This is a genomic window from Pyrococcus woesei (assembly GCF_050496105.1).
GTDB classification, from domain to species: domain Archaea; phylum Methanobacteriota_B; class Thermococci; order Thermococcales; family Thermococcaceae; genus Pyrococcus; species Pyrococcus furiosus.
Genome location: NZ_CP179867.1, coordinates 551,551 through 665,118, shown reverse-complemented (window position 1 = coordinate 665,118; position 113,568 = coordinate 551,551). Strand labels below are relative to the sequence as shown.

The 113,568-nt window shown below is 41.5% G+C and carries 108 protein-coding genes, 3 tRNA genes, 2 rRNA genes, 2 other RNA genes and 4 pseudogenes (2 of these 119 cut by a window edge); 61 read left to right on the top strand and 58 right to left on the bottom strand.

What is annotated here, in order from left to right:
- The 3 genes and pseudogenes from ACMFNG_RS03765 to ACMFNG_RS03755 form a co-directional block, all read left to right on the top strand.
- Nucleotides 1-484, top strand: partial view of a hypothetical protein gene (locus ACMFNG_RS03765; protein ID WP_011011271.1) — the 3' end only. The gene continues 566 nt to the left of window position 1, outside the view; only the last 484 of its 1,050 coding nucleotides appear in the window; its start codon lies off the left edge, out of view; its stop codon occupies nt 482-484.
- A 77-nt stretch (nt 485-561) separates the two neighbouring features.
- On the top strand, nt 562-2,358 hold the full coding sequence (gene glmS, locus ACMFNG_RS03760; protein WP_011011270.1) for a glutamine--fructose-6-phosphate transaminase (isomerizing): 1,797 nt from the start codon (nt 562-564) through the stop codon (nt 2,356-2,358).
- A gap of 15 nt (nt 2,359-2,373) precedes the next feature.
- A pseudogene (locus ACMFNG_RS03755) lies at nt 2,374-4,353 on the top strand (STT3 domain-containing protein); the annotation flags it as partial.
- 56 nt (nt 4,354-4,409) lie between these two features.
- Here ACMFNG_RS03755 and ACMFNG_RS03750 read toward each other — a convergent pair.
- Nucleotides 4,410-4,580, bottom strand: a complete 171-nt coding sequence (locus tag ACMFNG_RS03750; protein ID WP_430515215.1) for a hypothetical protein — start codon at nt 4,578-4,580, stop codon at nt 4,410-4,412.
- On the opposite strand from ACMFNG_RS03750, the pseudogene ACMFNG_RS03745 reads away from it, so the two are divergent.
- Nucleotides 4,510-5,211: pseudogene (locus ACMFNG_RS03745) on the top strand (peptide transporter); the annotation flags it as partial. The gene ACMFNG_RS03750 and the pseudogene ACMFNG_RS03745 sit on opposite strands and share 71 nt — an antisense overlap.
- 37 nt (nt 5,212-5,248) lie before the next feature.
- Here ACMFNG_RS03745 and ACMFNG_RS03740 read toward each other — a convergent pair.
- An RNA gene (locus ACMFNG_RS03740) (C/D box small nucleolar RNA) lies at nt 5,249-5,306 on the bottom strand.
- 277 nt (nt 5,307-5,583) lie between these two features.
- On the opposite strand from ACMFNG_RS03740, the gene asnS reads away from it, so the two are divergent.
- On the top strand, nt 5,584-6,888 hold the full coding sequence (gene asnS, locus ACMFNG_RS03735; RefSeq protein WP_014835459.1) for an asparagine--tRNA ligase: 1,305 nt from the start codon (nt 5,584-5,586) through the stop codon (nt 6,886-6,888).
- Between the two features lie 169 nt (nt 6,889-7,057).
- On the opposite strand, the gene purF is transcribed toward asnS, so the two are convergent.
- Complete coding sequence (purF, locus tag ACMFNG_RS03730; RefSeq protein ID WP_430515214.1) at nt 7,058-8,389, bottom strand: amidophosphoribosyltransferase; 1,332 nt, start codon at nt 8,387-8,389, stop codon at nt 7,058-7,060.
- Between the two features lie 85 nt (nt 8,390-8,474).
- On the opposite strand from purF, the gene purC reads away from it, so the two are divergent.
- Both purC and ACMFNG_RS03720 read left to right on the top strand, forming a co-directional pair.
- Nucleotides 8,475-9,179, top strand: a complete 705-nt coding sequence (gene purC, locus ACMFNG_RS03725) for a phosphoribosylaminoimidazolesuccinocarboxamide synthase (RefSeq protein ID WP_430515213.1) — start codon at nt 8,475-8,477, stop codon at nt 9,177-9,179.
- A 34-nt stretch (nt 9,180-9,213) separates the two neighbouring features.
- Nucleotides 9,214-9,873: a TIGR00266 family protein gene (locus tag ACMFNG_RS03720; RefSeq protein WP_430515212.1), complete on the top strand. Its 660-nt coding sequence runs from the start codon at nt 9,214-9,216 to the stop codon at nt 9,871-9,873.
- On the opposite strand, the gene ACMFNG_RS03715 is transcribed toward ACMFNG_RS03720, so the two are convergent.
- The gene (locus ACMFNG_RS03715) at nt 9,870-10,661 is read right to left on the bottom strand and encodes a hypothetical protein (protein WP_430515211.1); all 792 of its coding nucleotides are present in this window, start codon (nt 10,659-10,661) and stop codon (nt 9,870-9,872) included. The two genes, ACMFNG_RS03720 and ACMFNG_RS03715, sit on opposite strands and share 4 nt — an antisense overlap.
- Nucleotides 10,658-11,272: a hypothetical protein gene (locus tag ACMFNG_RS03710; protein WP_430515210.1), complete on the bottom strand. Its 615-nt coding sequence runs from the start codon at nt 11,270-11,272 to the stop codon at nt 10,658-10,660. Before ACMFNG_RS03710 ends, ACMFNG_RS03715 begins: the two co-directional genes overlap by 4 nt.
- 61 nt (nt 11,273-11,333) lie before the next feature.
- On the opposite strand from ACMFNG_RS03710, the gene ACMFNG_RS03705 reads away from it, so the two are divergent.
- The 5 genes from ACMFNG_RS03705 to ACMFNG_RS03685 all read left to right on the top strand — a co-directional run bounded on the left by ACMFNG_RS03705 (nt 11,334) and on the right by ACMFNG_RS03685 (nt 15,213).
- Complete coding sequence (locus ACMFNG_RS03705; protein ID WP_430515209.1) at nt 11,334-12,125, top strand: SDR family oxidoreductase; 792 nt, start codon at nt 11,334-11,336, stop codon at nt 12,123-12,125.
- A gap of 12 nt (nt 12,126-12,137) precedes the next feature.
- A complete protein-coding gene (locus tag ACMFNG_RS03700; protein WP_430515208.1) occupies nt 12,138-12,704 on the top strand; it encodes a DUF998 domain-containing protein in 567 nt (188 codons plus the stop codon).
- Nucleotides 12,705-12,786: 82 nt separating this feature from the next.
- Nucleotides 12,787-13,968: an aromatic amino acid transport family protein gene (locus ACMFNG_RS03695; protein WP_430515258.1), complete on the top strand. Its 1,182-nt coding sequence runs from the start codon at nt 12,787-12,789 to the stop codon at nt 13,966-13,968.
- 50 nt (nt 13,969-14,018) lie between these two features.
- Complete coding sequence (locus ACMFNG_RS03690; protein ID WP_430515207.1) at nt 14,019-14,636, top strand: potassium channel family protein; 618 nt, start codon at nt 14,019-14,021, stop codon at nt 14,634-14,636.
- Nucleotides 14,623-15,213 carry a potassium channel family protein gene (locus tag ACMFNG_RS03685; protein ID WP_011011259.1) on the top strand — a complete coding sequence of 197 codons (591 nt, stop codon included), beginning with the start codon at nt 14,623-14,625 and terminating at the stop codon, nt 15,211-15,213. Before ACMFNG_RS03690 ends, ACMFNG_RS03685 begins: the two co-directional genes overlap by 14 nt.
- Here the strand turns inward: ACMFNG_RS03685 and tsaA are convergent.
- The 5 genes from tsaA to ACMFNG_RS03660 are packed head-to-tail and all read right to left on the bottom strand — an operon-like array spanning nt 15,210 to nt 19,798.
- A complete protein-coding gene (tsaA, locus tag ACMFNG_RS03680; RefSeq protein ID WP_011011258.1) occupies nt 15,210-15,824 on the bottom strand; it encodes a tRNA (N6-threonylcarbamoyladenosine(37)-N6)-methyltransferase TrmO in 615 nt (204 codons plus the stop codon). The two genes, ACMFNG_RS03685 and tsaA, sit on opposite strands and share 4 nt — an antisense overlap.
- 1 nt (nt 15,825) lies before the next feature.
- On the bottom strand, nt 15,826-16,755 hold the full coding sequence (locus ACMFNG_RS03675; protein ID WP_011011257.1) for a radical SAM protein: 930 nt from the start codon (nt 16,753-16,755) through the stop codon (nt 15,826-15,828).
- On the bottom strand, nt 16,745-17,908 hold the full coding sequence (locus tag ACMFNG_RS03670) for an MFS transporter (RefSeq protein WP_011011256.1): 1,164 nt from the start codon (nt 17,906-17,908) through the stop codon (nt 16,745-16,747). Before ACMFNG_RS03670 ends, ACMFNG_RS03675 begins: the two co-directional genes overlap by 11 nt.
- Nucleotides 17,908-18,828 (bottom strand): isoaspartyl peptidase/L-asparaginase family protein, encoded by a 921-nt coding sequence (locus ACMFNG_RS03665; protein WP_011011255.1) that lies wholly within the window; start codon nt 18,826-18,828, stop codon nt 17,908-17,910. Before ACMFNG_RS03665 ends, ACMFNG_RS03670 begins: the two co-directional genes overlap by 1 nt.
- 52 nt (nt 18,829-18,880) lie before the next feature.
- Nucleotides 18,881-19,798 carry a phosphate signaling complex PhoU family protein gene (locus ACMFNG_RS03660; protein ID WP_011011254.1) on the bottom strand — a complete coding sequence of 306 codons (918 nt, stop codon included), beginning with the start codon at nt 19,796-19,798 and terminating at the stop codon, nt 18,881-18,883.
- An 88-nt stretch (nt 19,799-19,886) separates the two neighbouring features.
- On the opposite strand from ACMFNG_RS03660, the gene ACMFNG_RS03655 reads away from it, so the two are divergent.
- Complete coding sequence (locus tag ACMFNG_RS03655; RefSeq protein WP_011011253.1) at nt 19,887-21,050, top strand: MFS transporter; 1,164 nt, start codon at nt 19,887-19,889, stop codon at nt 21,048-21,050.
- Here ACMFNG_RS03655 and ACMFNG_RS03650 read toward each other — a convergent pair.
- Both ACMFNG_RS03650 and ACMFNG_RS03645 read right to left on the bottom strand, forming a co-directional pair.
- Entirely contained in the window at nt 21,025-21,624 is a 600-nt protein-coding gene (locus ACMFNG_RS03650; protein ID WP_011011252.1) for an indolepyruvate oxidoreductase subunit beta, read from the bottom strand. The two genes, ACMFNG_RS03655 and ACMFNG_RS03650, sit on opposite strands and share 26 nt — an antisense overlap.
- Before the next feature lie 70 nt (nt 21,625-21,694).
- Entirely contained in the window at nt 21,695-22,666 is a 972-nt protein-coding gene (locus ACMFNG_RS03645; protein WP_011011251.1) for a DUF835 domain-containing protein, read from the bottom strand.
- 66 nt (nt 22,667-22,732) lie between these two features.
- Here ACMFNG_RS03645 and ACMFNG_RS03640 point away from each other — a divergent pair, with 66 nt between their 5' ends.
- Nucleotides 22,733-23,419: a class I SAM-dependent methyltransferase gene (locus ACMFNG_RS03640; RefSeq protein ID WP_011011250.1), complete on the top strand. Its 687-nt coding sequence runs from the start codon at nt 22,733-22,735 to the stop codon at nt 23,417-23,419.
- Here ACMFNG_RS03640 and ACMFNG_RS03635 read toward each other — a convergent pair.
- The gene (locus ACMFNG_RS03635) at nt 23,390-24,292 is read right to left on the bottom strand and encodes a hypothetical protein (RefSeq protein WP_011011249.1); all 903 of its coding nucleotides are present in this window, start codon (nt 24,290-24,292) and stop codon (nt 23,390-23,392) included. The two genes, ACMFNG_RS03640 and ACMFNG_RS03635, sit on opposite strands and share 30 nt — an antisense overlap.
- 5 nt (nt 24,293-24,297) lie before the next feature.
- Nucleotides 24,298-25,869, bottom strand: coding sequence for a lysine--tRNA ligase (gene lysS, locus ACMFNG_RS03630; protein WP_011011248.1), 1,572 nt, complete (start codon nt 25,867-25,869; stop codon nt 24,298-24,300).
- Between the two features lie 114 nt (nt 25,870-25,983).
- Between lysS and ACMFNG_RS03625 the strand changes: the two genes are divergently transcribed.
- On the top strand, nt 25,984-26,592 hold the full coding sequence (locus ACMFNG_RS03625; protein WP_011011247.1) for a membrane protein: 609 nt from the start codon (nt 25,984-25,986) through the stop codon (nt 26,590-26,592).
- On the opposite strand, the gene ACMFNG_RS03620 is transcribed toward ACMFNG_RS03625, so the two are convergent.
- The 6 genes from ACMFNG_RS03620 to ACMFNG_RS03595 all read right to left on the bottom strand — a co-directional run bounded on the left by ACMFNG_RS03620 (nt 26,586) and on the right by ACMFNG_RS03595 (nt 34,803).
- Complete coding sequence (locus ACMFNG_RS03620) at nt 26,586-27,152, bottom strand: DUF366 family protein (RefSeq protein ID WP_014835462.1); 567 nt, start codon at nt 27,150-27,152, stop codon at nt 26,586-26,588. The two genes, ACMFNG_RS03625 and ACMFNG_RS03620, sit on opposite strands and share 7 nt — an antisense overlap.
- 5 nt (nt 27,153-27,157) lie before the next feature.
- Nucleotides 27,158-28,618 carry a DUF2139 domain-containing protein gene (locus ACMFNG_RS03615; RefSeq protein ID WP_048192932.1) on the bottom strand — a complete coding sequence of 487 codons (1,461 nt, stop codon included), beginning with the start codon at nt 28,616-28,618 and terminating at the stop codon, nt 27,158-27,160.
- Between the two features lie 118 nt (nt 28,619-28,736).
- Nucleotides 28,737-31,786, bottom strand: a 23S ribosomal RNA gene (locus ACMFNG_RS03610).
- A gap of 122 nt (nt 31,787-31,908) precedes the next feature.
- Nucleotides 31,909-31,986 (bottom strand) — tRNA-Ala (locus ACMFNG_RS03605).
- A gap of 59 nt (nt 31,987-32,045) precedes the next feature.
- A 16S ribosomal RNA gene (locus tag ACMFNG_RS03600) occupies nt 32,046-33,542 on the bottom strand.
- The 16S and 23S rRNA genes sit together here with 1 tRNA gene alongside, the layout of an rRNA operon.
- Before the next feature lie 349 nt (nt 33,543-33,891).
- Nucleotides 33,892-34,803 carry an LEA type 2 family protein gene (locus ACMFNG_RS03595; protein WP_014835464.1) on the bottom strand — a complete coding sequence of 304 codons (912 nt, stop codon included), beginning with the start codon at nt 34,801-34,803 and terminating at the stop codon, nt 33,892-33,894.
- Between the two features lie 52 nt (nt 34,804-34,855).
- Between ACMFNG_RS03595 and ACMFNG_RS03590 the strand changes: the two genes are divergently transcribed.
- Entirely contained in the window at nt 34,856-35,464 is a 609-nt protein-coding gene (locus tag ACMFNG_RS03590; RefSeq protein ID WP_014835465.1) for a MarC family protein, read from the top strand.
- On the opposite strand, the gene ACMFNG_RS03585 is transcribed toward ACMFNG_RS03590, so the two are convergent.
- Nucleotides 35,451-35,963: a metal-dependent hydrolase gene (locus ACMFNG_RS03585; protein ID WP_011011241.1), complete on the bottom strand. Its 513-nt coding sequence runs from the start codon at nt 35,961-35,963 to the stop codon at nt 35,451-35,453. The two genes, ACMFNG_RS03590 and ACMFNG_RS03585, sit on opposite strands and share 14 nt — an antisense overlap.
- Entirely contained in the window at nt 35,960-37,159 is a 1,200-nt protein-coding gene (locus tag ACMFNG_RS03580) for an AAA family ATPase (RefSeq protein ID WP_011011240.1), read from the bottom strand. Before ACMFNG_RS03580 ends, ACMFNG_RS03585 begins: the two co-directional genes overlap by 4 nt.
- Before the next feature lie 86 nt (nt 37,160-37,245).
- Between ACMFNG_RS03580 and speE the strand changes: the two genes are divergently transcribed.
- Complete coding sequence (gene speE / locus ACMFNG_RS03575; protein WP_011011239.1) at nt 37,246-38,091, top strand: polyamine aminopropyltransferase; 846 nt, start codon at nt 37,246-37,248, stop codon at nt 38,089-38,091.
- Here speE and ACMFNG_RS03570 read toward each other — a convergent pair.
- The gene (locus tag ACMFNG_RS03570) at nt 38,079-39,413 is read right to left on the bottom strand and encodes a DEAD/DEAH box helicase (RefSeq protein WP_011011238.1); all 1,335 of its coding nucleotides are present in this window, start codon (nt 39,411-39,413) and stop codon (nt 38,079-38,081) included. The genes speE and ACMFNG_RS03570 overlap by 13 nt on opposite strands.
- A 111-nt stretch (nt 39,414-39,524) precedes the next feature.
- On the opposite strand from ACMFNG_RS03570, the gene ACMFNG_RS03565 reads away from it, so the two are divergent.
- Nucleotides 39,525-39,758: a PRC-barrel domain-containing protein gene (locus tag ACMFNG_RS03565; protein ID WP_011011237.1), complete on the top strand. Its 234-nt coding sequence runs from the start codon at nt 39,525-39,527 to the stop codon at nt 39,756-39,758.
- On the opposite strand, the gene trmBL1 is transcribed toward ACMFNG_RS03565, so the two are convergent.
- Nucleotides 39,742-40,767: an HTH-type sugar sensing transcriptional regulator TrmBL1 gene (trmBL1, locus tag ACMFNG_RS03560; protein WP_430515206.1), complete on the bottom strand. Its 1,026-nt coding sequence runs from the start codon at nt 40,765-40,767 to the stop codon at nt 39,742-39,744. The two genes, ACMFNG_RS03565 and trmBL1, sit on opposite strands and share 17 nt — an antisense overlap.
- 117 nt (nt 40,768-40,884) lie before the next feature.
- Here trmBL1 and ACMFNG_RS03555 point away from each other — a divergent pair, with 117 nt between their 5' ends.
- From ACMFNG_RS03555 to ACMFNG_RS03545, 3 genes are all read left to right on the top strand, one after another.
- Complete coding sequence (locus tag ACMFNG_RS03555) at nt 40,885-41,283, top strand: UPF0146 family protein (RefSeq protein WP_011011235.1); 399 nt, start codon at nt 40,885-40,887, stop codon at nt 41,281-41,283.
- Nucleotides 41,280-42,245, top strand: a complete 966-nt coding sequence (locus tag ACMFNG_RS03550; protein WP_014835466.1) for a ribose 1,5-bisphosphate isomerase — start codon at nt 41,280-41,282, stop codon at nt 42,243-42,245. The genes ACMFNG_RS03555 and ACMFNG_RS03550 overlap by 4 nt, the downstream gene beginning before the upstream one ends.
- 310 nt (nt 42,246-42,555) lie before the next feature.
- Nucleotides 42,556-43,797 (top strand): PLP-dependent aminotransferase family protein, encoded by a 1,242-nt coding sequence (locus ACMFNG_RS03545; protein ID WP_011011233.1) that lies wholly within the window; start codon nt 42,556-42,558, stop codon nt 43,795-43,797.
- A gap of 10 nt (nt 43,798-43,807) precedes the next feature.
- Here the strand turns inward: ACMFNG_RS03545 and ACMFNG_RS03540 are convergent, their stop codons facing one another.
- Together ACMFNG_RS03540 and ACMFNG_RS03535 are read right to left on the bottom strand one after the other, a co-directional pair.
- Complete coding sequence (locus tag ACMFNG_RS03540; RefSeq protein WP_011011232.1) at nt 43,808-44,842, bottom strand: transposase; 1,035 nt, start codon at nt 44,840-44,842, stop codon at nt 43,808-43,810.
- Nucleotides 44,803-44,964, bottom strand: a complete 162-nt coding sequence (locus ACMFNG_RS03535; protein ID WP_014835468.1) for a hypothetical protein — start codon at nt 44,962-44,964, stop codon at nt 44,803-44,805. The genes ACMFNG_RS03540 and ACMFNG_RS03535 overlap by 40 nt, the downstream gene beginning before the upstream one ends.
- Before the next feature lie 373 nt (nt 44,965-45,337).
- Here ACMFNG_RS03535 and ACMFNG_RS03530 point away from each other — a divergent pair, with 373 nt between their 5' ends.
- The 6 genes from ACMFNG_RS03530 (at nt 45,338) to engB (ending at nt 51,792) form a co-directional block, all read left to right on the top strand.
- Nucleotides 45,338-46,963: an ABC transporter substrate-binding protein gene (locus ACMFNG_RS03530; RefSeq protein ID WP_011011231.1), complete on the top strand. Its 1,626-nt coding sequence runs from the start codon at nt 45,338-45,340 to the stop codon at nt 46,961-46,963.
- Nucleotides 46,964-47,911, top strand: a complete 948-nt coding sequence (locus ACMFNG_RS03525; protein WP_011011230.1) for a carbohydrate ABC transporter permease — start codon at nt 46,964-46,966, stop codon at nt 47,909-47,911.
- Entirely contained in the window at nt 47,908-48,777 is an 870-nt protein-coding gene (locus ACMFNG_RS03520; RefSeq protein ID WP_011011229.1) for a carbohydrate ABC transporter permease, read from the top strand. The genes ACMFNG_RS03525 and ACMFNG_RS03520 overlap by 4 nt, the downstream gene beginning before the upstream one ends.
- Nucleotides 48,778-48,788: 11 nt before the next feature.
- Nucleotides 48,789-49,883, top strand: a complete 1,095-nt coding sequence (locus ACMFNG_RS03515; RefSeq protein WP_011011228.1) for an ABC transporter ATP-binding protein — start codon at nt 48,789-48,791, stop codon at nt 49,881-49,883.
- Between the two features lie 83 nt (nt 49,884-49,966).
- Entirely contained in the window at nt 49,967-51,157 is a 1,191-nt protein-coding gene (locus ACMFNG_RS03510; RefSeq protein ID WP_011011227.1) for a proteasome-activating nucleotidase, read from the top strand.
- A 62-nt stretch (nt 51,158-51,219) separates the two neighbouring features.
- Nucleotides 51,220-51,792 (top strand): GTP-binding protein EngB, encoded by a 573-nt coding sequence (gene engB / locus ACMFNG_RS03505; protein ID WP_011011226.1) that lies wholly within the window; start codon nt 51,220-51,222, stop codon nt 51,790-51,792.
- On the opposite strand, the gene ACMFNG_RS03500 is transcribed toward engB, so the two are convergent.
- Together ACMFNG_RS03500 and ACMFNG_RS03495 are read right to left on the bottom strand one after the other, a co-directional pair.
- Nucleotides 51,764-52,231 carry an Lrp/AsnC family transcriptional regulator gene (locus ACMFNG_RS03500; protein WP_011011225.1) on the bottom strand — a complete coding sequence of 156 codons (468 nt, stop codon included), beginning with the start codon at nt 52,229-52,231 and terminating at the stop codon, nt 51,764-51,766. The genes engB and ACMFNG_RS03500 overlap by 29 nt on opposite strands.
- A gap of 62 nt (nt 52,232-52,293) precedes the next feature.
- Nucleotides 52,294-53,358, bottom strand: a complete 1,065-nt coding sequence (locus ACMFNG_RS03495; protein ID WP_011011224.1) for a Clp1/GlmU family protein — start codon at nt 53,356-53,358, stop codon at nt 52,294-52,296.
- Between the two features lie 49 nt (nt 53,359-53,407).
- Here ACMFNG_RS03495 and priL point away from each other — a divergent pair, with 49 nt between their 5' ends.
- Genes priL through ACMFNG_RS03480 form a run of 3 tightly spaced genes read left to right on the top strand, consistent with a single transcriptional unit; the run spans nt 53,408 to nt 56,430 of the window.
- The gene (gene priL / locus ACMFNG_RS03490) at nt 53,408-54,598 is read left to right on the top strand and encodes a DNA primase large subunit PriL (RefSeq protein ID WP_014835470.1); all 1,191 of its coding nucleotides are present in this window, start codon (nt 53,408-53,410) and stop codon (nt 54,596-54,598) included.
- A complete protein-coding gene (gene priS, locus ACMFNG_RS03485; protein WP_011011222.1) occupies nt 54,549-55,592 on the top strand; it encodes a DNA primase catalytic subunit PriS in 1,044 nt (347 codons plus the stop codon). The genes priL and priS overlap by 50 nt, the downstream gene beginning before the upstream one ends.
- On the top strand, nt 55,585-56,430 hold the full coding sequence (locus tag ACMFNG_RS03480) for a DMT family transporter (RefSeq protein WP_011011221.1): 846 nt from the start codon (nt 55,585-55,587) through the stop codon (nt 56,428-56,430). Before priS ends, ACMFNG_RS03480 begins: the two co-directional genes overlap by 8 nt.
- Here the strand turns inward: ACMFNG_RS03480 and rnpB are convergent.
- The 11 genes and pseudogenes from rnpB to ACMFNG_RS03425 form a co-directional block, all read right to left on the bottom strand.
- Nucleotides 56,431-56,754, bottom strand: an RNA gene (rnpB, locus tag ACMFNG_RS03475) — RNase P RNA component. It lies immediately after the preceding gene.
- 5 nt (nt 56,755-56,759) lie between these two features.
- The gene (locus ACMFNG_RS03470; RefSeq protein WP_011011220.1) at nt 56,760-57,329 is read right to left on the bottom strand and encodes an aldolase; all 570 of its coding nucleotides are present in this window, start codon (nt 57,327-57,329) and stop codon (nt 56,760-56,762) included.
- Complete coding sequence (locus tag ACMFNG_RS03465) at nt 57,316-57,903, bottom strand: hypothetical protein (RefSeq protein WP_011011219.1); 588 nt, start codon at nt 57,901-57,903, stop codon at nt 57,316-57,318. The genes ACMFNG_RS03470 and ACMFNG_RS03465 overlap by 14 nt, the downstream gene beginning before the upstream one ends.
- A 32-nt stretch (nt 57,904-57,935) precedes the next feature.
- Nucleotides 57,936-59,057 carry a tripartite tricarboxylate transporter permease gene (locus ACMFNG_RS03460; RefSeq protein WP_011011218.1) on the bottom strand — a complete coding sequence of 374 codons (1,122 nt, stop codon included), beginning with the start codon at nt 59,055-59,057 and terminating at the stop codon, nt 57,936-57,938.
- Nucleotides 59,036-60,190, bottom strand: a complete 1,155-nt coding sequence (locus ACMFNG_RS03455; protein ID WP_011011217.1) for a hypothetical protein — start codon at nt 60,188-60,190, stop codon at nt 59,036-59,038. The genes ACMFNG_RS03460 and ACMFNG_RS03455 overlap by 22 nt, the downstream gene beginning before the upstream one ends.
- A gap of 39 nt (nt 60,191-60,229) precedes the next feature.
- A pseudogene (locus ACMFNG_RS03450) lies at nt 60,230-60,550 on the bottom strand (RAD55 family ATPase); the annotation flags it as partial.
- Between the two features lie 17 nt (nt 60,551-60,567).
- Nucleotides 60,568-61,269, bottom strand: coding sequence for an IS6-like element ISPfu2 family transposase (locus tag ACMFNG_RS03445; RefSeq protein ID WP_011011181.1), 702 nt, complete (start codon nt 61,267-61,269; stop codon nt 60,568-60,570).
- A gap of 66 nt (nt 61,270-61,335) precedes the next feature.
- Nucleotides 61,336-61,785 (bottom strand): annotated as a pseudogene (locus tag ACMFNG_RS03440) (RAD55 family ATPase); the annotation flags it as partial.
- 9 nt (nt 61,786-61,794) lie between these two features.
- A complete protein-coding gene (locus ACMFNG_RS03435) occupies nt 61,795-62,541 on the bottom strand; it encodes an ATPase domain-containing protein (RefSeq protein ID WP_011011214.1) in 747 nt (248 codons plus the stop codon).
- Nucleotides 62,542-62,672: 131 nt separating this feature from the next.
- The gene (locus tag ACMFNG_RS03430; RefSeq protein WP_014835472.1) at nt 62,673-63,587 is read right to left on the bottom strand and encodes an SPASM domain-containing protein; all 915 of its coding nucleotides are present in this window, start codon (nt 63,585-63,587) and stop codon (nt 62,673-62,675) included.
- 93 nt (nt 63,588-63,680) lie between these two features.
- A complete protein-coding gene (locus ACMFNG_RS03425; RefSeq protein WP_011011212.1) occupies nt 63,681-64,118 on the bottom strand; it encodes a molybdenum cofactor biosynthesis protein MoaE in 438 nt (145 codons plus the stop codon).
- 54 nt (nt 64,119-64,172) lie between these two features.
- Between ACMFNG_RS03425 and ACMFNG_RS03420 the strand changes: the two genes are divergently transcribed.
- Entirely contained in the window at nt 64,173-65,123 is a 951-nt protein-coding gene (locus ACMFNG_RS03420) for a tetratricopeptide repeat protein (protein ID WP_011011211.1), read from the top strand.
- On the top strand, nt 65,120-65,893 hold the full coding sequence (locus ACMFNG_RS03415; protein WP_011011210.1) for an NAD+ synthase: 774 nt from the start codon (nt 65,120-65,122) through the stop codon (nt 65,891-65,893). The genes ACMFNG_RS03420 and ACMFNG_RS03415 overlap by 4 nt, the downstream gene beginning before the upstream one ends.
- On the opposite strand, the gene ACMFNG_RS03410 is transcribed toward ACMFNG_RS03415, so the two are convergent.
- From ACMFNG_RS03410 to surR, 3 genes are read right to left on the bottom strand one after another with little or no spacing between them, the layout of a single operon-like run.
- A complete protein-coding gene (locus ACMFNG_RS03410; RefSeq protein ID WP_011011209.1) occupies nt 65,877-67,058 on the bottom strand; it encodes an NAD(P)/FAD-dependent oxidoreductase in 1,182 nt (393 codons plus the stop codon). The genes ACMFNG_RS03415 and ACMFNG_RS03410 overlap by 17 nt on opposite strands.
- The gene (locus ACMFNG_RS03405) at nt 67,055-67,246 is read right to left on the bottom strand and encodes a DUF362 domain-containing protein (protein WP_014835473.1); all 192 of its coding nucleotides are present in this window, start codon (nt 67,244-67,246) and stop codon (nt 67,055-67,057) included. Before ACMFNG_RS03405 ends, ACMFNG_RS03410 begins: the two co-directional genes overlap by 4 nt.
- A complete protein-coding gene (gene surR / locus ACMFNG_RS03400) occupies nt 67,233-67,931 on the bottom strand; it encodes a sulfur metabolism transcriptional regulator SurR (RefSeq protein ID WP_014835474.1) in 699 nt (232 codons plus the stop codon). Before surR ends, ACMFNG_RS03405 begins: the two co-directional genes overlap by 14 nt.
- A gap of 132 nt (nt 67,932-68,063) precedes the next feature.
- Here surR and pdo point away from each other — a divergent pair, with 132 nt between their 5' ends.
- The 3 genes from pdo to ACMFNG_RS03385 all read left to right on the top strand — a co-directional run bounded on the left by pdo (nt 68,064) and on the right by ACMFNG_RS03385 (nt 72,843).
- Nucleotides 68,064-68,744, top strand: coding sequence for a protein disulfide oxidoreductase (gene pdo, locus ACMFNG_RS03395; protein WP_011011206.1), 681 nt, complete (start codon nt 68,064-68,066; stop codon nt 68,742-68,744).
- Nucleotides 68,745-68,838: 94 nt separating this feature from the next.
- Nucleotides 68,839-71,397, top strand: coding sequence for a replication factor C small subunit (locus ACMFNG_RS03390; RefSeq protein WP_011011205.1), 2,559 nt, complete (start codon nt 68,839-68,841; stop codon nt 71,395-71,397).
- A 6-nt stretch (nt 71,398-71,403) separates the two neighbouring features.
- Nucleotides 71,404-72,843 carry a replication factor C large subunit gene (locus tag ACMFNG_RS03385; RefSeq protein ID WP_011011204.1) on the top strand — a complete coding sequence of 480 codons (1,440 nt, stop codon included), beginning with the start codon at nt 71,404-71,406 and terminating at the stop codon, nt 72,841-72,843.
- Here ACMFNG_RS03385 and ACMFNG_RS03380 read toward each other — a convergent pair whose 3' ends face one another.
- The 5 genes from ACMFNG_RS03380 to ACMFNG_RS03360 are packed head-to-tail and all read right to left on the bottom strand — an operon-like array spanning nt 72,844 to nt 77,623.
- A complete protein-coding gene (locus tag ACMFNG_RS03380; RefSeq protein WP_011011203.1) occupies nt 72,844-73,665 on the bottom strand; it encodes a DUF835 domain-containing protein in 822 nt (273 codons plus the stop codon).
- Between the two features lie 47 nt (nt 73,666-73,712).
- Complete coding sequence (moaA, locus tag ACMFNG_RS03375; protein ID WP_011011202.1) at nt 73,713-74,636, bottom strand: GTP 3',8-cyclase MoaA; 924 nt, start codon at nt 74,634-74,636, stop codon at nt 73,713-73,715.
- A gap of 58 nt (nt 74,637-74,694) precedes the next feature.
- Nucleotides 74,695-75,696 (bottom strand): tRNA (guanine(37)-N1)/4-demethylwyosine(37)-methyltransferase Taw22, encoded by a 1,002-nt coding sequence (taw22, locus tag ACMFNG_RS03370; RefSeq protein WP_011011201.1) that lies wholly within the window; start codon nt 75,694-75,696, stop codon nt 74,695-74,697.
- Nucleotides 75,697-75,700: 4 nt separating this feature from the next.
- Nucleotides 75,701-77,206, bottom strand: a complete 1,506-nt coding sequence (locus ACMFNG_RS03365) for a metallophosphoesterase family protein (protein ID WP_011011200.1) — start codon at nt 77,204-77,206, stop codon at nt 75,701-75,703.
- 6 nt (nt 77,207-77,212) lie between these two features.
- Nucleotides 77,213-77,623: a CBS domain-containing protein gene (locus ACMFNG_RS03360; RefSeq protein WP_014835475.1), complete on the bottom strand. Its 411-nt coding sequence runs from the start codon at nt 77,621-77,623 to the stop codon at nt 77,213-77,215.
- Nucleotides 77,624-77,678: 55 nt separating this feature from the next.
- On the opposite strand from ACMFNG_RS03360, the gene ACMFNG_RS03355 reads away from it, so the two are divergent.
- The 3 genes from ACMFNG_RS03355 to ACMFNG_RS03345 are packed head-to-tail and all read left to right on the top strand — an operon-like array spanning nt 77,679 to nt 82,930.
- Nucleotides 77,679-78,323, top strand: a complete 645-nt coding sequence (locus tag ACMFNG_RS03355) for an alanyl-tRNA editing protein (protein ID WP_011011198.1) — start codon at nt 77,679-77,681, stop codon at nt 78,321-78,323.
- Between the two features lie 4 nt (nt 78,324-78,327).
- Nucleotides 78,328-82,395, top strand: a complete 4,068-nt coding sequence (locus tag ACMFNG_RS03350; protein ID WP_081481785.1) for a bifunctional RecB family nuclease/DEAD/DEAH box helicase — start codon at nt 78,328-78,330, stop codon at nt 82,393-82,395.
- Complete coding sequence (locus ACMFNG_RS03345; RefSeq protein WP_011011195.1) at nt 82,379-82,930, top strand: RNA 2'-phosphotransferase; 552 nt, start codon at nt 82,379-82,381, stop codon at nt 82,928-82,930. The genes ACMFNG_RS03350 and ACMFNG_RS03345 overlap by 17 nt, the downstream gene beginning before the upstream one ends.
- On the opposite strand, the gene wtpC is transcribed toward ACMFNG_RS03345, so the two are convergent.
- From wtpC to wtpA, 3 genes are all read right to left on the bottom strand, one after another.
- Entirely contained in the window at nt 82,927-83,961 is a 1,035-nt protein-coding gene (gene wtpC / locus ACMFNG_RS03340; protein WP_011011194.1) for a tungstate ABC transporter ATP-binding protein WtpC, read from the bottom strand. The genes ACMFNG_RS03345 and wtpC overlap by 4 nt on opposite strands.
- A complete protein-coding gene (gene wtpB / locus ACMFNG_RS03335; protein WP_014835477.1) occupies nt 83,954-84,703 on the bottom strand; it encodes a tungstate ABC transporter permease WtpB in 750 nt (249 codons plus the stop codon). Before wtpB ends, wtpC begins: the two co-directional genes overlap by 8 nt.
- A 72-nt stretch (nt 84,704-84,775) precedes the next feature.
- Nucleotides 84,776-85,795: a tungstate ABC transporter substrate-binding protein WtpA gene (wtpA, locus tag ACMFNG_RS03330; protein WP_014835478.1), complete on the bottom strand. Its 1,020-nt coding sequence runs from the start codon at nt 85,793-85,795 to the stop codon at nt 84,776-84,778.
- Between the two features lie 141 nt (nt 85,796-85,936).
- Here wtpA and ACMFNG_RS03325 point away from each other — a divergent pair, with 141 nt between their 5' ends.
- Nucleotides 85,937-87,229, top strand: coding sequence for a 2,3-phosphoglycerate synthetase (locus tag ACMFNG_RS03325; protein ID WP_014835479.1), 1,293 nt, complete (start codon nt 85,937-85,939; stop codon nt 87,227-87,229).
- The gene (locus ACMFNG_RS03320) at nt 87,213-88,121 is read left to right on the top strand and encodes a 2-phosphoglycerate kinase (protein WP_011011190.1); all 909 of its coding nucleotides are present in this window, start codon (nt 87,213-87,215) and stop codon (nt 88,119-88,121) included. Before ACMFNG_RS03325 ends, ACMFNG_RS03320 begins: the two co-directional genes overlap by 17 nt.
- Here ACMFNG_RS03320 and ACMFNG_RS03315 read toward each other — a convergent pair.
- From ACMFNG_RS03315 to ACMFNG_RS03300, 4 genes are read right to left on the bottom strand one after another with little or no spacing between them, the layout of a single operon-like run.
- Nucleotides 88,104-88,811: a biotin--[acetyl-CoA-carboxylase] ligase gene (locus ACMFNG_RS03315; RefSeq protein ID WP_011011189.1), complete on the bottom strand. Its 708-nt coding sequence runs from the start codon at nt 88,809-88,811 to the stop codon at nt 88,104-88,106. The two genes, ACMFNG_RS03320 and ACMFNG_RS03315, sit on opposite strands and share 18 nt — an antisense overlap.
- A gap of 41 nt (nt 88,812-88,852) precedes the next feature.
- Nucleotides 88,853-89,746, bottom strand: a complete 894-nt coding sequence (locus tag ACMFNG_RS03310; protein WP_011011188.1) for a glycoside hydrolase family 16 protein — start codon at nt 89,744-89,746, stop codon at nt 88,853-88,855.
- A gap of 12 nt (nt 89,747-89,758) precedes the next feature.
- On the bottom strand, nt 89,759-90,931 hold the full coding sequence (locus ACMFNG_RS03305) for an iron-containing alcohol dehydrogenase (RefSeq protein ID WP_011011187.1): 1,173 nt from the start codon (nt 90,929-90,931) through the stop codon (nt 89,759-89,761).
- A 10-nt stretch (nt 90,932-90,941) separates the two neighbouring features.
- A complete protein-coding gene (locus tag ACMFNG_RS03300) occupies nt 90,942-91,646 on the bottom strand; it encodes an SDR family oxidoreductase (RefSeq protein ID WP_014835480.1) in 705 nt (234 codons plus the stop codon).
- Between the two features lie 175 nt (nt 91,647-91,821).
- Here ACMFNG_RS03300 and bgaS point away from each other — a divergent pair, with 175 nt between their 5' ends.
- The 4 genes from bgaS (at nt 91,822) to ACMFNG_RS03280 (ending at nt 94,770) form a co-directional block, all read left to right on the top strand.
- Nucleotides 91,822-93,240: a beta-galactosidase BgaS gene (gene bgaS, locus ACMFNG_RS03295; RefSeq protein ID WP_011011185.1), complete on the top strand. Its 1,419-nt coding sequence runs from the start codon at nt 91,822-91,824 to the stop codon at nt 93,238-93,240.
- A 197-nt stretch (nt 93,241-93,437) separates the two neighbouring features.
- A tRNA-Phe gene (locus ACMFNG_RS03290) sits at nt 93,438-93,514 on the top strand.
- A 7-nt stretch (nt 93,515-93,521) separates the two neighbouring features.
- Nucleotides 93,522-93,599: transfer RNA gene (locus ACMFNG_RS03285), tRNA-Gly, on the top strand.
- 100 nt (nt 93,600-93,699) lie between these two features.
- The gene (locus ACMFNG_RS03280) at nt 93,700-94,770 is read left to right on the top strand and encodes a hypothetical protein (RefSeq protein WP_430515257.1); all 1,071 of its coding nucleotides are present in this window, start codon (nt 93,700-93,702) and stop codon (nt 94,768-94,770) included.
- Here ACMFNG_RS03280 and arcS read toward each other — a convergent pair.
- Together arcS and ACMFNG_RS03270 are read right to left on the bottom strand one after the other, a co-directional pair.
- Complete coding sequence (gene arcS / locus ACMFNG_RS03275) at nt 94,767-96,479, bottom strand: archaeosine synthase subunit alpha (RefSeq protein WP_011011183.1); 1,713 nt, start codon at nt 96,477-96,479, stop codon at nt 94,767-94,769. The two genes, ACMFNG_RS03280 and arcS, sit on opposite strands and share 4 nt — an antisense overlap.
- Nucleotides 96,480-96,484: 5 nt before the next feature.
- The gene (locus tag ACMFNG_RS03270) at nt 96,485-97,387 is read right to left on the bottom strand and encodes a coiled-coil protein (protein WP_011011182.1); all 903 of its coding nucleotides are present in this window, start codon (nt 97,385-97,387) and stop codon (nt 96,485-96,487) included.
- A 177-nt stretch (nt 97,388-97,564) separates the two neighbouring features.
- Here ACMFNG_RS03270 and ACMFNG_RS03265 point away from each other — a divergent pair, with 177 nt between their 5' ends.
- The 3 genes from ACMFNG_RS03265 to ACMFNG_RS03255 are packed head-to-tail and all read left to right on the top strand — an operon-like array spanning nt 97,565 to nt 99,834.
- Nucleotides 97,565-98,266, top strand: coding sequence for an IS6-like element ISPfu2 family transposase (locus tag ACMFNG_RS03265; protein ID WP_011011181.1), 702 nt, complete (start codon nt 97,565-97,567; stop codon nt 98,264-98,266).
- A gap of 57 nt (nt 98,267-98,323) precedes the next feature.
- Nucleotides 98,324-99,106, top strand: a complete 783-nt coding sequence (locus tag ACMFNG_RS03260; protein ID WP_011011180.1) for an energy-coupling factor ABC transporter ATP-binding protein — start codon at nt 98,324-98,326, stop codon at nt 99,104-99,106.
- A complete protein-coding gene (locus ACMFNG_RS03255; protein ID WP_014835482.1) occupies nt 99,103-99,834 on the top strand; it encodes an energy-coupling factor transporter transmembrane component T family protein in 732 nt (243 codons plus the stop codon). The genes ACMFNG_RS03260 and ACMFNG_RS03255 overlap by 4 nt, the downstream gene beginning before the upstream one ends.
- On the opposite strand, the gene ACMFNG_RS03250 is transcribed toward ACMFNG_RS03255, so the two are convergent.
- Nucleotides 99,788-100,420 carry a hypothetical protein gene (locus tag ACMFNG_RS03250; protein ID WP_011011177.1) on the bottom strand — a complete coding sequence of 211 codons (633 nt, stop codon included), beginning with the start codon at nt 100,418-100,420 and terminating at the stop codon, nt 99,788-99,790. The two genes, ACMFNG_RS03255 and ACMFNG_RS03250, sit on opposite strands and share 47 nt — an antisense overlap.
- A gap of 116 nt (nt 100,421-100,536) precedes the next feature.
- Here ACMFNG_RS03250 and ACMFNG_RS03245 point away from each other — a divergent pair, with 116 nt between their 5' ends.
- From ACMFNG_RS03245 to ACMFNG_RS03215, 7 genes are all read left to right on the top strand, one after another.
- Entirely contained in the window at nt 100,537-101,700 is a 1,164-nt protein-coding gene (locus tag ACMFNG_RS03245; RefSeq protein WP_288073466.1) for a bifunctional 3,4-dihydroxy-2-butanone-4-phosphate synthase/GTP cyclohydrolase II, read from the top strand.
- A complete protein-coding gene (gene ribH, locus ACMFNG_RS03240) occupies nt 101,697-102,170 on the top strand; it encodes a 6,7-dimethyl-8-ribityllumazine synthase (RefSeq protein ID WP_011011175.1) in 474 nt (157 codons plus the stop codon). Before ACMFNG_RS03245 ends, ribH begins: the two co-directional genes overlap by 4 nt.
- Nucleotides 102,160-103,224 (top strand): bifunctional diaminohydroxyphosphoribosylaminopyrimidine deaminase/5-amino-6-(5-phosphoribosylamino)uracil reductase RibD, encoded by a 1,065-nt coding sequence (gene ribD, locus ACMFNG_RS03235; RefSeq protein WP_011011174.1) that lies wholly within the window; start codon nt 102,160-102,162, stop codon nt 103,222-103,224. The genes ribH and ribD overlap by 11 nt, the downstream gene beginning before the upstream one ends.
- Nucleotides 103,217-103,768 (top strand): riboflavin synthase, encoded by a 552-nt coding sequence (locus tag ACMFNG_RS03230; RefSeq protein WP_288073467.1) that lies wholly within the window; start codon nt 103,217-103,219, stop codon nt 103,766-103,768. Before ribD ends, ACMFNG_RS03230 begins: the two co-directional genes overlap by 8 nt.
- A 65-nt stretch (nt 103,769-103,833) precedes the next feature.
- Nucleotides 103,834-105,042, top strand: coding sequence for a hypothetical protein (locus ACMFNG_RS03225; RefSeq protein ID WP_011011172.1), 1,209 nt, complete (start codon nt 103,834-103,836; stop codon nt 105,040-105,042).
- 5 nt (nt 105,043-105,047) lie between these two features.
- Complete coding sequence (locus ACMFNG_RS03220; RefSeq protein WP_011011171.1) at nt 105,048-105,731, top strand: fibrillarin-like rRNA/tRNA 2'-O-methyltransferase; 684 nt, start codon at nt 105,048-105,050, stop codon at nt 105,729-105,731.
- Nucleotides 105,732-105,765: 34 nt separating this feature from the next.
- Complete coding sequence (locus ACMFNG_RS03215; RefSeq protein WP_014835486.1) at nt 105,766-106,824, top strand: glycosyltransferase; 1,059 nt, start codon at nt 105,766-105,768, stop codon at nt 106,822-106,824.
- Here ACMFNG_RS03215 and ACMFNG_RS03210 read toward each other — a convergent pair.
- Complete coding sequence (locus ACMFNG_RS03210) at nt 106,817-108,469, bottom strand: DUF4910 domain-containing protein (protein ID WP_014835487.1); 1,653 nt, start codon at nt 108,467-108,469, stop codon at nt 106,817-106,819. The genes ACMFNG_RS03215 and ACMFNG_RS03210 overlap by 8 nt on opposite strands.
- Nucleotides 108,470-108,540: 71 nt before the next feature.
- Between ACMFNG_RS03210 and ACMFNG_RS03205 the strand changes: the two genes are divergently transcribed.
- From ACMFNG_RS03205 to ACMFNG_RS03175, 7 genes are all read left to right on the top strand, one after another.
- Nucleotides 108,541-108,909, top strand: a complete 369-nt coding sequence (locus ACMFNG_RS03205; RefSeq protein ID WP_011011168.1) for a cupin domain-containing protein — start codon at nt 108,541-108,543, stop codon at nt 108,907-108,909.
- A 62-nt stretch (nt 108,910-108,971) separates the two neighbouring features.
- Complete coding sequence (locus ACMFNG_RS03200) at nt 108,972-109,307, top strand: transcriptional regulator (RefSeq protein WP_011011167.1); 336 nt, start codon at nt 108,972-108,974, stop codon at nt 109,305-109,307.
- A gap of 8 nt (nt 109,308-109,315) precedes the next feature.
- A complete protein-coding gene (locus tag ACMFNG_RS03195) occupies nt 109,316-109,783 on the top strand; it encodes an Lrp/AsnC family transcriptional regulator (RefSeq protein WP_011011166.1) in 468 nt (155 codons plus the stop codon).
- An 8-nt stretch (nt 109,784-109,791) separates the two neighbouring features.
- Nucleotides 109,792-112,302, top strand: a complete 2,511-nt coding sequence (locus ACMFNG_RS03190; protein ID WP_011011165.1) for a DEAD/DEAH box helicase — start codon at nt 109,792-109,794, stop codon at nt 112,300-112,302.
- Nucleotides 112,299-112,892, top strand: a complete 594-nt coding sequence (locus ACMFNG_RS03185; RefSeq protein ID WP_011011164.1) for an exosome complex RNA-binding protein Csl4 — start codon at nt 112,299-112,301, stop codon at nt 112,890-112,892. The genes ACMFNG_RS03190 and ACMFNG_RS03185 overlap by 4 nt, the downstream gene beginning before the upstream one ends.
- Entirely contained in the window at nt 112,889-113,548 is a 660-nt protein-coding gene (locus ACMFNG_RS03180; protein WP_011011163.1) for a DUF2067 family protein, read from the top strand. Before ACMFNG_RS03185 ends, ACMFNG_RS03180 begins: the two co-directional genes overlap by 4 nt.
- On the top strand, nt 113,508-113,568 hold the 5' portion of the coding sequence (locus ACMFNG_RS03175) for a DNA-directed RNA polymerase subunit L (protein WP_011011162.1). 227 nt of this gene lie beyond the right edge of the window; only the first 61 of its 288 coding nucleotides appear in the window; the start codon lies at nt 113,508-113,510; its stop codon lies off the right edge, out of view. The genes ACMFNG_RS03180 and ACMFNG_RS03175 overlap by 41 nt, the downstream gene beginning before the upstream one ends.

The window sequence follows — 113,568 nt, the reverse complement described above, 5'->3', positions numbered from 1 at the left end:
CTATTGGAGTCTAAACGTTTTCCCCTACGTTTTTGGAGATTCTTTTGTCTCCTATCTTTATCAAAAGGGAGGGTGGAAGCTAGTGAATGAAGCGTACAAAAATCCTCCAAAAAGTACAAAGGTAGTAATGTTTCCCGAGCTATACCTCTCAAACTGGTCTCCAGTAGAAGTGAAAATTTCCTCTATCCCTGAAGAACCTCTCTTGGATGATACCTTGGGAGCATATTATGTTTTTCTTGTTTCTTGGAAGGTTTATAAGTGGAATGAAAGCATGGAAATAGCTAAAGGATGGGAGGGGGATAAAATTATACTCACAAAAGATTTCTTAGTTTGGGAGGTCAAATTCTCCGAAAAAGACACTGCTTGGATGTTTTACCTTGCTTTGAAAAAACTGGCAAATTCAACAAGGATTGCGAAGTACGAGATAAAGGTATTCAACTCCACTGTTCTCCTAGAGGCTCAGCTTGTACCTCCCTCATCATAAACATCAGATCGGATCCAGCTCCTCATCGCCCTAAATGTTTTTAACTCGTAATATATTTTTCCCTTAGGTGGATTAAGGTGTGTGGAATCATAGGCTACATAGGTCCCAGGAGGGCCAGTCCTATTCTAGTAGAGGGACTTAAAAGGCTTGAGTACAGGGGATATGATTCAGCGGGCATTGCTGTACTAAACGAGGGAAGAATTGAAATCAGAAAGGGTGCTGGAAAAATTGACGAGCTTGTAGGAAAGCTGAAGTTTCAAGAAATTCCCGGAAACATAGGAATTGGCCACACAAGATGGGCAACACATGGCGTTCCAAACGACATAAATGCCCATCCTCACACAGATTGTACTGGAAAAATAGTGGTAGTGCACAATGGAATAGTAGAGAATTTCCACGAGCTTAAAGAAGAGTTGCTAAAAAAAGGCCACGTATTTAGAAGCGACACAGATACTGAGCTAATTGCCCACTTAATAGAAGAGAACCTTAGAATAATAAAGAATTTTGAAGATGCATTTAGAATGGCCCTGCTTAGATTAAAAGGTTCTTATGCTCTAGTTGTTTTGTTTGCAGACGATCCGGAAAGGTTATACATAGCAAGGAAAGATAGCCCTTTAATAATTGGAATTGGAAATGGAGAGATGTTTGTAGCTAGCGACATTCCTGCATTTTTGGCGTATACAAACAAAGCTGTTTTCTTGGATGATGGAGAGTATGGTATTGTTTCGAGGTATGAGTTTATAGTCAAGGACATAGTAACAGGTTTCCCAAAGATAAAAGATGTAGTTACAATCTCATGGACATTAGAAATGGCTGAGAAAGGAGGATTTGATCATTTCATGCTTAAAGAAATTTATGAACAACCGAGGGCAATAAAAGACGCTATTTATGGAAACATAGAGGCAATTAAAGAGGTAGCTGAAGTTGTTTCTAACTATGACAAAATCATCATGATCGGAATGGGAACCTCTTATCATGCAGCCCTTGTAGGTAAATACCTTTTCCAAAGATTTACAAAAACCCCCGTGATAGTTGAAGAAGCCAGCGAGTTTAGGTATGAGTATGAGGACATAATAGACAAAGACACGCTAGTAGTGGCAATCACACAAAGTGGAGAGACTGCAGATACTGTAGCTGGGATTAAATTAGCCAAAAACAAGGGGGCAAAAGTCCTGGGAATTGTTAACGTTGTAGGAAGCCTAGCTACCAGGATAGCTGATATAACCCTCTATACCCACGCAGGACCAGAAATTGGCGTTGCGGCGACTAAAACATACACTACTCAGTTAATGGTTTTAACTTTGTTGGCGATGGAGTTGGGGAAGAAAATTGGAACTGATGTTAGCGAGATTGAGAATATTCTTCCCAGGCTGCCAGAGATTATTGATTCTGCATTAGGACTCAATGAAAAAATAAAGGGGATTGCAAAGAATATTTTACCCAAACACGATTTGTTCTACATTGGAAGAGGGATCAACGTTCCAACAGCATTAGAGGGAGCATTAAAGATTAAGGAGATAGCCTACGTTCATGCAGAGGGGTTATCGGCAGGAGAACTAAAGCATGGTCCCTTAGCCTTAATAGAAGAGGGAGTGCCAGTTATCTCCATAGCACCCAGCGGAAAAACGTTTGAAAAGATGCTTTCAAACATTGAAGAGGCTAAAGCCAGAGGAGGTTACATAATCTCCCTGGGGGATGACATTAGATTGTCTGAAATAAGCGACGAGTGGATTAGACTTCCAAAACTTCCAGAGGAGATCACTCCAATCGTTTATATTGTGCCATTGCAATTACTTGCCTATCATTTGGCAGTATTAAGGGGGAATAACCCCGACAGGCCTAGAAATTTAGCTAAGTCCGTAACCGTTGAATAGTGGGGGTGAAAAAGAATGGTGAAAACCCAAATAAAGGAGAAAAAGAAAGATGAAAAAGTTACTATTCCACTTCCTGGGAAGATAAAAACTGTTTTGGCCTTCCTAGTCGTTTTGGCATTTGCCGCATATGGATTTTACATTAGACATTTAACAGCCGGAAAGTATTTCTCAGATCCAGATACCTTCTACCATTTCGAAATTTATAAGCTAGTCCTCAAAGAGGGCCTTCCTAGGTATTACCCAATGGCAGATGCTCCATTTGGAAGTCTCATAGGAGAACCTCTTGGACTATACATCCTTCCAGCAATATTCTACAAAATAATCTCAATATTTGGGTACAATGAGCTAGAGGCATTTCTTCTTTGGCCCCCATTCGTAGGATTTCTCAGTGTTATAGGTGTTTACTTACTCGGAAGAAAAGTTCTGAACGAATGGGCAGGGATGTGGGGTGCTATAATTCTCTCAGTCCTCACGGCAAACTTTTCAAGAACATTCTCAGGCAACGCAAGAGGCGACGGCCCATTCATGATGTTGTTTACGTTTTCAGCAGTCCTAATGCTCTATTATCTAACCGAGGAAAATAAAAACAAGAAAATAATCTGGGGAACACTGTTTGTACTCTTGGCAGGAATATCAACTGCAGCATGGAACGGTTCACCATTTGGACTAATGGTTCTCCTTGGATTCGCATCGTTCCAGACAATAATCCTCTTTATTTTTGGAAAGATCAATGAGCTTAGAGAATTCATAAAGGAATACTACCCAGCATACCTGGGAATTTTAGCTATAAGCTACCTTCTAACGATCCCAGGAATTGGAAAAATAGGAGGATTTGTAAGATTTGCATTTGAGGTTTTCTTAGGGTTAGTTTTCTTAGCCATCGTCATGCTCTATGGAGGAAAATACTTGAACTATTCTGACAAGAAGCACAGGTTCGCAGTGGTTGCAGTTATAGTTATTGCGGGGTTCGCAGGAGCTTATATTTACGTTGGTCCAAAACTCTTCACTCTAATGGGTGGAGCTTATCAGTCAACGCAAGTTTATGAAACAGTACAGGAGCTCGCAAAAACTGATTGGGGAGATGTAAAAGTCTATTATGGAGTAGAAAAGCCAAACGGAATAGTCTTCTTCCTTGGATTAGTTGGAGCAATGATTGTTACAGCTAGGTACCTCTACAAATTATTTAAAGATGGAAGGCGCCCACACGAAGAGTTATTTGCAATAACTTTCTATGTAATGTCAATTTACCTCCTCTGGACAGCTGCTAGATTCCTATTCCTAGCGAGTTATGCGATAGCATTGATGTCAGGTGTCTTTGCAGGATACGTCCTAGAGACTGTAGAAAAGATGAAAGAGAGTATACCAATAAAAGCAGCACTAGGAGGAGTAATTGCTATTATGCTTCTTCTAATACCCTTAACTCATGGCCCACTCTTAGCTCAAAGCGCTAAAAGTATGAGAACAACCGAGATCGAGACTAGTGGATGGGAAGATGCGCTCAAATGGCTCAGAGAAAACACTCCAGAATATTCGACCGCAACCTCTTGGTGGGACTATGGATATTGGATAGAGTCAAGCCTCCTAGGACAGAGAAGGGCCAGTGCTGATGGTGGACATGCAAGAGATAGAGATCATATCTTAGCCCTATTTCTAGCCAGAGACGGTAACATTAGTGAAGTAGACTTTGAGAGTTGGGAGCTTAACTACTTCCTAGTTTACCTTAATGATTGGGCAAAGTTCAATGCAATCAGCTATCTAGGCGGGGCTATAACGAGGAGAGAATACAATGGAGATGAAAGTGGAAGAGGAGCCGTAACTACGCTACTTCCTCTCCCAAGGTATGGAGAGAAATACGTCAACCTCTATGCCAAAGTTATAGTTGATGTTTCAAACTCGAGCGTAAAGGTTACTGTAGGAGACAGAGAGTGTGATCCACTAATGGTTACGTTTACTCCAAGTGGAAAGACGATAAAAGGAACTGGAACCTGTAGTGATGGCAACGCCTTCCCATATGTTTTACACTTAACTCCAACAATTGGAGTACTTGCATACTACAAAGTAGCAACTGCAAACTTCATTAAGTTAGCCTTCGGTGTTCCAGCTTCAACAATTCCAGGATTCTCTGATAAGCTATTCTCAAACTTTGAGCCAGTGTATGAGTCAGGAAACGTAATAGTATATCGCTTCACACCATTTGGAATATACAAAATTGAGGAAAACATTAACGGAACTTGGAAGCAAGTTTATAACCTAACTCCTGGAAAACACGAGCTCAAACTGTACATTTCAGCATTCGGAAGAGACATCGAAAATGCAACGCTGTACATTTACGCCATAAACAACGAGAAGATCATAGAGAAAATTAAGATTGCCGAGATATCCCACATGGACTATCTAAATGAATACCCGATAGCAGTGAACGTAACCCTACCAAATGCTACAAGCTACAGGTTTGTACTAGTTCAAAAAGGCCCAATAGGTGTTCTTCTAGATGCACCAAAAGTCAATGGTGAGATAAGAAGTCCAACCAACATACTAAGGGAAGGAGAAAGTGGAGAAATAGAGCTTAAAGTTGGGGTTGATAAAGACTACACTGCCGATCTATACTTAAGGGCTACGTTCATATATTTAGTCAGAAAAAGTGGAAAGGATAACGAAGATTATGACGCAGCGTTTGAGCCCCAAATGGATGTTTTCTTTATCACAAAGATCGGAGAAAACATTCAACTTAAAGAAGGAGAGAATACAGTAAAGGTTAGGGCGGAGCTTCCAGAAGGAGTTATATCTAGCTACAAAGATGAACTACAGAGAAAATACGGAGACAAGTTGATAATCAGAGGAATAAGAGTAGAGCCAGTGTTCATAGCAGAAAAAGAGTACCTAATGCTCGAGGTCAGTGCATCGGCTCCTCATCACTAATCAGAGTGAGGGAAAAACTCATCATCCCCCATTTCTCTTTTCTATCACCCTTTAAATTATTTCGCAAATGTTATAACCAAAAAGGTATTTATGATGCCCGGGCCCGGTTCCCGCCCTCTCCGGGGAATCGTGAACCGGGGGTTCCGACCGGGCCCACAATGGGATGATGACCTTTTGCTTTACTGAACACATGATGACCACGCCCTTCGCTGACCTAAATATTTGACGAAATTTTGATTGAATATCTGACAACCGAATGATTTATATAAAGCTCCAAGAAGAGTGAGAAAAAGTCGGGTGATTCAAATGATCGAGAAAGTGTACTGTAGCGAGGTAAAACCAGAACTCGAAGGTAAGAAAGTCAAGCTCGCAGGTTGGGTTTACAGCAACATGAAAGTTGGGAAGAAAATATTCCTTTGGATTAGAGACTCTACTGGGATTGTTCAAACAGTGATTGCGAAAAATGTTGTAGGAGAAGAAGTTTTTGAAAAGGCAAAGAAATTGGGAAGAGAATCCAGTGTAATTGTGGAAGGAATAGTTAAGGCCGATGAAAGAGCCCCAGGAGGGGCAGAAGTTCGTGTAGAAAAACTTGAAGTAATTCAAGCTGTAAGTGAATTTCCAATCCCCGAAAATCCGGAGCAAGCGAGTCCAGAACTACTTCTCGATTACAGGCATCTTCACATAAGAACCCCAAAAGCTTCGGCCATAATGAAGGTAAAAGAAACCCTAATCATGGCCGCTAGGGAATGGTTACTAAAAGATGGATGGCACGAAGTATTCCCCCCAATATTAGTCACTGGGGCCGTTGAAGGAGGAGCAACACTGTTTAAGCTAAAGTACTTCGACAAGTATGCCTACCTAAGTCAATCCGCCCAACTTTACTTGGAAGCGGCCATATTTGGACTTGAAAAAGTTTGGTCACTAACTCCAAGCTTTAGAGCAGAAAAAAGCAGGACAAGAAGACATCTCACAGAGTTCTGGCACCTCGAGCTTGAGGCAGCATGGATGGATCTTTGGGATATAATGAAAGTAGAGGAAGAACTAGTAAGTTACATGGTTCAAAGAACGCTAGAACTAAGGAAGAAGGAAATAGAAATGTTTAGAGATGATTTGACAACTCTAAAGAACACAGAACCTCCTTTCCCAAGAATTAGTTATGATGAGGCCATAGACATTCTCCAATCTAAGGGGATTAACGTCCAATGGGGAGATGACCTCGGGGCAGACGAAGAAAGAGTTTTAACAGAAGAATTTGACAGGCCATTCTTCGTCTACGGTTACCCCAAGCAAATAAAGGCATTCTATATGAAAGAGGATCCCAATGATCCGAGAAAAGTTTTAGCCGCCGACATGCTGGCTCCAGAAGGATACGGAGAGATTATCGGAGGAAGTCAGAGAGAGGACGACTATGAGAAGTTACTCAACAGAATATTAGAGGAGGGGATGGATCCAAAAGATTACGAGTGGTATCTTGACCTTAGAAAATATGGCTCCGTACCTCACAGTGGATTTGGATTGGGAGTTGAGAGGCTAGTAGCCTGGGTTCTAAAGCTTGACCACATTAGATGGGCATCCCTCTTCCCAAGGACTCCAGCCAGGCTATACCCCTGAGGCGGGGTAAAGTTGAAAAAGCTCTTTACTTTATTTCTTCTTTGCTTATGATGACTACCGTACTCCTTCTTAAGGGCAGTTCTCCTTCCCATCCCTATGATCCCTCATCAGCTCGTATCCAAACGTAGGGTAAGTTAATAATAACCCAGGAGCCAATAGTTGGATAAGGTCATAACTCAAAGTCAAAGGCCCACTCGGGATAATGACCAGTTAAGCAGGCCATGCAAAGATCCTCTATTCCTACAGCTCTTTTAAGGCCTTCTATGCTCAAATAAGCTAAAGAATCAGCCCCGATCTCTCTTCTTATATCTTCCACAGTCCTCCATGCTGCAATAAGCTCGTGTCTGGTTGGAATGTCTATTCCCATATAACATGGATATCTAATTGGGGGAGAGGCTATCCTCACGTGAACTTCCTTAGCTCCAGCATCTCTAATCATCTTTACTATCCTCTTCATCGTCGTTCCTCTAACTATTGAATCATCAACTAAAACTACCCTTTTTCCGTCAATGACTTCCCTTACGGGAGAAAGCTTTAGCTTAACTTTGAGTCCCCTCCCACTAGGCATGATAAAAGTTCTCCCAATATAACGGTTCTTTATAAGTCCCTCCATATAAGGAATTCCACTTTCCTGGGCAAAGCCAAGAGCCGCTGTTCTTCCAGAGTCAGGAACAGCTATAACAACATCCCCATGGGCTGGGCTTTCTCTTGCCAATTCAACACCCATCCTATACCTTGCCAAGTAAACACTTACCCCCTCTATAGTACTATCGGGCCTTGCAAAGTAAATGTACTCAAAAACACAATGACTATGGGGAACTCTCTTCAGAACTTTGCTATAAACTTCCCCCTCTTCAACGACAAAAACTTCACCTGGGAGCACATCTCTAATCTCACTTGTAAACATTCTCAAGGCCGAGTCCTCTGAGGCGAAATAAAAACCATCTCCCTCCCCATAAGTTAAGGGTCTAAAACCAGCGGGATCTCTGGCCACGATTATTTTTCCATCAAAGAGAATTGCCACAGAATAAGCCCCTCGAACTTCATTAAAAACTTCTCCCATTGCTTTAAATTCATCTCCGAGCTCTCTGTAATGTTTCAAGAAGGCCACTCCAATTAGCTCTGTGTCTACCGTGGAGTTAAACTTGAAACCCTCTTTTTCGTACTTCTCTCTTAAGGGGAGATAATTTGTGAGAGTTCCATTGTGGGCTATTGCAAGCTTATAATTACAACATTCAACTTCAAGGGGTTGAACCTCCATAAGGGAGCCAAAAGTAGAATATCTTACATGTCCAATTGCAAGGCTTGCTTTTGAATCTATCCCCCCTCTAAAGACCTCAGACACAAGCCCAATTCCCTTTACCGTCTTGATACCGTTTTTCCAAAAACTAATTCCAGCCCCCTCCTGACCTCTATGCTGGAGTGATAGCAAAGAGTAATAAGCCTTCTCAGGAGCATTATCAACATTTGCTGCAAATATACCACATTTCTCTCTTATCATGTTTCCACCTCTCACTCTCTTTGACGTCTTCTTGTCTAAAAATGCTTAAAAGTATTGTGATTTTTACATAAAAATGGTGAAATGAATGGAGGTATATGAGGGCAAGGCCAAAAAGATGATACCACTCGATGAAGACAAGTTCATTATGGAGTTTAAAGATGACGCAACTGCCTTTGATGGTGTGAAAAAGGCCAGGTTTATAGGAAAAGGATGGCTAAATGCTCAAATTTCAGCGAAGCTCTTCAAGTTGCTTGAAGATCACGGAATAAAGACACACTTCATAGGGATAGCGGGAGGAAATAGGCTGATAGTTGAGAGACTCGAGATGTATCCTATTGAAGTAGTTGTGAGAAATGTTGTCGCTGGAAGCCTAAAGAAGAGATTACCTCTTCCCGAAGGGTATGAACTTCCAGAGCCTATAGTTGAATTGTACTACAAGAGCGATGAGCTCCACGACCCAATGATAAACTACTATCACGCAAAGATACTAGGAGTAAGTGAAGAAGAGATAAAGGAGATGGAAAGGATAGCTCTTAAAGTCAATGAAATCCTAAAAGAGTTCTTTAGGGAGAGAGGAATTATCCTAGTGGACTTTAAGCTAGAATTTGGAAAGAACAAGAAGGGAGAAATAGTATTGGCCGATGAAATAAGTCCAGATACATGCAGGTTCTGGGATGCAGAGACTAAAAGGAGTTTAGATAAAGACGTGTTTAGGTTTGACAAGGGGGATTTAATTGAAGCCTACAAGGAGCTTTATAAGAGATTAACAGGAGAAGAACCACAAATTTGATAATCCCCTTCCCCAACTTTTGTGGGGATAGTCCATGAAATATAAAATAGAACATAAGCCAAGCTTTTCTCTTTTAGAGGTCGAGCTAGATGCAGGAGAAAAAATTCAAGCAGAAGCAGGAGCAATGGTGTTCATGGACCCAACAGTGGAAATAGAAACCAAGGCCAAGGGGGGAATCTTAGGAGCGCTTAAGAGGTCTATTCTAGGAGGAGAAAGCTTCTTTGTAAACATCTTTAAAGGCCCGGGGAAAGTGGGATTTGCTCCAGGTTATCCTGGAGACATAATTGGATTGGAGGTAAATGGAAAGATATACGCCCAAAGCGGAGCTTTCATTGCAGCTTCAGAAAATATTGACATTGACGTGAAACTTGGAGGTATGAAGACATTTATGGGTAGAGAAGGGTTATTCCTACTGGAGTTAAGGGGAGAGGGCATTGCATTTCTCTCAAGTTACGGTGGAATACAAAAGGTGTCCTTAAAGGGAGAAAGCCTAATAGTAGATACAGGCCATTTAGTCGCCTTTACTGAAGGACTAGACTTCACAATTAAAACAATTGGTGGGCTAAAGAGTACTTTATTTGGTGGAGAGGGACTTGTTTTTGAGTTTAGAGGGACAGGGGACGTTTATATTCAAACTAGGAGCTTAGACGGATTTCTAAGCTGGCTATTGCCACACCTTCCAAAGTCCCGCTAGTAAAACCATATTCTATTCCCTTTAACTTTTATATATCCCAAGGTCTGCAACTCTTTTAGAAAGTCCTCAACTGCGTCCCTTTCAAAGTATATTCTCATCTCAGACTTTTCCCCTTCTAAGGACACAGGTTCTAGAGCAAGCAATATATCAAGCAGTTCATTCTTTCTGTTAACCTCCTTAGCTATGTTTAATATTAGCTCAGCCAATGTGCTCCTAGCAAGGCCCTCCAGGGTAGCTTTGGTAATAATATCATCCTCAGTGTAATCCTCTGCAATTTCAAGGGCTTTTTGGATTGCCTCAAAGTCCACCTCCATAACCTCAACATAATATTTCTTGGAAAGAAGAACCTCCGTAACTAACTTTCCACCTGCTTTTTCGAACTCTTCCACTCTCTCGTATATATCTTCCAAGGGAATACTAACTTCAAATTCCAGATCCTCAAGAGGAACGTCTTTAGCAAGCTTTAATTTCTCTCCAACGATTTCTATGGCATTAGCATTCTCAAGAGCCTCGAGAATCTCAACATATTCTTCATCTATTTCCTCAAAAGATAACTCCTTCTCTTTTAGCATTTCAATAAAAACCTTATAGAGGCTTTCCAGCTCCCTAAGTCTCTCCCGAACTTCTTCGAAAGGAAGCTCCATTAGCTTGGAAAATTTATCTTTAAAAACTATCGAGTTGCTTATCGCAATGTCCATTTCCTCTTTCGGTCTGTTCATGATCCCCGCTTTACTGAGAGCTTTTGAAAGTTCGTTCATGTGGTCTCGGGATGGAACCTCAATTCTCATTCCTCTTCACCTTCCCTTAATAGATATCCCAGGGGTCTTGGAGCAACGGTTATAGCCTCTTCAATTTCTTCTTTACTTAAGGCATCCTTATTAATGTATGCATACAAGACATATGCAACGACCTTCGGATCTCCTACCCCAGCAGTTTCAACAGCCCTAGCAAGTTCAACGTTCTCTAAAAGTTCATCCGCAATCCTTTGAATTTCTTCAAGGTTGTTAGATGTTATCGCCTCACCTATCCTTTTATACAACTTTGCCACTTTTCTATAGGAATTTATGCGCTCCATTATAGAAACTTCCTCCTCTCCCTTATTGTTGAAATGATTCAAAATTACCATTATGAATACAATTAAGAGCAATATGCCCACCAAACCGTATAGCATCCTGGGAATAATCAAAAACCCAAATCTTGCCTGAAGGAGCACTATGATGGATATCTGGGCTACTAAAACAACCAAGATTATATAAGGAGAATAACCATGCCTCGGCTTGAGCTTATCTTCGTATTTTTTGACCAAAGAAGATTGCCACTTAACCAAGTGATCTTCCAAGATATTTGCCCTCTCTTCAAATTTTCGGGCCTCTAATTCAAGCAGTTCTACAGTTTTCATCTAATTAACGTTGAAACATTTTTATAATAAGCTTTCCCCAAATTATCTATTGGGTGAGGGCATGCTAAAGATAGACTTATCTGGAAAGCTTGCATTTACCACGGCTTCAAGCAAGGGGATTGGATTTGGAGTGGCTAAAGTACTTGCCATGGCTGGAGCAGATGTGATAATTCTTTCCAGGAATGAAGAGAATCTAAAAAAGGCGAAAGAAAAAATAAAGGAAATTGCAGATGTAAGTGTTGAGTACATCGTGGCTGATTTAACTAAGAGAGAGGACTTAGAAAAGACAGTAAAAGAGATCGAAAATATAGGAGATCCAGACATATTCTTTTACTCCACCGGTGGCCCCAAACCTGGATATTTCATGGAGATGACAATGGAGGATTGGGAGGAGGCAGTTAAGCTACTATTATACCCAGCAGTGTATCTTACAAGGGCTCTAGTCCCAGGAATGGAGAAGAAAAAGTTTGGAAGGATAATATACTCGACGAGCGTAGCGATTAAAGAGCCAATTCCAAACATAGCCTTAAGCAACGTTGTGAGAATTTCCCTTGCGGGACTTGTAAGAACTTTGGCAAAGGAGCTAGGGCCGAAAGGCATAACTGTTAATGGAATTATGCCAGGAATAATAAGAACCGACAGAGTCATTCAATTGGCCCAGGATAAAGCAAGAAGAGAAGGAAAGAGTCTAGAAGAGGCCCTCCAAGACTATGCGAAACCCATTCCCCTGGGAAGACTTGGAGAACCAGAAGAAATAGGATATCTAGTAGCATTCCTTTCAAGCGAATTTGGGAGTTACATAAATGGAGCAATGATTCCCGTAGATGGAGGTAGACTAAACTCAGTATTCTAAGGAGGTGAAAATATGAGGAAGGATCAATTCTTTGCTGGAGTCATTGGCCCTATTATAGCTTACTTGGGGATTTTATCTGCAATCTACGTCCAAAGATCCTGGTGGAGGCTCACAGAGAATGCAATAAGTGATCTAGGAAAGATAGGTCTGCAATACAATTGGTTACTAAACGTTCCGTTGGTTATAACTGCCGCACTTCTAATTTACTACGGCATAGGTCTGCTTTCACACTTAACAACAAAGATAGAAAGAATAGGAGGGGTAATCTTCATTCTGGGAATAGTATTCTTAGCTTTGATAGGAATATTTCCCGAGGGAATGTCGCCCCACTACTACGTCAGCTGGGCCTTCTTCATAACAACAAGTATAGGAATGCTTATTACAGGAATAGGAATCGGACTTGCAAGAAACAAAACTATTCTTCATCTTACAGTTGGAATTTTTGTAGTTGGATGGATTTTGGGAATTATATCAATGAAAACATTCAAGGGGGTGGCAATACCAGAATTCATTGGAGCGATAAGTTTTACCCTATGGCACTACATAGTCCTACTAAAGATCGTGAAATCCTTAACGTAATTGAATTTCTTTCGTAAATTCTATTTTTTTGTCTAAGAAGAATTTTAAACGTATACATTTGTTCAAATAATGGGTGAAAAACTTGCCCATCTCAGGAGATATTGAAAAAAAGAAAATTACAACAGCTCATGGCCGTTACTACCTTCTCCGAATTTCAGCCCAGCGGAGAAAGAAGATATTCATAATACAAAATGTGAGAAGAATAAAAGGAATCAGGACAACTCCGATTAAAATAGAAAAAGCCCATATAACCAAGAAAGAAGCCCTAGCTATCCTAATTGGAACCCAAATAGGAGCTGGAGTGCTAGGCCTTCCCTATGCTGCTAGTAAAGTAGGATTAATTCTGGCAATTGGAGTTCTCCTTGGGGTCACATTGCTGATGATGGGAACAGCCCTCATAGTCCTGCAATTTTCAGCCAAAATGAAAGGAGCCCAAATGAGTACAATGTCGCAAGTAATTTTAGGACGAACGGGCGGAATTTTAATGTATATCAGCATATCATTAATGAGCTTTGGAGCCTTACTGGCTTATATTTCAGGAATGGGAAGTGTTATTTCAAGCCTTCTAAAAATTAATGAAACATTAGGGGCTTTACTCTTCTGGGTCCTAGCCTCAATCATAGTATATAAGGGAATAGAGGCGAGTGGAAAGACAGAGCTGATTCTCAGTTACATAATGCTAGCTCTCTTTATACTCGTAACGATCATGTTACTTCCCTATGTAAAGCTTGAGAATGGCCTATATTTTGAATCAAGTGGAATTTTAAGTATCCTAGGTGTTTCAATATTTGCACTGGGCAGTCATACAATAATTCCAGACATCTATAAATCTCTTGGAAGTTACAAAGAGACTAAGAGAGTAGTTATCCTAGGATTCGTAATACCAGCTACTATATATGCCACATTTATGAGCACTTTTCTCCTAACATTTGGAAAAGATACACCACAGATAGCAACCCAGGGGCTAGAAGAGTTATATGGAAAGATAGGGTGGATAGTTGGGAATTTAATTCCTTTACTTGCAATAACAACAAGTTATATTGGAATCTCTCTAGCCCAGCAGAGTAATACTATTGAATTCCTTAAGCTTAAAAAGCCCCTTGCCTGGAGCTTAACAGTAATTCCCCCTGCCTTAGTATACTTTGCGGGAGTAAAGAACTTCGCCGATGTTCTCGCATTTGCTGGGGATACTGGAGATCTAATGGCATTTATAGTGCTACCAATTTTAATGTGGATTGTCTCTAAGATAAAGAAAATCCGTTAACTTTATTTCTTCTTTTAAATTAAATTTAGAACTGGAGGGACAATAGGAAAATGGATGAAGTCGAGGAATATAGATACGAACCTAAGAGCGTTAAAGAACTCTTTATAGAAATGAAAAATACAGTGGAACTAATGATAGACCTCGCCTACGCTTCAGTTCTATTTGGGGACAAGGAAATGGCAGAAGAAGTCCTTGAGCTTGAAGAAAGAATTGATCTGTTAAATTATCAACTAATGAGTCATGCCGTTCTTGCAGCAAGGAACGTTAAGGAAGCAGAGCAAATTATCTCAATTCTTCAAATAGCAAATGCCATAGAAGACATTTCGAATGCCGCTGGAGATTTAGCTAAAATGGTCCTCGAGGGAATCGAGCTTCATCCAGTAATTAAGGAAGCAATAATAGAAGGAGAAGAGGTTATAGGAAGGATTATAGTGTCTCCAGATTCTATTCTGGTCGGAAGGACCCTAGGAGAGCTAGAATTAGCTACCAATACTGGAGTATGGATAATAGCAGCAAGGAGAGGGAAGAGATGGATATTTGGGCCAGACAAAGACTTCAGAATTAGAGCAGGAGATATATTGATTGGAAGAGGAACAAGAACCTCTATTGACCAACTAAAAGAAATTGGAAGAGGGGTTATAAGGGTGATTGGCAATGAAAGAGCTTGATGAAATTAGAAACTGCCTAATTGAGATGAAAAACATATCCTCACTAATGATAGACCTTGCACTTTCATCAGTAATGTACAATAGTGAGGAAATAGCAGAAGAAGTCTACCTTCTAGAAGAAAAGGTAGACGAATTAACATTAAAGGTGAAGAAGCTCGCACTGAAGGCAGCTAAGCAATTAGAAGACCCAGAAAGTATGCTAAGCGTAATAGAAATGGCCAACATTAATGAACAGATTAGTGATTCTGCATATGAGATAGCGGACATAGTTCTTAGGGACGTTGAGCCTCATCCCATAATAAGGAAAATAATGCACGATGTAGAGGAGGAGATTGGACGAGTAACAGTTCACTCAGGCTCTATCCTTATTGGAAAGAAGTTGAAAGAACTTAAACTTCCCTCAAAGATTGGAGTCAGGCTAATCGCAATAAAGAGAGGGAACAAGTACATCTACAATCCTTCCAGTGACGAAGTAATAAAAGAGGGAGACATCTTAATAGCTGTGGGGGCAGGTATTGACAAATTAAGAGAACTATCTAAGGCAGAGGAGGACGAAGAGGGAGAAGAACTCGACTAAATTCCCAGTTTATCTTTTATCTCAACAGGAAGCTCTTCAAGAATTTTATTTAATAGTTTAGCCAATTTGTAAATGTCTCTAGCTGATAGAGGTACTGATCTCCCATTTATCTCTAGAATGGCTGCTACATATTCCTCTGGACTAACTTCTTCTAATTCGTCAAGATGCTCTGATCTTCTTACCATCACATCGACTCTCCCCGACGATCCCAAATATTCGTACTCCTCAAGATTGATATCCGCCGGACAGTCTAACCTCTCAACGAAAGGCCTGATATCAAGAACTGGGGTGTTGTCGTATGCATCAATCCAACTTATGTAAAGCTTGTTTCTTTCAATTTTTTCAATAAAAACGGTGTAAAGACCAAAAGGATTCGGCCTTACAGGAGAGCGAGTAGCGAACACTCCCCTTATGGGATTTCTTTTGTCTCCTCTTGGATGAACCTTAAGTATTCTTCTCTTTTCCCAGGTATCACTTTTATGTAGCCAAGCTATCACCTTTATCCACATTCCCTCTTCAAGCCCTTCTAGTCCCTCCAAAAACTCATCTAGAATCTCAATGAAAACATCCCTGTCTGTCTTCCTTATATACCCTATGGGAACTACTTCCATTTTAAACACCCGTGAACCTTCCTTTCTCCATATCCTCTACAAGAACCTCAATGGAAGGATAGTTGTATAGTTCTCTTCCAGGCCTTTCGTTATAATATGGCCTATTACAGAACGGACACCCTTGAGTAAGAAATGCGGTATAAGGGACTTTATGTGGGATTCTAATTAAATTACCTGCGTCATCAAACTCAAAGTCTTCAACTTTAGCCCTTCCAGCCTTTATAAGGTAGTGAGCAGCCTGAATTTTCCTATATCTCTCTATTGGTGGAGAGGAAAGTTTCTCCAGAGCAGTTCCCTTAATTGGAGTGAAAGCAAACAGAGAGACACTGCCCCCTCTAGAATAGACCTCCTCTATGGTCCTTAGCAAATCAATATCCTTCTCACCAAGTCCTACTATTAGGTGCACAACTCCCCTGCCCTTTCCAAAAACTCTAACTGTTTCATCCAAAAACTTCCACATATCATCCCAGGAGTATCTCGAAATCTTTACCTTTTCATAAACTTCTTTACTCCCTGCATCAAGCCCTATCCCTATGTAATCAACACCATTGCTTTTAAGCTCCTCCAGAGTGCCTCTAGAAACTGGAGTTATTGAAATAGAGATTGGCTTGCCTAGCTCACTCAAAGCTTCAGTGATTTTAAGAACATCTTCAACTAGTTCTGGGTAATCTACTGTCTGAAGACATATTCTAGAGAAATTTCCTCTATGAAAATTCTTAATAACATCTTCAAGTTCAAAAACCGGCCAAGTTATTCGGGAAAGCTTCTCTATATCTGCCTTACTTGATCTAGCCTGGGGGCAAAATTTGCAATCATTAAGACATCTCCCATTGTGATACGTCATGAGATAAGCTGTAGTAGGGCTAGAGAGCATCTTGGCCTTAATTAGCCCCATGGCTATAGCCGTTCCATATGAAACTCTAACCTTCATTTCCTTCCCTCCTTAATAATGGGAAATGTACAGTTATAAGGGACACGAATGGGAGCAGAGCAATAAAGGGAAATATTCCCTCATACCCTCTAACTTCAGCAACAACTCCAAAGGCTAGTTGCCCCGATAACATTCCCAGGTCAAAGAACATCGTATAAATGCTCGAACCCATTGTTCTAATGTTTCCTGGGAGATTGGCCAATGCCATATATTGCAATGCAGGAATGAGGAGACCAAATCCTAATCCAGATACAACTCCAACTATAAAGGAGAATGGAGGATATTGATTAAAAGCCAATGCCAAGTATGAAGATCCCAAAATTAATATTCCCACTCTCGCAACTGGAATTGGACCCTTAATATCGGCAATCTTACCTCCAAAAACTCTCATTATAAAGCTTGCAATGCCCACAAACATCATGTACATCCCGAACACGCTCTGACCAAAACCAGAAACCTTGTAAAGAGCGGGTAGATAAGTTACAACACCAGAATAAGCCATGGATATCAAAAATAGGGAAACTGATGCCGAAACAAATGACCTCCTAAGTAATTCTCTATAATTACCTCTCTCTGATGCCTTTTCGCTCTTAACACTGCCTATTTCTCTCCATACTATCAAAACAAATAGTGATCCAATAAAAGAGAATATTCCACTGAAGATGAATGCACTAACAAATCCAAAATTATCAGATATAAACCCTCCAATTCCGGGACCCACTATATTCCCTAGAGAAAACATCATTCCTCTCCAGCCGAGCGATTCTCCCACTCTCCCTTTAGGTGCCAAGTCGACAGCTAATGCAAGAGAGGAGGGAAAGAAGATCCCCATTGCAAAACCGTGGACTGCTCTGCCCAAGGCAAATACCCATATATTTCCTAAAATATTAGATAGAACGTATAAAAGAACAGCTATTATCCCAATTATGTTTCCAATAAACATTGCATGGAACTTAAAACCCCTATCTCCCAGGTATCCACCAAGTGGTTTTGAGGAGAGGGAAACAATAGAAACAGTTCCAGCCACGATTCCTACTATGACGGGAGTGGCCCCTAATGTTATGGCATAAGGGGAAACTAACGGGTTAAGTATGCTTACCCCCAGGAAAAAGAATAGTGTGGAAAAGTTTAGATACCAAAGACTTTTAAGCATTACACCCCTGCCTCCGGTTCCTTCATGCCTTCCTTCATAAATGCGTAACTCATGTGTTTTGTATTCTTAGCAAAGCCAACATTCCCATTAGAGTCAACCATGATTATTCCCATTGTATCAGGCCCAAAGTACTTTGTAGCTAATCTTATTGCTGCTTCACTTGCAGCTTGAGCATCCAAACCGAGCCTTACGAAGTCAGTTGCTGTTTTCGCTAAGCTTAGCTTAATTGCAACCTCCCCCAAACCAGTACATGAAGCCCCAGCAACCTCATTTGCATACGTTCCAGCCCCGATTATAGGAGTATCCCCTACCCTACCAAACATCTTAAGGAATACTCCCCCAGTTGAAGTTCCAGCTACTATCTCCTCCCCATCAAAGGCTACAGCTCCTACGGTACTCCTTAAGACTTCTGGATATTCCTTTATAAGCTCACTTAACTTTTTCCAGTGGCGTATTTCTCCAGTTTCAAGTAGTTTTTTCCTCAACTCCTCCCACTGTTTTCTTCTCTCTTCTGTTGTGGGATCGTATTCAGGAAAACCCATTAGCCTTGCAAATTTAACAGCTCCTTCTCCAATAAGTAATACATGATCAGTCTTTTCCATAACTTTTCTTGCCACACTAATTGGGTTTTTCACTCCCCATATCCCTGCAACAGCACCAGCATCCAATGTTTTTCCTCTCATTATTGCAGCGTCCATCTCTACTTTTCCATCTAAGGTCAAAACGCTTCCTGTACCAGCATTAAAGAGAGGATTGTCCTCAAGAACTTTTACGGCTTCTTCAACAGCATCAAGGGCAGAACCCTTTTTCAGTTCTCTCCAACCGGTTAAAACTGCCTCCCTAACTCCCTCGATGATCTTTGGAATCCTCTCCTCTTTTCTAATTGTTCCCGCTCCGCCATGGACAATAATAGCTACCATGCATCCTCCCCGTATTTAACAAAATTGAAAGGTTAAAAAAGTTATGGAAACGTTAACTTATCGCCATATTGATTATAGTCTCTCCTATGTTTTCGAGGTATTCCAGAATTCTTCTGTAACTGTCCATGGCGACTGACTCTCTATAATTTATTTTCTTTGCCTCCTCACTCAACTCCAGCATCAGCTTGTCTAACCTTTCAAGGTTTTTTCTCTCTATTTCTCTAATAACTTGAACAAACTTCTCCTTTAGATACCCAACGTCTATCTTCCCAGGATTTTCGGCTATTCTAATTATGTGGTCACCAATCCTCTCAATGTTTCTGGCTATCAGAAGAATTCCAATCAAATCAAAAGTTCTTTTAATTATTGTCTCTTCTTTAAAACTTCCCTTCCTCAAGAGTATTCTATTTACAGTTCTAATCATTAGGAAATAAAATCTATCAAGTTCGTTTTCCAAGTCATTAAGATCTCTTAACAACTCTTCTCTGGCTTCCTGGGAGTTTATAATCCCATACAAATCCTCAAACATTGAAATTATAATTGACTTCATTCTACTTAAAATCTCCCCAAAGCTTATCTCCTCTTCATCAAGCAAGCTTTTTGCAACTATCTTTTGGGGTTCCTCAGATATTATCTCAACCCCAGGAAGGCTCTGAAGAATTTTTCTAACGTATACCTTGTATATCGGAAGCTCTTTATTAATAATTATCTCAATAGTATCATAACCCTGAATATATGCGGAGATTACAAGCCTAATAGCCATATCCGGGGAAAATTTTTCTGTGATCTCTATAGTTTTAGTTTCCTCTTCTTCCTTTGGTTTCCCTGGGAATATTGTTATGCTTCCATCTGGATTAAAAACCAAGGAAACTAAGTCCCCCTGCTTCAGCCCATGCTCTCTTATCCATGCTTTGGGAAGGGAAACTATGTATGAACTCCTTCCTGTAAACTGAATTTTTCTAAACTCCATAGATATTCCCCATCTATAATCTACTACTCTCCGTATATATAGTTCCTATTCGATAAACTTATAAACGCTTTGACATGCATATCCTCACATGCAGAAAGATGCCCCATTGCTAATTATAGCAAACGCAGTTGGACAGATGTTTCTCCAATTTTCCTGGTTCATAATGCCCTTCTATCTAAAAGTATTAGGATATGGAATGACTGAGATAGGAACATTTTTCTCAATACAGACTCTAACAGGGGGAATATTCTTTCTTCTTGCTGGACAACTAAGTTTGAAGATAGGACACAAAAGATCACTAATCATTGCTTTCCTCTTTGGGGCACTTGGAAGAACTCTCCAAGTCTTAGCTCCTAACTTCTACGTTTTAGCCCTGGGTTTCTTTTTCGTTGGGATAAATATGGGACTCAGAGATCCAAATTATTCAGCACTTTTAAGTGAGAAAGTAGCGAGCGAAGAAGAGAGACATAAGATATTTTCCTACTCATTTGGTCTCGGAACACTTGCAAATTCTTTAGGCGTTCTAGTTGCCGGTTACCTCCCAGGCCACCTAGTAGAGAGAGGATTCCCCAGTGAACTTGCTTATAGAGCTGTCGTAGCTCTCGCATTAATTCAATTCGCAATAGTTCTGCCAATATTAATTATTGTAAAAGATGTGCCAATAAAGAAACCCGCTATAGAATGGAGAAGGGAATTGGTAGTTAAAATACTGAAGTTCTCCCTTCCGAGCGCAATTATTGGCCTAGGAGCGGGGATAACAATACCCTTCATGAGCTTATACTTTAATGTGAGATTTGGAGTTGATATTAGAAGCATTAGCTGGATATTTTTTGGTCAGCAACTAATCATGGGACTTGGCTCATTTGTACTTCCAGGGATCATTAAGAAATTAGGCCCAGTAAAGGTTATTACTTATTTCCAATGGGGTGCAGCGATGTTATTTCTAATTTTTCCATCAATCCCCACTTTTATAATTTCGGCAATAGTCTATGTCGTGAGATCAATTCTTATGAACATAGTTTGGCCTGTGAATGACTCATTTATGATGGGATTCTTTAAAACAGAGGAAAAAGCAACAGCTGCTGGAATAAGAAGGGCATTTTCAACTTTTATGCGCTCCCTGGGCAACTACATAGGTGGGATCCTGTTCGCAATATCCCTAAATTATCCATTCTATGCAACAGCCCTCCTTTACATCCTTGCAACCGGAATCTTCTATACCTTCTTTATACATCACAACAAACATGCTTAGCAAGCTCTCTTCCTCTTTCAAACGCCTTAAAATTAATCTCCCACAATTTTTCCCTTAAAGTTAGCCTTATACCTTCAATTATGCTTTCCTTTTTTAATGGTAAAAGACCCTTTCCCTGCGCATATCCGAGCATTAGAACTCCAGTAGTTCTTGGATTTATTAAATCGGCCTCCTTTTGGAAGTTCATCATTTCAACTCTGCATATTTTTTCAAGTGCTTCCTTTATTTCCTCCAGGCTAGGGTATTTTTCCTTTCCAACAAGTGTCGTGGCTGTGTGGATGGGATAGGCATTCACAATAGCATAACTTCCCTTTCCTAAAAATGCCGCATTTCTAAGAGCTTCCACAGGCTCAAGGGCCAACATTAGGTTGGCCTTTCCCTCTTCTATTAGAGGAGAATACACGCTATCACCAAATCGGAGATAGCTTAGCACACTTCCATAGCGTTGGCTCATTCCCAGGGTTTCTCCAATTCTAACCCTATAGCCCTCAACCATTGCAGCACTTCCGATTATCCTTGAAAGAGTGAGTCCCCCTTGCCCTCCAACACCAGCAATTATTATGTTAAACTCCATTCTATCACCAAGCTATAGTGCCCTACTGGGAATTTATTTCTTTCGGCTAAACTCGAATTTGGAGAAAATACTAGAACAAAACCTCGAACTCTAACTTTAAAAGTGCCCATTCTGTTTTTTCGAACACTTCAGGATTTGCTGTTATTATAAGGTAACCTCCATAATAGACTGCCAAATCCTTGGCATGAAGAAGCAGGTCAACCGTTTCTTTGAATCCCAAATTCGCAACAAGATAAGCAACGTTCTGAATAAAGACTACTCCTTTCTTTCCTTCTTTTGTCACCTTTTCAAAGAAACTTTCGATGTCCTTCTTTAGAACATGTGTTTCGGTAGGAGATATAGTATTCGGAGCATTTACCTTTGCAATCCATGTTATTTCTACATTGGGATTTTCTCCAATTAGTCTCCTAAAAATTTCAGGATTTTCCCTAACAAATAGTTTTAGTTTTTTATTCTCATCTATAAGGTCTAGAATCAAGTATTTCCCCACAGATTCGTTAGTTATCAGGTAAGCTCCCGACTTCAAAGATTCTGGCAACATTTCTCTGTCTCTAAAGGTTTTAACTAGCTCGTATACAGCTTTTATTTCCTCATAATGATTCTGCTCGATGGAGGCTAGCTCATTAGCTACCATTCTAACCCCTTCATTCTCTGCCACTTGAGATAACAATACATAGGTTCTTTTTGCGAATAGCTCACTCTCCATACAATATCTCAATCCCTCAAGGTAATCTTCAATGGACTCAAATTTTGATATGAATGGAACAACTTCAACAGGAGGAACATCAACTTTTACAGGCTCTTCCCCTGGGAAATATTTGGAAAAGAGCTTTCTTAGTAGCAGCTCATGAACTTTACTCTCCTCACTCATTCTCCTAAAAAGAGCCTTAACACTTGGTCTGCTAACCTTTTCAGCTAAATCTGCATAAAACTTAGCCTCTTCTTCCTCATTAAAAATCGCATAGCTCAAAAGTTCCTTGACACTCTTATTTTTAAGTCGTCCAACAATTTCTTTCGTTAACTTTTTTAAATCATTCTCCATCATAATCACTCCGCTATTATTGTAATTCCTTAAGTTTAAAATACTTTTAGGTAGATTTACATTACGATGGGATTCAAAGAATACTACAGAGCATTCCCTACATACACAAAAATTGAATCTAAAGAATACAAGGGTAGAGTTGAAACTCTGGGACCAATTTTAATAAAGTATATGAACAAGAACAGAGGAAAGGTTCTAGATTTGGCCTGTGGAGTGGGAGGGTTCTCATTCTTTTTGGAGGATCTAGGGTTTGATGTAGTAGGACTTGACAATAACCCTGAGATGATAGAAGCTGCAAAAAGGTATGCCGAAAAAAGGAGTTCAAAAGTTAACTTCGTTGTAGGGGATGCAAAAAACCTCCCATTTGAAAATAACAGTTTTGATTATGTGATCTTTATAGACAGCATATTCCACTTTACCCCATCTGAACTCAACCAAGTGTTCAAAGAAGTTAAACGTGTCATAAAACCCGAAGGAAGATTTCTGATATATTTTACCGATTTAAGGGAGCTCTTGCCAAATTTAAAAGAAAGATTAGTTATAGGAGAGAAGTATTGGGTTAACAGAATAACCACTGATACCTCCGAGAGAATCGCCACAATTGAATTCAAAAGTGAAGACGACGAATTCAGAGTAGAATTCAACATCTGGGGAAAAACAGGTGTTGAGCTATTGGCAAAACTTTACTTCACAAAAGAAGCTGAAGAAAAGGTAGGGGGATATTCATACCTCATCGTTTATAATCCCAAGTAAGATTTCTCTATGGTTGCCAAACGCTTCAATAATCCTTACTGAGCCTGCTGCATTCAGGAAATTTTCAAGCTCCTCCCAAATCTCCGGAGTTATAGGAAGATCTAAAGGCCTTGGTTCGTAATAGTCTACCCCTTTAACCAGTGAAGTTGCGAAATACCATAACGTCTTGCGTACTTTTCTTCCCTTAACTTCAGAAAAGCTAAATCCCTTACAATTGAAGGCAGAGTGAAGAACCACTATAAGACTTACCTTAACTCCTTTTCCCAAAATCTCTGCTCTCTTTGGATCCTCAACACTCTTTATTCTATACCCACTTCTAGTGACTTCATCATAAGGAAGTTTCACTCCATAAATTTCCTCTATTACAGGATCATAAACAAGAACACTTGTCCCACCAGTTATGTAAAGTTTTCCATTCCTGACTTCCACAACTGTATTTTCCGTGCTAAGAACTGGGAAGCCTTCAGCCAAAGCTAGGGAGGATAATGTACTCTTTCCACTGTGCGGATATCCCAAAAACAGTATCCCCTCGTTATCCTTTAGAATGGAAGCAGAGTCTGTCAGAAATATCTTTCCAAGTTTTGCACCGGCCCTAGCAACGGCCTGAAGTAGGAAAAACACTGGGGACTCATTTTCATAAGCTTTAGGGGGTGGAGATTCTATGATGTATTCATCAACTCCATGATTATCATACAAAGCTCCAAAAACTCGAAATGATTTGCCCTTTCTTCTCTTAATTACAACATTAACAGTACTTTTCCTCATGGAGACATCTGGTAAGTATCTTTTAGAAAAAGTGGAGAGAAAAGCATCCTCAAACCCATCATCTAAATCTCCCCTAATTTCAACCCCAATTCCCGCAACATTCAACATAAAATTCACCCTTCTAACCTAAGCCTTCTAACTACAAACTCCCTATCCAATGCAGCTAAGAAATTAGCTAGCTTTGGCCCTCTATCTTTACCTATGAATAGTTTGTACAATGTGGAAAACCACACTTTGCTCGGAATATTCCTCTTCTTGGCAACCTCAAATAGGATGTTGTTAAGCTCATCAACGGCAAAGTCTTCATGCGATTCGAGCCACTCTGCAACTTCAAGCATAGCTTCCCTAATAGTTGGATCAACTTCTGAAACTCCAGGAACGCTGAGAATCTTAAATTTAACTTCTTCTGGTGCATACTTCTCAACCCAATTTTTGGCCAGTTTTATCCTAAGCTTAATTCTATCTATGTCCTCTTGGGTGAGATTCTCAGGAACATGCCCCTGCTTTACCAATGTGAAAATTATATCCTCAATAGAGAGATGGGGCAATTGAACGAGTACAGCTAAGAATCTAAATGGAGCTTGAGCTACTAACCTTTTTGGCTTTTTAGGGACAGAGAGTTCATAAGTTCTCTTGAGCTCCTCTTCATCCCCCTTTCCTTTTTCAATTCCAAAGTATATCCTCTCAACCCTATCGAATTCGTCGTACAAATTCAAAAGACCTAGACCAAGGTCTATCCTTATCTCCTTGTTTGGCCTGTGCTTAGCATATATAAACCTCACAAGCCCAGGTTCAAGGACTTCATATAAGTCAGATAATAGAATTACGTTACCCTTACTTCCGCTCATTTTTCCCTTCTGTCCCTTAATTCCGACGAACTCATACATTAACGTTAGTGGGGCTTCTTTTCCATAGACTTCCCTAATAATTTCTTTTCCCGTATCATAGCTTGAACCAGCAGCCAAGTGATCTTTTCCTGCAGGCTCAAAATCAACCCCAAAATGTGCCCATCTCATTGGCCAATCAACACGCCACCTAAGCTTTACATTGCCATCCCTTATATCTGTCCACCCTTCATGACCTTCAGGACATCTATACTTCACTCCCCACTCCCCATCCCAATCTATTATCTCACTTTCCTTTCTGTGTTCTGGACAATACACCATAGCAGGCCACCAATTTTCTGGAAGAGGAGGTTGCTTAGCAACTTCCCTATATTTGTTAAGTATGGCCATTATCTTCCCCTTAGCCTCAAAGGCCTTCCTAATTTCCTCTGCATATTCCCCCTTCTTGTAGAGCTCACTAGCCCTCAAGAACTCTACATCCATCTCAAGCTTCGCAACCTCTTCCTCAAATAATCCCATAAAATGCTCAGCATAGCTATCGTGACATCCCCAGGGGTCAGGGACTTCACTAACCGGCATTCCTAAGTACTCTTCCCACTCCTGAGGAACATTCTTGGGAACTTTTCTAAAACGATCATAATCATCCCACATGTGAATGTGTCTAACATTGTATCCTCTATCTCTCAATGCATGCCCAACAATGTAAGCAGTGAAAAGCTCCCTAAAATTTCCTACGTGAACGTAACCACTGGGAGTTATACCACTCTCAACCACATATTCCTCCTTCTCCCCTCTCTCCTTAATGATCTTTTCAGCCATGTAGTCAGCCCAGTGAACCATTTTTCACCACCACAGGTAGCTGGGAGAACATCATTTTAAGGTTACGGTCAACAACCTATAGTTAAGAAAAACAGTTTTTAAGCTTCACATCTTTTAATTTCTTGGTGGAAATACATGCTAGAGACTGTGGCAGGAGTTACAATTGGAGCCTCTTGCATAATACTCACGATAGCTTTAACAAAGAAACTCGGCCCAGAGTGGGCATGGATAAATAGAAAGCTTATACATCTTAGCATCATACCCGCAGCGTTATTCTTCTACTACGGAATAATTCCAAGAGAAATTTTTAGTCCAGCGGCAGCTCTCTTTGGAATTGCCCAACTACTCGCTCACGTTAAAAACAGAGAGTTAAATTGGTATCAGTTAAAGCAAAACTATGGAGAGGTGTTCTTTGCATTTTCGGCATCATTCATAACATTTGTATTCCCTAGAGACTATGCATCTGCCCTACTTCTCGTCATGGCGATAAGCGATGGGGTTACTGGAATCATAAGACACTATTACTTCAAACGAAACGGCTTCAATGTGAAACTCAAGAAACACTGGACGGGAAGCTTGGGATATATAATAACTGCCATCATAATTGCAGTGGCATTCTTAGATGGAAATATAATAGAAAAAGTGGGATGGGCATTCATACTCATGCTCGCTGAATATCAGCCATGGATAGATGACAACCTTGCTGTGCCCCTTGTCGGTTCAGCGCTATACTTCCTCTACTGAACCCACCTTACCTTGAGACTATCCTTTTTTACCTTGTTGAACTCCTCAACAATGGCCTTACCAGTTCTCTCCATAAACTCTTCGATATCTGTTATGCCAAGCTCCCTAAGTCCTATTGCATCAACACCCTCTGGAACCCCCTTAGCCTCAACGTTTATGCCAATATGTATCTTCACGCTGACTGGAGAAATTGTAGCGATTGAGATGCTAAGCTTTTTCCCGTTAACGTAGATATCATCTCCCTTCCTCTCCGTCTTAATCCCGTACTCATTAAGAACTTCGCAAAGTTTAGCTATGAAGAGCTTCTGGAGAGTTGATGCAAAAAGAGTGTTAACTAAGTCAAAGACCTCGATGATGTAGTGCACCATGTCATCACTCTTAATTTCATTGTGCAGTCTTAGGTCCTCAATGTCAACCATCTCCTCAATCTTTACATTGCATCCTCCTCTAAAAACAACTAAAGAATTTCCCAGGAGGCCAAAGTTTCTGTAGGCCCAATGGCTTCTAATTGCTGACCCATCATACTCAATTCTTCTATCCTTCACTACAAGCAATTCCATCAACATCACCAGAGCTCTATCCTGGCAACACCACTAAAGTCCTCGCTCTCAAGCTCAAATGAAACTATGCCAGAGAATGTCCTAAGGTCAATGACGTTTCTTCCCTTCTTAATGTCGAACTCCTCAACGTCTGCATCTCTAAGAGGAAGGGCCAAATCATACTCGTAAACCTTTAGGCGGTTGTCCCTTGAAGCCTTAATTATAAGTCTCGCATTATCGTATCCATCCAAAGGAATCCCACCAAAGACCCCTGCCCCCATTCTCTTGCCTTCACTTGGAAAAGCCAGTGGAACTGAGAAGCTAACTGCAGGTGGTTTTTCTTGGAGTATCTTTTCGGGAAGGACAAAGATATCTTTGTTCCCTGTGTCAAAGGGAGTTGCATCCAATGCTCCAACGTTTGGAGTTGTGTTTGTAGCCACCAATATTTTCCCATCAACTTTTTCTATTGAGGTAATCCTAGCTCCAAACACTCCAACTATCTTGACCATGGGAGGAGCAAAGTAAACTAAAACACTTGGCCCTGGGATTGTATTTGTAAACCTATGGTAAATCATTTCCTCCTGAGTCCTGGGCCTATAATAGGCATCGTGGTGAGCATTGAACCCCACAAGTATTCCACCACCAATTGGCAGGGCATTTACCCTGAACGGAGCATAGAATGTATAGAAATCGAACAATCTAACAAAGGCGAATTGTTCATCGTTATGTGGATTTCCAACAAATACTCCTCCTCTCACAAAAGCAAATACTCGATTATTTACTGAACCCATTGCCCCAAGGTGAGGTTGGATGTACTTACCCCCGTCCAAACTTTCTCCTAATGGAAACACTTCCCACCTTTCAGTTATCATGTCCAAGGCATGGATTTCCTCCAATCCCTTCCTGTAATTCTTCCCTATTCCAAAGAATGCAAGATCATGCATTTGACATCCTTTGGCACTTGGCTTATCGTTGAGAAGTCTTATCCTTCCATTCCTACTCAAAGAATACACTCCCAGGTTTGTATGTCCATCTTCCCTAGCCAATAGAAGTTCATCTGTGTAAGGGTTATATATTATGTCACTAACCTCACCAGCCCACTCGCTTGGATGGTGAATTGACTCCTTCCACACGAGCCTAACTTCCTGGTTTTCAGTGTCATATTCGTGAACGTGAGAGTACTTGTTAGAGAAGTCAATTGTAGCTTTCCCCTCCCCTTTTCCTCTGTACTTTGCTGGGGCATGAACCCAACCGCCAAAGTATATGTATTCATCAACGACTTCCACTGCATTATAGGTATCTCCCCCAGAAGTGGGCCTTGGACCTACAAGCTCAAACTCGTAAATTTTGTGAGAATCTTCTGTTATGAAGTGGGCTTCTCCTTCAAAGGCTAGTGTAAAGTATAGCGTTCCATTGTGGAACCTTAGGCCGTATATCCCTCCACTCCCCCATTCTGGACCATATCTTGGGGGATATCTGTAATTCATTTTCACTTATATCACCAGAAGTGAATATCAGAACTTCTGCTAATAAACTTTTGCAGAATAGACAATTGATAGGCCGTGCATAGGCGGGTGGCCTGTCAAGTGCCTGGCCCCTCCTTCGAGGGGCAGGACCTCGGGCGATTAGGGGCGGCGGACTAAGCGGGTCGGTTGACCCTTCCCGCTTACATCCCCGCCCTATCAACCGGGTCTTCTACCCGAGCCCTCGTCCCTGGCAATGGGCCGGTCGCCCAGGCCCAAGCGCCAGGGAACGGCCGCCTATTTTCGGGGGCCGCTTCGGCCTTAGATGCTTTCAGGCCTTATCGGCTGCGGCGTAGCTGCCCGGCGATGCCCGGGAGGACAACCGGTAGACCAGAGGCCGCGGCACCCTGTTCCTCTCGTACTAGGGGCACCTTCCCCTCAGGCGGCCAACACCCCCGGTAGATAGCATCCGACCTGTCTCACGACGGTCTAAACCCAGCTCACGTTCCCCTTTAATGGGTGAACACCCCCACCCTTGGCCCCTGCTGCAGGGCCAGGATGGGAAGAGCCGACAGCGAGGTAGCAAGCCTCGGGGTCGATATGGGCTCTCGCCCGAGACGACTCTGTTATCCCCAGGGTAGCTTTTCTGTCATCCCTGGCCCCCACCGGGGAGGCACAGGGGTTCGCTAGGCCACCCTTTCGGGGCTGGACCCGCCTCTGTTACGGGTCCAGTCAGGCCGGCTTTTGCCCTTGCACTCTACGGCGGATTCCTGACCCGCCTGAGCCGACCTTAGGGCGCCTCCGATACCTTTTCGGAGGCGTGCCGCCCCAGCCAAACTGCCCACCTACCGCTGTCCCCCCTTTCGGGGGTTAGCCACACAGCGGGGAGTGGGCGGTGTCTCATGGACGGCTCCACCCGACCCGGAGGCCGGGCTTCGACGCCTCCCGCCTACGCTGCGCACCCCCCGCCGTGTGGCAACGGCAGGCTGCAGTAAAGCTCCATGGGGTCTTCGCTTCCCACCGGGGGTCCCTGGCATGCGCGCCAGGCAGAGGTTTCGCCGGGCCCCGGCCGGGGACAGCGGGGACCTCGTTACGCCATTCATGCAGGTCGGCATTTAACCGACAAGGAATTTCGCTACCTTAAGAGGGTTATAGTTACCCCCGCCGTTTACCGGTGCTTCACCCGGTTGTACCCGGGCTTCACATACCGGCACTGGGCAGGCGTCGGCCCCAGTACAAACCCTTTCGGGCTAGCTGGGACCTGTGTTTTTATTAAACAGTCGGGCCCCCCTAGTCACTGCGACCTGCGGGTTACGCACCCGCAGGCACCCCTTCTCCCGAAGTTACGGGGCCAGTTTGCCGAGTTCCCTCGGCCGGGTTTCCCCCGACACGCCTTAGGCTTCTCACCCAGGGGCACCTGTGTCGGTTCTCGGTACGGTCGCGGGGGATCGGAATTCCCGGAGGGCTTTTCACGGGCCCCAGGGATCGGCGGAACCCCCCTAACGGGGGGCCATTCGCGCTTTCACCCGGTTCTCGCCATTACGGCACTCCCCGGGCTTATACGCTTAGCCGGCCTCATCGGCCGGTCCGCCTACCCCGAGGCGTCACCCTCCGGGCTTGCGTTGCCGCACCTACCCCCGCGGTACGGGAATATAAACCCGTTTCCCTTTCCCCCGCGCCGAGTTACGGGCGGGGTTAGGACCGACTAACCCACGGCTGACGACCATTGCCGTGGAACCCTGGCCCCTCCGGCGGTCGGGATTCTCACCCGACTACGCTGCTACTCCCGGCAGGATCCGCGATACCGGCGGCTCCACCGGACCTTACGGCCCGGCTTCTACGCCACCGGCACGCCCGCCTACCCGATCACGGACCAATCGGTCCGTGCGCCGGGGTCTCGGCGGCCGGCTTGAGCCCCGTCCATTTTCGGGGCCCCGGACCTCGACGGGTGAGCTGTTACGCACTCTTTAAAGGATGGCTGCTTCTAAGCCTACCTCCCCGCTGTCTAAGGCCCGGGACACCCTTTGGAGTAACACTTAGCCGGCACTTTGGGGCCTTAACCCCGGTCTGGGTTGTTCCCCTCTCGGTGGACGGCTTACACCGCCACCCTACTCCCCCCATCTACGGCGGCGGTGGGTTCGGAGTTTGACAGGAGGCCGGGGGCTTTCGCCCCCTGCACCTCCAATCAGTGCTCTACCCCACCGCCTACCTCCGGGGAGGCCATCCTGCGGGATGATTCGGCGGGAACCAGCTATCTCCGGCCTCGATTGGCCTTTCACCCCTAGCCCGGGGTCACGGGAGCGAACTGCACATCAGCACCCCTAGCGGGCCTCCATCCCTCGGTTGAGGGACTTCACCCTGCCCCGGGCTAGATCGACCGGTTTCGGGTCTCGCGGCCGTGACTCCGGGCGCTTTCGCACCCCGCCCCTCACCGGGCATAAGCCCGGCTGCGGGCATGTCGGTTTCCCTGCGGCTACGGGGCTTAACCCCCTTAACCTCGCCACGGCCGCGAACTCCCTGCCCCGTGTTTCAAGACGGACGGTGCAACCCCGGTCCCCTCCCCTCGTACTCCCGCGTCGCCGCGGTTTCCTTCGGGGAGGCTCATTCCTTTCGGGCCGCACCCTCCTATCGCCGCCCGGTTTCAGGCTCTTTTCACCCCCCTCCCGGGGTGCTTTTCAGCTTTCCCTCACGGTACTAGTTCGCTATCGGTCTCGGGACGTATTTAGGGTTGGGAGCCGATGCCTCCCAGCTTCCCGCCGGATATCCAACCGACGGTACTCAGGGTCCCCCGAGACCCTGCGGGCTTACGCCTACGGGGCTATCACCCTCTCCGGCGCCGCGTTCCAGCGGACTTCGGCTTCACCCGCGAGGGTCTCATACGGGGGCCCTACAACCCCACATCCCCCGAACCTCGTCGGCCCGGGGTTCAGTTTGCCCTCTGCCGTTTTCGGTCGCCCCTACTCACGGCATCGCTTTTGCTTTCTTTTCCTGCGGGTACTAAGATGTTTCAATTCCCCGCGTTCCCCCTCCGGGGATAAACCCCGGAGTGCGGCATAAGCCGCGGGAGGTCCCATTCGGGAATCCCCGGTTCGACGGCTGCCTGCGCCTCGCCGGGGCTTATCGCAGCTTGCCACGCCCTTCGTCGGCGCCCCGAGCCGAGCCATCCACCGGGCGGCTTAGCGTCCTAGCCCCTCTACCGGAGGGGCCAGGCACTTCTTGGGCCACCCGCCTATGCACGGCCCTCATCGTCGCCCCCTATTCGGGGGCCTTGGGCCCTTCCGCCCCGAGCTGGGCTCGGGACGTGCATCTCTTCGTGGTGGACCGGCCGGGATTTGAACCCGGGGCCTCCGCCTTGCAAGGGCGGCGCTCATACCAGGCTGAGCTACCGGCCCACCTTTAAAAAAGCAGGCCCGGCACCCCTTTAGCTCCCCCGGACGGGGTTTCCGGCGATAGGAGGTGATCGAGCCGTAGGTTCCCCTACGGCTACCTTGTTACGACTTCTCCCCCCTCACGGAGCCCGGGCTCGACCTGACCTCCCGAAGGAGATCAGGCCTCACCCGGACTCCGCTCGGGTGGAGTGACGGGCGGTGTGTGCAAGGAGCAGGGACGTATTCGCCGCGCGATGATGACACGCGGGTACTAGGGATTCCAGCTTCACGCGGGCGAGTTGCAGCCCGCGATCCGAACTGAGGGCGGGTTTAGGGGATTCCCTTCCCCTTTCGGGGTCGGGTCCCATTGTCCCGCCCATTGTAGCGCGCGTGTAGCCCGGGGGTTTCGGGGCATACTGACCTACCGTCGCCCGCCCCTTCCTCCGGCTTATCGCCGGCAGTCCCCCCAGAGTGCCTCCCTCCCGAGCGGGAGGGACTGGCAACTGGGGGCGCGGGTCTCGCTCGTTACCACACTTAAGTGGACGCCTCACGGTACGAGCTGACGGCGGCCATGCACCTCCTCTCGGCGCGTCCGGCAAGACCTTCAGCCTGGCCTTCATCCTGCCGTCGCCCCCGGTGAGGTTCCCGGCGTTGAATCCAATTAAACCGCACGCTCCACCCCTTGTAGTGCTCCCCCGCCAATTCCTTTAAGTTTCAGCCTTGCGGCCGTACTCCCCAGGCGGCGGGCTTAACGGCTTCCCTACGGCACCGGGCGAGCTCGAAGCTCGCCCGACACCTAGCCCGCATCCTTTACAGCCAGGACTACCCGGGTATCTAATCCGGTTCGCTCCCCTGGCCTTCGGCCCTCACCGTCGGACCCGTTCCAGCCGGGCGCCTTCGCCACTGGCGGTCCCCCCGGGATTATAGGATTTCACCCCTACCCCGGGGGTACCCCCGGCCTCTCCCGGTCCCAAGGCCCGCAGTATCCCCAGCGAGCCCCACGGTTGAGCCGTGGGATTTCGCCAGGGACTTACGGGCCCGGCTACGGCCGCTTTAGGCCCAATAATAGTGGCCACCACTCGGGCCGCCGGTATTACCGCGGCGGCTGCCACCGGCCTTGCCCAGCCCTTATTCCCGGAGCTTTTTACACTCCGGAAAAGCCGTGCCAGAGGCACGGCACTGGGGGTCCCCCCGTCGCGGTTTCCCGCATTGCGGAGGTTTCGCGCCTGCTGCGCCCCGTAGGGCCTGGACCCGTGTCTCAGTGTCCATCTCCGGGCTCCCGCTCTCACGGCCCGTACCGATCTTCGGCTTGGTGGGCCGTTACCCCACCAACTACCTAATCGGCCGCCGGCCCATCCTCGGGCGGAGCCTTACGGCTCCCTTTCGGCCTGGGGACCTTCCAGTACCCCAGGCCTATGGGGGATTAGCCCCAGTTTCCCGGGGTTATCCCCCTCCCGAGGGTAGGTTACCGACGTGTTACTGAGCCGTCCGCCGGTGGCGTCCCAGAAGGGACGCCCCCTTGACTCGCATGGCTTAGTCGGACCCCCATAGCAGTGGCCTCCGGCAGGATCAACCGGAATTAAAGGGAGTACGGCCGGTGGAACTCCCCACGCGGGGGAGTACCAGATTCCCCGTCCGGGGGTTTAACCGGGGTGCCGGGCCTGCCTTACCCCCGAGGGGTCCCCCCCATTCGGGGGTATTCCTCGGGAGCGCATCTTGCTATACCCAGGGGAGGAGGGCGGGGTTCATTCCGGGGGCTTTGCCCCCAATCCCCCCGACGCCGCCGTCGGGCCCCTGGGTTTTCGCCCCCTCTTCAGGGGCTCCACCCTATAGATAGCGAACCCCCATAATGAAAAATTTTTGCACACCTACTGCCTGTGCAGGAGGGCAATTAATATATCAAAACAAATGGGTATAAAAATGTTATGGCTAGGGAGAAGTTATGTATGCAAGAGGATCGAACTCAATTCTCGTGTGAACATCCTTTAAGGGAACTTTGACCTCCCAACCATAGAACCCTCCAGAGCCTATGTGGAATTTTATGTCTAGTTTAACATCACTGACACATCCGTTCTCTATATGACTCACGATTGCATTGTAGAGCTTAATTTCGTCTGTTGTAATTTCCACAACTACTTCTCCCCGAGACTTTCCTCTAATCGTTGCTCCTTCAATAATCCTAGCATATCCAAATTCAAAGCCATTCACATAGATATACCCTTCAAGGTTATCCACAACAATTAGAAAGTCGTTTGGATTGTACAATTTTATCTTTGCTATTATCGTTATTTTTTCCTGAGTAACTTCTCCCCATCTAGCATCTATTCCCTCAATTGCTGGAGTATATACTGAAATAATGAGACCACTATACTTCTTTGAAGGCACAGTTATGTTTGAGAAGTAAGAGAGAACATTAAAGTCAACTTCCCTAGTTATTGAATAGTTGTAGGGGATTATGTTGAACAACTTTATATTAGCGGACAATTCTACGATGCTACGCTCGTTGTTCTCTATGTGAGATATCAAGGCATCTGTTAAATTCCAAAAATCAATAGTTAAATTCCCAACCAACTTTTCCCTTAAAAATCCGATCCCAAAGTTTTCAGCGCTTCCAACAGTAATATCATTGACTCTGATTTTCAGATTTTCAACTTTTATTGGGATAGGGGAGGGATTTCCTAAGTTTATATTTACAAAAATAGATCCTTTTGCTCTCCCTTTCTCTCCCCATAAGTCTCCCCACGATGCCGATATTGTTGGCTGAAAGTTTACTAAGAAGTAAGCACCATAGACTACCCACAAGAGGAAAATTATGAAAAGCACTTTTGCTACCACTCTCATCCTACTACTCCCCCAATTGTTTATAAGCACCATCTAACTTAAACTTTTGTGTATGCTAGGGGAAATACTAAGCTCAGCGCTACTAATGCTAATCATGATTGATCCTAGCGATAAAATTCTTTTGGTTACTCTACTCAAGGAAGACTTTCACATAGAAGATGTGAAGAGTCTAATAATCAAAGCCAATTTAATTGGATTGATACTTCTACTTCTCTTTGCTATTGCTGGTAAAGTTATCCTTCAAGACATTTTCCACATAGATGTTGATGCCCTTAGAATTGCGGGAGGATTTGTGCTATTTAAGATTGGATTGGATGCGCTAGAAAGCGGCGCTATGGTAACTATAAGGAAGGAAAGAAACATTTTAGCCCTAGCAGCAGTTCCCGTTGCTACTCCTTTAATTGCAGGGCCAGCAGCCATAACAGCTGCGATAACCCTAACGGCAGAGTATGGAATCTATGTATCAATATTAGCCACAGTAATTGCCATAACAATTAATGCCTTGCTAATGGCAATAGCCCTCTATGCCCTAAAAAGTGTCAGTAAAACACTACTAAGCGTTTTGATAAGGATAATTGGACTGTTTATAATGGCAATTGGAGCTCAGATGATGGTGACAGGGGTAGGGGGAATATTAATAAACCTCCTCAAAGGAGCTTAATCTCTTTGTCCAGAATGAGATGGAGGAGGTACCCTAAAAACGCTGAAAGACTCACAAACATTGCCTCATTTTTACTCAACTCAAGGCCATAATTAACTGCCAAGTAAGATATTCCCGCATAAATCAAAGCAAACGTTATTGAGTGGACGACTCCTCTATGTCTAGGCAAAAGTGCCGAAAAGGTAAACCATCCTATCACTGCAAACACAGCTCCTACAACCCATGCCAAGAAAATTGCTAAATTGTAATTTTCCAGATAGGGAAGGATTTTCATTGCCACAATACTGCCTAAAGCCACAGAAAATAGAGGCTTTGAGCCTCTGTGAATTAGTGAATCTGGATGGTCTATATCTGGTAAATCGCTACCAAGGACGTAAAACGCATACCCTAACGCTAAAGCATAGAACGTTAGATCAACTTTAAGAGGCAAGTAGAGAGCGAGGAGAATTGCCAAAGGATATGTCATTAAGCCGGCAAGTACATGTTCCTCATAGTTCATTCTTTTACCCCCTCTTTCCCTTTCTTTAAGAACTTTCTAACGTAGTCTGGAACTTTGTAATTTCCTCTAGGATCGCCCACCAAGAAATTCAAGCTGACTAAATGTTCTAACTTTTCATATGCTTCTGTTCCAGGAATCCTTAATTCTTTTGCAACTTCAATGTAGCTTACAGGCCCTCCCTCAAATTTCTCCACTATCACCTTTACTATATCTTTGAAGTCATGTGGAATTCTCGCCAAGTATTCTTCCAAACTCTTTGGCTCCTCAAGTATTGTCGTGACAACATATTCATCAATTGGATCGAACTTGTGCTTAACAGCCTCAGTCAAAACATGATTGAGTAATCTGAGAATCTGCCTTGGATTTCCTTTTCCTAGCTCATGAATTAGCCTTAAGGCATCTTCAGTAAAGGGATATATTGGATCACTGGTGTCTTTAGTTCTAACCTTAGAGAGTCTCTTCTTTACAAGTTCAACGACCTCTTCAAAGCTCATAGGCCTTAATTTAAACTCATAATGGAGTCTCATGAAAAAAGCGGGGAATTGTTTTGAGTACTCCTCATAAGCTTCTGGAATGCTCGCAAATGCGAACACAGTCCCTGGGGGCATATTGCTTATGAAATGCCTCAGCATTTCAAAGAAGAGAATTTTTTCCTTCTCGGTTGCCCCCATCATGTTCTCTAGCTCATCCAATAGTAAGGCAGAATATGAATATTTGGATAACTGTTGGGTCAACATCTCAGCGATATCTCTACTTTTATATTCTTCCAGAGAGGAAAGCATCTTTTCAAGTCTGTTTATAAATCCGAGCTTTCTATATAGGTTCTCAATGAAAATATTCGTTCTCTCCCTAGGGGGTTTCAAAGCGGCAAAAATATCTCTTGTTATTTTAAGAACATCGGTAGTATCAACCTTTACATAGATTACTTTTCCTCTCTTTTCCTCAATTATTTTCCCAATACTCTTTAGTCTCTGTGTCTTCCCCATTCCAAGGGGGCCAACTATTGAAAATGCCACGGAAGTTCTGTTTCCTATAACATCTGAGATTATGGAAGAAATTTTCATATCAACCTCCTGGTAAACATGAATTGATTCTATATCTTCTATTCCCTCACTAGCTAACTCAACGAATGGATTTTTTGAAATCCCATAAATTTCATATGAAGGAGAGGCATATACCTTTAGAGTTCCCTCCATGCTACACCCTCCCATTTAACTTTTTTGTTTAGTTAATAAAAGTTTATATTCCCTTCTCATTCTTAAGAACTGAAGGTGGCGAGATAATGGAGAGGGCATTTATTGAGTGGTATCCAAGAGGATACGGGGTTGCCTTTAAAATTAAGAAAAAAATTTACGAGAAATTATCTAAATACCAGAAGATAGAGGTTTATGAGACCGAAGGCTTTGGAAGATTGCTAGCTTTGGATGGAACAGTGCAACTCGTTACGCTTGGCGAAAGAAGTTATCACGAACCTCTAGTACACCCAGCAATGCTCGCCCATCCAAAACCAAAGAGAGTTCTCGTGATAGGCGGTGGAGATGGGGGGACTGTGAGAGAAGTGTTGCAACATGATGTAGATGAGGTTATTATGGTGGAAATTGATGAGGACGTAATAATGGTTTCCAAGGATTTAATAAAGATCGATAATGGCTTACTAGAGGCTATGTTAAACGGAAAACATGAGAAAGCTAAGCTTACAATTGGAGATGGATTTGAATTCATAAAAAACAATAGAGGATTCGATGTAATAATCGCAGATTCCACAGATCCAGTCGGGCCTGCAAAAGTTCTCTTTAGCGAAGAATTCTATAGGTATGTATATGATGCCTTAAACAACCCAGGAATTTATGTTACCCAAGCGGGAAGCGTGTATCTCTTTACTGATGAGTTGATTTCAGCGTATAAAGAGATGAAAAAAGTTTTTGATAGAGTCTACTACTACTCTTTCCCAGTTATAGGATACGCCTCTCCCTGGGCATTCCTTGTTGGTGTCAAAGGAGATATCGACTTTACAAAGATTGACAGAGAAAGAGCTAAAAAGCTACAGCTTGAATATTACGATCCCTTAATGCATGAAACACTCTTCCAAATGCCCAAATACATCAGAGAAACTCTTCAAAGGTTGTAATATCTTCCATAATACTGTTTCAATGCTTTTTGTCTTTCCAAAAAGTGGGTGAACAATAGGGGATCATCATCTTTTATGTCCACAATAACAGCCTCTCCTCCTTTTTTGGGCCTCAATGCCCTACCTATTGTCTGGATTGTCATTATATCACTCTTTCCTCCCCCTGCTAAAATAATTGCTGAGATCTCGGGTATGTCTACTCCCTCTTTTAAGAGGGTAGATACGAGTACTTGTATTTCTCCCTTCTTGTATTTCTCGAGTATTTCCCACCTATTTGGACTTTGAGAGCTTAGGAACTCAGCTTTTATTCCTCTCTCCTTTAACATTTTTGCCAGCATTTCTCCATGGTCTATCCTCTTTACATCAATCAGAACCCTATGTCCCCTCCTTACTAATTCAATAGCCTTTTCTATTATTGCTTTATTCCTTGCCTCATTTTCCATAATTGCTTCTTCGTAAAGTTCTTTGTATTTGTCAGCTAACGAGGGCATGTGGGATTGGTATTCTATTATTTCAAACTTCGGCTTTGCAAGAAAGCCTTCACGGATTAAATCTTCAGCCTTTACCTCGTAGATTATTGGCCCAACGACACCTTCAATTTTCATTTCTTCTCCCCTTAATCTTCTCCAAGGAGTAGCTGAAAGCCCAAACCTATAAACTTGAGGCAGGTTTACACCAACTTCGTAGAACTTTTCTGCGGCAGATGTTCTATGACACTCATCAAATAATACCACTGCATACTTTCTTTCAAATTTATCAGTGCCTCTCGAAAGCAATGTTTGAATCATGGCCACTGTTATAGGGCCTTCATACCACTTATTATCTCCTATTATCCCAGGATCTATCCCCAAAACTTCCTTAATCTTTTGAGCCCACTGGTATAGTAACTCTTTTGTGTGCACTATAATTAGGGCAGATAAGTCCAATTCATGAATTATTCTTAGCCCAACTATAGTCTTCCCACTCCCAACAGGAAGAGCTAAAACTCCCATTTTTTCCTTAAGAGCTTTTTTAACAGCTTTCATCTGGTATTTTCTTAGTTTGTATTTTTCGTTCCATGTGGAATTTAATTTTTCTCCTTCGATTTTCCTCTCGTCTTTTATTCTTACCCTGTACCCTTTAGAATTGAGAAACTTCTTTACCCTAGGCAAAAGTCCTACCGGAAAAGTATTTGTATAGGGATCATACAAGCTCTCTGCTTTGTTCCATCTTCCATAATCTTTCCTATATGAAAGTAAGTCATAAATTTGAAAATATACCTTTGGGTCTGCCTTCTCTATTTTAACTTTCGCACTACCTTCAGGTATCCTAAACACTATCATATTTCCTCACTACGAAGGGAAAGTTGAAGTGAAGGGATTTATAAAAATTTGCACAGTACATTCAAAAACATTTTAAGAAGTTTGGAAAATATTGTGCTTAGGTGATCCAAAATGGTCATGAGGCTTTCCAAAATCTATGGGAAACAGATATACACAACAAAAGGAAAGTACGTAGGATATGTTGATGAGGTTATAATTGATATTGATGAGGGAAGGGGAGAAGTAGTCCTTCTAGCTCTCCCCGGTGAAAGAGTAGGAGTTCCATATGAAAGGGTAACTGCCGTTGGGGACATAATACTTGTAGAAGCAACAACAGAAAAGAAAAGAATCAGTCAAGAAGGATAAAAGATTCCCCTTCTATATCTTCCAAGTAACTTCCTAGCCCTCCAACCTTTATTTTTTTGTTGTCTGTCTTCACTGTAATGTTGGCTGTGAGAGGAGTATATTCGTAATCAATAACCTTACCTTTAATAGTCACCTGCTTCTTATCAGCTAAGGATCTTCCAATAACTTCAATATTTCTAGGCAATCCTGCCTGCTTTAGTACGGTAATAACAGTCCTAATGTGACTAAGTATCAAAGGTTTTTCCATTCTTTCATAATTGAGTGGCTTTACTATTTCACTATTGTCAAAGTACATTGTGTAAAACCAGTGGACATAGTTTTGTATTAATCTCGTAGATTTAACCCAGAAAGAGTAAAATCTTTCTTTACCTTTGTCTTCGGGCAATGTTCCAAAGAATAGAGCATAGTTTATATCTCCTATAACCCAGGTGCCTAAAAGCCAAGGTGCTTGCCCACTTCTCGCTAAAATAACATTATTCTTATTTCTTAGCCAGAGAGGAATTTCACTGAAGTTGCTAATAACTATAATTAAGACATCATTTCTTTTTTCTAATACTCCCCTTAGATATTCAAGAAACTCATATGGAGTATTGATCAAGATATCATGCTTTGCAGATCTGATTATATGTTGAGCTCTATCTATTGTATTTTCAAACCCATGAACGGCCCATATCTCGGGCAATTCCTCACCATGGACTTCCCGGTATAGCTCCTGAAAAGCTTTCTTTAATCTCTCTATATCTGAGATCAAATCTTCCCTAATTTTTTCAAGAACTATTTCTGGATTTACTGGAGCATAAAGTCTTGGAGTTCCATGCACTATGTCAACAAAACCCTTCCTAGCAAGAGAGCTTAGAACATCGTAGATTCTCGTGTGAGGTATTCCACTTTCTTTCGTAACATCTGTAGCCTTGCTGGGGCCAAGTTTTAGAAGGGTCAAATAAGCAAGACTCTCATACTTAGTTAACCCAAATTTTTGGAGCTTTTGTAATATCTCCTCTTCAAGCATTAATATAGACCCCCCTATGAGTTTTACCTACAATCTACATAAAAATGTTAAGAATATGTATAAAAGTTTTGGCATAGAGTCCAAAGCTATTTATACCCTACATCAAATCCTTTATCAATGGAGGCCCTAGCTGAGCTCATAAAAAGGAAAGTTCCCAATGAGGGGCTAATAATAGAAGTAGGAGTTGGTTTCTATCTAAAAGTAGCTAAGAAGCTAAAAGAATATGGATTCAATGTAGTAGTTGTGGATATAAACCAAGAAGCCGTAAAGAATGCAATAAAAGAGAGAATTCCTGGGTTTGTAGATGATGTTTTTAATCCAAACCTTAAAATCTACCTCAAAGCTAGAGCTATTTATTCTATTCGTCCAAATCCAGAAATAATGATGGCACTACTCACTCTTGCCAAGAAAGTTAAAGTTCCCCTCTACATTGTGCCACTTTCTGGGGATGTTCCTCCAAGGGAAATGAAGTTAATTAACTATAAGGGAATAAGTGTATATGTGTGGGAGCCATGATAGTTAGAGAAGTCTTTGAAATTGCAGAAAAAATAAAGAATATGGAAATTAGAGGCGCCGGAGAAATCGCTAGAGCAGTTGCAGAGGCTTTAAAGATTCAAGCTGAAAAATCTAAAGCGAAAACAAGCCACGAGTTATGGAAAGAGCTGAAAGAAGCTTCTAAAATCTTATACAATACGAGACCCACAGCAGTATCTCTTCCAAATGCCTTGAGATACGTAATGTATAGGGGTAAAATAGCGTACACTTCCAATGCTGACTTAGAGAGCTTAAGATACACTATCATAAACGCTGCAAAAGAGTTTATTTACAATTCAGAAAAAGCCATTGAAAGAATTGGAGAAATAGGAGCAAAAAGAATTGAAGATGGAGATGTTATAATGACACACTGTCATAGTAAAGCCGCAATTAGTGTGATGAAAACTGCTTTTGATCAGGGGAAAGACATTAAGGTCATTGTCACCGAGACAAGGCCAAGATGGCAGGGAAAAATTACTGCAAAGGAATTGGCAAGTTATGGAATTCCGGTAATTTACATAGTAGACGGGGCAGCTAGGCATTACATGAAAATGACTGACAAAGTCGTTATGGGAGCCGACTCAATAACTGCCAATGGAGCGGTAATAAACAAAATTGGAACTGCCTTGATAGCGCTAACAGCAAAAGAACATAGAGTTTGGGTAATGATAGCTGCAGAAACCTACAAATTCCATCCAGAGACGATGTTAGGACAATTAGTCGAAATTGAAATGAGAGATCCAACTGAAGTCGTTCCAAAAGAAGAATTGGAGACATGGCCAAAGAATATAGAAGTTCTTAATCCAGCGTTTGATGTCACTCCTCCAGAATATATCGATGTAATAATTACGGAAAAAGGCGTGATACCTCCATATGCGGCAATAGATATCCTCAAAGAAGAGTTTGGATGGGCATTTAAGTATAGAGAACCCTGGGAAGACTAACGAAAGGTATTTTAACTTTGTTTGTTTAATATCTAATGCCCGGGGAGAACCGCCGAGGGCGGAATCGATGAACTTGGGCGGGTTAATACCCCCGCTTTTTTGAACATGCTGGCTCACTTATGCTGTCCAAAAGACGTTTAAATTCTTTGATGAATTTTTGACATCATAGATAAAACATTTCAAGGAAAATTTACAAATGTAAACCTAAAAATCAGCTAATACCGAAAGTTTTATATTTAATCGTCGGAAAATACCTAGTGAGCAAATATGTTCAGATGATCATACATGAGCATGAAAAGAGGTGAAAAATATGGAAGAAATTTTGGAAAAGAAACTTGAAAGTGGTCCTCTTAATTTTGAGTCTTATTTTTCTGAGAAAGCTCTAAAGATGAAAGCCTCAGAAGTTAGAGAATTACTTAAGCTTGTAGAGACAAGTGATGTTATAAGCCTAGCTGGCGGGTTGCCTAACCCAAAAACATTTCCCAAAGATATTATAAAAGGCATTTTGGAAGAAATCATGGAAGAGCACGCTGATAAAGCCCTTCAATATGGAACCACAAAAGGCTTTACCCCTCTTAGACTTGCCATTGCTGAGTGGTTGAGAAAAAGGTACAACATTCCAACTTCAAAAGTTGACATAATGATTACAAGTGGATCCCAACAAGCTCTCGACTTAATTGGTAGAGTTTTCCTTAACCCAGGGGACTTAGTAGTTGTTGAAGCCCCAACTTATTTAGCAGCGCTTCAAGCCTTCAATTTCTATGAGCCCCAGTACATTCAAGTTCCTCTAGATGATGAAGGAATGAGAATAGATATTTTGGAAGAGAAGCTCAGAAAGCTAAAAGCAGAAGGAAAGAGAGTTAAGCTCGTATATACCGTTCCAACCTTCCAAAACCCAGCAGGTGTTACAATGACGGAAGAAAGAAGAAAGCATCTCCTAGAGCTTGCAAGTGAATATGACTTTATAATTGTAGAAGATGACCCCTACGGTGAGCTCAGGTATTCGGGCAAGCCCGTACCAAAGATAAAAGCCCTAGACACAGAAGGAAGAGTTCTCTACCTGGGAACTTTCTCAAAGATACTTGCCCCAGGATTTAGACTTGGATGGATAGCAGGAGAGCCTCACTTTATAAGAAAATTAGAGATTGCAAAGCAGAGTGTTGACTTGTGTACCAATTCGTTTGGGCAAGTTGTAGCGTGGAGATACCTGGAAGGAGGTCACCTTGAGAAACACATTCCAAGGATAATCGAATTCTATAAGCCCAGGAGAAATGCTATGCTTGAAGCTTTAGAACAGTACATGCCCGAAGGTGTCAAATGGACTAGGCCAGAAGGAGGTATGTTCATCTGGGTAATACTCCCAGAAAAAATTAATGCCACGACAATGTTAGAGAAAGCCGTTAAGAAAGGAGTTGCATACGTCCCAGGAGAGGCATTCTTTGCTTACAGAGATGTAAAAAACACAATGAGGCTCAACTTTACCTACGTAGATGAGGACAAGATCCAAGAGGGAGTAAAGAGGTTAGCAGAGACTATTAAGGAGGAATTATAATATAGCCTTCTCAACTGTTCCCATTTTTTGGAGTGTTTGTGAGTTTTAGTGAGCTTAATCCCCACCAGCCAATTACGAAAGCTGAAGACGAGTGGACGTCCAAACCTAAGTTCCCAGCTAACTCTCGTCCCAATTTTGAAGAACCAGCAAGATTCACCAAGTAAACTTCAAACAACTCCTTTTTAGCAAAGTTCGATGCCTTCCGATTTCCTCTCCTTGAGGTCGTTACCCGTCCGTTTCTCCTTTTAATAATTCCCAAATCCTCAAAGAACACGACTTTAACACCGTGATGATATGCATAGTCTAGCAAGCAAGCAAGAGCCTTTAGCCTCAAATCTTTCGCCTTTTTCCTTGAAAAACCCGGAGAATTGACTTCTGGAAAGTGTTCAACTTTAACATCTCGGATTATACTGTTCTCATCGAGAACAACCATATTAATTCTATCGGAATTCAAATCAAACCCTGCGTAGAGATGTCCGCCGTTCACTTTCCCGTAATACCTCAGGCAAACATCAAACGGCACTTGAATATGAATATAAACTTTTCCGTCCTTCAAGATAACTTGGGCACCATACTTGAACTTCTGAGCCTCAAAAATAATGGGAAGAAATTTTTCAGCGGTTTTCAGTTTAAAGTTCAGCCATTCGCCGTTTGAACGGATTTTAACTTTCAACCCATTAATCCTAACGTTTCTATTTCCATTCTCGTTTTCTTTTGGCTTGCTGATGAGAAACTTGGACTTCAGATGAATGTGTTTTGGATTCCCTCCGCTTCGCTCTGCACCTTTACGGAGCATTTTCGCATAATCCCAAGCACTGTCGGAATACCACCAGTTGTTGAGAATCAGTCGAGAAACTTCTTTCACACCCTCGCTCTTCTTAACACCCTTAAGCTGGAGTCTTATCGACAGTTCGACAGCTCTCTTAAATTTTTCTGTTAAAAGGGCAAGTTTTAGATAGTCTTCCTTCTTTTCTGCTTCGAGCGTTGCCTTGATAGTAATGTAGTTCACTTCTGCTTTTCGGAGTTTTCGTATTTTTCGAGCCATAATTCAATCGCCTCTGTTATCGCCATTCCAAGAACTCCTTTCTTAACACCGTAAATTTCGAGGATTTTCTTCCGGAATTTAACCTCCAACTCGTCTGGAATTTTTACGGTTATGACTCCCATTGTGTTCACCAAAATACTTAAATACTTATTTACTTAAATAGTTTTTGGTAGTGATGCCAGCCTAATGAAGTCGGTGAACGAGGTGAGGTGGAGGGCTGGTTGAACCCTGCGAGTGTTCGGGCGACCCGTTCCGCCGTAGCGAACCGAGAGAGAAAAGAGAAATGGGTGGGACGGTCTAAGTCCGGGCACTCACAGTAAATCGGGGAATGAATTCTCACGTGAACTCATAAAAGTTCACATGAGGAAGACCCCTCTTTTTGCTTTTACTTATTCTTTTATTGACCACCAAAACATTTTTATCGAATGAGAACTAAAATTACAACGGATTGTTTTTGTTCTCTTTAGCTTTACATCATGAAGGGGGTAGAAAAAAATGAAGCACAAAGCTGTATTCCTACTTGTAGTTCTAATTTCTGGAGTTTTAGCTAGCGGCTGTATTGGAGGGGAAACTAAAGAAACCCAAGCAAGCAAGAAAGTACAGCTGACGGGTGATTTTGCCAAGGACGTTATTAAGATTGGAAAAGTACTTGAGGAAAATGGAATTTCGGAAGTTAAGTTCTCAGCTTGGGGATCTGGGGATCCAAACAGCGTTATGAGAGTTTATGGAATAGTTGACGCTGCATATAAGATAAATAAGATATGGAAAGAGAACGGAATAAGTGTCAAGATTACTGTCACAGTTAAATACGACCAGAGTTTCAACGACCAATATAAAGAATTCCTAAGCAAGCAACCTCTCGGACAAGCAGGCGACTTCTTTGTTAACAGCTACGCCTTTCTCTCAACACTAGCCGAAGAAGGGTACATCCTTGACATCACCGATTATGCTCAGGCATACCAATCAGTTATCAACGACTTTTACCCCACTCTCCTTGACGCTTCAAAGTACAATGGAAGGTTATATGGCCTTCCTCAGGACACTGAAGCAAGGCCATTCTATGTGAGAAAGGATGTTGCCCAGTGTGTGGGCCTTGATGTGTCCCAACTTCCAGAAAAGGTAAAGAATGGAGAGTTTACATGGAGCGACGTATATTATTGGGCAAAGCAGGCAAAAGAGAAAGGATGTGCTGAGTGGGGGCTAATACATAGAAAAGGCTCTGCCCACCCAGATTTAATCCAATTTATCTTTGCATTCAATGGAAAATTATACGATGAGAATACCGGAAAGCTTGTTCTGGATGTGCCCGCAGTATATAAGTGGTTATACGTAGAATGGAAGTTTGCCAGAGACGGTCTTCTGCCAGAGGATATAATGAGCTGGGATTGGGCAAAGCAAATCCACCCAACTATTGTTGAAGGAAAAACGCTATTTGACATCGGAGGAACATGGTACTGGACAGAATGGCAGACAAAGCAATATTATAAGGGAAGAAGTCTAACCCCTGAAGAAGTGAAAGAGTGGTTTGCTTACACTCTGTTCCCAGCAGGAGAGAAAGGAGCAAAACCTGTAACGCTAAGCCAACCATTCATATGGATGATTAACTCAAAAGCCGGCCAATTAAATCCAAAGTACGAAGAACTGAAAGATGTCTATCAAGCTCTTGCATTTCTAATGATAATCAAAGCAAGCGATCCTAAAATCAATGCAATCCACAGCGTTATTTCAGCCCATCTGCCAGTTAGAAAAGCTGCCGCAGAATTGATAAAAGATGACCAGTGGTTAAACAACCTCAAAGCATTAAACCTGGACTTAGCTCCTGAAGTTAAGGAGAACATCAAAGATATTGTAGAGAGCACTGTCAACCCAATAAATGCCCAATTCTTGGCAGATGTAAGCTACATGCTCCAGTACACCCACTTTGCTCCTTCACATCCAAAGTACCCAGCACTTGCAGACATCTTTAAGGATGCCGTAGATAAAGTCTTAAGAGGGGAAATGACACCAGAGGAGGGCGTTAATTACATTATCTCAAAGATAAACGCTGACCCTGAACTTAAAGACAACATAGAGATAGTCGGAGAGATCCCCAAAGATTGGAAGTTTCCCAGGGGTGATTGAATGAAAATTAGAAAAGACAAGCTCTATACCCTTTCATTTTTTCTTTCTCCAATGTTAATTATTGTTGTGCTGTTTTACTTAATTCCACTCGTTCTAACCGTTTACATAAGCTTCACAGGCATGAAAAATTGGAATATCGAAAGATACATGCATGACTTTGTAGGGTTTTACAATTATCAAAGGTTATTCCATATGTTTAAATATGACCCAACGTTTAAGGCAGTCGTTTTGACTACTATTGTCTTTGTTGGAATTACTCTAATAATCAATGTATTTGGAGGACTTGGCCTAGCCCTGGCAACATTTTTTATGAGCGAGCGTCCAGGAAATATATATAGGTTACTCTGGCTCTTACCTAGAATGTCACCAATAGCTGTTTACAGCCTTGTATGGTATTATTTCTTCCATGGAAGCGAGATTGGAACCCTTAATTCGATTCTCCTAAAATTAGGTTTAATTTCTGAACCTATTCCCTTTGGCCAAATAATACCTTGGGGAGCTTGGAGTATTATCATATTTGTGAATGGTCTCGTTGGAGTTAGTTTTGGAATGATAGTGTTTACTTCTGCATTAAATCAGATTCCAAAAGAAATTGTAATTGCTGCTAGAGTTGATGGTGCCTCTGGTTGGCAAATTTCAAAGAGAATACTTTTCCCCATGATGAAGTGGCACTTCTTGTATGTCTTAACATGGCAGTTCTTAAGCCTGCTAACCACTTACCCGCACCTGTTCTTGTTGGTAGAATGGGATCTTGTGAATAGGGACTATGGAACAACTTTAGCTCTTTATGTATTTAACACAGCATTTGGGAGGGGAGAGCAAGAGCAAGGACTTGCAGCGGCGGCAGCAGTTATTCTCTCAATATTAGGAATAATTGGAGGAGTTATCACGTTGAAAGTCTTGGAATTTGAAAAGATGATAAAGAAACCCAGGGGTGAAATAGAATGAAAGATGTAGAAACGAGGTCAAAAAGTTCAGAAGTTGTCCTGATTCTAGGTCTATTCTTAGCAACACTGCCCTTACTTGTAGGCTTCTCTCTACTAGCCCTATCAAGCTTTAGCACTCAAATGGTGACGAATTTTGACCTCAGCAATTTTCATCCTACAATTGAAAATTGGATAAATGCATTGAAAGGAAAGTTGGCAATTACTGGAGGTATTAGGGCAGATATGCCAAAAATAATATTGAACACATTACTTGTCGCCCTGGGAGTTTCAGGAGTTGTTACTGGAATAAGCATAATGTCAGGATATGCACTTTCAAGAATGGATTTTAAGGGAAGAAAAATACTGATTTTGTCATTGATGCTCCTTCATGCTTTCCCAGGGGTGGCCTTGATAGTTGGAGTGTACCTCTTATACAGGCTTTGGGCTCCTCAAGATCCTTCTTTAATACGGACGTATTCATTTATCTATGTAATTTTTGCAAGAGCTGCCTTAGAAGTTCCAATGTCAGTATGGCTGATGAAAGGATTTTTCGACATAGTTCCCTGGGAATTTGAGTGGGCAGGGATAATCGATGGAGCCTCAAGAATAACAGTATGGAGAAAGATTATGCTACCCTTGATCAAACCAGGAATCCTCGCAGTAGCTCTGTTTTCCTTCTTAGCAGGGTGGCAAGACATAATTTATGTAAGAACTTTTCTCATAGATCAGACATTGGCCACATTTATTGAAGCCAACATTGAGGCAGAGTACACTCACATGCCACTAATAGCAGCGGTAGGGACATTATATCTTCTGCCCACAATAATATTCTTCTTAACAGCTCAGCAGATTTTGTTGAGAGGGTATAGTGGAGGAATAAAAGGATAGAGGTGTTAAAGATGGTCAGCATAAAGCTGGAAGGTATTGTTAAAAAGTTTGGAAATTTCACTGCTCTAGATAACATTAATTTAACCATAAAAGACAAAGAATTTATGGCTCTCTTGGGGCCATCTGGTAGTGGAAAATCGACGCTTCTCTACACAATAGCAGGAATATACAAACCAACTGCAGGGAGAATTTATTTTGACGATAGGGATGTAACGGAGCTTCCCCCAAAAGACAGGAATGTAGGGCTAGTATTTCAAAACTGGGCTCTTTATCCCCACATGACCGTATACAAAAATATAGCTTTTCCATTAGAGCTAAGAAAGTTGCCAAAAGAGGAAATAGACAAGAAAGTTAGGGAAGTGGCAAAGATACTTCACATAGAAAATTTATTGGAGAGGTATCCATGGCAACTCAGCGGCGGACAGCAGCAGAGAGTGGCAATAGCGAGGGCATTAGTCAAGGAGCCAGACGTTCTCTTACTAGATGAACCTCTAAGCAATCTTGATGCCCTTCTAAGACTAGAGGTGAGAGCTGAATTAAAGAGACTTCAGAAGGACCTAGACATTACGGCAGTCTATGTGACCCATGATCAGGCAGAAGCTTTAGCCATGGCCGACAGAATAGCTGTTATTAAGGAGGGGAAAATTCTACAGGTTGGAGATCCTGATGAAGTCTACCACAAACCAAAATACAAGTTTGTGGGAGGATTTCTAGGCAACCCACCAATGAACTTCATTGAGGCAAAAATTGAAGATGGAAAACTCGTTATTAGCTCCGAAAATATACTTGATATTCCCCCTCAATACAGAGAGATCATCAAGAAGCTAGATGTAAAAGAAGTGTATATAGGCTTTAGACCACACGATGTAGAAATAGTAAGAGAAGGTAAAGAAGGATTAGTGGGGGAAATATATTCCTTCGAGCCCCTGGGAAGGGAGCAGATCCTCACAATTTTTGTTAATGGAAATGTGGTTAAGGTGTTCGCTCCTGAAGAGGAACATTTTAGATTTGGAGAGAAAGTTAACATCAAAATAAAAAGTGAATCAATTGTGCTGTTTGACAAGAAAACCGAAAAAGCTCTTGAATTTTTAGTAAATGAACCTTGAATCTTTTTCATTTTTGAACAAACCTTTATAAACTACCCGAGCGTAAAATTTCTTAGGAAAACCTACTGTGAGGGGTGATAATAATGAGTGAGGACGAAGCTCAATTTCACGGTAATTATGATGATTACGTCACTTATCTAAAGAGAAGAATAAGACAGCTAGAACTTCAAGTGAGAATGCTTGAGGCAGACAAAGAAAGGCTAGAGAGGGAGCTCTCAAGGTTAAGGAGTGAAATGTCAAGACTAAGACAACCACCAGCTTTCGCAGGAAGTGTCATAGAAGTTTTAGACGATGATAGAGCAATAGTACAAAATTATAACGGACCCAGGTTTGTCGTTAGAATTGCACCATGGATAGATAAGAGCAAACTAAGGCCAGGAACAAGGGTAGCCCTTGACCAAAGAACAATGGCAATAATAGAAATACTACCAGCTTCAAAAGACCCAGCAGTCCTGGGATTTGAAGTTGTAGAGAGGCCCAATGTAACGTATAACGACATTGGAGGACTCAAGAAACAACTCCAGGAACTTAGGGAAGCAATAGAATTACCATTAAAGCATCCAGAACTGTTTGAAGAAGTTGGAATTGATCCTCCAAAGGGAGTTCTGCTCTATGGACCACCTGGATGTGGAAAAACTTTAATGGCTAAGGCAATAGCTCATGAAGTTAATGCTACATTCATTAGGGTTGTGGGAAGCGAGCTCGTTAGGAAGTACATTGGAGAAGGTGCCAGGCTAGTCCATGAGCTATTTGAATTGGCAAAAGAAAAAGCTCCAACAATAATATTCATTGACGAAATTGACGCAATCGGCGCCAAAAGGTTAGATGAGACCACAGGTGGAGAAAGAGAAGTAAATAGAACACTAATGCAACTCTTAGCTGAAATGGACGGGTTTGATCCAAGAGGAAATGTAAAAGTAATAGCAGCTACTAACAGGCCAGACATCCTCGATCCTGCTCTTCTCAGACCAGGTAGATTTGACAGGCTTATTGAGGTTCCATTACCAGACTTTGAAGGAAGACTGGAAATCCTAAAAGTCCACACAAGAAGGATGAAGCTAAGAGGAGTAGATCTAAGACTTATAGCAGAGCTAACAGAGGGGGCAAGTGGAGCGGATCTAAAGGCCATAGCTACAGAGGCTGGTATGTTTGCAATAAGAGAAAGAAGAACTTATGTAACTCAGGAAGACTTCTTAAAAGCCATAGACAAAGTGTTAGGCAATGAAAAGAAGATCATTCAGCAGATAATGTCACATGAAGTCATTTACGGCTGATTTTCTTAATTTTTATTTTGGAGAGTTGAATTTATAAAAGGTAGTCTATCTTGAAATTTCTGATGGCAACTATAGTGTTTGTAGGTAGATCTAACGTCGGAAAAAGTACTCTAATTTATCAACTCACTGGAAAAAAGGTTAGAAGAGGAAAGCGCCCTGGAGTAACTAGAAAAATAATAGAGATAGAATGGAGAAACCACAAAATTATAGATATGCCGGGATTTGGTTTCATGGCAGGACTACCCAAAGAAGTCCAAGAAAGAATAAAGGACGAGATCGTCCACTTCATCGAGAATAATGCAAAAAACATTGACGTTGCAGTTCTTGTAGTTGATGGAAAAGCCGCTCCTGAAATCATTGAAAGATGGGAAAAGAGAGGAGAAATTCCAATAGATGTAGAGTTTTATCAGTTTCTTACTGATCTAGAAATTCCAACCATTGTGGCAGTAAATAAAATAGACAAAATCAAGAACGTCCAGGGAGTTATTTACTTCCTAGCAGAGAAATTTGGGGTTCCATTTAGCGAGATAGAGAAAGTGTTTGTCCCAATTTCAGCAAAATTTGGAACCAATATCGAGGTTTTAAAGGGGAGAATTAATGAAATAATTAGAGAACGCCAAGAACAACGTGAGTGACGGTCTCTTTCACCCCATCCAAAACAGCAATTTGCTCCAATATCTCATCCAATTTGCTCTTGTCTGCCTCAATTATTAAATCTATCTCTCCCGTCACACGATAAATCTTCTTCACTTTCAACTTTTTAATGGCCTCATAAACCTCTTTTCTTTTTGTTGGTTCTATTTTGACAAAAATAAATACGTCTCCCCTCTTCTCACCCAAAAGTTCAAGAGCCTTTTCAGTTAAATCAATGAATCCTCTCCCAGTTCTAATATACCCTAACTCCTTGAGAATCTTTAAGTGATTACTTAGAGCTTGTCTCGTAATTCCCAACTCCTCTGCAAGCTCGTCTTGAGTTTTTTCTACAGTATGAACCTCAATCGTCTTCCCTTCCTTGTAAAGCTTCCTCAAAAGTTCTACCTGTCTGTTAGTTAGCTCAACGTTCTCCCTTGGCATATGCCTACCTCCATCTTGATTTTCAATAACATTTTACTTTACAGGTTTCATAAACCTTTTTGTTAAAGTGCTTCCCTATCCAGTATTCCCAACTCTTCACCATCTTCCCTTACCCTAATCCTACCAAACCTTATTTCCCTGACATTCTCAATTTCAGAGACTGGAGTCAAGATATCTATCCTTTTTTCCCCAAAGTTTATGCCTTTAATAATTCCTACTCCTAGGCATAAGCCCTCCTCGTTTAGTAAACCTACAAGGAGATTGCTAAGCTTTTCAAAGTCAAAGTACCTAACAACATTTTTGTCCACTACCCTAGGCACTTCCGCAACATCTGCTTTAACCACAAAATACTTATCCCCTATCCTTCTTCCATGAAGAATTACCCATTTAAAGAGCCTTTCCAAAAGGGATTTTTCCTCTTCTCTTATATCACTCCCCTGAAATAATGATGTTCCCGTAACAACAACATTCTCCAGAGAAAAACTAACGATTTTTGCATTTTCAAAATACTTTCTCCATTTTTCTTGCCTAATTTGCCTTCTTTCACTTCTAGAATAACTCCTAGCATTTTCACTAACCTTTAGTTTTATCGTTTTGTCCTCAAATCCTGAAACAATGGGATTTAGCTCTTCTTTCTTCTCTAAGGCAAGTATTAAATCTGGTTTAACGGCCTCTATCTTCAATCTCTTCAATTCCACTCCTGAGCCATATATCATCCCAGTTGTATCTATTAGCACATAATCAGCAAATTTTTTCCCAATCTCACTCAAGCGCATAGTTCCAACAATCATCTCTCCAAAAAACTGGGAAGGAGTTATAGAACCTACAAAATAGTGAATTAAGGGTTTCAACTCACTTAGAGAGGAAAATTTCATGTCAGCGAGAGCTAAGCTTATTGTGGCTGGGGGAAGAATGCCTTTCTGACCAACATCAGCATCGACTATTGCAACTTTAAATCCTCTCGATATAAGCTCATTTGCCAAATAGACAATGAGTGTCGTCTTCCCAGTATCGACATCTCCGATTACCATAATTTTTGAAGGCCTTTTGAGGGAAAGTATCCTCTTTGTAGCATATTCCCTATCCTCTGGGACGTCATAAGTTAAAGATGCTTTGTTAACTTCCATTCTCCCACCTCCATTAAAGTTATATCGGGGTTCATTTATTTTATCAAACATGCTAGACCCATTTAGTGAGAAGGCCAAAGAACTACTAAAAGAATTCGGATCAATGAATGAATTCCTTCAAGCTATCCCCTCTCTTGTGGATATAGAGGAAGTCATGAATAGGTTAAAATTTGCAAAAGAATCCGAAATCTCCGAAGATATTCTGAATATAGAGGATATACGAGATTTAGCAAGCTTTTATGCCCAAATAGGAGCATTAGCTTACTCCCCATATGGACTGGAATTGGAACTAGTAAAGAAGGCTAATTTGAGAATATATACAGAGAGAATCCGCAGAAGAAGGAAAATAAGGAGCGATGAAATTGGAATTGAAGTAAAAATAGCAGTTGAATTCCCAGAAAACGACATAAAAACACTTGAAAAAGTCTATGGTGGCCTTCCAGAATACATAGTTTCCCTAAGGGAGTTTTTAGATCTAGTTCCAGATGAAAAACTCTCCTCTTATTACGTCTATGATGGGAATGTGTATTTAAGGAAGGATGACCTCTTAAAAGTGTGGAGCAAAGCTTTTGAGAGAAACGTTGAAAAGGCCGTGAATATAATTTACGAAATAAGGGACGAGCTTCCAGAGTTTTATAGAAGACTTGCAGGAGAGATAAGATCTTTTGCCGAGAAAGAATTTTCAGATAAGTTTAGAGAGGTTCAAGCAGGAGAACTAAAACACCATCTATTCCCTCCCTGTGTTAAAAATGCTCTCAGAGGAGTTCCACAGGGAATGAGGAACTATGCAATAACGGTATTGCTCACGAGCTTTCTAAGCTATGCAAGGATATGTCCAAATCCTCCCAGGAGAAATGTAAAAATTAGGGACTGCATTAAAGATATGAGGGTAATAACCGAGGAAATACTTCCCATAATAATAGAGGCCGGGAACAGATGCTCACCTCCACTATTCGAAGATCAACCAAACGAAATAAAGAATATATGGTACCACTTGGGCTTTGGATACACTGCAAATCCTACCCTTGAAGACAGCGGGAACTCAACATGGTACTTTCCCCCTAACTGTGATAAGATAAAGGCAAATGCTCCACAGCTTTGCACTCCTGACAAGCACTGCAGATACATTAGAAATCCCCTAACATATTATCTAAGGCGTCTTTACTTAGAAGAGAAGAGGAGGGCCAAGCATGCTGATGAGGGAAGTGACAAAGGAGGAAAGGAGCGAATTCTACAGTAAAGAATGGAGTGCAAAGAAAATACCAAAGTTCATAGTGGACACTCTAGAAAGTAGAGAATTCGGCTTCGATCATAACGGGGAAGGTCCAAGTGACAGGAAAAATCAATATTCTGACATAAGAGATTTAGAGGACTACATTAGAGCCACATCCCCCTACGCAGTATATTCAAGTGTGGCATTTTATGAAAACCCCAGGGAGATGGAAGGGTGGAGAGGAGCTGAGTTAGTTTTTGACATTGATGCCAAGGATCTCCCCCTAAAGAGGTGCAACCACGAACCTGGGACAGTGTGTCCAATATGCCTTGAAGATGCAAAAGAGCTAGCTAAAGATACTCTAATAATTCTCAGGGAAGAACTCGGCTTTGAAAATATCCATGTAGTCTACTCCGGAAGAGGATATCACATAAGAATCCTAGATGAATGGGCCCTCCAATTGGACTCCAAAAGTAGAGAAAGAATTCTTGCCTTTATTTCAGCTAGTGAAATTGAGAACGTTGAAGAATTTAGAAGATTTCTACTGGAGAAGAGAGGATGGTTTGTGTTAAAGCATGGCTACCCGAGAGTATTTAGGTTGAGACTGGGATACTTTATTCTAAGGGTTAACGTACCTCACTTGCTAAGCATTGGAATAAGAAGAAATATTGCAAAGAAAATTCTAGATCACAAAGAAGAAATATACGAGGGATTTGTAAGGAAGGCAATATTGGCATCTTTTCCAGAAGGCGTGGGAATTGAAAGCATGGCTAAGCTCTTTGCCCTATCAACTAGATTTTCAAAGGCCTATTTTGATGGTAGGGTTACAGTTGATATAAAGAGAATCCTAAGGTTGCCCTCAACACTCCATTCCAAAGTGGGCCTTATAGCAACTTATGTTGGAACCAAGGAGAGAGAGGTCATGAAGTTTAATCCATTTAGACATGCAGTGCCAAAGTTCAGGAAAAAAGAAGTGCGCGAAGCTTATAAACTGTGGAGAGAGTCCTTGGAATATGAATAAAGGAAAGATAAAAATAGTTATTGCAATGCTTATATGGGGAAGTGTAGGAGTATTTGCAAGGTTTTCAGGATTATCTGGCCTTGGCGTTGCTTTTGCTAGAGTTTCTCTAGGCTCTATCTTCCTGCTAATAATATTGGGGGCTAAAAGGAGAATAAGAGAAGCCTTGGATTGTATAGCAAGAAATCCTCTCCCATATATAGGGATTGGGAGTGCTCTTGCGCTTAACTGGATATTCTTTTTTACAGGATTGGAGTATACAACAATAGCAAACGTTGTTCTCGTTTACTATACTTCCCCCATAATAGCCACACTACTTTCCTGGAAGTTTCTAAAGGAGAAAGTAAAGAAGTCAAGGATGTTTGCAATATCTTTAGCATTCCTGGGACTTGGAATTATAATTAGCGGCCAAGAGATAAGTATTAACAACAGAGACTTCATTGGAATCATGTTTGCATTAATTGCAGCGTTCTTCTATGCCTTGATTCCTAACCTCGGAAGATTTTTGAAGAAAGTAAAGGGAGAAATCCTGACCTTTCTCCAACTTTTAGTTGCTTCATTCCTAATGCTTCCAATAATAAGTGTTGTAGATGTTGGAAAGCCCGTGTGGTGGTCAATTGGCGTCTTAGTAACTGTACATACAGTTCTTGCGTTATTCCTCTATATGGATGGGCTTAAAGAAGTAAGTGTGAGTGAGGCAGCATTGCTAAGTTATTTAGACCCAATAAGTGCCGTTATATACGGGATTATCATATTTGGAGAAGTTCCAAGTATCTACACAATCATAGGTGGAGGATTAATTTTAATAGCAACAGCCCTAGATGCACTCAAAAAAGGGTAGGCGAGGGGGCTATAGCCCGCCTTCTGTACTACGGGAGCATTCGACTAAGCGGCCTACCACGGGCCTCACACCGGGAACTCATCGGCCCTAACTCGGCCTTGCACCCCGCGGGACGGCCGTTTCACCGCTCCCCTCGGGATTGTCTGCGGGTTAACTCGGCTCCCGTCACCGGGAGCCTTCACCGCTTTCATCCACATCCCCCGAGGGACGTGTCGTTTCTGTGCCGTTGCCCGGCCTCTCGGCCGGTGCCTTACGGCACCGCGGCCCCGGTGCGGTGGGCGGAACTTCCTCGGGCACGAGCCCGACAGCCCCCAGCCCCCTCGCCTATTTTAGTTTTTCTCTCTGGAGGCTATAAACTTTTGGTACCAGAGTCTAGCCACTTCCTCAACGAGTTCAGCCTTATAAAAGGCCTCTCTAAGGCTTCTTCCAACTGTAACAACCCCATGTCTTTCAAGTACAACTGCATCATAACCCTTCATAGCTTCAGAGACTTGTTGAGCCAATTCAACACTCCCTGCAGGTCTAAATGGAAGCACGGGGACTTTCTTAAGATATAACTCAGCCTCAGGGGTTATCATAGGAGCCTCCCTCTCAAAAATAGAGAGGACTATGGAGTAAGGAGGATGAAGATGAACTACTGCCCTAACTTCGGGCCTATTCCTATAAACTCCCAAGTGAAGGCGGTATTCGGAGGAGGGTCTTACAGAAGAAACCACTTTCCCATCCAATTTTACAACAGCAATCTGACTTTCGGTAAGCTCTTCCATCACGCTTCCAGTCCCCTTTATGAACACGTAGTTCCCAACTCTAATGCTCATGTTTCCTCCAAATGAACCAGTTAAGCCTTTTCTATGTGCAAGCTTTGAATAATGTATAAGCTTCGCCTTAATGTTCCTCATCAACGACCACCTCTATTCCACACTCGGTACACAAAGCTTTTCCTTGCTTCCACCTAAGATGACCCCCACACACTGGACAAACGTCTAGCTTTCCACTCTCTTTCCACAGTTCATAAACTTCTCTATCAATTTTGAGAACAACTTTGTCTTTTCCCTGCTTAAAATCACCAAGAACTGGGTAGCTTCTAAGCTCAAAGGTCTTTCCATCAATTATAACTGGCTCTATTCCTAAGTTTTCCTCATACTCTAACTCATTTGAGGGAAGGATTTCGACGACATAACATTCGATCTCCTTGTCATAATAAGCTATGAGTTCAAGGGCATCGCTCAGCTCTCCACTAGACGAGAGAAAGTCAACGACAATCATGTTCTCCCTGGGAATTAGAAGGGCAATCACAAACCTATTTCTAAATACAGCAAGACCACTTCCCGTACACACTCTTTCAAAACCCAAGTTTTCTAGGAGAGAGGCCACATCATCTCCAGTTGGCAGGCCCTTTTTCTCAACTATCATTTTCCACAATCGTCTTGCAAGTGAAAAAGCTCCCATTATAGGTTCATAAACGTCTGGCATTTCTTCTCACCATTAATAGGAATGACAAGAGGCTAAATAACACTTTCCACAAGGATGGGAAACATAAGAACTCCCATGTAAGTTACCCTCCTAACCTTCCAAAGAGGAGCCACAAACCCAAGAAACATAGCTGAAATCATTACTAAAACTCCCAAAATACCATCGTATAAAAATCCCAGAAGAAACAGAAAAACAATTATTCCCAGGATAGTAGGCCTATACTGCCTAAAGGCGACTTTTCCAATAATTATCGCCAACCTGGGAGCAAAAATTAAGAGTAGCATAGATGCCGAAAGACCTAAAAGGTAGAGAAATGGCAATTCTTGAATCGAGACATTTCCAATGGCTACCATTACTCCATTTCTCGTCTTTCCAGTAAGTGCTAAGTTTGCAAGAGAAAAAGAGTATGCCGCCGTGTTAGTTGAATAAACTATTGTCAAAAACTCCCTATCATCTTTTGTAAACTTCGAGCCTAGGAGTGAAGCTTGACCGGCAGTTAGAGTGGGTAAAAGAGATGCCAAAGCTCCGAAAAAAGTGCCAAAAATAGAGAACTTTACTAACCTCCAGGAAGGAATGCGAAGAGGGGCATCGTAAACCTTAACACTTTTTGGAGGATGCAAGTAAGAGTCAACCAGCAAAGGAAGGGCAAATAACCCAGTAAAAAGAGGATAAAAGGGATCTGAAATCGGAAGAGAAAATACCTCATATCCTAAAAATCCAGCCAGCAAAAATATAACTAGGGCTCCTAGTTTGTTCCCCTGGGAAAGAATTAGAAAAAGAGACAAGAAAACTACAAAAATAATCCCAATCTTAAAACTGTACTTGGGGGCGACTAAAAAATACGCGGGAAGAGTTGCAATTGAGAAAATAAGGGCCAATGTGCTAGCAAAAAGAGAAAGCTTTACAACTTCTCCAAATTTTCCTTCAAGAACTAATCTATGAGAAGGTAAAAGAGAAGGAACGCTATCATCGGCATCAGGAACTCCAAAGAGAGCTGAAGGAATAGAGTCCAGAAAAGTATGAACTAAACCCATTACAAAGAGAGTAGGGATAGGTAAGCTAAGTCTACTAAGAGAATTTACGTGAAGCCCTGGCGTTAGGCCAGTTAAAGTTCCAAAACCAACTCCAGCGATTAACTGCAGTAATTCACGCATACATCCTCCTCTCCATACACTATTAACATGGGCTTGTCATAATAGGTAGAGAAGACTCCATAGGCTGTAATATAGTCCCCTTCTCTAACTTTAACACCCTCTGGAAGCTTCACAGAAACTTTACATCTATTGAACTCTACTAATATCTTATTTTTGCTTACCTTAACGACCTTCCCAGCAACTTTTCCAACCTTCCCTATTTGGGGAGTGCATATCGAATTTTCCATGTCCTCTCTTGCTGTCAAATTACATTCAAGGCAGAGATAACTTCCAAATCTCTTCAGAGCTTTGAAGTGAACTAAGTCCCCAACTCTTCCCTTCACTCCAAAAACTTTCTTGTCAAGACATTCAAGCTCTAAATACTCGAGAAAGACACGTGAAACTCTACAGCTTCCTACAATTATTTCTCCAACTTTTGCCCCCTCTATATTTGTAGTTTCCTTTGCGAAATCCACAACACTAAAGTTTCTAGCATAAACTGAGATATAGTCTCCAGAAACTTTAGTTATACCAACGATCTTAACAACTTGCCCAGGAGTTAAAGTCTGATTGTCGGGAAGATACGCCCTGACACTTTTGTTCATCCATAGAATTCCTCCTGGATTACCCCCATATAGCACAACTCCAGTGAATTCAAAGGGATAACCGTCTTTTGGGTAAGATAAGAAACCAAGAGATTTGTATTCAACTGGGACTAGCTTAGTTCCAAAGAAAACCCCCTTAACTTCTACAATCTCTCCAATTGAAACATTTTCGAGCTCAAATTTTAACTTAACCTTTTTAGGAGTCAAGATATAAGGATAGTAATCAACCCAATAAGCCCCCGTAACTCGAACTAAACTAAGTTCTTCTCCTTCTGTTTTTTCAATTATTCTCGGCTTAATAGCTTCCCCTCTATAGACTCCAACAATTTTATATGCCTTACCAACTTCCAACCCAGAGAGCACGGGAACAGAAAACTTGCCGTCAGTTATTATGCTAAAGTCATCAGAAGAATACACACATATTCCCTCAAACTCTACTAAATCTCCTTCTTCAGCTTCAATAATATCTTTCGGAGGGGGATTAGAAAGAGAAATAGCCAAACTCAAAAATACAAAAAACATTAGTAAGTAAACAACATCTTGTCGCATGCTATTAATTAGAACTTTAAACTTAAATATTTTACTCCATTATTTAATTAATTTTATCCCTGAGGAAGTTATACTGTACTCCACCCAATCAAGCTTGTGAGCCGTTCTCCTCATACCATATACACGGAGATACCTCTTCAGAGTCTTTCCTTCTTCCATAAGTTTAAGCTCAATAATTCCATCTACTATAGCCTTGACCATCATTTCAACTTGAGGCTCTTCTATGCCCGAATTCATTTCTAAAATCCAAACTTGCTTGTTTCTGTGTGCAAATTCTCTCAGCTCTTCTAAAAACTTATAAATTTCTTTTCGTGATGTTTCAAAGAATATTGGTGTCATAGAGGATATAAATCCAACGACATTTTCTGCTGATACTGTCAGGATAACTGGGGCATCACCTCTTGAAGCCACTCAGTCACATCACCAGGCGGACAACCAAACCGAGAATGAAACCTAACAAAATTATACCAGAACGCAAACAGAAAAACAAACCTGTGAACCCTCCTCCAGTCTCTAGCCCTGAAATTATTCCAGAAACGCTTTGTTCTTTCTTTTAAAGTCCTGAACCAGCGTTCAATACAGTTCCTCGGCCCGAAGGTTACGTGAACAAAATCCAGTCCAAGGGATTTAAAAGCAGACTTGTACCACTTCCCACCATCAACCAGAAAAACAGGCTGTCCTTTGCAGGATTTCAAAACAACCAGAATGAAGTCTCTAGCAATCCACCAGTTTCTGGTTGTTGTAATCCAGACTGCGAGAACTTCCCTGCTCTCAACGTCAAGTGCAGCCCAGAGAAATCTCTTCTCCCCGTTGATTTTTACGACAGTCTCATCAACTGCGATAAAATTCCTCTGTTTTCTTACTGCGAGGAGTGTTGGCTGGTAAACTGCTTCTGCTAGTTTTTGAACTGCCTCCCAGACTGTTGTGTGGCTGATTTTGAGGATTTTTCCGACTTGTCTGTAGCTGAGGCCTCGCAGGTATAGTTCTACTGCTCTGATTTTCTTTTCTGGTGGGATTTTGTTGCGGCGAAAAGGTTTTAAGACTGAAATCAGTGAGTATAGAATGCTCTCAGCCTTCATTTCTCTCCCTTCTTTTTCTGAAAAATTATCAGAAACTTAAACCTAACGCCCTACCGCTTATCCTAACAGTATCTTTTCTGCTTTTGTTGTAGAGAGTATTCTTAAAGTTGTGTCCTTAATAGCATCTAACAACCTTGTAGTATCACTTATATCTGTAATGACGGATTCATCAAAGGAGAACTTCGGAGCTTTTCTAAGCCTCTGTGTATAAGCATCAAGCAAGACAATTTTATCATCAAGATAAGGCATAAACTCCCAGCCAAAGTCTAAAGCATTGCTTACAAACTCATATTTAGAGATGTCAATTAGTACACCTATAACATAATTTCCATTTCTTACTTGAGTACTAGTAAACTGAGAGATAAAAATGCTTTTTCCAGCTTTGGGATCCCCAATAAGAAGAACTACACTACCCCTTGGAATACCTCCACTTATTAGATCATCAATAATCCCTGTAGGAATTCTTTCTACCCTAACCTCTATATTCTCAACATTCTCAACTTCATTCACGACCATTAATATCACCTAATAAATTTCCCCACTTGGATACACGACAATTCCATTTGGTCCTATTTCAAAGGGATACTTCTTCATTGAGTGTCTGGTACCACGCATTTTTCTTATCAAGATGTACCTCTTCAACTCAATATTCCTTTCTTGTAAATCTAATATCACTACTCCTCTAGCTATGAACTCCTCTATTCCATACCTGCTAATTCTCCCATGCTGAGGATCAGGCGCCTCAGTAGTTAAAATCGTTGTAACTCCCATCTCAAGTAAAATTGTGTTTAACTTTAGCAAGACTTCTCTTATTCTATTTTCTTCTTCAAGTCTCATAGCTATTGATGGTATAGAATCAATGACCAACCTCTTAGCATTAATAGCCTTGACAACCCTATAAACGTATCTTAGAAAGTTTTCAACATTAAATCTATCTTCTAAAACGAATTTTTCTTCACTTGGAATTCCAGCAATAGAGCTGACTCCATCTATTATTGCGATTTTACCTTCCTTTTCATACTTCTCAAAATCCCAACCAAAGGCGGCCATCTCCCTTCTCAAATCCTTAGCTCTCTCTTCCAATGTTACAAATACTCCTGGTTCTCCGTATTCTTCAGCTCCTTTATAGATAAATTGAGCTGCAAATGTAGTTTTTCCTGTTCCAGTTCCGCCAGTTAGCAGAACTGTAGTACCCTCAGGGAAACCTCCCTCAATTAATTCATCAAATCCAGGAATTCCACTTTTAACTCTTCTAATTGGTTGAAGTGGCATGAGCCTCACCTCGATGACTTTGGCTCAACTAATACTTCTTTGGAGAAAATAATATAAATCTTTTGTTTCTTTTCGTGCCTAGGCTGTCAAAATTACAAAATTTACAAAGCCCCACTAAAAAATTGGAGAATTTAGAGAGAACAATACTCAGTTCCAAAAATTTCCCCAGTAGCAGAGTACTCTAAAGCTCTGCAGTCATGACAAATATATCGGAAGGTACACGACTTACACTGTGGAATTTTGTCCTTAGTTAATTTCCACCATGTTTTCTTTAGTCTCTGCTTTCTTAGTATTGCCTTTAAGGATTCCTTAGTAATGTCACCAACTATGAACTTTCTTAACAGGGGACAGGGTGTTACAAACCCTTCTGGGCTAACCGCCACTAGTCCTGCCATACAAGGATGATAAGTTATTGAGGCTGGATTAACGATTCTTCTGATTTCAAATAGATTTCCATTAGATAAATACCTTGCAGATGGAGGGTATACTATATCAACCCATATTTCTCCGCTGAAGTTTATATCTAGGTTCTTTATTTCATTGTACTGAGAATAGGGAACAATTAACAAAAGAACATCCACATCGGGAATTTGGTGGTTTAACTCTTCCAATGTAACTTCAAGAATAACCTTAAATTTTCTTTCCTGGGGAATACTATGATAATCTTCACTCATCACAGTTAGATAAGTTGTCAATCCGAGATTTGCTGAATATTCAGCTAGCTCAATTCCCTCTTCGATAGAATCATAGTTCGTTATAAATACCTCCCCTTCAGGAGTCAACTTATAAAACTCTTTGAGTATTTCCTTGAATTTTTCAATTCCTATCTTTTCCCTGTAGAGAATAAATTCATTGTTTCCAATACATCCGATGCTTCTTGTTATACCCTTACTCTCGGAAAACTTGCCTTTTCCTTTTCCTATGGCCAAGATAATTCTCTCCAATTGTCCTGCATGTGGGATAAGTACCCATGGTGGTTTTCCTATTGTTGTTATACCTTTACTCTCTATAATAGACATCGAAGTCAGAACTTTACTCTCTGCCACAGGACTCACCAAAAATTTAAGGTTAGAAAGAGATATATTAACTTTTTCTATACGGATTTTGCATACCACTAAAGATAGTATGCAAAAAATGTTCTACTGAGCTGGAATATGTTTGTCTCCCTCTATCCAAAATTCTCCCTTAGTGGTAATTTCTCTTTTCCATACGGGCACCCTCTTCTTAACTTCATCTACAATCCAGGAACAAGCTTCAAATGCCTCCTTCCTATGCTTCGCTGAAACCACAACCAAAATTGTATTCTCAGAGATATCCAACTCTCCAGCCCTATGCCATATAACTGCATCAAATATTGGAAACTTTTCAAGAGCCTCCCTTCTAATTTTCCCCATTTCTTTTTCAGCCATTTCCTCGTATGCTTCGTAAATAAGCTTAAGAACCTCCCTTCCAGCATTTTCGTTTCTCACTTTCCCTAAAAATGTAACTATCGCTCCCACAGAGGGATTTGAAACAAGTGATACTGCCTCATCTAAATTAAAATCCTCAGGCTTTTTTACTAGTCGAACTTTCTTCATATCATCCACCAGTTAAGCTATTAAAGTGGAAAATTAATAAGTTTAGGGGTTTACATGACAAGTGAAGATATTATTAATGCACTCAAAGCAGGCAATATTGAAAAAGCTAAGGAATTATTAACCAAAGAGATTGATAGATTAACAGATGAGGAACTAAGAGAAGTTTTGGAAGTAGCCGAAGAAGTGGCAAAAGAAAAAAGGGATTTAGAACTCTATAAACTCGTAGTATACTATTATGCAGAGTTTTTTGGAATAAGTAAACTCCATGAATTTGAAGAATTTGCGAGAAAATTTGAGACAAAAGGCCTACTTCATGTGGCCGACCTGTATTCCCTTCTCGGTTATCCAGAAAAAGCATTAGAAATTTATGAGGGAGTACTCGCAGAAGAAAAAAGGCCCGAAATAGTCGGAGAAGTATATTACAGCATAGCCGCAATTTATGAGGAACTACAAGAATACGAAAAGGCAATCGAGTTTATAAGAAAAGCCATTGAGGAGTTCAAGGCAGCAAATGCAAAAAGAAAAGAACTACAAGCCAGAGTCTACGAAGGTTACTTACTCTACGAATCAGGAGATAAAGTAAAAGCAAAAGAAATACTCGCAAAATTATTGGCAGAAGTTGAAGATAAAGAGCTAATAGCGCAAATTCACTTAGCCTTTGAAGAGATGTTTGAAGATGAGGAAAATTACGAAGCAGCATTTCATGAATGTCTATATGCAATGATAAACTCCAAAGACTCGGATTTCTTTGAAATAGCATTCGATGGTCTAGTAGACTTAATCTGGCAAGCAATAATCGACGACTCTTTTGAGGAAATATACAATAGCATGCCAATGTTTAAGGTAGCATTCCCAGAGCTTTCAGATTTCTTTGAAGGAGTAAGGCTAATAGCCCTTTATAAAGATGGAAAAGCTGGAAGAGAAGATGTCAGTGCAATTCTAGATAGAATAAAAGACGAGAGATTGTTATCAATACTCGAATTTTTGGGAGAGGCAGAGCTATGAGAAGACTAAATTTTGAAAAGGTAGTAACTAGGTTAGTAGAATTCATCAAAGAAAATGCCAAGCAAGGGGTGGTTATCGGAATCAGTGGGGGAGTTGACAGTGCAACAGTAGCGTATCTAGCAACAAAGGCTCTAGGAAAAGACAAAATTCTTGGCCTAATAATGCCCTACTATGAAAACAAGGATGTTGAAGATGCAAAATTGGTGGCAGAAAATCTTGGAATACGATACAAAATAATTAACATAAAACCAATAGTTGACACTATTCAGTCCTCCCTGGATGTAGCTCTCGACAGGAAAAGCCTGGGAAATATAATGGCAAGGGTAAGAATGGTGCTTCTTTACTCTTACGCAAACTCTCTAGGAAGACTTGTTCTTGGAACTAGCAACAGAAGCGAGTTTCTCACAGGATATTTCACAAAGTGGGGAGATGGAGCTAGTGACTATGCTCCTCTAATAAACATATACAAAACAGAAGTGTGGGAGGTTGCAAGGATTATAGGTGTACCACAGAGCATAGTGGAGAAAAAACCAAGTGCAGGACTGTGGGAAGGACAGACTGATGAAGATGAACTAGGAATTTCATATAAGCTCCTAGATGAGTTACTATGGAGACTTGTAGATCTCAAAATGAGCAAAGAAGAGATTGCAAATGAACTAAATGTGTCAGAAGAAATAGTAGAACACGTTGAAAAATTAGTGAAAAACAGCGAGCATAAGAGGAGACTCCCCATTGGACCGAAAGTTGATGATCTCATAATAGAGCCTTGAGTATTTCTAACCTTCTTTTGCTCATTAACACTTTTGGATGCTTCATGAGAGCTTTTACTACCTCGAAATAATTTCCACCAGCTAGTTTTTCTAAGTCAGTCCCTCCAAGTAATTGAACGAAAACATCTATGTCCTCATCTGTTAGTTTTTCCATTGCCCTTCTAAGCTTCAGTAGTCTCTCCATCTTGGGCCCTTCAACTTCCCACCACTCTTTGGTATAGTTCTTCAGTAGTTCTAGATTCTCCTCCTCCAGTGCCTTAACTATCCACTTTGCCAAAATGTTAGCAGCTTTCATTGCTTCATACATTCCTCCTCCATGGACTGGATTTACTTGCCTGGCGGCATCTCCAACTACAGCCACGTTTTCTTTAACTAACTCTCTTACAAAGCCACCCACTGGAACAAGGCCAACGTTTATCTCCAATATTTTCTTCGTGGGAATGTTGTTTTCTTTAAGCCACTTGTCCAGATAGTACTTGGCAGTTTTCTCATTGTCGGAGTTTATTCCAATTCCGACGTTTGCCCTATCTTCATCTTTTGGAAATACCCAAACATATCCTCTAGGAGCAATTTCATTTCCAAACCACAAATGAATTAAGTCTGGGTCGTATCCTTCGATTATCATTTCGTATTCATACGCTGAATCAAATTCATGGGGAGGAGCATAGGTATTTATCCCCGCAAGCCTTGCAACTGTGCTTTCAACTCCATCAGCCGCTACTATTATCTTAGCCTCAATTTCGACTAACTCGCCTTCATGTTTTGCCTTAACCCCCATAATCTTACCTTCCTTTCTTAGGAGATCGATAACTTCGGTCCTTGCCCAAACATCAGCTCCAGCCTTTGCAGCATAATAGGCGAGCATTTTATCAAAGACTTTTCTCTCAAGTATAACTCCACTTACCTTGTCATACCTAAGCTCGGCCGTATATCCACTAGGAGAGTAAATCCTCGCCCCATAAATCTCTCTGTTTATGAACCTTTTATCATATGGAATGTCAAATTCCTTGAAAACGTTAACATTTATTCCCTCTGCACACTGTTTTGGAGTTCCAATTGCAGGTTTTTTATCCACAAGAAGAACTGAAAAACCAGCTTTTGCAACGTCTCTTGCCACAATGGGACCGGCAACTCCTGAGCCAACAACCACTACATCGTACTTCATTGTGCCACCTCCTCATAACTGAGAGCTCCCACAGGACAAGCCTTTATGCATATCATACAAGAAATGCACTTATCTTCAAAGAACTGCCATGATGATGAGACCCTTATTGCCAATGCCGGACAAACTCCTGCACATCCCCCACATAGATAGCACTTGTCTTCGTTTACAAGAACCTTAATCTTCTTCATTTCCCTCCCCTCTGAGTATTTGATCTTCATCAAGAACAACAGTGTTGTCATTTATTATCTTTACTGGAACAAAGCGAGCCATCTCAGATATTTTCTCTCTAACTTCACGCTCCTTTAAGTTTAATCTATCACTTAACTCTTCTACAGTTGCCCTTCCATTGAGAAGGAGATAATGAAGTATTGCCAATTGCGTCATGTCCCCGATCTCCTTTAAGTATGCCTCCTTTATTTTCCTCATGAGAGAACTTCTATAACTCTCAATAGTCTTAAATGCTTCCAGAACTTTTTCAAGCTCTTTATTTGCTTTGATAAAGTCAGTAATCATTTCTTTTAATGTTGAAGGTTCAGTATCTAGGCCAGAAAGACTAATTTCAAAATCTCTAAGCTCAGCATCTCCCAGATCTAGTCCTTTATACCAAAACATTTCTGGAGTTAATGTGAAAACATAAGATTTCGCTATTGAAATTTTATAGTACTTTTTTGTAGGCCCAATAAAGCGTTCTTCTTTTTCGTAGGACTGAAGAACACCTTCTCTTTCCATTATCTTAAGATGCTTTGCCACAGCAGTTGATGACACTGAAACTTTGCTACTTAAAAGGCTAAAGTAGCATTCCATACAAGTTAGGTGAGATAACAAATCCCGCCTTACTTTGTTCCCCAATATGTAAAACAAGTCTGGTTCCATATTCATCACCTACCCATATCTGTGGCGCAAAGTTTATATATTGTGCATTCAACCTAAGGTTGACAACCTAGATTTGAACCAACTCTAGGTTGGAGAATTAAAGTTATAAACATTTAGATAGGGGTGAGGAAAATGGGATTGATTAGTGACGCTGACAAGAAGGTAATTAAGGAAGAGTTCTTTTCAAAAATGGTCAATCCAGTTAAGCTAATCGTTTTTGTGAGAAAGGACCACTGTCAATACTGTGACCAGCTAAAACAACTAGTTCAAGAGCTTTCTGAGCTAACAGACAAGCTCAGTTATGAAATTGTTGACTTCGACACACCAGAAGGCAAAGAGCTAGCCAAGAGGTATAGAATAGACAGAGCTCCAGCAACAACAATAACCCAAGATGGAAAGGACTTTGGAGTAAGGTACTTTGGATTACCGGCAGGTCATGAGTTCGCAGCATTCTTAGAGGACATTGTGGATGTTAGTAGAGAAGAAACAAACCTTATGGACGAGACAAAACAGGCCATCAGAAACATAGACCAGGATGTAAGAATATTGGTGTTTGTAACTCCAACATGCCCATACTGTCCACTTGCCGTTAGAATGGCTCACAAGTTTGCCATTGAAAACACAAAAGCTGGGAAAGGTAAGATACTTGGGGATATGGTCGAGGCCATTGAGTATCCAGAGTGGGCTGACCAGTACAATGTAATGGCAGTACCAAAAATTGTTATTCAGGTCAACGGAGAAGACAGAGTAGAATTTGAAGGAGCTTATCCAGAGAAAATGTTCTTAGAGAAGTTACTCTCAGCTCTCAGCTGATCTACTGTTTTTCCTTCTTTTCTTCTGTTCTGTTATTGCCTAGGATAAGCTTAATAATACTTTGATACCTTTCTTAGTTTAGGTGTGTGAGAGTATGAGCGAAGAGATTAGAGAAGTTAAGGTTCTAGAAAAACCCTGGGTTGAGAAGTATAGACCTCAAAGACTTGACGACATTGTAGGACAAGAGCACATAGTGAAAAGGCTCAAGCACTACGTCAAAACTGGATCAATGCCCCACCTACTCTTCGCAGGCCCCCCTGGTGTCGGAAAGTGTCTTACTGGAGATACCAAAGTTATAGCTAATGGCCAACTCTTTGAACTTGGAGAACTTGTTGAAAAGCTTTCTGGGGGGAGATTTGGACCAACTCCAGTTAAAGGGCTCAAAGTTCTTGGAATAGATGAGGATGGAAAGCTTAGAGAGTTTGAAGTCCAATACGTCTACAAAGATAGAACTGATAGGTTGATAAAGATAAAAACTCAGCTTGGCAGGGAGCTTAAAGTAACTCCGTATCACCCACTTCTAGTGAATAGAGAGAATGGCGAAATAAAGTGGATTAAGGCTGAAGAACTCAAACCTGGCGACAAGCTTGCAATACCGAGCTTTCTCCCACTTATAACTGGAGAAAATCCCCTTGCAGAGTGGCTTGGTTACTTTATGGGAAGTGGCTATGCTTATCCAAGTAATTCTGTCATCACGTTCACTAACGAAGATCCACTCATAAGACAACGCTTTATGGAACTAACAGAGAAACTTTTCCCTGATGCAAAGATAAGGGAAAGAATTCACGCTGATGGAACTCCAGAAGTTTATGTGGTATCTAGGAAAGCTTGGAGCCTTGTAAACTCTATTAGCTTAACATTAATACCCAGGGAGGGGTGGAAAGGAATTCGTTCTTTCCTTAGGGCATATTCCGACTGCAATGGTCGGATTGAAAGTGATGCAATAGTTTTATCAACCGATAACAATGATATGGCCCAGCAGATAGCCTATGCTTTAGCCAGCTTTGGAATAATAGCTAAAATGGATGGAGAAGATGTTATTATCTCAGGCTCGGACAACATAGAGAGGTTCCTAAATGAGATTGGCTTTAGCACCCAAAGCAAACTTAAAGAAGCCCAGAAGCTCATTAGAAAAACCAATGTAAGATCCGATGGACTAAAGATTAACTATGAGCTAATCTCCTATGTAAAAGACAGGCTTAGGTTAAATGTCAATGATAAAAGAAATTTGAGCTACAGAAATGCAAAGGAGCTTTCTTGGGAACTCATGAAAGAAATTTATTATCGCCTTGAGGAACTGGAGAGACTAAAGAAGGTCTTATCAGAACCCATCTTGATCGACTGGAATGAAGTAGCAAAGAAGAGTGATGAAGTAATAGAAAAAGCTAAAATTAGAGCAGAGAAGCTCCTAGAATACATAAAAGGAGAGAGAAAGCCAAGTTTCAAGGAGTACATTGAGATAGCAAAAGTCCTTGGAATTAACGTTGAACGTACCATCGAAGCTATGAAGATCTTTGCAAAGAGATACTCAAGCTATGCCGAGATTGGAAGAAAACTTGGAACTTGGAATTTCAATGTAAAAACAATTCTTGAGAGCGACACAGTGGATAACGTTGAAATCCTTGAAAAGATAAGGAAAATTGAGCTTGAGCTCATAGAGGAAATTCTTTCGGATGGAAAGCTCAAAGAAGGTATAGCATATCTCATTTTCCTCTTCCAGAATGAGCTTTACTGGGACGAGATAACTGAAGTAAAAGAGCTTAGGGGAGACTTTATAATCTATGATCTTCATGTTCCTGGCTACCACAACTTTATTGCTGGGAACATGCCAACAGTAGTCCATAACACTACAGCGGCTTTGGCCCTTGCAAGAGAGCTTTTCGGCGAAAACTGGAGGCATAACTTCCTCGAGTTGAATGCTTCAGATGAAAGAGGTATAAACGTAATTAGAGAGAAAGTTAAGGAGTTTGCGAGAACAAAGCCTATAGGAGGAGCAAGCTTCAAGATAATTTTCCTTGATGAGGCCGACGCTTTAACTCAAGATGCCCAACAAGCCTTAAGAAGAACCATGGAAATGTTCTCGAGTAACGTTCGCTTTATCTTGAGCTGTAACTACTCCTCCAAGATAATTGAACCCATACAGTCTAGATGTGCAATATTCCGCTTCAGACCTCTCCGCGATGAGGATATAGCGAAGAGACTAAGGTACATTGCCGAAAATGAGGGCTTAGAGCTAACTGAAGAAGGTCTCCAAGCAATACTTTACATAGCAGAAGGAGATATGAGAAGAGCAATAAACATTCTGCAAGCTGCAGCAGCTCTAGACAAGAAGATCACCGACGAAAACGTATTCATGGTAGCGAGTAGAGCTAGACCTGAAGATATAAGAGAGATGATGCTTCTTGCTCTCAAAGGCAACTTCTTGAAGGCCAGAGAAAAGCTTAGGGAGATACTTCTCAAGCAAGGACTTAGTGGAGAAGATGTACTAGTTCAGATGCACAAAGAAGTCTTCAACCTGCCAATAGAGGAGCCAAAGAAGGTTCTGCTTGCTGATAAGATAGGAGAGTATAACTTCAGACTCGTTGAAGGGGCTAATGAAATAATTCAGCTTGAAGCACTCTTAGCACAGTTCACCCTAATTGGGAAGAAGTGATGAAGTATGCCAGAGCTTCCCTGGGTAGAAAAATACAGGCCAAAAAAGTTAAGTGAAATTGTAAACCAAGAAGAGGCTATAGAGAAAGTTAGAGCGTGGATAGAGAGCTGGTTGCATGGCCACCCCCCTAAGAAAAAAGCCCTATTATTAGCAGGACCCCCAGGGAGCGGAAAGACAACCACAGTCTACGCTCTAGCAAATGAGTACAACTTTGAAGTCATTGAGCTCAACGCGAGTGATGAGAGAACTTATGAAAAAATCTCCAGGTATGTTCAAGCAGCATACACTATGGATATCCTCGGAAAGAGGAGGAAGATAATCTTCCTCGATGAAGCAGATAATATAGAGCCCAGCGGAGCTAAGGAAATCGCAAAACTAATTGATAAGGCCAAAAATCCAATAATAATGGCTGCAAATAAGTACTGGGAAGTTCCAAAAGAGATCCGAGAAAAAGCTGAGCTAGTAGAGTACAAGAGGTTAACCCAGAGAGATGTAATGAATGCCTTAATAAGGATCCTAAAGAGGGAAGGTATAACAGTTCCAAAAGAAATCCTCCTAGAAATAGCAAAAAGATCTAGTGGAGATCTAAGAGCAGCTATAAATGATCTACAGACCGTTGTAGTGGGTGGTTACGAAGATGCTACGCAAGTTTTGGCATATAGAGATGTAGAAAAGACAGTCTTTCAAGCCCTAGGACTCGTCTTTGGAAGTGACAACGCCAAGAGGGCAAAGATGGCAATGTGGAACTTGGACATGTCCCCTGATGAATTCCTGCTATGGGTAGATGAGAACATTCCTCACCTCTACCTAAATCCAGAGGAGATTGCCCAGGCGTATGATGCAATTAGTAGAGCCGACATATACCTCGGAAGGGCCGCCAGAACTGGAAACTATTCACTCTGGAAGTACGCAATAGATATGATGACTGCAGGAGTTGCCGTGGCAGGGAGAAAGAGAAGGGGATTTGTCAAGTTTTATCCTCCCAACACCCTAAAGATTTTAGCGGAAAGCAAAGAAGAAAGAGAGATCAGAGAGTCAATAATTAAAAAGATAATACGAGAGATGCACATGAGTAGGCTACAGGCAATAGAAACGATGAAAATAATTAGAGAGATTTTCGAGAACAATCTAGACCTTGCTGCGCACTTTACAGTGTTCCTTGGTCTGTCTGAAAAAGAAGTTGAGTTTCTAGCTGGAAAGGAAAAAGCTGGTACCATTTGGGGCAAAGCCTTAGCATTAAGAAGGAAACTTAAGGAGCTTGGAATAAGAGAGGAGGAGAAGCCTAAAGTTGAAATTGAAGAAGAGGAAGAAGAGGAAGAAAAGACCGAAGAAGAAAAAGAGGAAATAGAAGAAAAACCCGAAGAAGAGAAAGAAGAGGAGAAGAAAGAAAAGGAAAAGCCAAAGAAAGGCAAACAAGCAACTCTCTTTGACTTTCTTAAAAAGTGATTACCCTTTTTCTTCTATTAGAGCTCCGAATAAAGTTGGCCCTCTAATTTTTTCTATTGTCTCCTCCACATTAATCTTTACGAATTCCCTCTCCAATACTGCCATCTGATGATCTTCGAGAGTCTTTGGATCTACGTGAAGAATTAAGTGCCCTTCTTTAACCACGGCTATATCCTTAAGCGTTAGGAGGAATTTTGCGACCGATTTGAATTCTTCATAGAGCATGATGTATTCAATTCCATCAACATAGATTACTCCTCCACTATTTTCATCTAAGAACGTTTTAGCCCGTTCAATTATTACGTGAAGAGCCGTTGGGCTTACTGAATTCGGCCCTTCTACCCTACTTAACCAGATATATTCAGTGTATGCAACATCTGGCCATTCATCGGGGGGAATTCTTGTGATTATCAGCTTAGGAACTTCCTTAAGAGCTCTCAACAGTTCAAGAGCTGAGTTTCTATTTAAAATCAAGATATTGTGTGGAATTGGAAGTTTTAAAGCCCTTTTTTCTTCCTTGGGCTTTTCTTCACTTTTCTTCTCTCTTAATTTGCTGAGAACATTGATAACAGAAGATACAATTATAAGATAGCCCAAAATTACAGAGATAGCAGTAATAGCCCATGCACTCTCATTAATAACTGTCAACAGGGCACCAATACCACCCAAGATACCAAAGAAAACGAAGGAAATTGCAAGCGTTAGAGCAAGCTTTTTTGTAGGTCCTTTGTGAAGGTTATATTCCATAATAGCCCTGAGGATACCCAACATGCCAAGGATAATTAAAATCAAACCCGCCAAAATATTTGCAAGTTTTTCCATTTTTTCACCTTATAATAACTTTGTTAAACTTCCCTAAAAGCATTTCTTCAGTTAATCCAATAGGGCTTCCTAAGTTGCACAGCTCTCTTAAATATCTTGACAAGTTCATCATCAGTAGCTCCTCTCCTTATGGGGCCCAATATATCAATCAAGTCATCTTTCCTCAGCAGGCAGGTCTTTAGGTAACCATCTGCCGTTAGTCTCAACCTAGTGCAGTTCATGCAAAAGGTTGTGTTGTGCATTGATCGAACGACTTCAACTTCAACCATCTTTCCATCAACTGGTAAAAAGTATTTTCTCCTTCTATGCATCTTTCTCTCCCGAATTTCCACTGCAATCTTTTCGAACTTTTCCTCCAATGGCTTTAAAGGGTAAAAGAAATCCTTAAAGAACTGAGAATTCTCCATTTCCCTGGGAACTTCTATTTCGATAAGCTGAAGTATTGCATTAACTTCCCCAGCAAATCTAATCATGTCCCAAATTTCATCATCGTTTATTCCCCTCATAACTACCATATTTAGCTTTACTGGATAGAAAAGGTTTGTGGCCCTCCTAATTCCCTTCAAAACCTGATCTAAAACATCGTAGCCAGTTATCATTTTATACTTTTTCCTGTCCAATGTATCGAGGCTAATGTTAACCCTATCAAGGCCAGCCTCTTTTAATTTTTCAGCGCTTGCATAGAGTGTTGTCCCATTAGTTGTCATGGAAAGGTCAACAACATAAGGCCTTATCCTTTGTATAATTTCATAGATGTCAGGTCTAACAGTCGGCTCTCCTCCCGTTAGCTTAACATTTCTAATCCCAAGTCTAGAAGCTATCCTCACGATTCTTTCAATTTCTTCTGGGGTCATTGTTCTTTCTCCGTCTTGTTGGCCTTCCCTATGGCAATAGAAGCAGTTCAAATTACATTCCTTTGTTAAGGAGATTCTAAGGTTCGTTACTGGCCTGCCAAACTTATCAATTAGCATCCACTGTAACCTCCAATATTTTAATGCAAAAAGTAAATAAAAGACTTTTACGTAAACATTATTGTTTAATCTCTATGTCCGCACAAACCTTGTATATATGGGGCTTATAATCAGAAACTTTCTTCACTTTAACGTTGCAGTCTTTTCCAAGCTCTCTACACATCTCAACGATTCTCCTTTTGAAGACCTCAATTTCTCCTTCATGAACAAAGTCATAGTAGTGTAAAAATTTCTCAGCCTTTGATAAAGTTATTTCCAAAGCGTCAACACCTTTGGGAGTGGGACTTATCACCCTATCAAAGGTCCCCAACTTGGGAAGAACTTCAAAGACATCTCCATGAATTAACTTAATCTTGCCCTTCAGTCTGTTCTTGTTAAGCTCTATGTTTTCCATTCCCAGGGAAACCGCATAAGGATTAAGCTCTACGGCTGTTATCTCAACATTTCTGAACTTTGCAATTACGAGAGGATAAGGCAAAACCCCCGCAAAAGGGACTAATATCTTTTCCCCATCTTTGACAAGTTTGGCTATCCTGTACCTCTCTCCTTTCATCCTGGGATTAAAGAAAACTTTTGAAAGATCAACCTTAATTAGAACGCCATTTTCCTTATGAATGGTTACAAGCCGATTCTCTCCCCAAACTACTTCCAAATTTCTAACTCTAAACTCCCCCTCATGAAAACCTCTCCTTGCAATCACCTTAACTTCAGGGTAAAGCGTTTTGATAGCCTTTGCAACTTCCTCCACTCTTGGTAGAACTTCATCTGGGAGAGTAATAATGGCGATATCCCCAACTATGTCGAGCCTCCCAATCTTCGATGCCAAGTCCTTTGGAAGTAAATCCTCCAAGTTTTTGTAAATTTGTCTATCTGGCCTTAGAGGGGCTTCCAAATTTACAACCTCAAATCCAAGGCTCTCCGCTTTATCCTTGTCAAGGATTGGAAAGTATACGTATTTCTCATCTCTTAGAGGTCTTCTTTTTCCATCAAATATTCCCAGGACTTTGAGTTGTTCTAATACCCTCTTTGCATCTTTCTTAGGAACTTTCACTGCAGGCATTTTCTCACCATGGAACTTCGCCCTTTATCTTCCAAATCCCCAAGAGCTTTCTGCTTCCCCAAGTGGCCTGTATCTCAAAGACTGCAATCATATCCTCATATATATCCACAATGTTGAAGCTGTTACCGAAGGGATTCCTATGTAACTCCCAGCTTACGCTTCCAGCGTTCACTAGGGGGGTGCTTTCCACTTTTACTGCATGAGAGTTCCCTCCGTGTCCAGTCAACACTAACTCAGTATTTGCATCTGTTATAATTTTAAGTACATTACCCGCATCTTCTAAATAACCAATCTCCTTGGCCCTTGGAATTGGAACTAGATTGTGATGCAAAACGACAACTCTAAACTTTTCCGAGTATTCTTCTAGCAGATTTGCCAGCATCTTTTGCCCTATCCTTCCCACTACCCCGATAGGAGTCTCATACTGGGCCGAAATCAATGGAATGAACACAAAGTCATTAAGCTCAATGATCTCTGGTTCGCCAAAGTATTCTCTAAAGAGTTCAGGCCCTAAATAGGTGTAGTCATTGTGCCCAGGGATAACAAGCTTTTCTGATTTTATACTCTCATAGTAATCTATTGCCATGTCAAAGAATCTTTCTATTCCTTTTTCTACAACATCTCCACAGTGGATGACCAAATCAGGCTTATATTTCTCGTTTATTGCTTTTACAACATTTTCAATTACATTTTTCCTAAAATACTTTCTATCAGAAACATTGCTCTCACTTAAATGGACTATCCTAAAGATTCTCCTCCCCCTGGGAACAAATATCTTTGGTCTTATTGGCACATGCTCTTTCCCTTTTTCTTCACCAGTAACCCTTCTTATCACGACTTTAACTCCTTTTTCGGAAATCTTGACTATATTATAGCTGTTTACATCACCTTTTCTAGTCTTCCTGCATGAAGTGCAACCAGCATTAGCCACTACCAAATCTTCAACCCTGTAAACGTTGGGAACGTGCTTGTGTCCACACATGTAAAGGGTAACATCATGGCTTAAGAGGAGATCTAAAACATCACCAGCGTTGTATAGCACATTCCTCTCCCTTCCAGTATCAGGGAGAGGAACTAAATGATGATGGGCTACCGCAATCTTTATCTTCTTATTGCTGTACTCTTCGAGCTTTTCTTTTAGCCATCTAAACTTGTAACCTCCAATTCGTCCATCGCTAAGGTCAGGGATTGTAGAATCAACCCAAATTATTACTCCATCCTTAAATTCATACACTCCAAAAAGAGGTCCAATATATCTTTCAAACAATTCATATCCAACATTTCTTGCATCATGATTCCCAGGAGCAACAATCAAAGGCTTCTCGATCTTTTTTAAAAGGTAGCTAGCGTGTTCATATTCCTCTCTAAGTCCATTGTTTGTAACGTCTCCAGTATGGATTACTAAATCAAAAGGCCTAGTGTTAATTTCGTTTACTATCAAATCGAAGGCATACGCTTTAAAAGCCACCTCATTTGTTATGTGAGTGTCACTTATGTGAGCTATCAACATTTGGAATCACTCCGTTGAAATTGCAGTTTCGAGCTTTCTTCTACTCGCTTCAAGTAGATCGCTCAAAGTAAATATTCCAACTATTTTTCCCTCTTCCTCTATTAAGATGTGCTTAATCCTATGCCTTGCCATTTTTCTAAGAACTTCTCCCAGGGGGGTGTTAGAATTAACCGTTATTAGCTCTTTCGTCATTATATCTTTTACTGGAGTATCATAGGGCAACCCTGGGACAACAACTCTTCTCAAAATATCACTCTTTGTGAAAAATCCTATCACATTTCCTTTTTCATCAATGACAACCAGCGAACCGATCTCAAATTCCATCATTAGCTTAGATGCTTCTTGCACCGTGGTGTCTGGTGTAACTCCAATGAGTTTCTTCGTCATGTAAACCTTTATAGGTGCCTTCACATCCACATAACTCACCTAAAAGATATTTATGAAAAATTGATATTTGAAGTTGGTGGTGGAAATGACCAGATTGCTATACTATGAAGACGCATACTTGAAAGAGGCAAAGGCAAAGGTTCTCGAAGTAAAAGACAATGCCCTTCTCCTAGATCAGACAATATTCTACCCCACAGGAGGAGGACAGCCACACGATAGAGGATGGATAAACGGCGTCGAAGTTCTTGATGTGTATAAAGATGAAGAAGGAAACGTGTGGCATGTAGTAAAAGAACTAGAAAAGTTTAAACCTGGAGATGAGGTTGAGCTCAAGCTCGATTGGGAATACAGATACAAGCTCATGAGAATACACTCAGCCCTTCACCTTCTCGAAAATGTCCTCGACCAGATATTAGGAAAAGGGAATTGGGAGGTTGTGGGGAGTGGGATGACCCACGAAAAAGGAAGACTAGACGTGGGATATCCCGAAAACTTAAATGCCTACAAGGAGAAGATAATAGAGCTCTTCAATAGGTATGTTGACGAAGGAGGAGAAATTAAGATCTGGTGGGAAGGAGAAAAGAGATATACCCAAATCAGAGATTTTGACCCCATACCTTGTGGAGGGACGCACGTTAAAGACATAAGGGAGATAGGACACATAAAAAAGCTCAAGCGTTCAAGCATAGGAAGAGGAAAGCAGAGATTGGAGATATGGCTGGAAGATTAGTTGGGTGATTACTTTGGAGCTACATCCAAGTGAGATAGCTAGATATTTCGAGCTTGAAGAGTGTTCCCACTATTTCTCTAACCTACTTTTAAGAAAGAGAGGCGAATTGCAGGAATTTGAGCCGATAATAAGGAGAAAAGAAATAGAAACCATAGAGCTCGCCAAATGGGGAGACGAGTTCGAGCTCTCCCTTCTTCAGGAATTTAAAAAAGGTGAAGCATTAAAAAAGCTTGGAGTTAAAGAACTACCAAGATTCTATGGTTTTTTAACGGAAAACGACACCCCTGTAAGAAAGTTCTTTGAAAAGTACTTTAAAGATGGAATAATAGTGGAAGAAGATCCAGACAAACTTTTAGAAATTATAAACAGTGAGAAAAGTGCCGTTATCTATCAAGCCCCCTTAAAAGGCAGAATAGGGAAATTTGATGTCTCAGGAAGGGCAGACTTCATAATAAAGGTTGGGAAAACACTTTACCTACTCGAGGCTAAGTTTACTAAGGAAGAGAAGTTCTACCACAGGATTCAGGCCATTATCTATGCTCACCTTCTAAGTCAAATGATCGAAGGTTACGAAATTAAACTAGCTGTTGTAACAAAGGAGAACTTTCCCATTCCCTCAAACTTCCTAAGATTCCCAGGAGACGTGGAAGAGTTAAAGATAACCCTAGAAGAAAAGCTTGGTGGAATACTAAGAGAACAAGAACTTTGGATAGACGCAAGGTGTACTACTTGCCCCTTTGAGGCTTTATGCTTGTCTAAGGCTCTTGAGGAAAGAAGTCTAGGACTATTAAGCCTTCCCCCTGGGATAATTAGAATACTCAAAGAAGAAGGGATAAAAGACTTAAAAGACATGGCTAAGCTATTTGAATTCAAAGAAAATTCCCCTACAAACTTTGAAGAGCCCTCAATAAAAGATCCAAAGAAGACTCAAGAGATAGCAAAAAGAACGGGAATAAACTTACTAAAGCTCTCAAGGATAGCTCAGGCAATCCTTAAATATTTAGATGAGGGAGAAACAACACCCCTGTTCATCCCCAGGACGGGGTATAATCTGCCAATGGATGAGAGAGTAGGTGATGTTGAGCCCTCTTACTATCCTCCAAGGAGCTTAGTGAAAGTGTTCTTCTATGTCCAGACAAGCCCAATAACAGACACAATAATCGGAATTTCAGCCCTTGTAAAGAATAGGCAAAATGGAGAGCGGATAATTGTTAAGTTCGTCGATGAGCCCCCCATAGAAGTTTCAGATGCCCAAGAAAAGGAGAGAATGCTTCTAATTGAGTTCTTTAGGGATGTTATTGATGCCGTAAAGTCACTATCTCCAACCGATAAAGTCTACCTACACATGTACTTTTACAATAGAAAACAGAGAGATGACCTTATGGATGCCGTAAAGAGACACAAAGAGATAAGAGAAAACAATGCAGTCATGGCCTTGCTAAGCTTGAGAAGAGCCATAGATTGGGAGAGCTTTTCAATAATAAAGGATGAGATAATAAGGAGGCATGCCTTACCACTTTCTCCTGGCCTGGGATTCGTTACAGTTGCTACTCAGTTTGGATACAGATGGAGAAGGAACAAAACCTTTGCGCGAATGCTTGAGGTTGTAGCAAGAAGAGAAAATGGTAAGATAAATCTCAAAACTCTCCTTAACATTTCTGAAACGGGAATTGGGCCAGAATATTATCCAATCATCGATAGGGATAACGAAGGAATACCCTTCACACTTTTCTGGAGCGCACTGGTCAAATTAGCTACTGAGGAAGACAATTCAAGAATTAAGAGGGATATAAGGGACATACTCTCCCAAATGGTTGAGGCCCTCAAAACAATTGAAGAGAGAATTCCCGAGCAATATAAAGACGCCTTCGTGAAAAAAGAGGGAATACCCAAAGAAGATCTCGAAAACTTTGACATAAAGAAGGAAGAATTAGCTGATATCCTTCTTGAATACTTACAATTAGAGTTCGATGCAAGATTTAGAGAACGATCCGAATACTATAGGCTTCCCCTATCAATAAGAGCATACTCAGAGGAATCAGCACTAATTAAGATAGAAAACATTGAAAAGAAGAAAAATGACTGTCTGTTGTTTGGAAAAATCGTGCTAATTGACGAAAATGGAAGAATAAAAGAGTATAATCCAAAAGAAGTTCTTATAGATATTGATGAAGGTTCTCTTGTAGTTGTAACGCCAAAGAAATTCTTAGATAAGCTAAGAAGAGATCCCGTTCAAAGAATAAGCAAATCACCGTTAGGAATAGTTGAGGCTATAGATCACGAGACAGGAAAAGTTGTTATAAGGTTAATAAGAGTCTCTCCAGGCAGATTTACACTCAAACACTCTAAGTTTAGTTGTAAAAATGGACTATTGACAATAACCTATCCTGAAGGGGAAGTGAAAGTTACTCCTGGAGAGATAGTTATAGTAGATCCTAGCGTCGATGACATAGGAATGGAAAGGGCATACAATGTGCTCTCAGAAATATCCCAAGGGGAACTCAAGCATGAAATTTATCAGAAGGTCAAAGCAATATACGAAGGGAACACGGAATCAAGATACGAAGTCAACATCTGGAAGAAAAAGCACATAGAAGAATTTCTCTCCAGAGTTAAGAAGATCAACGAAGAACAGAAAAAGTTTGCAATTGACATAAACAACTTTCTAGTCACCCTTCAAGGCCCCCCTGGGACTGGGAAGACATCAGGGGCCATAGCCCCAGCAATTCTCGCAAGAGCATATTCAATGGTGAAGGACAAAAAGAATGGCCTCTTTGTAGTTACTGGAGTCTCACACAGGGCAGTTAATGAGGCCCTGATAAAGACTTTAAAGCTAAAGAAAGAGCTGGAGAATACATTAAAAGAGCTTAGAAAGATAGATCTAATTAGAGCAGTCTCTGGGGAAGAGGCAATCAAAATAATTAAAGAGGAACTAGAGAGGGAAATAAAGGATGATGTCGACAGAATTAGATTTACAGCACAAGAAATTACCCACTCTTCAAAGCAAAGATCATTAGACAAATATTTTGCTAATTCTGGAACTGTGAGGATAGTATTTGGAACACCACAGACTTTGAACAAGCTTATGAAGAATACAAAAGAAGTCGAACTAGTTGTCATAGATGAAGCTAGTATGATGGACTTACCAATGTTCTTCCTCTCAACAAAAGTTTGTAAAGGTCAAGTTCTCTTGGTCGGGGATCACAGGCAGATGGAGCCAATTCAAGTCCATGAATGGCAATTAGAGGACAGAAAGACATTTGAAGAGCACTATCCATTCCTTTCAGCCCTTAACTTCATTAGATTTCTCAGGGGAGAGTTGGATGAAAGAGAACTTAAGAAGTTTAAGAGAATCCTTGGAAGGGAACCTCCAGAATGGAAGAAGGACAAGAACGAGGTTCTCCCTCTCTATAGGTTAGTAAGAACTTATAGGTTGCCCCAGGAAATAGCTGATCTACTGAGTGATGCAATATACAGAGCAGATGGCATAAAATTGATTAGTGAAAAGAAAAAGAGGAGAAAGATAATTGCCAGGCACAAGGATGAGTTTCTATCGATAGTTTTAGATGACAGGTATCCTTTCGTTCTAATACTTCATGACGAGGGCAATTCCACAAAGATTAACGAGCTGGAAGCAAAGATAGTAGAGAAGATAATCAAAAGAGTAGAGAATATTGATATAGGAGTTGTAGTTCCATATAGAGCTCAAAAGAGATTAATAGCTTCATTAATAGATAGTGCCCAGGTGGACACAGTTGAGAGATTCCAAGGGGGAGAGAAATCTTTAATAGTAATTTCAATGACTTCCAGCGACCCCGCATACCTGGGAAAGGTTTTTGATTTCCTCTTCAATCCAAACAGGCTCAACGTTGCCATAAGCAGGGCAAAAGAAAAAGTAATCTTCATTGCTTCTAAGAACATCTTTACGTATTCAGTAAGGGACTTAGAAATGTTTGAACTTTTAAGGCCGTGGAAGAAGATTTACATAGAGGCAAAGAGAAAGGGGGAGCACTTTGAGTTTCCATTTGAGAATCACAATCTCCAGGTGTATAGAATTGGTAGGAGGAGATAGGAGGTTCAAGGTTAGCAAGTTAATGGCCTATATCCTACGACACTCCCCCTGGGAATTCGGACTAGAGCCAGATGAAGAGGGATTCGTAGAGTTAGCTGACTTAATCAGAGCAATAAAAACAGTTTACCCCTGGGTTACTGAAGAGTTCATAAAGGAAATCGTTGAGAAAGATAGCAAGGGGAGGTATGAGATAAGGGGAAGCAAAATTAGGGCTAGATATGGCCATAGCTATCCCGTAGTGCTGAAACACGAGGAAGATACAGAAAGCAAAGTCCTCTACCACGGAACAATTAGAGAGAACTTGAAAGGAATACTCAAGGAAGGAATAAAGCCTATGAAAAGGCAGTATGTTCACCTCAGCTTAAGCTATGAAGATGCCTATTACACAGGAAGAAGGCACGGAAAAGATGTTGTAGTTCTCCTCATTGACGCTGAATGTCTGAGAAGAAAGGGATACAAGATTTTAAAAGCAGGAAAGAGAGTGAGAATTGTAAAGCACGTTCCCGTAGAGTGCATTTCTGAGATTCTTGACTAGAAAACATGGATTGCAGAGGCTTTAAAGCTCGCATAGACTTCTTTTCCCTCTTCTATCCCAAGCTCCACTAGAGATGATCTTGTTATAAACGCCCTAAGAGTTATGTCACAAACATTAAGGGTTAATTTGACAAGAGGGCCAACATCTTCTATCGCCTCCACCTTAGCTTTGAATACATTTCTAGCGGATGTTTTGATTCTTTCAGTTGAAATCAATATATCTTCAGGCCTTATTCCTATCCTAACCCTCCCCTTAGCCTCAAGGGGAAGCTCTATTCTAAGCTTTCCTACGTGGAGAACTCTCCCATCAGCAATGCCTTCGATAATGTTTTCAAATCCCAAAAATTTAGCTACTTCTTCACTATTTGGCCTTGAAAACACTTCTCTAATTTCTCCCACCTGGACTAACTTACCATTCAACATTATACCAACTCTATCCCCAAGAGCCAAGGCCTCTTCAAATGAGTGCGTTACATGGATGGCAGTAAAGCCCAGTTCCCTTCTCCATCGTTTCATTTCATTAATTAATCTACTCCTTATTTGAACGTCAAGGTTTGCAAACGGCTCATCAAGAAGTATTATCTCAGGCTCAATTACTAAGGCTCTTGCTACAGCAACTCTCTGCTGTTCTCCTCCACTCAATGTCCGTGGTTTTCTATGGAGGAGATGCCTTATCCCTAGAACCTCAGATATCTCCAAAACTCTTTTCTCTATTTCACTCCTGGGAACCCTTCTTACCTTGAGTCCAAAGGCTATATTGTCAAAAACGCTCATGTTGGGGAAGAGGGCATAGTTCTGTGGAACGTAGGCTATTCCCCTCTTTTCTGGAGGGAGGAGAGTTATGTCCTTCCCATCGAGCAACACTTTTCCCCCATCTGGAGGAATTATACCGGCTATTATCTCAAGCAACACCGTCTTCCCAGCCCCGCTAGGGCCAAGGACTATGAAATACTCTCCATCCATTACCGAGAAGCTTATATCCTTTAGATGAAAGTCTTTCCACTTCTTTGATATTCCTTGCACTTCAAGCATTTCTCCCCCTCCCAACTAGCCACCGTAGGAAAATGAACACTGCAAGGCTTATCGTAACTAAAATAACTGCAATTGGTCTAGAGGCCCTAAGTCCATAATTGTTGAAGTACTCCATAATCAGAACTTGAGCCGTCTTTGGATAATAGGCAACTATCAAAATAGCACCAACTTCACTTATTGCCCTTGCCCAAGCCATAATTGCCCCACTTGCTATAGAATGAATAGCATTTGGAAGTGTCACAGAAAAGAAAGTTCTTAGTCCAGAAGCACCCAATGTTCTTGCTACGTATTCAAGCTTTTCATCGACACTTAAGAAGCCATCCCTAGCGGAGTTCACTATGAATGGGGAAGACACAAACAACATCACTGCCACTATTCCCTTATAGTTGTCAAGAATTGCATCGGAAAATGTAACAAGGAGCATTATTCCAACAACAGAGTGAGGGATTACAATTGGAGTGTCGATAAGAGCTTGAACAAAATTTTTACCCTTGAATTCCTTTCTCGCTAAGACATAGCCCAAGGGAACACCAAAGAGAATTCCCAGGAGGGTTGAAACAGTTGCTGTAAATAGAGAATTTCTAATTGACTCAATAACCAATGGATCAACTAATGTCCTCTGTAGAGCTTCAAGATCGTATGCTTGCTTTATGAAAATCATGAATAAGGGAAGGCCAATAAATGCCACTAAGAATGCCCCTAATCCTGCAAAGGCGTAAGCTAAGTAGTCTCTTCTATCCATCGGAAAAAGATAAGCAGTGCTCGTTATTAAACTTTGCCTCATACGTTAAATAAAAATGCAAAACAAAAACATTCACTTTTCAATCGAGACCAGAGGCTTCAATTCCTCGGGCACATTTCCAAATGCTATTGGAGGTTCTAGAAAGTCCTGGTGGTTCTTTTCAAATATTCTTTTTCCATTCTCGCTCAGGAGATATCTCAGAAATTCTATGGCCACTTCCCTATTAGGAGCGTCTTTCAGTACGGTCACTCCATAAACTATTGGCTTGGCTTTTATTGTCTTTCCAGTAGAGCCCAAGGTTATCGAGATCTGACCGTAGAATTTCTCTTTGCTAAAATCTCCCAAGTTTATTTCACTAGGAAGAGTTATGTAAGAAAGATTATGCTGTTTGGCAACGCTTTTATAGATGAAGATGTAGTCAATGCTTCCACTTTCAACTAGACCTAGGAGATCTGTTTCTTTTGGTCTAATCACAATCTTGCCAGGATTAACTGTAATCTCCTTAGGAGCGTAGATCTGCGTTCCATTTGAATAGATGTTTGTATTTTCTTCAATAAGCTCTTTGAATATCTCCTTTCCATAATACAAATCCGCTAACTTTATTACCATAAGAGAACGGTAGCCACAGGGATCTTGGTTTGGATCGCTGAATCCAAATCTTACATCTTCCCTAGCCAGAATTTCATACCATTTATCCGGATTGCTTTTCATTTCTTCTACATACCTGCTCTTATCTGTGAATGCTATTACAATTTCATTTGTTGCAAAAAGGACATAGAAATCCGTGTAGTTTGGTATCAATAGCTGGGGTATTAAAGTGTAATCTGCCACTCCAATTACATCAGCTTTTCTCCCTAAATCTGTGACCTTCCTAACTGCCATAACGCTTCCACTAGCTTCGTCTTGGAATGACACCTTAATCCCGAGGTTTCTTTCAGCATATTCAGAGAATTCCTTCTCAACTTCTTGGAAGGGAACACTTAGAGAACCTGCGTGAAATACTATCAGTGTAACTTCTTTGCTCTCACTTCCCAAACACCCAGCAGTTAATACCGCAAAAGCAACTATTAGAGCTAAAAGTCTTTTCTTCATTACACCACCCTCTCGCATTAAAATTCCATGTTTAAAAATTTTGTTTTAACTTTTGGTTTTAAGTTAAATAATTTTATTTAAATAAGTAACGGAAAAGGAAGATTTATTAATAGCTATGGAAAGCAGAAGTGGGGGAGTTTTATGAAATTGGCCCTCATCGATGGAGAGCACTATCCAGATGTCAACAGATGGGCCATTGAAAAAATCAAACCCTGTTGTGCCGTTTTTGTTGGAGGAACTGAAAAGATCGGGAGCATAAGAGATATTGAGAAAGCTTTGAATATTAAGGTTTATCACTCTCCCAACATTTTTGAAGCACTATCCAAGGCCATTTCTGAAAATAACATTACGGAAGTCATAGATTTAAGTGATGAACCTGTTTTAACTCCCAATTTGAGGTTTAGGATAGCTTCTTACCTACTTAAACTTGGTATAACTTACAAAGGAGCTGACTTTGAGTTTAGGGCTAAAGAATGGAAGAAAATTGATATTCCTTCTATTTCCATCATTGGAACTGGGAAAAGAGTAGGAAAAACAGCCATAGGTGGCTTTGTAGGGAGAACACTAAAAGAGCTTTACAAAGTTGTCATAGTGACAATGGGAAGAGGAGGTCCAGAAAAGCCTGAGGTGATTAGGGGAGATCTGATGGAGATAACTCCAGAGTTCCTCCTAAAGGTCTCTGAAGAAGGGAAGCATGCGGCATCAGATCACTTTGAAGACGCACTAACGGCCGGTGTAATAACAGTAGGATGTAGGAGATGTGGGGGAGGGCTAGCAGGTTTTTCTTTCTTTGATATAATTGATGAAGGCATAGAGATTGCAAAATCTCTTAATCCTGACATTATAGTGTTTGAGGGATCTGGCCCAACATTTCCTAATGTCTTGGCCGATGGTTTCATTACAATAACGAGTGCAATTCATGGGACGGAAAAAATTGAGCAATACTTTGGGCCATTGAGAATAGGGCTTGCAGATATAGTAGTTGTTACAATGGCTGATTCCGTGAGTGAGGAAAAGCTAAAAAGAATTACCCAAGCTATTAGGGAAATCAATCCAGAGGCTGATATCCACTTAACAAGATTTGTTCCCAGGTTGATAGGGGAGGTGGATGGGAAGGCGATTATAGCAACAACAAATCCACAATCTGCAAAGAAATTTTCAGAAGAACTTGAAAAGATGGGAATAGAGGTAGTATACTACACAGGCAACCTCGCCAAAAGAAACATCTTAAAGGATGAGCTCGCAAAAGTTAATTATGACACGGCCATAGTGGAATTGAAGGCAGGAGCTGTAGATGTGGTAATCAGACATGCATTTTCTCGGGGCAAAAGGGTTGTATTTTTAGACAATGAACCCAAGAACATTGATGGAAAAGACCTGAAAGAGGCAGTAATAAACCTCGCCAGGAGGATTGTAAATGATAAAGGTAATTGAAAGGGATGGAAAGGTTCGCCTACCATTTTCGAGGGGAATCTTAACTAGGTCAATCACTTCAGTAGGAGTTGATGTTGATTTAGCATATGCCATAGCTACAGAGGTTCAAGAAGAACTGATAAGGCAAGGAAAAAAAGTTGTCACAAAGGAAGAGATAAGAAACATAACATATCAAAAGCTTGTTGAGAAAGGTTTTAAAGAAGAGGCCAAGAGATATTTGTTCTGGAGAAGGTTTAGAAAACTTAAAATACCCCTAATAATCCTCCTGGGAGGACCAACAGGGGTTGGAAAGTCAACAATTGCTACTGAACTCGCCTTTAGGCTTGGAATTAGGAGTGTTATAGGAACTGATACCATTAGAGAAGTCATGAGAAAAATAATAACCCCCGAGCTTCTCCCAACTATTCATACATCAACTTTTCTGGCATGGAAAGAGCTTAGGGGAACTGTAACTGGATCCCCAATAATTGCAGGATTTGAGAGTCAGGTAAATGCTGTTGCCGTGGGAGTTAATGCAGTAATTCAGAGGGCCATAAAAGAAGGCCTAAACGCTATAATAGAGGGAATACATTTAGTCCCAGGGTTCATTAAAATTGATTATGAGATGGCCTTTATGTACATGATAGTGGCTAGAAGTAGGGAGGAGTTGGAAGCCAGATTTTATGAAAGAACTAGATACAGCAAAAGATCTGCCCAATACTATATCTCCCACTTAGATGAGATAATGGAAATCCAGGAATACTTGATAAAGAAAGCAAGGGAATATAGAGTTCCCATAATTGAGAATGTAGAGCTTGAAAAAACAATCTCCACAATCATGGAGGACATTATGGAAAAAACTGTAGAAATAATGAAGAAGAAAGGACTAGACATGCTAGAGGAACCTAAGTGACACATCTCCATAAACAATTTTCTTTAGGCTTCCATCTGAGAGCCTTAGAATTAGTCTTCCAAGCTCGTCGATGTCTTCAGCAATGCCTTCAATTTCTCCATCCCCAATAATTCTAACGGGAACTCCAAGAATCATTTCCTTTTTTGCCATCTCAAGAAGGCTTGCTGGGGAAGACAAAAACATCTTGTACAATTCATCTAAGTTAGTCACCAATGCTCGGAAAACCTCAATTAAAGGTACGGAAGTTCCCAATATCTCGGCCATAGACGTGGCATTCTCTGGGGCTTCATTGTTTACGTTTAGCCCTACTCCAAGCACAACGTTATCCCCTCTTTTCTCAACGAGTATTCCAGCTATTTTCTTGTAATCAACAAGAACATCGTTTGGCCACTTTATCTTCCCCTGAATGGAAAATTCAGAGAGAGTCCTAACAACTGCTAATGCCCCTAGAAAGCTCAATTTCGGGAGATCCTCGGTAGAAATTCTAGGATGCAAAACCACGGACATCCACAGCCCGCCAGGTGGAGATTCCCACCTCCTACCAATTCTTCCATGTCCCATAGTTTGAGTGTCAGCAACTATTACAGTTCCTTCTTCAAAATTGCCGAGCTTTGCTACTTCATTTGTGGATGTGACTTCTCTATAGTATATAACCACCTTCCCAATAATTGAAGTGTTCAAGCCCAGCATATTATTTTATGCTCAACAAAGCAATAAAATCTTTCCCAACCTCAACCACTAACGAATGAGTAAACCCTTACATAATCCACCACCATCTTTGCTGGAAATGGAGTTGTAGCATCGGGGTTTCCTGGCCAATAACCACCCACTGCAAGATTAAGGATTATATAGAAGGGCTTATCGAAGACCCACTCATAGCCCATAGCCTCCACTTGTTCTTTTGTAACCTCATGATAAAAAGTTCCATCAACGTACCACTTTATTTTATCCGGATACCAAACTATTCCAAATACATGGAAGTCTTCTGTAAAGTCTGGAACACCTTCAGGGAGTGTATAGGCCCTAGTAATTCCTTTACTTCCCGAGTAACCTGGGCCATGAACAGTTCCGTGAATTGTCCGTGGCTCATGGCCAAGGAACTCCATTATGTCTATTTCTCCACAATTTGGCCAGCCTACTTCCCTTATGTTGCTCCCCAACATCCAGAATGCAGGCCATAAACCTTTACCTTTTGGAAGCTTTATTCTAGCCTCAACAACTACTGGAGGGCTAAATTCTACCTTACCTTCAGTCTTAAGTCTTGATGAAGTGTAGAGAAACGTTCCTTCGTTAGGATCAGTAATTATTTCTTTTCTGGCCTCAATGACAAGGGTGCCATTTACAATATAGGTGTTGTTTTCCGTGTAGTATTCAAGCTCTCCATTCCCCCATCCCGGGATTCCATAAGCTATTCCATTTCCCTTCTCAAATGTCCAGTATTCTTTATTTACTTCGGAACCTTCAAACTCATCGTGCCAAATAAGTCTCCACTGTTTTCCATCTATTTCTATCACTTCAGGGACTTGTTGTTTAGAAGAAAGTTGTTGATTAGTTGAATGATGAATACATCCACTTACAAACACGAGAAAAATTAAGGAAAGAAACAACAAGGCTTCTTTTTTCATTGTGTCAGCCCGTTAGTATGCTCTTCTATAGATCTCTTCCAAGTCTTCAACTTTCAAATCTCCCGGTGTTGCCTCTATAACAGGTTTCATCATTCTATAAGCAGTCCTAGCCATCTCTGGAATGTCTTCCTCTTTAACCCCTAATTCTCTGAGCTTCTTGTTTACTCCAAAGAGGCTCTGGAAGTCACGTAGCTTCTTAATAGCTAGCTCTGCTGCCTTTCTGTCATTTGGCTCGTAAACTCCAAATACCTCTCTTCCGACTATCGCCAACTTTTCATAGGCATAGTCGAGAATGTATTCAAAGAGGTAGGGTCCTAGAATGCAGAGGCCCAGACCATGAGGCACTTCAGGATAGAATCCACTTAGACCATGCTCAAGTGCATGATTTGCCACAACTCCCGTTACCGTTTCCGTTATTCCAGCCTCAGTACTTGCCCAGGCAAGTTGCGTTCTTGCTTCAAGATTTCTCAAGTTTTCGTAGGCCAATGGAAGGTATGTAACAATGCGCCTCATTGAGTCGAGAGCCAGAACATCCGAATATGGATTTGCTCTAACATTAAGAAAGGCCTCAATGGAGTGGTAGAAAGCATCCATTGAAGTGTACACTGTTTGATCTTTTGGAAGAGTAAGCATAAGTTCTGGATCAACTATAGAGAATTTGGGGAAGAGAACATCATATCCAATTCCCTGCTTCTCCTTTGTTTCAGGATTAGTTATAACAGCATAAGGATCAGCCTCCGTTCCAGTCCCGTGGGTTGTTGGAATTGCAACTATTGGAAGCGCTCCAGTAGGCTTCTTTCCTCCTCCCACAGCTGGAACATAGTCCCAATATTTACCTCCACTGGCGGCAGTCATTGCTATAGCTTTTGCACTATCTATCGCACTTCCACCACCCAAGCCAACAACAAAGCTAACATTTTCTTTTCTCGCTATCTCTGCCCCTTCATCCACATGAGTAGATATTGGATTTGGAATAATTTTGTCAAAAACTATGCTCTCTACCCCAGCTTGCTTAAGTAGTTCTTGAACTCTATAAAGAACTCCAGTTTCCTTTGTGCTTCTCCTTCCAGTTACTATTAGGGCCTTCCCAGAAAGCCCATGCTTCTTCACTAGTTTAGGAAGCATTTCAAGCTTCCCAGGACCAAAAACTATTTCTGTGGGAAGATAAATTGATATCTCAAACATGCACACCACCTCAATACTCAGGTTTTTGATAAATTGAGCGCAACATTAATTCCTCAACCCTAACATCCTTTGGAAGTCTTAGGAGGTATTTTACTGCCTCAGCAACTTCCTCAGGTTTTAAATACCCTTGCTCCTTTGGCTTCCCAGCTTTGCTCCCTCCAAAATATGTATCTACTGCTCCAGGTCTTAGCTCGAAGAACCTCACATCTGGATTCTCAATCTGGAAGGTCCTTACCAATGCTCTTGCAGCCCATTTAGTTGCCACATAACCTCCACCGTATGGAAGTAGCCTTGCAGAAACATCTGAAGTAACAACAATAGCCACTCCTCCAGTCCGCTTTAAGGAGTTTAAGAAAGCTTTTATTGTTCTCCAAACTCCCAAAAGGTTTACTTCAATCATTTCGTGGAACTGCTCTTCTGTAAGCTCTTCAAGCCTACCAAAGTAACCAAGCCCCGCATTGGCCACAACAACGTCCACATCTCCAAAGTGAGCTAGCGTTTTCCTTGCAAACTCTTCAACGCTTTCTGGTTTTGATACATCGAGGTAGTCGTAAAATACCTCCACCCCATGTTTTTCGCTGAGTTCCTTGGCAATCTTCTCTAACCTATCAACACTTCTAGCCCCTAAGGCAAGGGAATATCCATCTTCAGCAAGGGCCTTTGCTATAGCTTCCCCGATTCCACGGGATGCCCCAGTAATTACGGCAACCTTCATTTTATCCCTCCCAGCAATATAAGCTTGATGTTTTTTATAATTTTTGGACATTTATGAAGAGAATTGAGCCTCCTCAAAAAGCAAGTTTAAACATATATCTATCTTCCCACATTTATAATTGCATGGGAAATATTATAAATCACAATATCAAAATATAAAGCTAGAGGTGGAAAGTATGAAGTTCCCAAAAAACTTCATGTTTGGATATTCTTGGTCTGGTTTCCAGTTTGAGATGGGACTGCCAGGAAGTGAAGTGGAAAGCGACTGGTGGGTGTGGGTTCACGACAAGGAGAACATAGCATCAGGTCTAGTAAGTGGAGATCTACCAGAGAACGGCCCAGCATATTGGCACCTCTATAAGCAAGATCATGACATTGCAGAAAAGCTAGGAATGGATTGTATTAGAGGTGGCATTGAGTGGGCAAGAATTTTTCCAAAGCCAACATTTGACGTTAAAGTTGATGTGGAAAAGGATGAAGAAGGCAACATAATTTCCGTAGACGTTCCAGAGAGTACAATAAAAGAGCTAGAGAAAATTGCCAACATGGAGGCCCTTGAACATTATCGCAAGATTTACTCAGACTGGAAGGAGAGGGGCAAAACCTTCATATTAAACCTCTACCACTGGCCTCTTCCATTATGGATTCATGACCCAATTGCAGTAAGGAAACTTGGCCCGGATAGGGCTCCTGCAGGATGGTTAGATGAGAAGACAGTGGTAGAGTTTGTGAAGTTTGCCGCCTTCGTTGCTTATCACCTTGATGACCTCGTTGACATGTGGAGCACAATGAACGAACCAAACGTAGTCTACAATCAAGGTTACATTAATCTACGTTCAGGATTTCCACCAGGATATCTAAGCTTTGAAGCAGCAGAAAAGGCAAAATTCAACTTAATTCAGGCTCACATCGGAGCATATGATGCCATAAAAGAGTATTCAGAAAAATCCGTGGGAGTGATATACGCCTTTGCTTGGCACGATCCTCTAGCGGAGGAGTATAAGGATGAAGTAGAGGAAATCAGAAAGAAAGACTATGAGTTTGTAACAATTCTACACTCAAAAGGAAAGCTAGACTGGATCGGCGTAAACTACTACTCCAGGCTGGTATATGGAGCCAAAGATGGACACCTAGTTCCTTTACCTGGATATGGATTTATGAGTGAGAGAGGAGGATTTGCAAAGTCAGGAAGACCTGCTAGTGACTTTGGATGGGAAATGTACCCAGAGGGCCTTGAGAACCTTCTTAAGTATTTAAACAATGCCTACGAGCTACCAATGATAATTACAGAGAACGGTATGGCCGATGCAGCAGATAGATACAGGCCACACTATCTCGTAAGCCATCTAAAGGCAGTTTACAATGCTATGAAAGAAGGTGCTGATGTTAGAGGGTATCTCCACTGGTCTCTAACAGACAACTACGAATGGGCCCAAGGGTTCAGGATGAGATTTGGATTGGTTTACGTGGATTTCGAGACAAAGAAGAGATATTTAAGGCCAAGCGCCCTGGTATTCAGAGAAATAGCCACTCAAAAAGAAATTCCAGAAGAATTAGCTCACCTCGCAGACCTCAAATTTGTTACAAGAAAGTAGCCATTTCATTTTTTCTTTGTTTTTTAACTCATATTTTTGGGAAAATAAGATCATAAAAGCTTAACAAGAGAAACCATGCCATAAAAATAGCAAAGATTGATAGCCCTCAATTTCCATGGATTCTACATACATATGGATGATCAGTCATAAAGTTTATAAATCCATAGCAAGGTGATTTTATTGGTAGTATCCCAGGTGGGGCGGTAGCTCAGCCTGGGAGAGCACCGGACTGAAGATCCGGGTGTCGGGGGTTCAAATCCCCCCCGCCCCACCAGTTGGGTGCGGTGGTAGTCTAGCCTGGTCTAGGACGCCGGCCTTCCGAGCCGGCGACCCGGGTTCAAATCCCGGCCACCGCACCACAATCTTTTCTTAGAAAATTTCACGAACATGTTTCTAGTTCAAACCAAAGAACTTTTATTGATCAAAATCCAAAGAGAAGATAATAAGCCTATAGAGGAAGTGGAAAAGTTGAAGGAAATAGGAACGCTTGCTCTTCTTCTAGTTTTGGTTTTTGGAATGATGGTAAGTGGATGCGTTGGTGGTGGAAACATAGCCGAAACTGCAAGTAGCATTATTGAGAGCTACACAAACACAGAGAGTACACCTAAGGAGACTAGTTCAGAGATTCCAACAGAAACAGCTACTGAAACTTCTGAATATGCCTCCTGGAGTAATCCATGGGATTCATCAAAACCAATAAAGGTTGGAAACGACCTATACCTAATTTCTTACATCAAGTACAAGTACAGAGTTCGTACAGAAGAAGGAGGACCCATATATGAATATGAGATTGAAAAGAGCCGTGGGAAAACGAAAATTCATGTGTATGGAACAAAAATTGACATGGAAACTGGAAAGAGCGAAAAAGTTGACATAGGAGAGTTTGAAGTTTATGAATACTATGGAAAAATAACTCCAATTTCAGGGAAAGAAATGAACGAAACTTTTGAATATAGACTCTGGGTTCTAAAGAATGATGAGGATGTTGACTCAATGTTCCTATTCCCAAGCTTGGACTTCTTTACTCTCTACGCCTCACTGTATGGTGGAGGGGAGAATACAGTAGGTCTCTGGATAAAGTACGGAGATACTGTTATTGAGTTGTACAACCCAGGGGCAGTGGGAGAAATGGGGGTAACTCCCTACAGTGAAGGGGATTTTAATTTACTCAACAAACTTTCAGACATTGAAGCAATTTACTTGGGATGGGTGAACTTCTACACCTTTGGATTCTGGAATATTTTAGAGGAAAGAGACATATACACAAACACCAAGGGATCTGAAGGAATTCTTGGTTACCAGTATAATTATGAGATAAATCCTGACGGGAAAATAACCCTAGGAGGACTTAAGTTTAGGGTGTCAAACATTAAGTGGACGTACCAAGTTCAGGGAGTTACTGGACAAGGAGAGGCCACAATAGCGGCCAATTTGCCAATTCCCATAGAATCCAAGGGAGTTTTTATTGCCCAGGGCGTCAATGTCTTTACCCATGTGAAAATAGAGGACATAAAATTTGAGAAGCTTTAGTGCTTAGCCTTTTTCTTTACCTTTACAGCAACTCCTCTCTTTGCTTTCACCATCTCCTCCCCACTCAGAACTGCCCTTCCAACAGCTACTACTTTTCCATCTCTTACAACGCCAACCCAATCATTAGGCCTTATCTTCTCATCTGCACTCCCCACTCCGGCAGCAAATATATCCCCTCTTACATCGAAGTCTATCTCAACCCAATAAGAGTGAAGCTCATCGTATATCCTCTGCATTCCCCAGGGGGTTACGCTTATTACACCCTCTTGAAAAGTTCCCGTCTGCTGGTTATCAACTATCAATCTTAGCATTTTCGACCCAACGACCTGGGCTCTCTCGGGCAGAACTGCATAACCTGCATTGAGGCCAAAGTAAAAGTCAAAAATCTTTCTTATGTTTTCATAGAACCTGTACCTTCTGTATTCTTTATCAACATCCCTAACATCGAACTCCTTGAGAGTTTTCGTTAGGTTGGCCAAAGATTCTCTTGAAGTTGTTGAGTTTCCTTTTGCAGTAAATATTACATCTCTCCCACTCAGCTCCATTGCGAGCTTTACCGCTTCCCTGTAACCCCCTTCGACGTGAGCTATTATTGGAATGTCTGGGTATTTTTCAAGAACGTCAGCCAACAATTCACCCGCTAATCTAACCTCTCTCTCGCTCCAGTGACCAGTGACAACAATGTCATACTTTGCAATCCATTCCCACTCCCTGGGAACTACGCCATAAGGGGAGGTAACGATCAGCTCATGAACCCTGTGCATTTTCTCCCCTAAAGCCTCCTTTACTGCACTTCTATAGAGGGTGTGGGATCTGGATCTAGAATAAGGCTTCTTAGCTGAACACGGCAAAATCAAGAGAAGCTCTATATCCTTTGGGGGTTCAAACCTCTCTCTAACCCTCTTGGCCCATCTATAAACTTCGGGCCTAGTCATTGAGTAGTCACTTATGAAGACAACCGTCTTGTCATCCACTGGTGTGTACTTCTCCAAATACTCAATATTCTCCCTATCAGCAATCCTTAGAATTCCAGCATTCATTGAAGTTGGTAGAAAGTTCTCTACCAGATATCTTAGCTTTCCCTCATGAATTGCAATTCTTATTAGCCTAATAATTTTCTTTGCGTATTCGACGGGATCCTCCTTAGGCTCATCCCATATAATGGGAGAAAACTGGGTGAAGCCCAGCCCTTCATAGGAGTATATCTTAAGGGATCTTATGTCAAATGCATCAATTCCCAGGTACACGGCTAGGGGGTAGAAGAAAGGCTCCAGATCAGTTATGAGCACGGCATTTGGGAATTTCTCTCTAAGTTCTCTCATAGTGAAAACAAATCCCCTATAATCTTTAATCATCGATTTAGAGTTCCCTATGTAGATTGCATCAAAGTCGTTTTCTTCAATGATCTTAAACAGTTCTTCGTAGTGTTTAGTCCTCTTAAGGGCTGGAAAGTAAAAGGCATTAAATTTTGAATAATCAACTTCCCAGAGCCTTTTTACCGCCTTCTTAATAATTTCATCTGGAGTGTAATAACTAAGCGGTATGGCTGGAGCCAGGTTAAAGTCGTACTCCTTGTAGTCTTTCGGATAGAAGAATGAGTTGAATGGGGAGAGCGTGAAATCTACCCCGGCTAAAGCTGGAGTCTGAACTGGAGGCTCTAACCTTATAACCCCTAACCTTCCAGGACCATCGTGCTTTATTACTTCCATTCCTATCACACGAGATTGTATCTCTGGAGCAACAGGATTTCATCAAGGGTGAGCTTTTCTCCCCTCTTGAACTTCTCAAGGGCTTGCACAGCCTTCTCGAAGTTCGCATCTCTCTTGGATAATAATCTTGCTGCAAGTTTATATGCCAACAGCTCCTTGTGCTTCTGGTCGTATTCAAGTATCTTTCTTTCCAATTCTCTCAGCTCTCTCCTTACCTCTCTGATCTTTTCCCTAATCTCCAAGACCTTTTGGTGATATTCATCGGCCTCTTTCTTCACTTCATCAGCCTTCTGGTAGGTTTTAATCATCTGCTCGTGGAATTGCTGGCTCTGGTTTGCTAACTGCTGAATTTCAAGAGAAATTGCCCTTCTTGCCTTCTTTAACTGCTCTATCTTCTTTCTAACTTCTTGGAGCTTGTTGTTAAACCTTTCTACCTGCTGGATTATCTCCAGCTCAGTTGCCAGGACTTGAATTTGATCAACTATCTGCTTCTCCCTTTCTGGTGTTATGTTTGGATTCGTCTGTAATTCCCATTCCAGCTTTTCAATTCTTTCCTCAATTTTTTCTTTTGGCATCTTAAGTCTTCTTAGTTGCTTAAATTCATCCCTCTTAGTTTTGTATTCTAAAGCTTCCTGATAGAGAAGGTCGAGCTTTGCATTAATCTCTTCCTTGTTCTTCTTGAGCTCCTTAATTTTTTGGTTGATCTCATCTCTCTTTGCCTTGAATTCTCTGGCTTTCTCCCTTAGTCTTCTTACTTCAAGATTCTTCTCATCTCTCTTTTGAATCCAAACATTGAGCTCCTTCTGGAGCTCTTCCAATTTAAACTCAATATCTCTCTTCTCTCTCTGAAGCTCTTCAAGCTCCTGCTTGATACGCCTAATTTCCTCTGGATCAACTTTCACTTGCATACCTCTTCCCCTTTTCTAATTTTAGAATAGACAGTGTCATCAAACATATCCCCGCTAATTTGGGGAAAATGATACCCAAATAAAAATTTTTCTCTTAGGGTGTAGATACTGTTAGGATAAGCGGTAGGGCGTTAGGTTTAAGTTTCTGATAATTTTTCAGAAAAAGAAGGGAGAGAAATGAAGGCTGAGAGCATTCTATACTCACTGATTTCAGTCTTAAAACCTTTTCGCCGCAACAAAATCCCACCAGAAAAGAAAATCAGAGCAGTAGAACTATACCTGCGAGGCCTCAGCTACAGACAAGTCGGAAAAATCCTCAAAATCAGCCACACAACAGTCTGGGAGGCAGTTCAAAAACTAGCAGAAGCAGTTTACCAGCCAACACTCCTCGCAGTAAGAAAACAGAGGAATTTTATCGCAGTTGATGAGACTGTCGTAAAAATCAACGGGGAGAAGAGATTTCTCTGGGCTGCACTTGACGTTGAGAGCAGGGAAGTTCTCGCAGTCTGGATTACAACAACCAGAAACTGGTGGATTGCTAGAGACTTCATTCTGGTTGTTTTGAAATCCTGCAAAGGACAGCCTGTTTTTCTGGTTGATGGTGGGAAGTGGTACAAGTCTGCTTTTAAATCCCTTGGACTGGATTTTGTTCACGTAACCTTCGGGCCGAGGAACTGTATTGAACGCTGGTTCAGGACTTTAAAAGAAAGAACAAAGCGTTTCTGGAATAATTTCAGGGCTAGAGACTGGAGGAGGGTTCACAGGTTTGTTTTTCTGTTTGCGTTCTGGTATAATTTTGTTAGGTTTCATTCTCGGTTTGGTTGTCCGCCTGGTGATGTGACTGAGTGGCTTCAAGAGGTGATGCCCCAGTTATCCTGACAGTATCAGGGTGTAAAGAGGGATAGGTTTTTTACTCCAAGTGTTCATCGAAAAGTGATGATAGAAGTCAAGGGCGTATGGTTCTGGTATGAGGAGGGGAAACCCGTCTTGAAGAACATATCATTATCATTTGATGAGGGCATTTTAGCTGTAGTGGGGCCGAATGGAAGTGGGAAAACGACGTTAGTAAAGATGTTTAACGGACTAATTAAGCCAAAAAAAGGAGATGTTCTTGTTGATGGAATAAATACTAAGGAGGCATCAACTGCTCAGTTAAGTAGAATAGTTGGCTACGTATTTCAAAATCCCGATGCGATGTTTTTTGAGGAGACTGTATTTGATGAGGTAGCTTTTGGACCCAGGAATTTAGGTTTAAGTGAAGAGGAAGTTAAGGAGAGAGTTAAATGGGCATTAGAGGCCGTTGGACTCAAAGGATTTGAAGATAAAAACCCCTTCAAGCTCAGCGGAGGAGAGAAACAGCGCTTGGCTATTGCGTGCATATTAGCAATGAATCCAAAGTACCTTGTGCTGGATGAACCGACCACGGGACTAGATGAGAGGGGAGTTGGAGCTCTCAAAAATATCATAGAGGAGCTAAGGAAAGAAGGAAAATCTTTTGTAATAGTTACGCATGACATGGATTTAGTTCTCGAGGTTGCAGATAAAGTTCTCCTCCTCTCAAATGGAGAAGTTCAATTTTATGGTGACGTTTTCGAATTTTTTGAGTTGGACTTAAAGAGGTATAAGTTGGAAGAGCCTGAATTAGTGAAGATATGCAGAGGAATTGGCCTAAAACCAGTAAGAAGTGTTGAGGAACTGCTGAGGGGGATTGGCCTATGATAACCTCCCCATACATAGAGAGGGACTCAATTCTTCACAGGTTAGATCCCAGGGTTAAGATCATTGGCACTGCAGTTTTTATGGGGTTAGGGTTCATGACGAGAGATCCTGTGTATTCACCCTTAATATTTGTTTTTACCGTACTAACATTTAGAATTCTGGGAAAAATCAAGATTAAAGAGCAATTTTACGTTTTAAAACCCCTAATTCCAATATTCTTAATAACATTTGTAACATGGCCAATAATCATCGATCCCTGGGAAAAAGGAGTTCTAATAGGGATTGCCTATACCTTCAGGCTCATAGGAATAACGATCATGGCATTTGGCCTTGTTATGACAACGAAGCAGAGGGACTTGATAAGAGGATTTACGAAGATGGGCCTTCCATATGAGATTGGATTGACAATACTAATCGCTCTGAGGTACATTCCCACCTTATATTACCTGGCCCAAAACATAATGGATGCACAGAAAAGTAGGGGACTTGAATTGGAAAAGGGGAACTTCCTAGAGAGAGCTAGGAAAATGATAGCAATCATAATTCCTCTCCTAGTACTAACAATAAAGACCGCCGAAGAATTGGCCATAGCAATGGAGAGTAGGGGATTTGGAGCTTCAAGAAAGAGAACTTATTTGATTGAACTAAAAATGACGCCTATAGATTACCTAGCCCTAGGGATTATTTTTCTTGCTCTTGCCCTTTACCTGGGCTTAAAATTCTTCTAATCTCCTCATCAACATTTACTTCATGATCTCCCAGGGTAGAGAGCCTATCGGAATAGTTTCTCAACACGCTCAGTGAGAACTTGTATCTCCCCCTGTAATAGCTAGTTCTAAGAATGAACAGCTGTTCAAAGGCTTCTGGAATCAATAGAAGTCTTCTGCTTTCCTCCAGTCGGTTTAGTTCGTTTAGTAACGGTTCTTCAACCAAAATAAGTGTGTGTATCCCTTTTTCATCTGTTATTCTCTTAAGCTCGAGGATTTCTTCAACCTCCTTCTTTAGCGCTTGGAATGAGCCAATAACTAGGAGAGAGCCATCGTTAATTTCCTTCGTTGCATCAAGAATTTCAGAAAGTGAAAACGCTTTTGCAAAGAACACTTCCTTATTTATCAACTCCGGAGAAAACCTAGAGGAGATATCCACATAATAGCTAAGCTCTGAGGAAGAGAGAGAAGTGTAAAGGACATAAGAATAGGCAATTTGGTCAGTGGCAATTACCCCAGCCCAGTCTCCCTCCCTTAATTCCCCAAGTATAGTGGATAAAGGTCCAAAGACGTTTAAGGTTTTCTCCGCACTTATCTTTCTAAACATCGTTGAATTTATGATTTTGGAGTATTTATACCTTTGCTCTGCATTTAGTTTCTGTCTTATTTTTGGAACACAATATTTAAATTTTAGTTCTATACTTGAGACATATTGTGAGAAATATGAACATCGAAGAAATTAGGAACAGCTTCCTCTCAGGAAGACCTGCAGTTCTTATTGACGAGGAGAGGGAGAATGAGGCTGATCTAGTATTTCCCGCAGAAATTGCAACCCCTAAAGTCGTAAACTTTATGCTTTCTGCCAAAGGCTTGCTCTGCCTAGCTCTAGATATGGAAGAAGGAATAAAACGAGGATTCTTTAAACTTCCCAATAATGGAGGAGAGACCAACTTTCTAATCCCAGTTGACTACAAAGATGTATTCACTGGCATTACCGCGGAAGAAAGAGCACTAACCGCAAGAAAAGTAGCAGAAGGACTTGGAATTGAGAACTTTCGATATCCTGGCCATCTTCCACTCCTGGGAGGATTAGGATTAAATAAGCGAAAAGGTCACACAGAGGCCTCCCTTGAATTAGTAGAGATGGCAGGATTCAAGAGATATGCACTCATTATAGAGATATTAGACGATAAAGGGTATTCCCACAATTTAGATTATGCCTTCCATTTTGCCAAGGAACATGATCTTCCCCTCATTAGAATAAGGGAGATTTGGAAGGAGTTCGTAAGAAGGAAGCAATTAATTCATGTTTACAGCAAGGCAAAGCTTCCCACTAAATACGGAGACTTTGAAATTTACAGCTTCAAAAACGACCTAGATTTTAAGGATCATGTTGCGCTCGTGAAAAAGCCGTTTAAGGGAACACCTCTCGTAAGAGTTCACTCCAAGTGCTTAACAGGGGATACACTTGGATCCCTAAAATGTGACTGTGGGAGCCAGCTAGAGAATGCACTCCGAACGATATCCCAGGAGGGAGGAGTGTTAATTTACCTAGACCAAGAAGGGAGGGGGATTGGATTAAGAGAGAAGATAAGAGCCTACGAATTTCAAGACAGGGGATTAGACACCGTAGAAGCAAACAAGGCACTTGGTTTTGCTCCTGATGAGAGGACTTATGAAGTTGCTTTTCAAATTTTAAGAGCCCTTGGAATTGAAAAAATAAAACTTCTCACAAACAATCCCTCAAAAGTCAAGGCTCTAAGAGAGCTTGGGATTGAAATTGAAGAGGTAATACCTCTTCCTGGGGAAATAAACAGATACAACTTCTTCTATCTTAAAACAAAGGTTGAAAAACTTGGACATAAAATTCCGGGGGTAGAGGTATGAAAGTTAGAACATTTGAAGGGGATTATAGGGGGGAGGGGTTAAGAATAGCGGTCGTTGTTTCTAGGTTTAATGATCTTCTAACAGAGGAACTCCTAAAAGGTGCCCTTGATTGTTTCAAGAGGCATGGAGTAGAGGAAGTGCATATTTTTAGGGTTCCAGGATCATTTGAAATCCCAATTACGGTGAAGAAAATTGCAAAGAGAGGGTACGACGCAATATTAGCCCTTGGAGTCTTAATAAAGGGGGAGACAAGACATTTCGAGCTAGTAGCCTCTCAAGTGTCAAGGGGAATAGCACAAGTATCCTTGGAAGAGGGGATCCCAGTCATATTTGGAATAGTACCGGCGGAAGACGAGATACAGGCAATTTCAAGGTCTGGAATAAAGTCAAACAGGGGTTTTGAGTATGCCTTAACTACAATTGAAATGGCCAACCTTTTCAGGAAATTAGGTGAGAATAATGAGCGATGAAAAGTTCATGAAACTTGCCCTTAGGCTGGCCAGAAAGGGGGAGGGATTGACGAATCCAAACCCAATGGTTGGGGCTGTTTTAGTTAAGGACAACAAGATTATCGGAACTGGATGGCATAAGAGGTTTGGAGACAAGCATGCTGAGGTTAATGCCATTGAAGATGCCAAAAGAAAAGGATACACCATTGAAGGAGCAACCCTATACGTAACTCTGGAACCTTGTTCTCACTGGGGAAAACAGCCTCCTTGTGCAGACAGAATTATTGAGGAAGGAATTTCAAGAGTCGTAATAGCAATGGTTGATCCAAACCCCCTGGTTTCAGGGAGAGGGATTAAAAAACTGAAGGAGGCTGGAGTTGAAGTAAAAGTTGGAGTTTTGGAAGAGGAAGCAAAAAAGCTCAACGAAATTTTTGTCAAATACATTACTACAAAAATTCCCTTCGTTTCTATAAAACTCGCCCTAACCTTGGACGGCTTTATCGCCACTCAAAATTTCAAATCTAAATGGATTACTGATGAAAAAGCAAGAGGAGAAGTGCAAAAGTTAAGAAGACGCCACATGGCCATAATGGTAGGAGCCAACACAATTATTCAAGACAATCCAAGGCTTGACTGCAGAATTAAGGGGTGTACTGAAAAATTTAAGGTGATACTAGATTCCCAGGGAAAAGTTGCAGATTTTATTAAGAAGGGGCACAAATTGCGTGTTTTTGAGAATGGGAAGGTTATAGTGTTCACTAAAAGGCCAGAGAAGTTCAAAGGAATATGCGAAGCATATCCAATCACCGAACCTTTTGAAATTTTGAAAAAGTTGGGGGAGATTGGAATAGATAGTGTGCTAATTGAAGGTGGGAGAATAGCGGGAGAATTCTTAAACTTCGCGGATAAGCTGTATCTCTTTTATGGTCCAAAAATATTTGGGAGAGGGATAAAACCATTTGAGATACTGAAGGTCAGAGACATCAATGAAGCCCCTAAATTCCACATAGAGGGGATAAAAAGAGTCGGGAAGAGCTTTTTAGTTACCGCATACCCAGGTGATAGAAATGTTTAGTGGAATAATTGAGGGAATGGGAAGAGCAAATTTTCGGAACAATAGGCTTTACGTAGAAATGCCCTTCCCAGTTAAACCTGGAGATAGCATTGCGGTAAATGGTGTCTGCCTAACTGTTATCTCCTTTGATGGGAGAGTCGCAGTATTCGACGTAGGAGAGGAAACTCTTTCTAGAACAAATCTACGGGAGGCAAAAATAGTAAACTTAGAAAGGGCCCTTCCTTTTGGAGGAAGGGTAAACGGACACCTTGTCACAGGGCACGTGGACGGAACTGTAAGGTTTTTAACGTCAAAAAGAGGCAGAAACACAACCTGGATGGCATTTGAGATGCCTCCCGAAGAATGGGGAGTTGTGGAAAAAGGTTCAATTGCCCTAAACGGAGTTTCTTTAACAGTTGCAAAAGTAGAAGAGAGGAGATTCTGGATTCAAGTGATTCCATATACCCTAAAAAATACAAATCTAGGAATTCTTAAACCAGGCGAAAAGGTAAATTATGAAATTGACATTGTAGCGAAATACCTTAGAGCCCTCCTCCATAGATAATCTTTTTAGCTTTTAGCCCAACTCTTTTATACTTGGAGTCAAGACCAGCTGATAGGGTGATGATAATGAAAGCCTTTATTTCAGAGAACGTTAGGGGAATCTACGCATTTGACGAAAATGGGAATTTGATAGAAAAGAGGTACTTCACCGATAAGCCGGAGAAAGTGCTCGACCAGTTGCTCAAAGGGGAAATAACAAAGGATTTAGAGGAACTTCTAAACAGCCTAAAAGAGAAAGGCTACGATGAATTTGTCTTTGAGCACCCAGAACTCAGCAGAAGGGCAAAGGAACTCGGCTTTAGTGCAACAACAGAATTTCCAAACATCGCAGGAGAAAGACTTAGGAGCAACCCAGAAGAGTTCCTGGGAGAGAACTGGTTCGAGGAGTACTACAAGGTTGGAGTAGCCCTAACGAGAATGAGAATCCAAGAGCAGAGTGGTGCAAGAGACAAGATGGTAATTCAAGCAATAGAGGCATTAGATGATGTGGATAAGGTAATCAACCTTCTTGTAGCTAGGTTGAGGGAGTGGTACTCTCTCCACTTCCCAGAGTTGGATGAGCTACTTCCAAAGCACCCACAGTATGTGGCCTTTGTTAAAACGGTCGGACATAGGGATAACATAAACGAAGAGGTGCTCAGGGAACTTGGTCTAAGTGAGGAGAAGATAAAGAAGATTCTCGAGGCCAAGGAGAAAACAATGGGTGCATGGATGGATCAGACTGATATAGAGGTAGTTAGGCAACTTGCAGAGGAAATAGACAGGCTTTATCAGCTCAGAAAGAAGTTGGAGGATTACATAGACAGGGCAATGGACGATGTCGCGCCAAACCTAAAGGCACTGGTTGGAGCAAAGCTCGCTGCAAGGCTAATAAGCTTAGCTGGAGGATTGAGAGAATTGGCAATGATGCCCTCATCAACGATTCAAGTGCTTGGTGCAGAAAAAGCTTTGTTCAGACACTTAAGGACTGGTGCAAAGCCACCAAAGCACGGTGTCATCTACCAATACCCGGCCATAAACCGCTCTCCATGGTGGCAGAGAGGTAAGATAGCTAGAGCTTTAGCCGGAAAGCTAGCCATAGCTGCAAGAGTTGACTACTTCTCGGGAGAATACATAGCTGAAGAGCTTAAGAAGGAGCTAGAGGCTAGGATAAGGGAAATCAAAGAGAAGTATCCAAAGCCGCCAAAGAGGAAGAGAGAAGAAAGAAAAGGCAAGAAACCATGGAAGAAGGATAAGAAAAAGAAGAAAAAGAAGGAAAAGCCCAGAAGGAGGTGATTTAAATGGTTGAGGTTAAAAAGCACAAGTTCCCTGGGGTCTACGTAGTTATTGACGATGACGGGAGCGAGAAGATAGCAACGAAGAACCTAGTCCCAGGGCAGAGGGTTTACGGTGAGAGGGTTATAAAGTGGGAAGGAGAGGAATACAGAATATGGAATCCTCACCGCTCAAAGCTCGGGGCAGCTATAGTTAACGGCCTAAAGAACTTCCCGATAAAGCCAGGAAAGAGCGTTCTCTACCTAGGAATAGCCAGCGGTACTACGGCATCCCACGTAAGCGACATAGTTGGCTGGGAAGGAAAAATCTATGGAATAGAGTTCTCTCCAAGAGTTCTTAGAGAGCTCGTTCCGATTGTAGAGGAGAGAAGGAATATAATCCCAATCCTAGGAGATGCAACAAAGCCAGAAGAGTACAGGGCATTGGTCACGAAAGTTGATGTGATTTTTGAGGATGTTGCCCAACCAACCCAAGCAAAGATACTCATAGACAATGCTAAGGCATACCTCAAGAGAGGCGGTTATGGAATGATAGCTGTGAAGAGCAGGAGCATTGACGTAACTAAGGAGCCAGAACAGGTCTTTAAGGAAGTTGAAAGGGAACTTTCAGAGTACTTCGAGGTCATTGAAAGGTTAAACCTTGAGCCATATGAAAAGGACCACGCTCTGTTCGTTGTCAGAAAGCCTTAAATCTTCTTCCTTTTTCTTATTCTGGGGCTAAATAATGAAGGTATCAGTGATAATACCCACATATAATGAGAGGGAAAATCTTGAGGAGCTCTTTTCTAGGATTGATAATGCATTACAAGGTCTTAATTATGAAATAGTTGTTGTAGATGACGATTCTCCAGACAGGACATGGGAAAAGGCCCAGGAGCTAAGTTCAAAGTATCCAGTAAAGGTTATTAGAAGAACCAAGGAAAAAGGCCTATCATCAGCTGTAATAAGGGGATTTAAAGAGGCCAGCGGCGATGTCTTTGTCGTGATGGATGCAGACCTTCAGCATCCACCAGAAGTAATTCCAAAGCTTATTGAGGCAATAAAAAACGGGTCAGATATAGCGATTGGAAGTAGGTACGTTAAAGGGGGAAAAGTAGAGAACTGGCCTTTCTACAGGAAGTTAATCTCCAAGGGAGCGATAATGGTTGGGAGAATTGCCCTGCCAAAAATTAGAGACATAAAGGACCCAGTAAGCGGATTTTTTGCACTAAGGAAGGAAGTCGTCGAAGGAGTTGAGCTAAACCCCATAGGCTTTAAGATTTTAATGGAGATTCTAATAAAAGGGAAGTACAGCAAGGTCGTTGAAGTTCCCTTCACATTTGGAATTAGAGCAAGGGGGGAGAGCAAGCTCAAAGGAAAAACCATATTCGAATACTTGAGGCATATTTATAGACTTATGAAATGGGAGGGAGAAATTGATAGAATAGTGAAGTTCTCGATAGTAGGACTTTCTGGCATTTTAGTCAATGAGGGATTTCTCTGGCTCTTTGTCAACCTGGGAATTCCTAAGGAAATAGCCGTAATTCCAGCCGTTGAGTTATCGATACTCAACAACTTCTTCTGGAACGATATATGGACATTCAAAGATATAAGGAGAGGAAGCATATTCTCAAGACTATTTAAGTTCCACATAGCTGCTCTTAGCGGAGCTGTTGTAAACTTCATAGTCTATTGGATCCTCCTCTTCCTGGGAATTCACTACTTAATTGCAAACCTAGTGGGAATTGTCCTTTCCTTTGGAGTTAGGTACGTAATTAATAGGCACGTAACTTGGGCTACCTAGCTTTTATTACTCCCAGGTCTGCAAGGATCTCTATCGCTCTTTTAACTTTCTCTTCATTTACTTTTCCGTATTCATCTCTTAATGCCTTCCAGGCTTTTTCTTCGGGTAGGACTTCGCTTAACATTAGGAACTCATGAATGTAACAGCTAGTCATTCTGTCATCTTCAACTAAGCGCTCAAATTCTTCACCCTTTTCTTTGTTTATTCTCTTGAGGAACCTCACACTCACTAATCCCTTCCTAGTCCACTCAACCCAACCTTCTTCACTAATCTCCTGGCCCATGGATAATCCTAAGAATTTAGAATCCCTAGAAAGTCCGTTCATGGCCAAAAGCTCAGCAACTTCAAGCTTTCTCTCAATTGAGAGCTCTCCCAAGTACTTCATTAGATACCCCCTCGCCACTCTCTCAATTTCCTCCTTTTTCCCATTAGCTAAAAAGTCTGCAGTCGATACAACGGCCTTTCCAATAATCTCAAGGCTCTCGAGGCTCAACTTTTCTGGAGTATCGGCTGAGGTGTGATAGAATTTGTCTGGCCAAGTTATTGGCATTGTCCCAGGGACTCCAAAGAAGTTGAATATGTCATGGTCACTGCCCATTTCATATGGATAAGTCCTCAGCTTCATTAGTGGGAGTTTATTCCCAGAAAATGTCTTCCCTCCGGAGTTGAACTTCTCAAGGTACATTTCCAAAACTCCTGAAATAACTGAGAACCGTGAAAGAGGCGTTTTTACAAGCATTATTGTGGATTTCGCTCTATCCTCACTACCCCCAACCATATCTAGGTTTATGTTTGCATAAATTTCCTCTAAATTTGCCCTTGGAATGAATGCTTGAGTTCCATGATACTCGGGAATCCAGAGAAATGCAAATCCAACTCTTCCATACTTATCTTTTAATACCCTTGCAATCTCAATTAACATAGCGCTCCCTGAAGCATTATCATTGGCTCCTGGCTTTGGATGGCAGATATGGGCAGAGAAGAGCAGATAAGGAGGCTCCCCAACTTTTGCATAGACAATTGGGAGTATTTCTCTGTCCTTTATCTCCGTAACTACCCTACCTTTAGCTTTTACTCCTCCCTTCTTGGCCTTTGATATTATCTCATTTGCAATGGTTTCAGGAACTGCAACTGCTGGGATTTTGGCCCATTTAAGATCTTCTTTTGTTAAAAAGAGCCCTATATAGGGAAAGGCATTCCCAGTTCCTTTCCTATATGCTATAAATCCTTTGGCTCCAACCTCATTAGCCCTCTCATAGGCATTTCTCCATTTTTCTCCAACCAAAACAATTTTTCCTTCAGCCTTTTCCCAGTCATCTTCATTTAGAATCGGAACTACTTCCCCCTCAAATTCGCCACTTGGGGAATGGGCCATCACCAGGAGGGGAGAGTCTTTTATCGTTAGCTTAGTTTCACCAATCTCTAGTTCTCCCTCAACTACATCCCAAGCGATTGGAGAGGGGAGAGTTAGGTGAATTGTCTTTCCATCGTAAATATCCGCCAAGAACTCCACTTCCAACCCAAGTTCCTTAACTCTGTCATATATGTATTTAGCCGCCTCTACTAAACCGCTAGAACCTTGAATTCTGTGGAACTTAGATATTTCAACAACATTATAAAATACATTTTTTGCATCAAACTGCATAGGCAACCCCAAATAATATCCATAGATTAGTTTAAATACATATATCCCGATATATTTCCTGGTGATGCGAAATGTACATAGGCCATGTTAAGGACACTCCAGAGAAGGAGGTCCCAAATGCCGAAGGAACAACCATAAGATGGCTTATAAGCCCTAAAATAGGAGCAAAGAACTTTGCAATGAGATATTTTGTCATTAAAAAGGGAGGAGAGATACCCATCCACAGTCACGACTGGGAGCACGAAATATTTGTGGTTAAGGGCGAAGGATACCTAACTAAGGATGGAAAGAGTTGGTTTAAGGTAGTCCCTGGGAGTTACATTTACATCCCTCCAAATGAACCACACGGATATAAAAACGAGGATTCCGAAACATTTGAGTTCATCTGCATAATCCCAGCAAAAAGGGAAGCCATACCAGATGATGAATGGGCCGAGTAAAAAAGTTTTTAACCATTTTTTTCTTAATTAACCTATGAAGAAAAGCATTCATAGGTGAGAAAATGGGACAACACAAGAGTATAGAGAGGCTGGAAGAGTTACTAAAAGTAATTGGTCTGAAAAAGAACGAGATCAGGATATATAAGCTTCTCCTCGAAAAGAAAAAGAATATGATGATTAAAGAGATACAAAAAGAGCTAGGAATAAGTGAGAGAAGTGTAAGGGCCCATGTACTAAGTCTCTACAAAAAGGGATTGCTCAAGAGAACACTAGTCCAAAGAGGGTGGCTAGGTTATGCATATACCGCAGTTTCTCCATCCGAACTTCTCAAAAAGATTAAGGAAACGATACTCAGAAACATAGAGGAGATAGAAAAGGAGTTAAAAGACGATGAATAATTAAGACCATGCCAAGCATTGACGAAGTTGATGAGATAATCCTAAGAGAGCTAAGTAAAAATGGAAGAGCTACGCTTACAGAGCTCAGTAGAAAAGTTGGATTAACGCCTGCTGCAATAAAAAATAGAGTAGAGAAGTTAGAGAAGCTTGGTGTAATTAAGGGGTATTCTGCAATAATTGATCACTCCTTTCTAGGCGAGTTCCTAACAGCTCTAATTGAGATTGAGCTAGCAGATCCAGAGAGTGATGAGTTATCAAAGCTTATAAGGCCTATTTTAAAGCTTGAAAACATTAAGGATGTGTATAAGAAAACTGGAGAGTTTCAGCTGACAATTAGAGCAACATTTAGAGATGTCGATAGCTTAAATGAGTTCCTTAAAAAAATTAGGAGAGATTATTTAAAGAACATGGCAAGGAGGATTAAGGTTTCAATAATACTAGAGAACTTTAAAGAAGGTGGGGTAACTCTCCTATAGGTGGTGAGATGTTAATAGTTGTAAGACCAGGAAGAAAAAAGAATGAGCTCGAGGCTTTTATAATTGAAAACCCTCCAGAAAAGCTCTCTCAAAGAAGAAATTTAAAAGCTGATAGGGTAGTTAGGCTCATAATGAGAGATAATAGACTTTTTAAAGCTCTTGAAGGAAGTCAGTATTTAAATCCAAAGGAAGTGGAGAGAGCCCTTAGAAATTCAAGGATAGTTCTGGTGAATGCCAACGAGTGGGAAGAGTACTTTAAGAAGAGGTTAATGAACAAAAGAGTTGAAAAAGCTGACATCTGTAGGCTCTGCCTTCTCAATGGGAAGATTACAGTACTCACTGAGGGAAACAGGATAAGATACAGAGATGAATACATATGTGAAAGTTGTGCCGAGGAGGAGTTGAAGAGAGAGTTAAGATTTCGATTTAATTCCATAGGAATGCTTGAACAGGCAAAGAAGCTTTTAGAGAGATTCAGAGATTTAGACAAGGTGATTTCAATTTTTGATCCATCCTTTGACCCCACTAAGCATCCAGAGATAACAAAATGGGATGAGCTAAAGGCCAAGCATATAAGGGTCGAGAAGATGCATATAGATGAGCTCAACATCCCCGAAGAATTCAAAAAAGTTCTAAAGGCCGAAGGAATAAACGAACTACTCCCCGTTCAGGTGCTAGCGATTAAAAACGGCCTCCTAGAGGGGGAGAATTTATTGGTGGTTTCAGCAACTGCGAGTGGAAAAACTCTAATCGGAGAGCTTGCAGGTATTCCTAAGGCTCTAAAGGGAAAGAAAATGCTGTTCCTAGTTCCTCTAGTAGCTTTAGCAAACCAAAAGTACGAGGACTTCAAGAGAAGATACTCAAAGCTTGGATTAAAAGTAGCCATTAGAGTCGGAATGAGCAGGATAAAGACCAAGGAAGAGCCAATAGTTCTGGATACTGGAACAGATGCACACATAATAGTGGGGACTTACGAAGGAATAGACTACCTTCTCAGAGCTGGTAAAAAGATAGGAAACGTTGGAACGGTTGTAATAGATGAAATACACATGCTCGATGATGAGGAGAGAGGAGCTAGGCTAGATGGGCTCATTGCAAGGTTAAGGAAGCTCTATTCAAATGCCCAATTTATTGGGCTTTCAGCAACCGTAGGAAACCCTCAGGAGTTAGCCAGGAAGCTAGGGATGAAACTAGTGCTTTACGATGAAAGGCCCGTTGACTTAGAGAGGCATTTAATAATTGCGAGAAATGAGAGTGAGAAGTGGAGGTATATAGCTAAGCTGTGCAAAGCCGAGGCCATGAGAAAGAGCGAGAAGGGATTCAAGGGGCAGACGATAGTATTTACATTTTCAAGGAGAAGATGCCATGAGCTTGCCTCATTCCTAACGGGGCAGGGATTGAAGGCTAAGGCCTACCACTCGGGCCTCCCCTATGTTCAGAGAAAGCTTACCGAAATGGAGTTTCAAGCTCAAATGATTGATGTAGTTGTAACAACAGCTGCTTTAGGAGCGGGAGTTGATTTTCCAGCATCCCAAGTCATCTTCGAAAGCTTGGCCATGGGAAACAAGTGGATAACAGTTAGGGAGTTTCACCAAATGCTTGGCAGGGCTGGAAGGCCACAGTACCATGAGAAAGGTAAAGTTTACATAATAGTCGAGCCTGGGAAAAAGTACTCAGCTCAGATGGAGGGAACTGAAGATGAAGTCGCCCTCAAGCTCTTGACTTCACCCATAGAACCAGTAATTGTTGAGTGGAGCGATGAATTTGAAGAGGATAATGTCTTAGCTCATGCCTGTGTGTTTAATAGACTTAAAGTTATTGAAGAAGTTCAATCCCTCTGCCTGGGAGCAAACCAAAGTGCTAAAAATGTTTTGGAAAAACTTATGGAAAAGGGGCTCGTCAAAATATATGGAGATAAAGTTGAAGCAACCCCATATGGAAGGGCGGTGAGCATGAGTTTCCTACTTCCTAGGGAGGCAGAGTTCATCAGAGATAACTTGGAGAGCACTGATCCAATTGAGATAGCAATTAAACTGCTACCGTTCGAAAACGTTTACCTCCCAGGATCGCTCCAGAGGGAAATAGAGTCAGCTGTTAGAGGAAAGATAAGCTCAAACATCTTTTCAAGCTCCTTTGCATCAGTGCTAGAAGAGCTTGACAAGATTATACCCGAAATAAGCCCAAATGCTGCAGAAAGGCTATTCCTAATATACCAAGATTTCTTCAACTGCCCAGAGCAAGACTGTACGGAGTTTGCAATGGAGAGAATTGGGAGAAAGATCATTGACTTAAGAAGAGAGGGATACGAGCCCTCAAAAATCTCTGAGCACTTTAGGAAGGTCTATGCATTAATATTATACCCTGGAGATGTTTTTACATGGTTAGACGGAATTGTGAGAAAACTCGAGGCAATTGAAAGAATAGCCCGAGTGTTCAATAAGAGAAGAGTGGTAGAAGACACAATCAGGGTTAGAAGGGAAATTGAAGAAGGAAAAATTTTGAAGGGTGAGAGACGATGATAGAAGAAAAGAAGAAAACAGTCAAAGACGGAGATTTTGTACTTCCAGGGGATTATCTCGGAGTAATTGAAGAGTATCTCCCAGGAGAAGGAGTCATAGTTGAGGACGGCAATCTTTACTCTACAAGAGCGGGATGGGTCAGAATTAATAAAGATAAAGTTGAGATAAGCCTAGAACCAGCCTCCAGTACTCCACCAATCCCAAAAGTGGGGGACATCGTGTATGCAAGGGTAATAGACATTAAGCAACAAGCAGTCCTCTTGAAGATGATAAAAATTGAGGGAAAGGGAGACAGGGAAATAGCAATGTCAAAGCTGGCTGGGATACATATCTCTCAAGTAAAAGATGGCTTTGTGGAAGACTTAAGAAATGAATTTAGGATTGGTGATATAGTGAGGGCAAGAGTAATTACAGACGAAAAGAGTCCAATTCAGTTGACCACAAAAGATCCAGATCTTGGAGTAGTGTATGCGTTCTGTTCAAAATGCAAAACTCCCTTAGTGAGGAGAGGAAACCAGTTGGTATGTCCTAAGTGTGGAAACGTGGAGACCAGAAAGTTATCGAGCCTATATAGGAAGGTGAAGCTATGAGGGCCAAGAAAGTTATAGTGCTTCACGTGAGAGATGATATAGAGAAAGAAGAATTCATGAAAGAAGTTCAGAGGCTCAATCTCTCGGCATTCATTTACATACATGGAAAGTTAGACTCTCTAAAGGTTAATGTCCAAGGAACAAAAGAAGAAATTAGAGAGGCAATAAGGGCCATAAGAGATGCCCACAAGAGGGTTCGTGGGAGATTATACCCAGACAGGAAAGGATTGTACACATATTATCCCGAAGATATCTTCAGGGAAGCAAACGCGAATATTTCACTCCCAATCCTAATCAAAACTCTTGAGCTTCTAGGGGAGAGAGTGGAAGTAAAAGAAGATTACATAAAATCCTCAATGCCTTGGAGGGAGATAGTTGAGCTTGTAAGGAGATTGAATGAAGTGTTATCTCAAATAGCCCTACAGACAACTAGACAGATAAGGGAAGTTGTTGCTCCAGTATCTGTTGCATATAAAATTGACCCAGAAGAACTTCTAGACCTCCTTGTTGACCTGGGAATAGCAGAGTATAAGGAAGATAAGTTTAAATATGAACTTGTAAAGAACAAAGAGCAGGCGCTAAAGGAGTTGTTAGAGTATTTAGAGGGTGATAAGGATGAAGATAGAAGTGATAAAGAAGGAAGAGAATCTGCTTGAATTTTATCTGGAAGGAGAAG

Excerpts from the sequence above, each read along its gene's own strand:
- ACMFNG_RS03750 (WP_430515215.1), bottom strand. The coding sequence starts at position 4,580 with ATGTTTTCCTCAATTTTGTATATTCCAAATGGTGTGAAGCGATATACT.
- asnS (WP_014835459.1), top strand. The coding sequence starts at position 5,584 with ATGATCGAGAAAGTGTACTGTAGCGAGGTAAAACCAGAACTCGAAGGT.
- purF (WP_430515214.1), bottom strand. The coding sequence starts at position 8,389 with ATGATAAGAGAGAAATGTGGTATATTTGCAGCAAATGTTGATAATGCT.
- purC (WP_430515213.1), top strand. The coding sequence starts at position 8,475 with ATGGAGGTATATGAGGGCAAGGCCAAAAAGATGATACCACTCGATGAA.
- ACMFNG_RS03720 (WP_430515212.1), top strand. The coding sequence starts at position 9,214 with ATGAAATATAAAATAGAACATAAGCCAAGCTTTTCTCTTTTAGAGGTC.
- ACMFNG_RS03715 (WP_430515211.1), bottom strand. The coding sequence starts at position 10,661 with ATGAGAATTGAGGTTCCATCCCGAGACCACATGAACGAACTTTCAAAA.
- ACMFNG_RS03710 (WP_430515210.1), bottom strand. The coding sequence starts at position 11,272 with ATGAAAACTGTAGAACTGCTTGAATTAGAGGCCCGAAAATTTGAAGAG.
- ACMFNG_RS03705 (WP_430515209.1), top strand. The coding sequence starts at position 11,334 with ATGCTAAAGATAGACTTATCTGGAAAGCTTGCATTTACCACGGCTTCA.
- ACMFNG_RS03700 (WP_430515208.1), top strand. The coding sequence starts at position 12,138 with ATGAGGAAGGATCAATTCTTTGCTGGAGTCATTGGCCCTATTATAGCT.
- ACMFNG_RS03690 (WP_430515207.1), top strand. The coding sequence starts at position 14,019 with ATGGATGAAGTCGAGGAATATAGATACGAACCTAAGAGCGTTAAAGAA.
- ACMFNG_RS03685 (WP_011011259.1), top strand. The coding sequence starts at position 14,623 with ATGAAAGAGCTTGATGAAATTAGAAACTGCCTAATTGAGATGAAAAAC.
- tsaA (WP_011011258.1), bottom strand. The coding sequence starts at position 15,824 with ATGGAAGTAGTTCCCATAGGGTATATAAGGAAGACAGACAGGGATGTT.
- ACMFNG_RS03675 (WP_011011257.1), bottom strand. The coding sequence starts at position 16,755 with ATGAAGGTTAGAGTTTCATATGGAACGGCTATAGCCATGGGGCTAATT.
- ACMFNG_RS03670 (WP_011011256.1), bottom strand. The coding sequence starts at position 17,908 with ATGCTTAAAAGTCTTTGGTATCTAAACTTTTCCACACTATTCTTTTTC.
- ACMFNG_RS03665 (WP_011011255.1), bottom strand. The coding sequence starts at position 18,828 with ATGGTAGCTATTATTGTCCATGGCGGAGCGGGAACAATTAGAAAAGAG.
- ACMFNG_RS03660 (WP_011011254.1), bottom strand. The coding sequence starts at position 19,798 with ATGGAGTTTAGAAAAATTCAGTTTACAGGAAGGAGTTCATACATAGTT.
- ACMFNG_RS03655 (WP_011011253.1), top strand. The coding sequence starts at position 19,887 with ATGCAGAAAGATGCCCCATTGCTAATTATAGCAAACGCAGTTGGACAG.
- ACMFNG_RS03650 (WP_011011252.1), bottom strand. The coding sequence starts at position 21,624 with ATGGAGTTTAACATAATAATTGCTGGTGTTGGAGGGCAAGGGGGACTC.
- ACMFNG_RS03645 (WP_011011251.1), bottom strand. The coding sequence starts at position 22,666 with ATGGAGAATGATTTAAAAAAGTTAACGAAAGAAATTGTTGGACGACTT.
- ACMFNG_RS03640 (WP_011011250.1), top strand. The coding sequence starts at position 22,733 with ATGGGATTCAAAGAATACTACAGAGCATTCCCTACATACACAAAAATT.
- ACMFNG_RS03635 (WP_011011249.1), bottom strand. The coding sequence starts at position 24,292 with ATGTTGAATGTTGCGGGAATTGGGGTTGAAATTAGGGGAGATTTAGAT.
- lysS (WP_011011248.1), bottom strand. The coding sequence starts at position 25,869 with ATGGTTCACTGGGCTGACTACATGGCTGAAAAGATCATTAAGGAGAGA.
- ACMFNG_RS03625 (WP_011011247.1), top strand. The coding sequence starts at position 25,984 with ATGCTAGAGACTGTGGCAGGAGTTACAATTGGAGCCTCTTGCATAATA.
- ACMFNG_RS03620 (WP_014835462.1), bottom strand. The coding sequence starts at position 27,152 with ATGGAATTGCTTGTAGTGAAGGATAGAAGAATTGAGTATGATGGGTCA.
- ACMFNG_RS03615 (WP_048192932.1), bottom strand. The coding sequence starts at position 28,618 with ATGAATTACAGATATCCCCCAAGATATGGTCCAGAATGGGGGAGTGGA.
- ACMFNG_RS03595 (WP_014835464.1), bottom strand. The coding sequence starts at position 34,803 with ATGAGAGTGGTAGCAAAAGTGCTTTTCATAATTTTCCTCTTGTGGGTA.
- ACMFNG_RS03590 (WP_014835465.1), top strand. The coding sequence starts at position 34,856 with ATGCTAGGGGAAATACTAAGCTCAGCGCTACTAATGCTAATCATGATT.
- ACMFNG_RS03585 (WP_011011241.1), bottom strand. The coding sequence starts at position 35,963 with ATGAACTATGAGGAACATGTACTTGCCGGCTTAATGACATATCCTTTG.
- ACMFNG_RS03580 (WP_011011240.1), bottom strand. The coding sequence starts at position 37,159 with ATGGAGGGAACTCTAAAGGTATATGCCTCTCCTTCATATGAAATTTAT.
- speE (WP_011011239.1), top strand. The coding sequence starts at position 37,246 with ATGGAGAGGGCATTTATTGAGTGGTATCCAAGAGGATACGGGGTTGCC.
- ACMFNG_RS03570 (WP_011011238.1), bottom strand. The coding sequence starts at position 39,413 with ATGATAGTGTTTAGGATACCTGAAGGTAGTGCGAAAGTTAAAATAGAG.
- ACMFNG_RS03565 (WP_011011237.1), top strand. The coding sequence starts at position 39,525 with ATGGTCATGAGGCTTTCCAAAATCTATGGGAAACAGATATACACAACA.
- trmBL1 (WP_430515206.1), bottom strand. The coding sequence starts at position 40,767 with ATGCTTGAAGAGGAGATATTACAAAAGCTCCAAAAATTTGGGTTAACT.
- ACMFNG_RS03555 (WP_011011235.1), top strand. The coding sequence starts at position 40,885 with ATGGAGGCCCTAGCTGAGCTCATAAAAAGGAAAGTTCCCAATGAGGGG.
- ACMFNG_RS03550 (WP_014835466.1), top strand. The coding sequence starts at position 41,280 with ATGATAGTTAGAGAAGTCTTTGAAATTGCAGAAAAAATAAAGAATATG.
- ACMFNG_RS03545 (WP_011011233.1), top strand. The coding sequence starts at position 42,556 with ATGGAAGAAATTTTGGAAAAGAAACTTGAAAGTGGTCCTCTTAATTTT.
- ACMFNG_RS03540 (WP_011011232.1), bottom strand. The coding sequence starts at position 44,842 with ATGGCTCGAAAAATACGAAAACTCCGAAAAGCAGAAGTGAACTACATT.
- ACMFNG_RS03535 (WP_014835468.1), bottom strand. The coding sequence starts at position 44,964 with ATGGGAGTCATAACCGTAAAAATTCCAGACGAGTTGGAGGTTAAATTC.
- ACMFNG_RS03530 (WP_011011231.1), top strand. The coding sequence starts at position 45,338 with ATGAAGCACAAAGCTGTATTCCTACTTGTAGTTCTAATTTCTGGAGTT.
- ACMFNG_RS03525 (WP_011011230.1), top strand. The coding sequence starts at position 46,964 with ATGAAAATTAGAAAAGACAAGCTCTATACCCTTTCATTTTTTCTTTCT.
- ACMFNG_RS03520 (WP_011011229.1), top strand. The coding sequence starts at position 47,908 with ATGAAAGATGTAGAAACGAGGTCAAAAAGTTCAGAAGTTGTCCTGATT.
- ACMFNG_RS03515 (WP_011011228.1), top strand. The coding sequence starts at position 48,789 with ATGGTCAGCATAAAGCTGGAAGGTATTGTTAAAAAGTTTGGAAATTTC.
- ACMFNG_RS03510 (WP_011011227.1), top strand. The coding sequence starts at position 49,967 with ATGAGTGAGGACGAAGCTCAATTTCACGGTAATTATGATGATTACGTC.
- engB (WP_011011226.1), top strand. The coding sequence starts at position 51,220 with ATGGCAACTATAGTGTTTGTAGGTAGATCTAACGTCGGAAAAAGTACT.
- ACMFNG_RS03500 (WP_011011225.1), bottom strand. The coding sequence starts at position 52,231 with ATGCCAAGGGAGAACGTTGAGCTAACTAACAGACAGGTAGAACTTTTG.
- ACMFNG_RS03495 (WP_011011224.1), bottom strand. The coding sequence starts at position 53,358 with ATGGAAGTTAACAAAGCATCTTTAACTTATGACGTCCCAGAGGATAGG.
- priL (WP_014835470.1), top strand. The coding sequence starts at position 53,408 with ATGCTAGACCCATTTAGTGAGAAGGCCAAAGAACTACTAAAAGAATTC.
- priS (WP_011011222.1), top strand. The coding sequence starts at position 54,549 with ATGCTGATGAGGGAAGTGACAAAGGAGGAAAGGAGCGAATTCTACAGT.
- ACMFNG_RS03480 (WP_011011221.1), top strand. The coding sequence starts at position 55,585 with ATGAATAAAGGAAAGATAAAAATAGTTATTGCAATGCTTATATGGGGA.
- ACMFNG_RS03470 (WP_011011220.1), bottom strand. The coding sequence starts at position 57,329 with ATGAGGAACATTAAGGCGAAGCTTATACATTATTCAAAGCTTGCACAT.
- ACMFNG_RS03465 (WP_011011219.1), bottom strand. The coding sequence starts at position 57,903 with ATGCCAGACGTTTATGAACCTATAATGGGAGCTTTTTCACTTGCAAGA.
- ACMFNG_RS03460 (WP_011011218.1), bottom strand. The coding sequence starts at position 59,057 with ATGCGTGAATTACTGCAGTTAATCGCTGGAGTTGGTTTTGGAACTTTA.
- ACMFNG_RS03455 (WP_011011217.1), bottom strand. The coding sequence starts at position 60,190 with ATGCGACAAGATGTTGTTTACTTACTAATGTTTTTTGTATTTTTGAGT.
- ACMFNG_RS03445 (WP_011011181.1), bottom strand. The coding sequence starts at position 61,269 with ATGAAGGCTGAGAGCATTCTATACTCACTGATTTCAGTCTTAAAACCT.
- ACMFNG_RS03435 (WP_011011214.1), bottom strand. The coding sequence starts at position 62,541 with ATGCCACTTCAACCAATTAGAAGAGTTAAAAGTGGAATTCCTGGATTT.
- ACMFNG_RS03425 (WP_011011212.1), bottom strand. The coding sequence starts at position 64,118 with ATGAAGAAAGTTCGACTAGTAAAAAAGCCTGAGGATTTTAATTTAGAT.
- ACMFNG_RS03420 (WP_011011211.1), top strand. The coding sequence starts at position 64,173 with ATGACAAGTGAAGATATTATTAATGCACTCAAAGCAGGCAATATTGAA.
- ACMFNG_RS03415 (WP_011011210.1), top strand. The coding sequence starts at position 65,120 with ATGAGAAGACTAAATTTTGAAAAGGTAGTAACTAGGTTAGTAGAATTC.
- ACMFNG_RS03410 (WP_011011209.1), bottom strand. The coding sequence starts at position 67,058 with ATGAAGTACGATGTAGTGGTTGTTGGCTCAGGAGTTGCCGGTCCCATT.
- ACMFNG_RS03405 (WP_014835473.1), bottom strand. The coding sequence starts at position 67,246 with ATGAAGAAGATTAAGGTTCTTGTAAACGAAGACAAGTGCTATCTATGT.
- surR (WP_014835474.1), bottom strand. The coding sequence starts at position 67,931 with ATGGAACCAGACTTGTTTTACATATTGGGGAACAAAGTAAGGCGGGAT.
- pdo (WP_011011206.1), top strand. The coding sequence starts at position 68,064 with ATGGGATTGATTAGTGACGCTGACAAGAAGGTAATTAAGGAAGAGTTC.
- ACMFNG_RS03390 (WP_011011205.1), top strand. The coding sequence starts at position 68,839 with ATGAGCGAAGAGATTAGAGAAGTTAAGGTTCTAGAAAAACCCTGGGTT.
- ACMFNG_RS03385 (WP_011011204.1), top strand. The coding sequence starts at position 71,404 with ATGCCAGAGCTTCCCTGGGTAGAAAAATACAGGCCAAAAAAGTTAAGT.
- ACMFNG_RS03380 (WP_011011203.1), bottom strand. The coding sequence starts at position 73,665 with ATGGAAAAACTTGCAAATATTTTGGCGGGTTTGATTTTAATTATCCTT.
- moaA (WP_011011202.1), bottom strand. The coding sequence starts at position 74,636 with ATGCTAATTGATAAGTTTGGCAGGCCAGTAACGAACCTTAGAATCTCC.
- taw22 (WP_011011201.1), bottom strand. The coding sequence starts at position 75,696 with ATGCCTGCAGTGAAAGTTCCTAAGAAAGATGCAAAGAGGGTATTAGAA.
- ACMFNG_RS03365 (WP_011011200.1), bottom strand. The coding sequence starts at position 77,206 with ATGTTGATAGCTCACATAAGTGACACTCACATAACAAATGAGGTGGCT.
- ACMFNG_RS03355 (WP_011011198.1), top strand. The coding sequence starts at position 77,679 with ATGACCAGATTGCTATACTATGAAGACGCATACTTGAAAGAGGCAAAG.
- wtpC (WP_011011194.1), bottom strand. The coding sequence starts at position 83,961 with ATGCTTGAAGTGCAAGGAATATCAAAGAAGTGGAAAGACTTTCATCTA.
- wtpB (WP_014835477.1), bottom strand. The coding sequence starts at position 84,703 with ATGGATAGAAGAGACTACTTAGCTTACGCCTTTGCAGGATTAGGGGCA.
- wtpA (WP_014835478.1), bottom strand. The coding sequence starts at position 85,795 with ATGAAGAAAAGACTTTTAGCTCTAATAGTTGCTTTTGCGGTATTAACT.
- ACMFNG_RS03325 (WP_014835479.1), top strand. The coding sequence starts at position 85,937 with ATGAAATTGGCCCTCATCGATGGAGAGCACTATCCAGATGTCAACAGA.
- ACMFNG_RS03320 (WP_011011190.1), top strand. The coding sequence starts at position 87,213 with ATGATAAAGGTAATTGAAAGGGATGGAAAGGTTCGCCTACCATTTTCG.
- ACMFNG_RS03315 (WP_011011189.1), bottom strand. The coding sequence starts at position 88,811 with ATGCTGGGCTTGAACACTTCAATTATTGGGAAGGTGGTTATATACTAT.
- ACMFNG_RS03310 (WP_011011188.1), bottom strand. The coding sequence starts at position 89,746 with ATGAAAAAAGAAGCCTTGTTGTTTCTTTCCTTAATTTTTCTCGTGTTT.
- ACMFNG_RS03305 (WP_011011187.1), bottom strand. The coding sequence starts at position 90,931 with ATGTTTGAGATATCAATTTATCTTCCCACAGAAATAGTTTTTGGTCCT.
- ACMFNG_RS03300 (WP_014835480.1), bottom strand. The coding sequence starts at position 91,646 with ATGAAGGTTGCCGTAATTACTGGGGCATCCCGTGGAATCGGGGAAGCT.
- bgaS (WP_011011185.1), top strand. The coding sequence starts at position 91,822 with ATGAAGTTCCCAAAAAACTTCATGTTTGGATATTCTTGGTCTGGTTTC.
- arcS (WP_011011183.1), bottom strand. The coding sequence starts at position 96,479 with ATGGAAGTAATAAAGCACGATGGTCCTGGAAGGTTAGGGGTTATAAGG.
- ACMFNG_RS03270 (WP_011011182.1), bottom strand. The coding sequence starts at position 97,387 with ATGCAAGTGAAAGTTGATCCAGAGGAAATTAGGCGTATCAAGCAGGAG.
- ACMFNG_RS03265 (WP_011011181.1), top strand. The coding sequence starts at position 97,565 with ATGAAGGCTGAGAGCATTCTATACTCACTGATTTCAGTCTTAAAACCT.
- ACMFNG_RS03260 (WP_011011180.1), top strand. The coding sequence starts at position 98,324 with ATGATAGAAGTCAAGGGCGTATGGTTCTGGTATGAGGAGGGGAAACCC.
- ACMFNG_RS03255 (WP_014835482.1), top strand. The coding sequence starts at position 99,103 with ATGATAACCTCCCCATACATAGAGAGGGACTCAATTCTTCACAGGTTA.
- ACMFNG_RS03250 (WP_011011177.1), bottom strand. The coding sequence starts at position 100,420 with ATGTTTAGAAAGATAAGTGCGGAGAAAACCTTAAACGTCTTTGGACCT.
- ACMFNG_RS03245 (WP_288073466.1), top strand. The coding sequence starts at position 100,537 with ATGAACATCGAAGAAATTAGGAACAGCTTCCTCTCAGGAAGACCTGCA.
- ribH (WP_011011175.1), top strand. The coding sequence starts at position 101,697 with ATGAAAGTTAGAACATTTGAAGGGGATTATAGGGGGGAGGGGTTAAGA.
- ribD (WP_011011174.1), top strand. The coding sequence starts at position 102,160 with ATGAGCGATGAAAAGTTCATGAAACTTGCCCTTAGGCTGGCCAGAAAG.
- ACMFNG_RS03230 (WP_288073467.1), top strand. The coding sequence starts at position 103,217 with ATGTTTAGTGGAATAATTGAGGGAATGGGAAGAGCAAATTTTCGGAAC.
- ACMFNG_RS03225 (WP_011011172.1), top strand. The coding sequence starts at position 103,834 with ATGAAAGCCTTTATTTCAGAGAACGTTAGGGGAATCTACGCATTTGAC.
- ACMFNG_RS03220 (WP_011011171.1), top strand. The coding sequence starts at position 105,048 with ATGGTTGAGGTTAAAAAGCACAAGTTCCCTGGGGTCTACGTAGTTATT.
- ACMFNG_RS03215 (WP_014835486.1), top strand. The coding sequence starts at position 105,766 with ATGAAGGTATCAGTGATAATACCCACATATAATGAGAGGGAAAATCTT.
- ACMFNG_RS03210 (WP_014835487.1), bottom strand. The coding sequence starts at position 108,469 with ATGCAGTTTGATGCAAAAAATGTATTTTATAATGTTGTTGAAATATCT.
- ACMFNG_RS03205 (WP_011011168.1), top strand. The coding sequence starts at position 108,541 with ATGTACATAGGCCATGTTAAGGACACTCCAGAGAAGGAGGTCCCAAAT.
- ACMFNG_RS03200 (WP_011011167.1), top strand. The coding sequence starts at position 108,972 with ATGGGACAACACAAGAGTATAGAGAGGCTGGAAGAGTTACTAAAAGTA.
- ACMFNG_RS03195 (WP_011011166.1), top strand. The coding sequence starts at position 109,316 with ATGCCAAGCATTGACGAAGTTGATGAGATAATCCTAAGAGAGCTAAGT.
- ACMFNG_RS03190 (WP_011011165.1), top strand. The coding sequence starts at position 109,792 with ATGTTAATAGTTGTAAGACCAGGAAGAAAAAAGAATGAGCTCGAGGCT.
- ACMFNG_RS03185 (WP_011011164.1), top strand. The coding sequence starts at position 112,299 with ATGATAGAAGAAAAGAAGAAAACAGTCAAAGACGGAGATTTTGTACTT.
- ACMFNG_RS03180 (WP_011011163.1), top strand. The coding sequence starts at position 112,889 with ATGAGGGCCAAGAAAGTTATAGTGCTTCACGTGAGAGATGATATAGAG.